The 113,609-nt window shown below is 61.0% G+C and carries 102 protein-coding genes and 5 pseudogenes (1 of these 107 running past the window's edge); 33 read left to right on the forward strand and 74 right to left on the reverse strand.

Annotation, left to right across the window (positions count from 1 at the left end; all coding sequences use genetic code 11):
- Positions 1–275: 275 nt before the first annotated feature.
- Complete coding sequence (locus FW764_RS22320; RefSeq protein ID WP_446435740.1) at positions 276–1,106, reverse strand: IclR family transcriptional regulator; 831 nt, start codon at positions 1,104–1,106, stop codon at positions 276–278.
- 242 nt (positions 1,107–1,348) lie between these two features.
- On the opposite strand from FW764_RS22320, the gene FW764_RS22325 reads away from it, so the two are divergent.
- Genes FW764_RS22325 through FW764_RS22355 form a run of 7 tightly spaced genes read left to right on the forward strand, consistent with a single transcriptional unit; the run spans position 1,349 to position 7,788 of the window.
- The gene (locus tag FW764_RS22325) at positions 1,349–2,377 is read left to right on the forward strand and encodes an ABC transporter ATP-binding protein (RefSeq protein WP_446435741.1); all 1,029 of its coding nucleotides are present in this window, start codon (positions 1,349–1,351) and stop codon (positions 2,375–2,377) included.
- Positions 2,374–3,219 (forward strand): ABC transporter permease, encoded by an 846-nt coding sequence (locus FW764_RS22330; RefSeq protein ID WP_446435742.1) that lies wholly within the window; start codon positions 2,374–2,376, stop codon positions 3,217–3,219. Before FW764_RS22325 ends, FW764_RS22330 begins: the two co-directional genes overlap by 4 nt.
- Before the next feature lie 4 nt (positions 3,220–3,223).
- Positions 3,224–4,018, forward strand: a complete 795-nt coding sequence (locus FW764_RS22335; protein ID WP_119736002.1) for an ABC transporter permease — start codon at positions 3,224–3,226, stop codon at positions 4,016–4,018.
- A complete protein-coding gene (locus FW764_RS22340; RefSeq protein WP_446435743.1) occupies positions 4,018–4,308 on the forward strand; it encodes a (2Fe-2S)-binding protein in 291 nt (96 codons plus the stop codon). The genes FW764_RS22335 and FW764_RS22340 overlap by 1 nt, the downstream gene beginning before the upstream one ends.
- Positions 4,305–5,657 (forward strand): FAD-dependent oxidoreductase, encoded by a 1,353-nt coding sequence (locus tag FW764_RS22345; protein ID WP_446435744.1) that lies wholly within the window; start codon positions 4,305–4,307, stop codon positions 5,655–5,657. Before FW764_RS22340 ends, FW764_RS22345 begins: the two co-directional genes overlap by 4 nt.
- Entirely contained in the window at positions 5,645–6,742 is a 1,098-nt protein-coding gene (locus FW764_RS22350; protein WP_446435745.1) for an NAD(P)/FAD-dependent oxidoreductase, read from the forward strand. Before FW764_RS22345 ends, FW764_RS22350 begins: the two co-directional genes overlap by 13 nt.
- Before the next feature lie 14 nt (positions 6,743–6,756).
- Complete coding sequence (locus FW764_RS22355; RefSeq protein ID WP_446435746.1) at positions 6,757–7,788, forward strand: ABC transporter substrate-binding protein; 1,032 nt, start codon at positions 6,757–6,759, stop codon at positions 7,786–7,788.
- A gap of 16 nt (positions 7,789–7,804) precedes the next feature.
- Here the strand turns inward: FW764_RS22355 and FW764_RS22360 are convergent, their stop codons facing one another.
- Both FW764_RS22360 and FW764_RS22365 read right to left on the reverse strand, forming a co-directional pair.
- On the reverse strand, positions 7,805–8,281 hold the full coding sequence (locus FW764_RS22360) for a hypothetical protein (RefSeq protein WP_446435747.1): 477 nt from the start codon (positions 8,279–8,281) through the stop codon (positions 7,805–7,807).
- A complete protein-coding gene (locus FW764_RS22365; protein WP_446435748.1) occupies positions 8,278–9,192 on the reverse strand; it encodes an NAD synthetase in 915 nt (304 codons plus the stop codon). Before FW764_RS22365 ends, FW764_RS22360 begins: the two co-directional genes overlap by 4 nt.
- A 172-nt stretch (positions 9,193–9,364) precedes the next feature.
- Here FW764_RS22365 and FW764_RS22370 point away from each other — a divergent pair, with 172 nt between their 5' ends.
- Positions 9,365–9,853: an Hcp family type VI secretion system effector gene (locus tag FW764_RS22370; protein WP_446435749.1), complete on the forward strand. Its 489-nt coding sequence runs from the start codon at positions 9,365–9,367 to the stop codon at positions 9,851–9,853.
- 19 nt (positions 9,854–9,872) lie between these two features.
- Here the strand turns inward: FW764_RS22370 and nadE are convergent, their stop codons facing one another.
- The 3 genes from nadE to FW764_RS22385 all read right to left on the reverse strand — a co-directional run bounded on the left by nadE (position 9,873) and on the right by FW764_RS22385 (position 12,661).
- The gene (gene nadE, locus FW764_RS22375; RefSeq protein WP_446435750.1) at positions 9,873–10,688 is read right to left on the reverse strand and encodes an ammonia-dependent NAD(+) synthetase; all 816 of its coding nucleotides are present in this window, start codon (positions 10,686–10,688) and stop codon (positions 9,873–9,875) included.
- A 75-nt stretch (positions 10,689–10,763) separates the two neighbouring features.
- On the reverse strand, positions 10,764–12,002 hold the full coding sequence (pncB, locus tag FW764_RS22380; protein WP_446435751.1) for a nicotinate phosphoribosyltransferase: 1,239 nt from the start codon (positions 12,000–12,002) through the stop codon (positions 10,764–10,766).
- A gap of 11 nt (positions 12,003–12,013) precedes the next feature.
- The gene (locus FW764_RS22385; protein ID WP_446435752.1) at positions 12,014–12,661 is read right to left on the reverse strand and encodes a nicotinamidase; all 648 of its coding nucleotides are present in this window, start codon (positions 12,659–12,661) and stop codon (positions 12,014–12,016) included.
- Positions 12,662–12,807: 146 nt separating this feature from the next.
- Here FW764_RS22385 and FW764_RS22390 point away from each other — a divergent pair, with 146 nt between their 5' ends.
- Entirely contained in the window at positions 12,808–13,500 is a 693-nt protein-coding gene (locus FW764_RS22390) for an NUDIX hydrolase (RefSeq protein ID WP_446435753.1), read from the forward strand.
- A 78-nt stretch (positions 13,501–13,578) separates the two neighbouring features.
- Here the strand turns inward: FW764_RS22390 and FW764_RS22395 are convergent, their stop codons facing one another.
- Together FW764_RS22395 and FW764_RS22400 are read right to left on the reverse strand one after the other, a co-directional pair.
- Positions 13,579–14,352 carry an L-iditol 2-dehydrogenase gene (locus FW764_RS22395; RefSeq protein WP_446435754.1) on the reverse strand — a complete coding sequence of 258 codons (774 nt, stop codon included), beginning with the start codon at positions 14,350–14,352 and terminating at the stop codon, positions 13,579–13,581.
- An 18-nt stretch (positions 14,353–14,370) separates the two neighbouring features.
- On the reverse strand, positions 14,371–15,630 hold the full coding sequence (locus tag FW764_RS22400) for an ABC transporter substrate-binding protein (protein WP_446435871.1): 1,260 nt from the start codon (positions 15,628–15,630) through the stop codon (positions 14,371–14,373).
- Positions 15,631–15,891: 261 nt separating this feature from the next.
- Here FW764_RS22400 and FW764_RS22405 point away from each other — a divergent pair, with 261 nt between their 5' ends.
- The gene (locus tag FW764_RS22405) at positions 15,892–16,839 is read left to right on the forward strand and encodes an AraC family transcriptional regulator (protein WP_446435755.1); all 948 of its coding nucleotides are present in this window, start codon (positions 15,892–15,894) and stop codon (positions 16,837–16,839) included.
- Here FW764_RS22405 and FW764_RS22410 read toward each other — a convergent pair.
- Positions 16,821–17,633, reverse strand: coding sequence for an aminoglycoside phosphotransferase family protein (locus FW764_RS22410; RefSeq protein WP_446435756.1), 813 nt, complete (start codon positions 17,631–17,633; stop codon positions 16,821–16,823). The genes FW764_RS22405 and FW764_RS22410 overlap by 19 nt on opposite strands.
- A 205-nt stretch (positions 17,634–17,838) precedes the next feature.
- On the opposite strand from FW764_RS22410, the gene FW764_RS22415 reads away from it, so the two are divergent.
- Positions 17,839–18,786, forward strand: coding sequence for a nucleoside-specific channel-forming protein Tsx (locus tag FW764_RS22415; protein WP_446435757.1), 948 nt, complete (start codon positions 17,839–17,841; stop codon positions 18,784–18,786).
- Between the two features lie 14 nt (positions 18,787–18,800).
- Entirely contained in the window at positions 18,801–19,826 is a 1,026-nt protein-coding gene (locus FW764_RS22420; RefSeq protein ID WP_446435758.1) for a purine-nucleoside phosphorylase, read from the forward strand.
- Positions 19,827–19,953: 127 nt separating this feature from the next.
- Here the strand turns inward: FW764_RS22420 and FW764_RS22425 are convergent, their stop codons facing one another.
- The 7 genes from FW764_RS22425 to FW764_RS22455 all read right to left on the reverse strand — a co-directional run bounded on the left by FW764_RS22425 (position 19,954) and on the right by FW764_RS22455 (position 24,052).
- Entirely contained in the window at positions 19,954–20,289 is a 336-nt protein-coding gene (locus FW764_RS22425) for a DUF6124 family protein (RefSeq protein WP_446435759.1), read from the reverse strand.
- Between the two features lie 471 nt (positions 20,290–20,760).
- Entirely contained in the window at positions 20,761–21,720 is a 960-nt protein-coding gene (locus FW764_RS22430; RefSeq protein WP_446435760.1) for a quinone oxidoreductase family protein, read from the reverse strand.
- A gap of 30 nt (positions 21,721–21,750) precedes the next feature.
- Positions 21,751–21,924: a DUF1427 family protein gene (locus FW764_RS22435; protein ID WP_446435761.1), complete on the reverse strand. Its 174-nt coding sequence runs from the start codon at positions 21,922–21,924 to the stop codon at positions 21,751–21,753.
- An 89-nt stretch (positions 21,925–22,013) separates the two neighbouring features.
- Positions 22,014–22,778, reverse strand: coding sequence for an AraC family transcriptional regulator (locus tag FW764_RS22440; protein ID WP_446435762.1), 765 nt, complete (start codon positions 22,776–22,778; stop codon positions 22,014–22,016).
- A 67-nt stretch (positions 22,779–22,845) separates the two neighbouring features.
- On the reverse strand, positions 22,846–23,016 hold the full coding sequence (locus FW764_RS22445) for a metallothionein (RefSeq protein ID WP_233895499.1): 171 nt from the start codon (positions 23,014–23,016) through the stop codon (positions 22,846–22,848).
- A gap of 87 nt (positions 23,017–23,103) precedes the next feature.
- Positions 23,104–23,559, reverse strand: coding sequence for a DMT family transporter (locus tag FW764_RS22450; RefSeq protein WP_083358751.1), 456 nt, complete (start codon positions 23,557–23,559; stop codon positions 23,104–23,106).
- A 4-nt stretch (positions 23,560–23,563) separates the two neighbouring features.
- A complete protein-coding gene (locus FW764_RS22455; protein WP_446435763.1) occupies positions 23,564–24,052 on the reverse strand; it encodes a DMT family transporter in 489 nt (162 codons plus the stop codon).
- Positions 24,053–24,169: 117 nt separating this feature from the next.
- Here FW764_RS22455 and FW764_RS22460 point away from each other — a divergent pair, with 117 nt between their 5' ends.
- The gene (locus tag FW764_RS22460; RefSeq protein ID WP_446435872.1) at positions 24,170–25,102 is read left to right on the forward strand and encodes a LysR family transcriptional regulator; all 933 of its coding nucleotides are present in this window, start codon (positions 24,170–24,172) and stop codon (positions 25,100–25,102) included.
- 409 nt (positions 25,103–25,511) lie between these two features.
- Here the strand turns inward: FW764_RS22460 and FW764_RS22465 are convergent, their stop codons facing one another.
- From FW764_RS22465 to FW764_RS22475, 3 genes and pseudogenes are all read right to left on the reverse strand, one after another.
- Positions 25,512–26,831, reverse strand: a complete 1,320-nt coding sequence (locus FW764_RS22465) for an Nramp family divalent metal transporter (protein ID WP_446435764.1) — start codon at positions 26,829–26,831, stop codon at positions 25,512–25,514.
- A 40-nt stretch (positions 26,832–26,871) separates the two neighbouring features.
- Complete coding sequence (locus tag FW764_RS22470) at positions 26,872–28,425, reverse strand: DUF726 domain-containing protein (protein WP_446435765.1); 1,554 nt, start codon at positions 28,423–28,425, stop codon at positions 26,872–26,874.
- 87 nt (positions 28,426–28,512) lie between these two features.
- A pseudogene (locus FW764_RS22475) lies at positions 28,513–28,671 on the reverse strand (helix-turn-helix domain-containing protein); the annotation flags it as partial.
- Between the two features lie 135 nt (positions 28,672–28,806).
- On the opposite strand from FW764_RS22475, the gene FW764_RS22480 reads away from it, so the two are divergent.
- Positions 28,807–29,208: a RidA family protein gene (locus FW764_RS22480; RefSeq protein ID WP_446435766.1), complete on the forward strand. Its 402-nt coding sequence runs from the start codon at positions 28,807–28,809 to the stop codon at positions 29,206–29,208.
- Here FW764_RS22480 and FW764_RS22485 read toward each other — a convergent pair.
- The gene (locus tag FW764_RS22485) at positions 29,198–30,094 is read right to left on the reverse strand and encodes a LysR family transcriptional regulator (protein ID WP_446435767.1); all 897 of its coding nucleotides are present in this window, start codon (positions 30,092–30,094) and stop codon (positions 29,198–29,200) included. The two genes, FW764_RS22480 and FW764_RS22485, sit on opposite strands and share 11 nt — an antisense overlap.
- 16 nt (positions 30,095–30,110) lie before the next feature.
- Positions 30,111–30,416: a helix-turn-helix domain-containing protein gene (locus tag FW764_RS22490; protein ID WP_446435768.1), complete on the reverse strand. Its 306-nt coding sequence runs from the start codon at positions 30,414–30,416 to the stop codon at positions 30,111–30,113.
- Positions 30,417–31,047: 631 nt separating this feature from the next.
- Between FW764_RS22490 and FW764_RS22495 the strand changes: the two genes are divergently transcribed.
- A complete protein-coding gene (locus FW764_RS22495; protein ID WP_446435769.1) occupies positions 31,048–32,856 on the forward strand; it encodes a monovalent cation:proton antiporter-2 (CPA2) family protein in 1,809 nt (602 codons plus the stop codon).
- Positions 32,857–32,928: 72 nt separating this feature from the next.
- Positions 32,929–33,483, forward strand: coding sequence for a hypothetical protein (locus tag FW764_RS22500; protein ID WP_446435770.1), 555 nt, complete (start codon positions 32,929–32,931; stop codon positions 33,481–33,483).
- Between the two features lie 45 nt (positions 33,484–33,528).
- Here FW764_RS22500 and FW764_RS22505 read toward each other — a convergent pair whose 3' ends face one another.
- The 22 genes from FW764_RS22505 to gspG all read right to left on the reverse strand — a co-directional run bounded on the left by FW764_RS22505 (position 33,529) and on the right by gspG (position 69,060).
- Positions 33,529–34,248: an alpha/beta hydrolase gene (locus FW764_RS22505; protein ID WP_446435771.1), complete on the reverse strand. Its 720-nt coding sequence runs from the start codon at positions 34,246–34,248 to the stop codon at positions 33,529–33,531.
- Between the two features lie 12 nt (positions 34,249–34,260).
- Positions 34,261–35,016 carry a precorrin-6A synthase (deacetylating) gene (gene cobF, locus FW764_RS22510; RefSeq protein ID WP_446435772.1) on the reverse strand — a complete coding sequence of 252 codons (756 nt, stop codon included), beginning with the start codon at positions 35,014–35,016 and terminating at the stop codon, positions 34,261–34,263.
- A gap of 45 nt (positions 35,017–35,061) precedes the next feature.
- Entirely contained in the window at positions 35,062–35,616 is a 555-nt protein-coding gene (locus FW764_RS22515; protein ID WP_446435873.1) for a histidine phosphatase family protein, read from the reverse strand.
- 108 nt (positions 35,617–35,724) lie between these two features.
- The gene (locus FW764_RS22520; protein ID WP_446435773.1) at positions 35,725–36,708 is read right to left on the reverse strand and encodes a LysR family transcriptional regulator; all 984 of its coding nucleotides are present in this window, start codon (positions 36,706–36,708) and stop codon (positions 35,725–35,727) included.
- 51 nt (positions 36,709–36,759) lie between these two features.
- On the reverse strand, positions 36,760–37,701 hold the full coding sequence (locus FW764_RS22525; protein ID WP_446435774.1) for a peptidylprolyl isomerase: 942 nt from the start codon (positions 37,699–37,701) through the stop codon (positions 36,760–36,762).
- Positions 37,698–38,177: a YbjN domain-containing protein gene (locus FW764_RS22530; protein ID WP_446435775.1), complete on the reverse strand. Its 480-nt coding sequence runs from the start codon at positions 38,175–38,177 to the stop codon at positions 37,698–37,700. Before FW764_RS22530 ends, FW764_RS22525 begins: the two co-directional genes overlap by 4 nt.
- A gap of 19 nt (positions 38,178–38,196) precedes the next feature.
- Positions 38,197–38,826: a DNA repair protein gene (locus FW764_RS22535; protein WP_446435776.1), complete on the reverse strand. Its 630-nt coding sequence runs from the start codon at positions 38,824–38,826 to the stop codon at positions 38,197–38,199.
- Positions 38,827–38,844: 18 nt separating this feature from the next.
- Positions 38,845–40,542 carry a putative porin gene (locus FW764_RS22540; RefSeq protein WP_446435777.1) on the reverse strand — a complete coding sequence of 566 codons (1,698 nt, stop codon included), beginning with the start codon at positions 40,540–40,542 and terminating at the stop codon, positions 38,845–38,847.
- A 43-nt stretch (positions 40,543–40,585) separates the two neighbouring features.
- Entirely contained in the window at positions 40,586–41,287 is a 702-nt protein-coding gene (locus FW764_RS22545; protein WP_446435778.1) for an energy transducer TonB family protein, read from the reverse strand.
- 3 nt (positions 41,288–41,290) lie between these two features.
- Positions 41,291–41,716 carry an ExbD/TolR family protein gene (locus tag FW764_RS22550; RefSeq protein WP_446435779.1) on the reverse strand — a complete coding sequence of 142 codons (426 nt, stop codon included), beginning with the start codon at positions 41,714–41,716 and terminating at the stop codon, positions 41,291–41,293.
- An 11-nt stretch (positions 41,717–41,727) separates the two neighbouring features.
- Entirely contained in the window at positions 41,728–43,527 is a 1,800-nt protein-coding gene (locus FW764_RS22555; RefSeq protein WP_446435780.1) for a DUF2341 domain-containing protein, read from the reverse strand.
- A 25-nt stretch (positions 43,528–43,552) separates the two neighbouring features.
- Complete coding sequence (locus FW764_RS22560; protein ID WP_446435781.1) at positions 43,553–45,136, reverse strand: ShlB/FhaC/HecB family hemolysin secretion/activation protein; 1,584 nt, start codon at positions 45,134–45,136, stop codon at positions 43,553–43,555.
- A gap of 59 nt (positions 45,137–45,195) precedes the next feature.
- Entirely contained in the window at positions 45,196–45,789 is a 594-nt protein-coding gene (locus FW764_RS22565) for a transposase (protein WP_446435874.1), read from the reverse strand.
- Positions 45,790–46,068: 279 nt separating this feature from the next.
- Positions 46,069–58,683, reverse strand: coding sequence for a filamentous haemagglutinin family protein (locus FW764_RS22570; RefSeq protein ID WP_446435782.1), 12,615 nt, complete (start codon positions 58,681–58,683; stop codon positions 46,069–46,071).
- 224 nt (positions 58,684–58,907) lie between these two features.
- A complete protein-coding gene (locus FW764_RS22575) occupies positions 58,908–60,068 on the reverse strand; it encodes a substrate-binding domain-containing protein (protein WP_446435783.1) in 1,161 nt (386 codons plus the stop codon).
- A gap of 351 nt (positions 60,069–60,419) precedes the next feature.
- Positions 60,420–61,631, reverse strand: coding sequence for a type II secretion system inner membrane protein GspF (gspF, locus tag FW764_RS22580; protein ID WP_446435784.1), 1,212 nt, complete (start codon positions 61,629–61,631; stop codon positions 60,420–60,422).
- Positions 61,631–63,049 (reverse strand): type II secretion system ATPase GspE, encoded by a 1,419-nt coding sequence (gene gspE / locus FW764_RS22585; protein WP_446435785.1) that lies wholly within the window; start codon positions 63,047–63,049, stop codon positions 61,631–61,633. The genes gspF and gspE overlap by 1 nt, the downstream gene beginning before the upstream one ends.
- 766 nt (positions 63,050–63,815) lie before the next feature.
- Positions 63,816–66,116 carry a type II secretion system secretin GspD gene (gene gspD / locus FW764_RS22590; RefSeq protein WP_446435786.1) on the reverse strand — a complete coding sequence of 767 codons (2,301 nt, stop codon included), beginning with the start codon at positions 66,114–66,116 and terminating at the stop codon, positions 63,816–63,818.
- Positions 66,113–66,625: a type II secretion system protein GspM gene (gene gspM, locus FW764_RS22595; protein WP_446435787.1), complete on the reverse strand. Its 513-nt coding sequence runs from the start codon at positions 66,623–66,625 to the stop codon at positions 66,113–66,115. Before gspM ends, gspD begins: the two co-directional genes overlap by 4 nt.
- Complete coding sequence (gene gspL, locus FW764_RS22600) at positions 66,618–67,700, reverse strand: type II secretion system protein GspL (protein WP_446435788.1); 1,083 nt, start codon at positions 67,698–67,700, stop codon at positions 66,618–66,620. Before gspL ends, gspM begins: the two co-directional genes overlap by 8 nt.
- Entirely contained in the window at positions 67,697–68,602 is a 906-nt protein-coding gene (gspK, locus tag FW764_RS22605) for a type II secretion system minor pseudopilin GspK (RefSeq protein ID WP_446435789.1), read from the reverse strand. The genes gspL and gspK overlap by 4 nt, the downstream gene beginning before the upstream one ends.
- An 8-nt stretch (positions 68,603–68,610) precedes the next feature.
- A complete protein-coding gene (gene gspG / locus FW764_RS22610) occupies positions 68,611–69,060 on the reverse strand; it encodes a type II secretion system major pseudopilin GspG (RefSeq protein WP_446435790.1) in 450 nt (149 codons plus the stop codon).
- A gap of 148 nt (positions 69,061–69,208) precedes the next feature.
- Between gspG and gspI the strand changes: the two genes are divergently transcribed.
- The gene (gspI, locus tag FW764_RS22615; RefSeq protein WP_446435791.1) at positions 69,209–69,574 is read left to right on the forward strand and encodes a type II secretion system minor pseudopilin GspI; all 366 of its coding nucleotides are present in this window, start codon (positions 69,209–69,211) and stop codon (positions 69,572–69,574) included.
- Here gspI and FW764_RS22620 read toward each other — a convergent pair.
- Positions 69,561–69,992: a type II secretion system protein N gene (locus tag FW764_RS22620; protein ID WP_446435792.1), complete on the reverse strand. Its 432-nt coding sequence runs from the start codon at positions 69,990–69,992 to the stop codon at positions 69,561–69,563. The two genes, gspI and FW764_RS22620, sit on opposite strands and share 14 nt — an antisense overlap.
- Positions 69,993–70,100: 108 nt before the next feature.
- Between FW764_RS22620 and gspH the strand changes: the two genes are divergently transcribed.
- On the forward strand, positions 70,101–70,553 hold the full coding sequence (gene gspH, locus FW764_RS22625; protein WP_446435793.1) for a type II secretion system minor pseudopilin GspH: 453 nt from the start codon (positions 70,101–70,103) through the stop codon (positions 70,551–70,553).
- A 17-nt stretch (positions 70,554–70,570) separates the two neighbouring features.
- Positions 70,571–71,182, forward strand: coding sequence for a type II secretion system protein GspJ (locus FW764_RS22630; protein WP_446435794.1), 612 nt, complete (start codon positions 70,571–70,573; stop codon positions 71,180–71,182).
- An 8-nt stretch (positions 71,183–71,190) separates the two neighbouring features.
- Here the strand turns inward: FW764_RS22630 and FW764_RS22635 are convergent, their stop codons facing one another.
- From FW764_RS22635 to FW764_RS22645, 3 genes are read right to left on the reverse strand one after another with little or no spacing between them, the layout of a single operon-like run.
- Positions 71,191–72,117 (reverse strand): FecR family protein, encoded by a 927-nt coding sequence (locus FW764_RS22635; protein ID WP_446435795.1) that lies wholly within the window; start codon positions 72,115–72,117, stop codon positions 71,191–71,193.
- 37 nt (positions 72,118–72,154) lie between these two features.
- A complete protein-coding gene (locus FW764_RS22640) occupies positions 72,155–72,700 on the reverse strand; it encodes an RNA polymerase sigma factor (RefSeq protein ID WP_446435796.1) in 546 nt (181 codons plus the stop codon).
- A complete protein-coding gene (locus FW764_RS22645) occupies positions 72,697–73,341 on the reverse strand; it encodes a TonB family protein (RefSeq protein WP_446435875.1) in 645 nt (214 codons plus the stop codon). Before FW764_RS22645 ends, FW764_RS22640 begins: the two co-directional genes overlap by 4 nt.
- 217 nt (positions 73,342–73,558) lie before the next feature.
- Between FW764_RS22645 and FW764_RS22650 the strand changes: the two genes are divergently transcribed.
- Entirely contained in the window at positions 73,559–73,870 is a 312-nt protein-coding gene (locus FW764_RS22650) for a hypothetical protein (protein ID WP_446435797.1), read from the forward strand.
- A 4-nt stretch (positions 73,871–73,874) separates the two neighbouring features.
- On the opposite strand, the gene FW764_RS22655 is transcribed toward FW764_RS22650, so the two are convergent.
- From FW764_RS22655 to FW764_RS22665, 3 genes are read right to left on the reverse strand one after another with little or no spacing between them, the layout of a single operon-like run.
- A complete protein-coding gene (locus FW764_RS22655) occupies positions 73,875–75,194 on the reverse strand; it encodes an MFS transporter (protein ID WP_446435798.1) in 1,320 nt (439 codons plus the stop codon).
- A gap of 44 nt (positions 75,195–75,238) precedes the next feature.
- The gene (locus FW764_RS22660) at positions 75,239–76,771 is read right to left on the reverse strand and encodes a class I adenylate-forming enzyme family protein (protein ID WP_446435799.1); all 1,533 of its coding nucleotides are present in this window, start codon (positions 76,769–76,771) and stop codon (positions 75,239–75,241) included.
- Positions 76,772–76,774: 3 nt separating this feature from the next.
- Positions 76,775–77,953, reverse strand: a complete 1,179-nt coding sequence (locus FW764_RS22665) for an acetyl-CoA acetyltransferase (protein ID WP_446435800.1) — start codon at positions 77,951–77,953, stop codon at positions 76,775–76,777.
- Positions 77,954–78,083: 130 nt separating this feature from the next.
- On the opposite strand from FW764_RS22665, the gene FW764_RS22670 reads away from it, so the two are divergent.
- On the forward strand, positions 78,084–78,671 hold the full coding sequence (locus FW764_RS22670; protein WP_446435801.1) for a LuxR C-terminal-related transcriptional regulator: 588 nt from the start codon (positions 78,084–78,086) through the stop codon (positions 78,669–78,671).
- 20 nt (positions 78,672–78,691) lie between these two features.
- On the opposite strand, the gene FW764_RS22675 is transcribed toward FW764_RS22670, so the two are convergent.
- From FW764_RS22675 to FW764_RS22690, 4 genes are read right to left on the reverse strand one after another with little or no spacing between them, the layout of a single operon-like run.
- Positions 78,692–79,027: a hypothetical protein gene (locus tag FW764_RS22675; RefSeq protein ID WP_446435802.1), complete on the reverse strand. Its 336-nt coding sequence runs from the start codon at positions 79,025–79,027 to the stop codon at positions 78,692–78,694.
- Position 79,028: 1 nt separating this feature from the next.
- A complete protein-coding gene (locus FW764_RS22680) occupies positions 79,029–79,289 on the reverse strand; it encodes a hypothetical protein (RefSeq protein ID WP_446435803.1) in 261 nt (86 codons plus the stop codon).
- Between the two features lie 13 nt (positions 79,290–79,302).
- The gene (locus FW764_RS22685; protein ID WP_446435804.1) at positions 79,303–80,451 is read right to left on the reverse strand and encodes a hypothetical protein; all 1,149 of its coding nucleotides are present in this window, start codon (positions 80,449–80,451) and stop codon (positions 79,303–79,305) included.
- 12 nt (positions 80,452–80,463) lie between these two features.
- Complete coding sequence (locus tag FW764_RS22690; protein ID WP_446435805.1) at positions 80,464–81,993, reverse strand: MAC/perforin domain-containing protein; 1,530 nt, start codon at positions 81,991–81,993, stop codon at positions 80,464–80,466.
- Between the two features lie 642 nt (positions 81,994–82,635).
- On the opposite strand from FW764_RS22690, the pseudogene FW764_RS22695 reads away from it, so the two are divergent.
- Positions 82,636–82,950: pseudogene (locus FW764_RS22695) on the forward strand (manganese efflux pump MntP); the annotation flags it as partial.
- A 177-nt stretch (positions 82,951–83,127) separates the two neighbouring features.
- On the opposite strand, the gene FW764_RS22700 reads toward FW764_RS22695, so the two are convergent.
- Complete coding sequence (locus tag FW764_RS22700; RefSeq protein WP_446435806.1) at positions 83,128–84,195, reverse strand: NAD(P)-dependent alcohol dehydrogenase; 1,068 nt, start codon at positions 84,193–84,195, stop codon at positions 83,128–83,130.
- Positions 84,196–84,298: 103 nt separating this feature from the next.
- Here FW764_RS22700 and FW764_RS22705 point away from each other — a divergent pair.
- Positions 84,299–84,598: pseudogene (locus FW764_RS22705) on the forward strand (alpha/beta fold hydrolase); the annotation flags it as partial.
- 143 nt (positions 84,599–84,741) lie between these two features.
- Positions 84,742–85,740: an NAD(P)H-quinone oxidoreductase gene (locus FW764_RS22710; RefSeq protein ID WP_446435807.1), complete on the forward strand. Its 999-nt coding sequence runs from the start codon at positions 84,742–84,744 to the stop codon at positions 85,738–85,740.
- Between the two features lie 64 nt (positions 85,741–85,804).
- Here the strand turns inward: FW764_RS22710 and FW764_RS22715 are convergent, their stop codons facing one another.
- From FW764_RS22715 to FW764_RS22725, 3 genes are all read right to left on the reverse strand, one after another.
- Positions 85,805–86,926: an alkene reductase gene (locus tag FW764_RS22715; RefSeq protein WP_446435808.1), complete on the reverse strand. Its 1,122-nt coding sequence runs from the start codon at positions 86,924–86,926 to the stop codon at positions 85,805–85,807.
- A gap of 79 nt (positions 86,927–87,005) precedes the next feature.
- Positions 87,006–87,683: a type 1 glutamine amidotransferase domain-containing protein gene (locus tag FW764_RS22720; RefSeq protein WP_446435809.1), complete on the reverse strand. Its 678-nt coding sequence runs from the start codon at positions 87,681–87,683 to the stop codon at positions 87,006–87,008.
- Positions 87,680–88,309 carry a TetR/AcrR family transcriptional regulator gene (locus FW764_RS22725; protein ID WP_446435810.1) on the reverse strand — a complete coding sequence of 210 codons (630 nt, stop codon included), beginning with the start codon at positions 88,307–88,309 and terminating at the stop codon, positions 87,680–87,682. Before FW764_RS22725 ends, FW764_RS22720 begins: the two co-directional genes overlap by 4 nt.
- Positions 88,310–88,482: 173 nt before the next feature.
- Between FW764_RS22725 and FW764_RS22730 the strand changes: the two genes are divergently transcribed.
- On the forward strand, positions 88,483–89,421 hold the full coding sequence (locus tag FW764_RS22730; protein WP_446435811.1) for a GlxA family transcriptional regulator: 939 nt from the start codon (positions 88,483–88,485) through the stop codon (positions 89,419–89,421).
- Between the two features lie 195 nt (positions 89,422–89,616).
- Here FW764_RS22730 and FW764_RS22735 read toward each other — a convergent pair whose 3' ends face one another.
- Genes FW764_RS22735 through FW764_RS22745 form a run of 3 tightly spaced genes read right to left on the reverse strand, consistent with a single transcriptional unit; the run spans position 89,617 to position 93,854 of the window.
- Complete coding sequence (locus FW764_RS22735) at positions 89,617–91,044, reverse strand: aldehyde dehydrogenase family protein (protein ID WP_446435812.1); 1,428 nt, start codon at positions 91,042–91,044, stop codon at positions 89,617–89,619.
- A complete protein-coding gene (locus FW764_RS22740) occupies positions 91,041–92,336 on the reverse strand; it encodes an aminotransferase class III-fold pyridoxal phosphate-dependent enzyme (RefSeq protein ID WP_446435813.1) in 1,296 nt (431 codons plus the stop codon). Before FW764_RS22740 ends, FW764_RS22735 begins: the two co-directional genes overlap by 4 nt.
- A gap of 12 nt (positions 92,337–92,348) precedes the next feature.
- Positions 92,349–93,854: a serine hydrolase domain-containing protein gene (locus FW764_RS22745; protein WP_446435814.1), complete on the reverse strand. Its 1,506-nt coding sequence runs from the start codon at positions 93,852–93,854 to the stop codon at positions 92,349–92,351.
- A 140-nt stretch (positions 93,855–93,994) separates the two neighbouring features.
- On the opposite strand from FW764_RS22745, the gene FW764_RS22750 reads away from it, so the two are divergent.
- A complete protein-coding gene (locus tag FW764_RS22750) occupies positions 93,995–94,873 on the forward strand; it encodes an FCD domain-containing protein (RefSeq protein WP_446435815.1) in 879 nt (292 codons plus the stop codon).
- Positions 94,874–95,040: 167 nt separating this feature from the next.
- Here FW764_RS22750 and FW764_RS22755 read toward each other — a convergent pair whose 3' ends face one another.
- The 5 genes from FW764_RS22755 to FW764_RS22775 form a co-directional block, all read right to left on the reverse strand.
- Positions 95,041–96,324, reverse strand: a complete 1,284-nt coding sequence (locus FW764_RS22755; protein WP_446435816.1) for an OprD family porin — start codon at positions 96,322–96,324, stop codon at positions 95,041–95,043.
- A gap of 111 nt (positions 96,325–96,435) precedes the next feature.
- Positions 96,436–98,064, reverse strand: coding sequence for an ABC transporter ATP-binding protein (locus tag FW764_RS22760; RefSeq protein WP_446435817.1), 1,629 nt, complete (start codon positions 98,062–98,064; stop codon positions 96,436–96,438).
- Positions 98,065–98,066: 2 nt separating this feature from the next.
- Complete coding sequence (locus FW764_RS22765; RefSeq protein WP_446435818.1) at positions 98,067–98,921, reverse strand: ABC transporter permease; 855 nt, start codon at positions 98,919–98,921, stop codon at positions 98,067–98,069.
- Positions 98,918–99,859 (reverse strand): ABC transporter permease, encoded by a 942-nt coding sequence (locus FW764_RS22770; RefSeq protein ID WP_446435819.1) that lies wholly within the window; start codon positions 99,857–99,859, stop codon positions 98,918–98,920. Before FW764_RS22770 ends, FW764_RS22765 begins: the two co-directional genes overlap by 4 nt.
- Before the next feature lie 12 nt (positions 99,860–99,871).
- A complete protein-coding gene (locus FW764_RS22775) occupies positions 99,872–101,404 on the reverse strand; it encodes an ABC transporter substrate-binding protein (RefSeq protein ID WP_446435876.1) in 1,533 nt (510 codons plus the stop codon).
- A 310-nt stretch (positions 101,405–101,714) separates the two neighbouring features.
- Here FW764_RS22775 and FW764_RS22780 point away from each other — a divergent pair.
- A pseudogene (locus FW764_RS22780) lies at positions 101,715–101,960 on the forward strand (transposase); the annotation flags it as partial.
- A gap of 210 nt (positions 101,961–102,170) precedes the next feature.
- On the opposite strand, the gene FW764_RS22785 reads toward FW764_RS22780, so the two are convergent.
- On the reverse strand, positions 102,171–102,437 hold the full coding sequence (locus tag FW764_RS22785) for a hypothetical protein (RefSeq protein WP_446435820.1): 267 nt from the start codon (positions 102,435–102,437) through the stop codon (positions 102,171–102,173).
- An 80-nt stretch (positions 102,438–102,517) separates the two neighbouring features.
- Positions 102,518–103,024 carry a GNAT family N-acetyltransferase gene (locus FW764_RS22790; protein WP_446435821.1) on the reverse strand — a complete coding sequence of 169 codons (507 nt, stop codon included), beginning with the start codon at positions 103,022–103,024 and terminating at the stop codon, positions 102,518–102,520.
- A 190-nt stretch (positions 103,025–103,214) separates the two neighbouring features.
- Between FW764_RS22790 and FW764_RS22795 the strand changes: the two genes are divergently transcribed.
- Positions 103,215–104,087, forward strand: a complete 873-nt coding sequence (locus FW764_RS22795; protein ID WP_446435822.1) for an undecaprenyl-diphosphate phosphatase — start codon at positions 103,215–103,217, stop codon at positions 104,085–104,087.
- Between the two features lie 150 nt (positions 104,088–104,237).
- On the opposite strand, the gene rtcA is transcribed toward FW764_RS22795, so the two are convergent.
- The 3 genes from rtcA to FW764_RS22810 are packed head-to-tail and all read right to left on the reverse strand — an operon-like array spanning position 104,238 to position 107,300.
- Entirely contained in the window at positions 104,238–105,263 is a 1,026-nt protein-coding gene (gene rtcA, locus FW764_RS22800) for an RNA 3'-terminal phosphate cyclase (protein ID WP_446435823.1), read from the reverse strand.
- An 8-nt stretch (positions 105,264–105,271) separates the two neighbouring features.
- Positions 105,272–106,060 carry a nucleotidyltransferase domain-containing protein gene (locus tag FW764_RS22805; RefSeq protein WP_446435824.1) on the reverse strand — a complete coding sequence of 263 codons (789 nt, stop codon included), beginning with the start codon at positions 106,058–106,060 and terminating at the stop codon, positions 105,272–105,274.
- A gap of 13 nt (positions 106,061–106,073) precedes the next feature.
- A complete protein-coding gene (locus tag FW764_RS22810; RefSeq protein ID WP_446435825.1) occupies positions 106,074–107,300 on the reverse strand; it encodes an RtcB family protein in 1,227 nt (408 codons plus the stop codon).
- 211 nt (positions 107,301–107,511) lie between these two features.
- Here FW764_RS22810 and rtcR point away from each other — a divergent pair, with 211 nt between their 5' ends.
- Complete coding sequence (gene rtcR / locus FW764_RS22815) at positions 107,512–109,110, forward strand: RNA repair transcriptional activator RtcR (protein ID WP_446435826.1); 1,599 nt, start codon at positions 107,512–107,514, stop codon at positions 109,108–109,110.
- 103 nt (positions 109,111–109,213) lie between these two features.
- Here the strand turns inward: rtcR and yghU are convergent, their stop codons facing one another.
- Positions 109,214–110,050 (reverse strand): glutathione-dependent disulfide-bond oxidoreductase, encoded by an 837-nt coding sequence (gene yghU, locus FW764_RS22820; protein WP_446435827.1) that lies wholly within the window; start codon positions 110,048–110,050, stop codon positions 109,214–109,216.
- An 18-nt stretch (positions 110,051–110,068) separates the two neighbouring features.
- The gene (locus FW764_RS22825) at positions 110,069–110,329 is read right to left on the reverse strand and encodes a hypothetical protein (RefSeq protein WP_446435828.1); all 261 of its coding nucleotides are present in this window, start codon (positions 110,327–110,329) and stop codon (positions 110,069–110,071) included.
- On the opposite strand from FW764_RS22825, the pseudogene FW764_RS22830 reads away from it, so the two are divergent.
- The 3 genes and pseudogenes from FW764_RS22830 to FW764_RS22840 form a co-directional block, all read left to right on the forward strand.
- Positions 110,289–110,436: pseudogene (locus FW764_RS22830) on the forward strand (LysR family transcriptional regulator); the annotation flags it as partial. The gene FW764_RS22825 and the pseudogene FW764_RS22830 overlap by 41 nt on opposite strands.
- On the forward strand, positions 110,433–110,966 hold the full coding sequence (mug, locus tag FW764_RS22835) for a G/U mismatch-specific DNA glycosylase (protein ID WP_446435829.1): 534 nt from the start codon (positions 110,433–110,435) through the stop codon (positions 110,964–110,966). The pseudogene FW764_RS22830 and the gene mug, both read left to right, overlap by 4 nt.
- 29 nt (positions 110,967–110,995) lie before the next feature.
- Positions 110,996–111,598, forward strand: coding sequence for a glutathione S-transferase family protein (locus FW764_RS22840; RefSeq protein ID WP_446435830.1), 603 nt, complete (start codon positions 110,996–110,998; stop codon positions 111,596–111,598).
- Positions 111,599–111,603: 5 nt separating this feature from the next.
- Here FW764_RS22840 and FW764_RS22845 read toward each other — a convergent pair whose 3' ends face one another.
- Positions 111,604–112,371 (reverse strand): SDR family NAD(P)-dependent oxidoreductase, encoded by a 768-nt coding sequence (locus FW764_RS22845; protein WP_446435831.1) that lies wholly within the window; start codon positions 112,369–112,371, stop codon positions 111,604–111,606.
- 138 nt (positions 112,372–112,509) lie between these two features.
- On the opposite strand from FW764_RS22845, the gene FW764_RS22850 reads away from it, so the two are divergent.
- Positions 112,510–113,609, forward strand: partial view of an aldose epimerase family protein gene (locus FW764_RS22850; protein WP_446435832.1) — the 5' portion only. Its footprint extends 49 nt past the window's final position; 1,100 of the gene's 1,149 nt are visible here — the first part of the coding sequence; its start codon is at positions 112,510–112,512; its stop codon lies beyond the right edge, outside the window.

A 113,609-nucleotide genomic window follows, 5' to 3' on the forward strand; every position in this document is an offset into this window, starting at 1 on the left:
TAAGCCCTCCATAAACCCCACCGACGTCAATCGATATCCCCTCTTTGGATAGCGATGTCCAAGCCTTGAACGATGCCTACAGGCAAAATGAGACGCTGGCTTTGCCCAGGTAAGTTGGTGTATCCAACGACCACCGACACGGGTACCACGGCGGTGGTCATTGAAGCTTTTGACCGCTTGTTTGAACAGAAGTCGCCGCAAGCCTTTATCGTTCTGCTTTGTTTAAGAGCAAGACGCTGGAAAGGCGGGCGCAACGGCTTTTGGTGGGTAGATTGCTATCCGCCGAATGCCTGTGAAGGCCGGCGCAACGTCGGGTCAAACGGATTAATCCTGGGCCCAATCGCCGCCGCCTCGCGTTTGAGCAACTCCACCACCATCGGCAAGCGGCTCGGCCCCAGGCGATCACTGATGGTTGCCACGCTCAACGCCGCCACCGCATGACCATCCCGATTGAGAATCGGCACCGCCAACCCGGCCATGCCTTCCAGCACGCCGGTATTGCGCGCTGCATAGCCGAGGTTACGCACATTCTCGACCTCCGAACGCAGCAGCACTTCGTCATACAGGTGAAAGTCCTTCAAGCGAGGCAAGTTGTAGCGGATCACCGTTTCACGCTCTTCCTCCGGCAAGAACGCCAGAATCGCCAGGCTGCCCTGCCCCACGCCTAGCGCCACGCGCCCGCCAATATCGCCGGTGAAGGTACGGATCGGATACGGCCCCTCGCTGCGGTCCAGGCAGATCGCATCAAAGCCGCTGCGCGCCAACAGGAACAGCGAATCGCCCAAAGAGGCACTCAGGCGCAGCATGCTCGGCCGCACCAGGTCACGCAGGTTGCCGGTTTTGCCCGCATTCGCCGCCAGCGCAAAAAACTCCAGGCTCAGGCGATAGCGCTTGCTGCGCGCATCCTGCTCGACCATGCCCTCCTCCATCAGGCTGCGCAACAGGCGGTGGGTGGTAGGCTGGGACAAACCGACCTGGTGGGCAAGCTGGGTCACGCGTTCGCCGCCCTCGGGTACTTCACCCAGGGTTCGCAACAGGGCAAAGAGCCGCGACACGCTACCGGCGCCCACTTCCTTGCTGCTCTCATTCCGCTCAGTGGAATCCATAACAGTTAATCCCGGCATCTATTTTGGTGAATGAATAAATCTGAAAATAAAAGTCCATTGAATGAAATTCCATCTTCCACCCATCCTAGTCTTCGTCCTAATCTGCGTCCACAGGGGCGAAATGAACAACAAAGGGCAGCCGACTCGAGATCGAGCGCCAACGCACCCGCAACACTTTTTTCGCATCTGCCCAAAACAAAAAAGCGCGTTTCGACGCGACTCAAAAAAGGTGGAACGCAAACATGGCATTTCTCCAACTCAACGCCTTGAGCAAACGCTATGGCGCCGTCGATGCGGTGGTCGCCACGGATCTTGCGGTGGAAAAAGGCGAGTTCGTTTCCCTGCTCGGCCCTTCGGGCTGCGGCAAAACCACCACCTTGCAAATGATCGCCGGTTTCGTCGACGTGAGCGGCGGGCAAATTCTGCTCGACGGCCGCGACATCACCCACGCCAAACCCGCCAGCCGTGGCCTGGGCGTGGTGTTTCAGAGCTACGCACTGTTCCCGCACATGAGCGTGCGCGACAACGTCGCCTTCGGCTTGAAGATGCGCAAAGTGCCGGCCACCGAGATCGCCAGCAAAGTCAAAACCGTGCTGGAACTGGTGCGCCTGGCGCCCCATGCCGAGCGCTACCCGCGTGAGCTGTCCGGCGGCCAGCGCCAGCGTGTGGCCCTGGCCCGCGCGCTGGTGATCGAACCGCCGGTGTTGCTGCTCGATGAGCCGCTGTCCAACCTCGACGCCAACCTGCGCGAGGAGATGCAGTTTGAAATCCGCCGCATCCAGTGCGCCGTGGGCATCACCACCTTGATGGTCACCCACGACCAGGCCGAAGCGCTGTCCATCAGTGACCGCGTGGTGGTGATGCAGGCCGGTCGCGTGACTCAGATCGACGCGCCCTACACCCTCTACGAACACCCACGCACGCGCTTCATCTCGGACTTCGTCGGCAAGGCCAACCTGCTGCCGGGCGACTACGACGAACTCGGCACCCCGCAAGTGCGCCACGCCAGCGGCGACGGCGAGCTGACCCTGAGCCTGCGCCCGGAAAAAATCACCCTGGTGGACGCAGGCAGCGGGCGCGTGCAAGGCAAAGTGCTCGACAGCTACTTCTTCGGCAGCCAATGGCTGTACCGCGTCCACACCAGCCTCGGCGAAATCACCGTGGTGCGCAGCAATGACGGCAGCGCGCCGCTTGGTTGCGGCGCAGCCGTGGGCCTGGACTGGCACGCCGGCTTGCTGCGCGTGCTGGCGGCGGATGAGGTGCGCGCATGAGTCGGGGTTATCTGCTGTCGTTGCCGGCCCTGGCGCTGTTTACCGGACTGTTGATTCTGCCGCTGGTAATGACCCTGGTGCTGTCGTTTAACGTGTTCGACTACCAAGTGGGCGTGAAGGCGGACGAATGGACCTTGGCGCATTACCTGTCGCTGTTCAGTGATTCTTACTTCTACGAGATCTTCTGGCGCACCTTCTGGATCAGCGCACTCGTGACCTTGCTGTGCGTGGTGATCGGCGTGCCCGAGGCCTACATCCTCAGCCGCATGCGCACGCCGTGGCGCTCAATCTTTCTGATCCTGATTCTCACGCCGTTGCTGATTTCGGTGGTCGTACGTGCATTCGGCTGGAGCCTGCTGCTTGGCGCCGACGGGCTGGTCAACCAAGTGATCCAAGCCCTCGGAGGGCGCCCGGTAAAGCTGCTGTACACGCCGTTCGCCGTGATCATTGCACTGGTGCACGTCATGCTGCCGTTCATGATCATTCCGGTGTGGACCTCCTTGCAAAAACTCGACCCGTCGGCAGAACAGGCGGCGCTGTCCCTGGGCGCGAGCCAGGCCACGGTGATGCGCAAGATCGTGTTGCCGCAGGTCATGCCCGGCGTACTGTCCGGCACGTTGATTGTGTTCGGGCTGGCCGCCAGCTCGTTTGCAATCCCCGGCCTGCTCGGCGGGCGCCGCCTGAAAATGGTCGCCACGGTGGTGTACGACCAGTACCTCTCGGAACTCAACTGGCCCATGGGCGCGACCATCGCGGTGGTGCTGCTGTTGGTCAACCTGCTGATCATGCTGAGCTGGAATCGCCTGGTCGAAAGCCGCTACAAAAAGTCCCTGGGGGTTTAAGCGCATGTCCAGAAACGGTCCTTTGGCCCTCGGTTTTCATGGTTTGGTGGTGCTGTTCATGATGGCGCCGCTGGTGGTGGTGTGCCTGGTGGCCTTCACCCCGGAAAACACCTTGAGCCTGCCCACCTCAGGCTTCTCCCTGCGCTGGTTTCGCGCAGTGTTTGAGCGTGCCGACTTTATCCAGGCGTTCTACAACAGCCTGATCCTGGCATTTACCGCCGCCACCTTGGCCACGCTGATCGCGGTGCCGGCGGCCTTGGCGATCAGCCGTTATCAGTTCCCGGGGCGCAACTTTTTCAGTGCGTTGTTCCTGTCGCCAATCATCATCCCGCACCTGGTGCTGGGCGTGGCGATGCTGCGTTTGTTCGCACTGATGGGCGTCAATGGCAGCTTCACCTGGCTGATGCTGGCCCACGTGGTGATCATCACCCCGTATGTACTGCGCCTGGTACTGGCGGCGGCCATCGGCATTGATCGCAGTGCTGAACAAGCAGCGCAGTCGCTGGGTGCCAGCCGCTTTACGCTGTTTCGCCAGATCACCTTGCCGATGATTCTGCCCGGTGTGGCCGGCGGCTGGTTGTTGGCGTTCATCAACAGTTTCGATGAGGTGACCTTGTCGATTTTCGTCAGCTCGCCGGCCACGCAAACCCTGCCGGTGCGCATGTACGTGTACGCCACCGAGTCCATCGACCCGATGATGGCGGCGGTGTCGGCGCTGGTGATTGCGTTGACCGCAGCGACCATGATTCTGCTCGACCGGGTCTACGGCCTGGACCGCGTGCTGGTGGGGAAACACTGATGGCGTTATTCAAACGACTGGCCGAAATCCAGCGCCCTGCCCTGGCCTTCACCCTCGACGGCCAACCGGCCACCGGCTTGCTCGGCGACACGTTACTGACCGCCATGCTGACCTGCGCCGAACACCTGCGCGGCAGCGATTTCAGCGCCGAACGCCGCGCCGGGTTCTGCCTGATGGGCGCTTGTCAGGATTGCTGGGTACGGCTTGAAGATGGGCGCCGCGTACGCGCCTGTTCGACGTTATTGGAAGACGGCCAGGCGATCAGCCGTGACCCGGGGCGCCACGCATGAAGCCGATCGTGATCGTAGGCGCAGGGCCGGCGGGGATCAGCGCGGCGCGCACCCTGCTCGACCATGGCCTCAAGGCTTGTCTGGTGGATGAAAGCCTGCGTGGCGGCGGGCAGGTTTATCGGCGCCAACCGGCCAACTTTCAGCGCTCGACCAAACAGCTGTATGGCTTTGAAGCCAGCAAGGCCGAGGCCGTGCACCGCACCATGGATGAGCTGGCGCCTTTGATAGATTACCGCCCCGAAACCCTGGTGTGGAACGCCGAGGATGGACGCCTGGACCTGTTGAATCGCGGCCACGCCGAGAGCATCGAGTACACGCAGCTCATCGTCGCCACCGGCGCCACCGACCGCATCCTGCCCGTACCGGGCTGGACGTTGCCCGGTGTCTACAGCCTTGGGGCGGCGCAGATCGCCTTGAAGTATCAAGGCTGCGCCATCGGGGAACGCGTGGTGTTTTGCGGCAGCGGGCCGTTGCTGTACCTGGTGGCTTATCAATACGCCAAGGCTGGAGCCAACGTGGTGGCGGTGCTCGACAGTGCGCCGTTCAGCGCCCAATGCCGCGCCTTGCCTGCATTGCTCGGGCAACCGGCGACGTTGGCCAAGGGTGTGTATTACCGCGCCTGGCTGACTGCCCACGGGGTTCCTGTGCATCAGGCTGCAACCCTGACGCACATCGATGGTGAGCAACGAGTCAAAAGCATTCGTTGGGGCGCGCATACAGTGCCGTGCGATGCCGTGGCGTTCGCCCATGCTTTGCGCAGCGAGACGCAACTGGTGGATTTGCTCGGCTGTGATTTTGCCTGGAGCAGCTTGGACCGCGCCTGGTTACCGGAGCGCGACAGCGCAGGACGCAGTAGCGTCCATGGCGTTTATTTAGCTGGCGATGGCGCCGGGATCATGGGCGCGGATGCCGCACAGATGGCCGGTGAGCGTGCGGCATTAGCGGTGCTGGAGGATTGCGGCATAGCTGTCGACCATCGCCGCGCGGCGGTGCTTGAGCAAAAACTGGCCGGTATCCAGCGCTTTCGCCATGGTTTGGAAACCGCGTTTCCCTTTCCGGAGCAGTGGGCCGCGCAGGCGCCGGATGCGTTGATGCTGTGCCGCTGCGAAGAAGTCAGCGTCGGCGAAGTGCGCGCGGTAGTGGATGAAGGCCACTGGGAAATCAATCGGGTCAAAGCCCACTGCCGCGTCGGCATGGGCCGCTGCCAGGGCCGCATGTGCGGGCTGGCGGCGGCGGAAATCGTGGCCGAGCGCAGTGGGCGCGGGATTGAACAGGTCGGCCGCCTGCGTGGCCAGGCACCGATCAAGCCGCTGCCGTTTGGTGTAGAGGTGCCGCCATGCTCGACGTGATCGTACTGGGCGCCGGTATCGTCGGCGCTTCGGCAGCCTTGATGCTGGCGCAAAAAGGTCAGCGCGTGGCGTTGGTGGAGCGGGACTTTTGCGGCTCGCATTCCAGTGGCGTGAACTATGGCGGTGTGCGCCGTCAGGGGCGGCCGTTGCATCAGTTGCCGTTATCGCAGCGCGCTCATCAGCTGTGGGCAGATTTGCCGGGCTTGATCGGCATCGACGGCGAGTATGTGCGCTCCGGGCATTTGAAGCTGGCGCGTAGTCATGCAGATTTTGCCGCGCTGCGGGTGTACGCCGAGCAAACCCGTGGCTTTGGCCTGGGCTTGCAGCTATTGGACTACGGCCAATTACGCGCACAGTTCCCTTGGGTGGGCGATATCGCGGTCGGCGCTTCGTTATGCCCTGAAGACGGCCACGCCAACCCGCGCCTGGTCTCGCCCGCCTTCGCCCGCGCAGCGCAGCGCCTCGGCGCCTCGGTCTACGAGCAGGCCGAAGTGATTCAAATCGAGCACGACGGCCAGCAGTTCCGGGTGCACTGCGCCAACGGCCTGCACCTGCAAGCGCCGTGGCTGCTCAACTGCGCCGGTGCCTGGGCTGGCACCGTCGCCGCGCAGTTTGGCGAAGCCGTGCCGATGACCTCGGCGCATCCGGCGATGCTGGTTACCGAGCCGCTGCCGGTGGTGATGAACGTGAGTACCGGCGTCGAAGGCGGCGGGATTTACGCACGCCAGGTCGCCCGCGGCAACTGCATCCTCGGCGGCGGCCGTGGCTTTGCGCTGGGCCCGCTGACGGCGCGTCCGGGGCAAGCGGCGGTGCTGGAGATTTTGCGCAACGCCGGCGAACTGTACCCGTTCCTCAAAGGTGCCCAGGCCATCCGTACCTGGAGCGGCACCGAAGGTTACTTACCCGATCACGAACCGGTGATCGGCCCCAGCAGCACCCAACCTGGCCTGCTCCACGGTTTCGGCTTTGCCGGTGCCGGGTTCCAGCTCGGCCCCGCCGTCGGTGAAGCCCTGGCAGAGATCGTCTGCAGCGGCGCCAGCCGCCACCCCATCGAAGCGTTTTCCATCCGTCGTTTCCAAGCCTGAGAGGAAAAACACCCATGCACACACGTATCGCGCTGTCCTGCTTGACCCTCGCGTTGCTCGCGACCACCGCCCATGCCGCGCCCACGCTGTACCTTGGCATGAACGGTGGCACCATGGAACGGGTGTACGCCGACAAGGTGCTGCCCGCGTTCGAGAAGGCCAATAACGTCAAGGTGGTGATCGTGCCCGGCACCTCGTCGGACATCCTCGCCAAGGTCCAGGCCAACAAAGACAACCCCCAAATGCACGTGATGTTTCTGGACGACGGCATCATGTACCGCGCCATCTCCATGGGCCTGTGCGACAAACTCGCGCCGAGCCCGCCGCTGGAGCAGATCCCGGCCAAAGCCAAGATCAAGGATCAAGCCGTGGCCGTGACCCTGGGCGTCACCGGCCTGGGTTACAACGCCAAGATGTTCAAGGAAAAAGGCTGGGCCGCACCTACCTCGTGGATGGACCTGGCCGATCCACGATTCAAAGACAAGGTGGTGTTCCAGTCCCTGGCCTCCTCCACCTTCGGCCTGCATGGTTTCCTGATGTTTAACCGCATCCAGGGCGGCTCCGAGACCAACGTGGAACCAGGCTTCAAGGCCTGGCCAAAAACCATCGGCCCCAACGTGCTGGAATACATCGCCAGCTCGGCAAAGATCTCCGAGATGGTGCAAACCGACGAAGCCGCGATCTTCCCCCTCACCCCGACTCAGGTCACCACGCAAAAACAGCTCGGTATCCCCATGGAATATGCGCAACCCAAGGAAGGCGCGGTGGTCCTGAACGTGGCCGAGTGCGTGATTGCGCGTAATGACCAGCCGGAACTGGCGCAAAAACTTGCAGCCTTTTTGCTGAGCGCCGAAGCCCAGGCGCCGGCCTTGGAGGAAGGCGACCAGATTCCTTCCAACCCAACCACGCCCACCACCGACAAAACCCGTGCGCGGGTGGAGGCGATGCAGGGTTACTTGCAGACGGCAATTTCGATTGATTGGGACCAGGTGAATCAGGCTCGGCCGGAGTGGAATGCGCGGTGGAGTCGGTCGATTGAGCGCTAGAGCCTCATAACGCCGCCTAGCGCCGAACTTTTTGGCGCTGGGTGCGGATTATTCTGCTGATGCGCTGGCGTTTTTGCCGCTGCTTAACCCATTCGTTGCGGGCTTCTCGGTGGCGTTTGCTGTTGAGCAGGAGCAGGGCCAACAGCGGAAACACAATGCCTAGTACATAGAACACCTTGTGAGGGCGATATTCGATGGTGGGTAAAACGCCTAGCAAGCACAAAAACATAATGACCACCGAAATCCATAGCCACGTGGGATAGCCACGGACCAGCATGAGGTTGCAGTGGGCAACTATCAAAGCGGAACCAAGCGTTGAAAAGAAAGAGTATTTGAGGTTTTCGCCAACTGGAAGTGCATCAAAATAACTGTCAAACATCATCGGAATGCCAATTCCCAAAGCAAGTATCTGGGCAAAATTAGCCGCCGCGAACACTGGAAAATAACGCTTCAGGAAGCTCCAAAGTTCTTCAAACGTCATCAGGTACATCATTCGTCAAACTCCTCATACAAGCCCACGGCAATTGTTCTAAGGTTTCCAGACATGCCGCTACCCGTCACCGTCATTGAGGCTCCAGTCACATCCTTGATCTGTAGGAGCGTTGAATGCCGCAGCTCGGCTTGCGAAAATCGCTTGGGTAAGTCCGCGGACAGCTGCTTTAACTTAAGAAGTTTTGAGCTTAAGTGCGGGTGATTGAGGCTGAGTAACTCCTTCGTCAGCTTTGCTCTCTCTTGTCGATTCAACCCTCGAAGCACATCGCGCCAAGTCTTCCCGGTAGACGTTTTGGTTGCGCGTGCTAACTTGACAGTCGCCAGGAACGAAGTACTCGCCCCAATCAACGAAACAGCATCCAGAATAGCCGTAGTGTGCTGATACCAAGGTTCGCTATCCAACCAATCGATCAGCGATGGTGCTGTAGCTTCCTTGTATGTTCGATAGAGGCCGTTGGCGCATTGACCGAAGCTTGCAACGAATGCTGCCCTGCCAACCACCGTTACCACACCACTCCAGCCAGCAGTAAATGGAGTCAGCGCTGAACTGCCTACCATCACCAACCAGCTCAGTAATGCGCTACCGCATGCGAATCCCATCCCAAGCGCCTCGAACACCAGCTGCGACTCCCGCGGCTCATGCTCCAACCGCCGGACAAAATCCAACCGCGCCATCGACGCTGGCATCTCGCGCAAAATCACGCGCTTGGGCAACACGCTACAAATCGGCAGAAATTCGCGCAACGTCACCGGCCACAACTGTGAATCGAGATACACCACCCCAGCCCCGGCAATCGCCGGGTCGGCATCAATGGCGGCAAACAGCCGACGTAGATCAATGCTGCTTTCTACCCGCTCACGGGTGGTGCGATGGGCGCTGGGGAAACCGTCCTTGAATACACTGGAAGCCATTCCTTACTCCTGATTTCACAAGAGCGCAGAGCGTATCCGGCAAGAATGTCGGAAAGTTTCCTTTTTCTAGACAGCCGCTTCCTGTTGTCAGCTTTGAGCCTTGTGGACAATCGTAGGAATAGGAAAAGTACACCCGCGCGATTTCCGGCGAACGATCAGACAAGGAGCAAGCATGGCAACGGATATGTTTTTAAAGCTTGGCGATATCAAGGGCGAGTCCAGGGACCAGGCGCATCGTGATGAAATCGATATATCCCGCTGGGGTTGGAGGATGACGCAGTCAGGGTCGATGCACAGCGGCACAGGCGGTGGGGCCGGCAAAGTCAGTATGGCCAATATCGCTGTCGAAAAATCTTTGGACAAATCCACACCCAACCTGATGATGGCCTGCGCAACCGGCAAGCACTATCCGCAAGCCCGGATCGTGGTGCGCAAGGCTGGAGGCGCCAGCAATGTAGAGTATCTGGTGATTACCTTGAAAGAAGTCATCGTTGCCTCCTATGAGACGCGCGCAGCAACGACCAATGACGTATTGACGGAGGAAATCAGTCTTAACTTTGCCAAGGTTGAAGTCAGTTACCAGCCGCAGGAAGCCGATGGCAGCAAGGAGGGTGGACCTGTTCGGTTCGGCTGGAACATCCGCGAAAATATCAAAATCTAGATAACAGGTGATCCCCGACTTAGTCGGGGATGACGGGCAACGCACGTTTGTGCGCGGTCTTGCGGTAGGCCCCTTCAACAGTCGCCCGCACCCGCTCACTCACCGGCTCGCCCATCAGGTACGCGTCGATTTCTGCATAAGTGCAGCCGTAAGCCTGCTCATCCGCCTTGCCCGGCGCCAACTCTTCGAGGTCGGCGGTCGGCAACTTGTGCACCAGGTTGCCCGGCGCACCGAGGGCGCTAGCCAGCAGACGTACCTGGGTTTTGGTCAGGCCCGACAGTGGCGCGAGGTCGCAGGCGCCGTCGCCGAATTTGGTGAAGAACCCCATCAACGCTTCGGCTCCATGGTCGGTGCCGACCACCAGGCCGTTGTGCAAGTTGGCCACAGCGTACTGCGCGATCATCCGTGTGCGCGCCTTGACGTTGCCCTTGATGAAGTCGACATGCGCGGCGCTGGCTTCAGTGGCCGTCAGGCTGGCCATCAGGCCGTCAACGCTGGCGGCGATATTCAAGGTGTCGATGTGATCCGGCTTGATGAAATCCAAGGAGGCCTGGGCGTCGCTTTCATCGGCCTGGGTTTTGTACGGCAGGCGCATGGCGATAAAACGCGCAGCGTAGTCTCCGGCACGCAGTTGCTCCACGGCCAACTGACACAGACGGCCCGCCGTCAGGGAATCGACACCGCCGCTGATGCCCAGCACCAGCGCCTTGCAGCCGGAGCTACGCAAGGTGTTTTTGATGAAATCGATGCGCCGCTGAACCTCCTGCGGCTCGCCGCCCTTGACCAGCGCGCGGTTGATGTTCAGTGCTTGGGCGATACGTGCCTGAGTTTGCATATCACACCTCTCTATATGACCTTAATTGACCTGTGTGCGGGCTTGCTCGCGAAGACGGCGTGTCAGCCAACCCTTTTATTGCTGACCCGCCACCTTTGGGAGCAAGTCCCCTCCCACAGAAAACACCTTCGCTGCGTACTGCAAAAACGAGGCGTCTTCGCAGACATTCTTGATCGGATCATCGGAAAACTTCACCACCGGTTCGCCGTGCACCCGCACCAGTTTCATCACGATGCTCAACGGCTCCACGCCGTCCACATCGCAAGCCAGGCTGGTGCCCATGCCGAACCCAAACTTGGCCTTGCCACGGATGTGCCGCAGGATCGGCAAGCATTTTTCGAAGTTCAAGCCATCGGAGAACATCAAGTCTTTGGTCATCGGGTCGATGCCCAGTTGCTTGTAACGGGCCAGCACCTTGTCGGCCCAGACAATAGGGTCACCGGAATCCTGGCGCAGGCCGTCATAGAGCTTGGCGAAGTACAGGTCAAAATCCTTGAGGAAGAAGTCGGTGCTGATGCAGTCGGTCAAGGCAATGCCGAGGCGGCCACGGTATTCACGCACCCAGTTTTCCAGCGCCGCGTTCTGGCTCTCGCGCAGGCGCCCCAGTTGCTGGTGCACCATCAGCCACTGGTGGGCCATGGTGCCGATCAGCGGTAAGTCAAACTCATAGGCCAGGTGCGCGTTGCTGGTGCCGACGAACTGGCCGGGGAAGTCGCGGCGCATGATATCGACCACTTCGCGCTGGGCCTTGAACGACAGGCGCCGGCGGGTGGAGAAATCGGAAACGCGCAGGTCGGCAAGCTCGTTATGACTGAGGTTTTTCTCCAGCCAGTCGAACTTCTGGTAGAGCTTACGGGTAACGTCTTCGAGGCTCACGTCGGGGTATTTGTCGCGGTTGCGCAGTTCGCTGACCAAGGCCAGCACTGGCTGCTCGAACATGATGCAGTGCAGCATCGGGCCGACCACGCGGATGTTGAGTTGGCCATCGACTTCGCTGACATGGATGTAGCGCAGGTTGAAGCGGAACAGGCCCAGAAAGCGCTCGTAATCCACAGTCAGGTACTCACGAAAGCGCGGATTGAACAGAAAACGCAACTCGCCTTCACGCATCTGCAGGCCGGCGAGCTTTTCCAGTTCGTCGCGCAACTGCGGGATCAGGTGGCCGAGCTTTTCCTTGGAGCGGATAATGAAGTTGTACTCCACGTCGACATTCGGATGCTGGTGCAGCACCGCCTGCATCATGGTGAAGGTGTAGTAGTCGGTGTCGAGCAAGCCCTGGATCACCGGGGACTCGTAGTCGTAGGCACTTTCCATGGTGTTTATCCTTAGCGCGTGGCCAGCGCGGCCAGTTCTTCGCGGGTGCTGCTGATGACAGCACCGGCCTTGAGCAACTCATTGACCGCCTGCACACCGCCCTCCTCGCTGATACCGCGGCAGGCCGGCAGGTGCAGCACCACTTCCAGGCCGGCATTGAGCAACTGCAAGGCGGTGGTCTTGACGCAGTAATCCAGGGCCAGGCCACCGACGATCACGCGACTCACGCCGTGGGCGTTGAGGTACTCGATGACGCCCGTGGACAGTTTGTTATGCAGGTCGTGGTAGCAGGCGCCGTAAGGGTGCAGGTCGGGTTCGACGCCTTTCCAGATGAAGTAATCGTAGTCATACGGAGTCGGCAGTTCGTCCAGCAAGGTAAAGCCCTCGGTGCCCGGCACGCAGTGGCTCACCCAGGTGACATCGGCGTGGGCCAGGCCGGTGGGTTGCAGCATCTCGCTGTGTTGCGTGACCACCCACGGTGCGTGCGGGGTGTGCGCATCTTTGCTGCCGACACGGTGGCCGGCCAGGCTGGCCATGTAGTTGAGTTCAGCACCGATCTGGTCACCGCCAGCCACCGGCAATTCGTTGGGGCACAGTGGCGTGAAACTCTTCTGGGCGTCGACGTCGAAGGAAGCGATGGCAGTTTTCGAGAGGGTCATGGTGGTTCTCCGGTGGCCTGAAAGCAAAAGTACACGTCATGTACTTTCATTGCAAGAAACATTTGATCATCTACCCTTGAGCAAGTACATGACATATCTGTTCGATCCGTTAGACTGTGCCCCACTGCTGTTCAAAAGGATTTCCCATGCCCCTTAGCGCCTACCTCCACACCGTCGACCTGTGCGTGTTGTTCTACTGCCGCGCCTGCGCAGAATTGAAGCTGCTGCTGAACAAGCGCGGAGCCGCGCCCTTTGCCGGGCATTGGGCGTTACCCGGCGTGGTGGTCAACGGCGACGTGCAAGATCTGAGCCTCAAGGATGCCGTGGAGCGCTTGCGGGCGAGCGACAAGGTCGGTTTTGATTTGGCCTGGAGTGAGCAAGTCGGCACCGTGGGCGACGCGTTTCGCGACCCACGCTGCTGGTCATCGTCCACTTACTACTTGGCGATCGTGGCCGAAGAAGTGGCCTTGGGTGAGCACCAGGCCTGGTTTTCGCTGAATGCGGTGGCCGATGGCAGTATCAAGCTGCCGTTCGACCACAACCTGATCGTGGCGGCGGTACAGGAACGGTTGTTGTCCAAATCGCTGTACAGCAACGTGCCGCTGCTGTTTCTGGGGCAGGAGTTCAGCGCGCCGCAAGCGACCACGATATTTTCCCTGGTGCTGGCGCGGCCGGTGTTGAAGACCAGTATTCGTCAGCGGTTGTTGAAGCTGACTGAGGCGGGGTATTTGCGTGAGACGGGCCGCAAGAAGAACGGTGAAGGCGGCCGGCCCCAGGCGACGGTGGAGAACCTGAAGCCTGGGGAGTTGTATTTCTTTGATCGCAGTTTTGCCGAGTGACCTCTATTCCAAGCACAACAACTATTAAAATGTGGGAACTGGCATGTCAGCTCCCACATTCTTAATGGATTCTCGGCTCTAATTCATCCAATTACCGCCATCGACGTTGTAGGTTTGCGCCACCACATAATCCGCCTCCTTGGAAGCCAAAAACACCGCCATCCCGGTCAAATCCTGTGCCGTACCCATGCGCCCGAACGGCACCTCGGCCCCGACCCGCTTCTTCTTCTCGCCAGGCAGCAACCCTTCATGCCTGGCAAACAACGCGTCCACGCCGTCCCAGTGCTCGCCGTCCACCACACCTGGGGCGATGGCATTGACGTTGATGCCCTGCTTGATCAGGTTCAGCCCCGCCGACTGCGTGAGGCTGATCACCGCCGCCTTGGTCGCACAATAGATCGCCACCAACGACTCGCCTCGCCGTCCAGCCTGGCTGGCCATGTTGATGATCTTGCCCCCGTGGCCCTGGCTGATCATCTGCCGGGCTGCGGCCTGCAGAGTGAACAGCGTGCCGGCGACGTTGATCGAGAACAGCCGTTCATAGCTGTCGCGGGTAATGTCGACGATGGGCGCCAAGTCGAACAGTGCGGCGTTGTTGATCAGGATATCGAGCTTGCCAGCATGGGCCACCACGGCGGCAATCGCGGCGTCGATGGAGGCCTGATCGGTGACATCCATCTCGACAGCATAAGCCTGTGGGCCCAGCTCAGTTGCTGTGGCCTGAGCGCGTTGCAGGTTAATGTCGGCGATGGCGACCGTTGCCCCTTCAGCGATATAAGCCTGGGCAAAGGCGCGGCCGATGCCGCGCGCCGATCCGGTGATCAGCGCACTCTTACCTTCGAGTCGTTTCATGGTGGTGTCCTGTAGAAATTACTTCGGGTAGCCGGCGCGTTTCATTTCGCGCTCGGTAGTGGACTGTGCTTGGAGCAGCGCCTGATCCACCGTCATGCCACCGGTGAGCGCCGCCGAGAACAGCTTGCCGACGGAGGTGCCGATGGCCTGGAATTCCGGAATAGTCACGTACTGGATGCCGACGTACGGCACCGGCTTGGCCGACGGGTGCGCAGGGTCGGCATGCTTCATCATCTCCAGCGTCACCTGGGCAAACGGCGCGGCCTTCAGGTAAGCCTCGTTGTAGGTAGACTGGCGAGTGCCCGGCGGTACGTTGGTGATGCCTTCTTTATCGGCGACCAACTGGATGTAGTCCTTGGAGGTCGCCCAGGCGATGAACGCCTTGGCGGCGTCTTTGTGCTTGGAAGTCGCTGGAATCGCCAGGGACCAGGCGTAGAGCCAGGAAGAGCCTTTGTCGGTGACTTCGGTCGGGGCAGCGGCAAAGCCTACGTCGTCGGCGACCTTACTCTGGCTCTTGTCGGTGGTGAAGGAGCCGGCGACGCTGGCGTCGACCCAGATCGCGCACTTGCCGCTGTTGAACAGCGCCAGGGTTTCGTTGAACCCATTACTGGAAACACCCGGCGGGCCATAGTTTTTCAAGGTGTTGACGTAATAGTTGGCCGCCGCTGTCCACTCGGGGCTGGTCAACTCAGGCTTCCACTGCTCATCGAACCAGCGCGCGCCGAAGGCGTTGGCCATGGTGCTCAGCAGCGCGACGTTCTCGCCCCAACCGGCCTTGCCGCGTAGGCACATGCCGTATTGGCCTTTGTCCTTTGCCGTGAGCTTGGCGGCGAACTCGCCGAGCTGGGTCCAGGTCGGGTGCGCAGGCATGCTCAGCCCGGCCTGCTTGAACAGGTCGGTGCGGTAGTAAGTGACCGTGCTTTCGCCGTAGAACGGCAAGGCATACAGGGTGTTGTTGACCGACAGGCCCTGACGCACTGCGGGGAAAATATCCTCGGCGTCATAGTCAACCGGCAGTTGCGTCAGCGGCTCCAACCAGTGCTTGGCGCCCCACAAGGGGGTTTCGTAGGTGCCAATGGTTAGCACATCGAACTGCCCGCCTTGGGTGGCGATGTCGGTGGTGAGGCGCTGGCGCAGCACGTTCTCTTCCAGTACCACCCAGTTGAGCTTGATGTCCGGGTGCTGCGCTTCGAAAACCTTGGATAGACGCTGCATGCGGATCATGTCGCTGTTGTTGACCGTGGCGATGGTGACGGTGTCGGCAGCGTAGCCGGGCATGGCTACGGCCAGACCAGACAGCAAGAACAATGCTTGTGGGAGCTTTGACATGGCGGTTTCCACCTGTTGTTTTTGTTGTTGAGCGCCGATTACAGCAGCTTGGCCAAGCCCTCACAAACGCATGGCGAATGCTCGGCTGATACTTTTTTAACCGCGCTGTTCAGATCAAAAAAGTATCAGTACCGGGCGAAACCAGGAGTAGCGTAGCGGTGGCCGATCCGCGTATTTTGAACAGAGTCCACAAATAAAAGAGGCATTACCATGCCCATCAGCCGCGCCAAACTGTTCGAACACCGCCCTGCCGAACTCGAAGTCATCCTGCCCGAGCCGGACCACTGTTTCCGCTGGTTCGAACATGACTACCCGTATGACCTGGCACGCTGGAACCACCACCCCGAGTTCGAAATCCACCTGATCCGCCAAGGCAGCGGCAAGCTGGTGGCGGGTGACTATATCGGTGCGTTCAGCGCCGGGCATGTCGCGCTGATCGGCCCGGATTTGCCCCACGACTGGATCGGCGAGCTGGCCCCCGATGAATACCTGACCGGGCGCGATGTGGTACTGCAATTCGACGGCGCCGCCCTCCTCGCCCTGCGCAAAACCCTGCCGGAACTCGGCGATCTGCAGCCACTGTTCGAGCACGCCCGACGCGGTCTGGAATTCAGCGGTGACACCGCCGTGCAGGCCGCACGCTTGCTGGAAGACATCGGCAACGCCCACGGCCTGCAACGGCTGATCCTGTTCCTGCACCTGCTCGACACCCTGAAAAAAGCCCCGGCACTGCAAGTAAAAACCTTGGCCAGCCCTTGCTACGCCCCGACCCTGGACGCGCGCAGCGCCGAGCGCATCAACAAAGCCTTTGATTACCTGATGCGCGAGCTGACCGGCGACCTGCGCCTGTCCGTCATCGCACAACAGCTGGAGATGAGCGAACCGGGCTTCTCACGCTTTTTCAAGCGCAACACCGGCCACGGGTTTATCGACCTGATGCGCAAGTTCCGCGTGCAACGCGCCTGCCGGCTGTTGCTGCAAAGCGACATGTCGGTGGCAGATATCTGCTTTGAAGTGGGCTACGCCAATCTATCCAACTTCAACCGGCATTTTCGCATCGAGATGAACCAGACGCCGAGCGAGTACCGGCGCGAAACGGCGATGCATTTGTTTAATCGCATCGCTGAGCAGCCATCGCCCTACACCGTCGGCCATTGAGCCAACGCCCGCTGTGCCAGGCGGGCGACTTCGAGCTCAATGTCTGCGCGCTGGCGTTCTCCATCCTCAAGGAACCACGCTGCGGACAGGCCTGCATGGGCCAACACCCATTGCAACAGGCGCGGGCGTGTGAGGTTGGCAGCCAGGGCAATCACCTCGACCTGCCGGTTGAAACGCAGCGGGTCGTGGCAGGTGGGCAAATCCGGGTTGCAGATCAGGTTGGCATAGTCGTAACCGCGCTCGCCGATAACACGCTTTGGATCAATCGCCAGCCAGCCACGAGCACCGAAGTCGAGAATATTGTCGTGATGGATATCACCGTGCAGCACCACGATGTCCTGTGGCGCCGCCAGCAGTGCACGGGCCATCGCTGCGCAGTCGCGCAACAGCCCGCCTTTGTCATCAGCGGCTGTCCATAAAGACAGGAACCAAGTTTCCAGGGACACTAAACCTTGCGGCGGCGATGAGCGTGGTGCATGCAGCCGGGCAACTGTTGCGCAGGCAATTCGGCTAGCGTGGTCATCCTGCCCATTGAGGGCCATGCGCATCAGGGAACCTGGACCGATGGCCCGCTCCATCAACAGCGCCGTGTCGTCGTGCGCATACACCTGCGCGGCACCCTCGCCCGCCCACCAGCTCATCAGCCGGCCACCGAGTTGCTCTTCAGCGGTGTGCGCAATTTTCAACATCGCCGGCCGGCCTTGCCAACGCACGGGCAATAAGTGGCTGCCGGGCGTCACCACAGGGTCGCCATCAACGGTCAGGTTCCAGGATTGCAGATAGCGTTCGAACATTCTTGTGACTCCAAGGTTTTGCCTACAAAAATGACACCCAGTCATTTTTGATCGAAAGGTCGACTAATTGCGACTTTTTCTATGCCATTCAAGCCATTGAGAAAAGTTGGTACAACCTGTGCAAACGTTTGCGTAACGAACTTGGTAGGCAAGTTCTCCGTTGCCCGAGGAATCGGGTTAAACCGCGTACGAATAGGGATTTTCCATGCACCCCACCTCAAGGCGTCCTCCTTCCTTTGGTGTTTCTCTGCTACTGGCAGCCGTTACGGGAGTACTCAGTGCGCCCATTTTGGCGCAGGAGAAACCCGCCGATGACTCAGCACAGGGCGAAACCCTCGCCCCGGAAGCCAGCCCGACGAAAAAAGGCGTGTATATGTCGGACTGGTTCAACCAGGACCTGACGCTGATCGGCAGCAAAGACATCAGCTTCGGCCCTAAACCGCAGGATGACGTCTACCTGGAATACGAGTACTTCGGCCGTAAAGGCCCGTTCGAGCTGTACGGCTATATCGACGTACCGAAGATTCTCGGCATCGGTAACAGCAATGACAAAGGCGCGTGGGACCATGGCTCGCCGGTGTTTATGGAGCACGAGCCGCGTATCTCCATCGATTACCTGGCCGGTCGTAGCCTGGCTATCGGGCCGTTCAAGGAATGGTACGTGGCGTTTGACTGGATCTACGACCACGGCAGCAACAAGTCGAACCGCGCCAACACCCTGTACAGCGGCCTGGGCACCGACATCGACACCCACTCGCGGGTCAACCTGTCGGCCAACTTCTATGGGCGCTACCAATGGGAAAACTACGGCGCGAGCAATGAATACCAGTGGGACGGCTACCGCGCACAAATGAAGTACATCGTGCCCATCGGCAAGTTCGACAACGGTGCTTCGCTGACCTACATCGGCTTCACCAACTACGATTTCGGTTCGGATTTGCACAAGGACAACCCGGCACGCACCGCCAATTCGGTGGTGGCCACCAACGTACTGCTGTACTCGTTCACCCACCTGCGCTTCACCCTGGTCGGCCGTTACTTTCATAACGGCGGCAACTGGGAAGATGGTAGCGAGCTAAATTTTGGCGAAGGCAACTTCCGCGCCCGCTCGGATGGCTGGGGCTATTACGCCGGTGTCGGCTACCAATTCTGATCAAGGAGTATTAGATGAACCTGTTTACTCGTCTCTCGCTGTCCGCAGGCCTGGCCCTGCTGCCCCACGTGGTGTTGGCAGACACCGCGCCGATCAAACCTAAAGTGATGCTGATCACCATGTTCGCCCCCGAGGCGCAAACCTGGATCGATCGCCTGGAGCTCAAGGAGGAAGTGCGCGTGCCAGGCCTCTCTGCCGAATACCCGGTGATCCGTTGCAACACCCAGGATGTGTGCCTGCTGGTCACCGGCATGGGCCAGACCAACGCCGCCGCCTCCACACTGGCCTTGGCTTTGTCGCCCAAGTTCGACCTGCGCCAGAGTTACTTTTTGATTGCCGGGATTGCCGGGATCAGCCCCAAGCACGGCACTATCGGCACCACCGCCTGGGCGCATTACTTGGTGGAATTCGGCACCCAGTGGGAAATCGATTCGCGCGATGTGCCTAAAGATTGGCCGACCGGTTACATCGGCATCAACACCAAAGGCCCCAACGAAAAACCACCGCTGGACTACAAGACCGAAGTCTTCGAGCTCAACCCCAAGCTGCAAGCCAAGGCGTTTGCCCTGTCGCACAAGGTTGAGTTGAGCGAAAGCAAGGAATCCAGCGCCTGGCGCAAACACTACCCGGCCGCCCCGGCCAACCAGCCACCACAGGTCACGCGTTGTGACACACTGGCTGGCAACACCTGGTTCTCCGGCACGCGCCTTAGCGAACGCGCTGAAGTCTGGACCAAATTGCTCACCGACAATAAAGGCGAGTACTGCACCACTCAGCAGGAAGATAACTCCACCTACGAAGCCCTGCTGCGCGCCAGTCGCGAAGGTTTGGTGGATATTCAGCGCCTGGCGGTAGTGCGTGCAGGTTCCGATTTTGACCGGCCGTACCCTGGCTACAGCGAAGTGGACAACCTGCTGAAATATGCCGACCAAGGCGGGTTTGTGCCGGCGTTGGAGAACCTGTATCGCACCGGCAATCCGCTGGTACAGGCGATTCTTAAAAACTGGTCTGCCTGGGAAAAAGGCGTCCCCGAAGCCTGATACAAATCAAACTGTGGGAGCGGGCTTGCCCGCGATAGCATTCTGTCAGTCAGAGAGTTGTTGACTGATGAGCCGCCATCGCAGGCAAGCCAGCACCCACATTTTTTTACGACCGCGTTATAAACCCTTATGCCGCCGGATGGGCCACATTCAGTGCCTTATCCACCAACAACTGCACCCCTTCCAGCATCCTGCAGATGCCCAGCGCGACATTACGTTGTGACCCCTCGATTTCAAACGCCATATGGTTGGCAATCTCGCTGATGGACGCCAAATCCTGGGACGCATTGACCAGCAAGGTTTCCGTGCCCAGGTCGGCGCGCACGGTGAAGAGCCCGTCGGTGGATTCGGGGATGGGTTTTGCGGGGTTGAGGTAGTGGTTGATCGCGCGGTAGGCCACTTCGTGCAGGGTGCTTGTATCGAAGTCTTTTTGGCCGGGGGGATTTGGGCTGTCTTTGATCATGGTGGAACTCCTGGTAGTGGAGCTGCCATCACTCGCGGTCAAACGAAGTGGGGTGGCAGCTGAACGCGGGTTGACCGACCGGAACCAGGGATCCGGCATACCCGAAGGTATCCCGCGCACAGCTGCCGCGACACGATACATCAAGCGTAGAAAAAACGCCTGATATAGGTCTTGGGTGCTGTAGCGCACTGGTTTAGTCGGACGGTCAAATCCGGTCACTGAACGGTCAGCGACGGCAGTGAGGTTAGTCAGCCGCCTTCCGAGCGACAACCTGAAACCCTTGTAGGAAACCTCCGAGCCAAACTCGATCCCAAAGCCCTGTGAAGATCAAACTGTGGGAGCGGGCTTGCTCGCGAATGCGGTGTTCCAGTCAACCTTTCTGTGACTGACCCACCGCATTCGCGAGCAAGCCCGCTCCCACATTTTGAGCTCAGTACATCAGGTAAATGTGTGTACTCGGTCAAATGTGAGTTAAGGCAGGAAGATGATCTTGTCCGAACTGCCCTTGTTCACTTCTTCGTAGCACTTCACCCCATCCGCCAACGCCACTTCGCGCAGCCCCGTGGGCAGCGGCAACGATCCTTCATCAAAGAATCGCCCAAACTGCTCCAGCATCACCGCACACTGCTCGCAGTTGTAGAGCAATGAGTTGATCCCCACCACCGAACCTCCTTTGCGATACAAGGCCAAAGCCGGCAACTGCACATGCCCCTCCACCGGCGCGGCGATGATTGCAATACGGCCGAACGGGGCCAAACCGGCGACAGCCGCAGGCAACCAGAAACCGGTGGTGTCAAAAATCACATCCGCGCCGCCCTTGAATACGCCATTCACCTGCGCCCCCAACTCTTCTGGCTGGCCCAGGGTGATCGCGTCAAACCCTTGAGCCTGCAGCACTTGAGCCTGATCGGCCTTGCGCACCGCGGCCAACACCTGCGCACCGCGAATCTTCGCCAACGCCAACGCCGCGCTGCCCACGGCACCATTCGCACCAATCACCAACAAGCGCGAGCCTTTGGCTACACCGCTACGCTCCAGGGCATCCCAAGCGGTGGTGTACGGCACACCCAGGCTGGCAGCCTGGGCAAAACTCAGGTGGGTGGGCTTATGCGCCACGCCCTTGGCCGACACGGCGAGGTATTGAGCGTGGGAGCCGTCAGCGAAAAAGCCCAAGTCCCGACCGGTGCCCCAAACCGCTTGACCGACCAGTTCGTGCGGGCCTTCTACCACAACCCCAGCGAAATCCCGGCCTGGAATACGCGGCAAAGTGGTGTAGGGAAAACGGCCGAGCACGTTTTTAACGTCGCTGGGGTTCAGGCCGGCAGCCTTGATCTGTACCAGTACTTCACCGGCAGCTGGCACCGGTTTGGCGACCTCGACACAACTCAACGCAGCCAGGTCGCCAGTGGCAGAAAATTGCAGTGCTTTCATGACCAATATCCATCGAAGGGAAAAAGGGAATCAGGACAACCAACCGCTGACCAGCTCACGCCCCATAGGCCACAGTTGCTCGCCAAGCAACATGCCCATCAGGCCAACCAGGGCAACGGCCGGCGGCGCGGGTGAGCGGACGTCCAAGGCACCGTAGAGCACGCCGACAAACAGGCCGATGGCGAGGGAAATCAGGTAGTTCATGGGGGCGGCGCCTTGTAGGTTGATGCGCTCAGTTTAGTGAGCGCATTCCTGAAGCATCGGCCAAGTGCTTCAGGATTTCGGCCAAACCTTCAGCCCGTGTAGTGCGACGGCGCCACGCCGAGCTCACGGCGGAACATGTCACTGAAGCTGCTCGGCGAATACCCTAAAGACCGTGCAATGCCACTCACCGACTGGCCCTGGATCAGCTGCGCAACGGCCGTGGCCAATTGCACTTGACGGCGCCATTCGGCAAAGCCCATGCCCAGGTGGCTCTGGAACAGCCGCGCCAAGGTGCGCACGCTGGCGCCGGCAGCCTCAGCGTGTTGCTCAAAGGGGATTTCCAGTGACGGCATCGCCATCACCGCGTGGCACGCACTGATCAACCGACGGTCCGCGTCGACCGGCATGGCGATGCGGATCTGCGAGCGGCGCGCCCTCTGCAACGATAACAAGGCCAAGCCGACCACCGCGTCATAGTAAGCCGTATCGGCGCTATCACCCTGATCGACCAAGGTGACAATCAGCTCGCGCAACAGCCCACCTACTTCAATCACCTGCACCTGGCTGGCCAGCGTTGCCGCCAAGGACGGGCGCAGGTAGATATTGCGCATCTGCAAGTCGCAGACCACGCGAATGCCGTGCTCCACACCCGGCGGCAGCCACACCGCCCGTTGCGGCGGCACGACCAAAGCTTCGCAAGGCGTTTCGACCCACATCACACCGCTCATGGCATAGAGCAATTGGCCCCAGTCATGGCTATGAGGTTCAACGTACAACCCACGCGGGTAAGTGCGCGCCAGCGGTTGCACAGGCACGGCGTGATCACTGAGATCGGGGGGAGCGGCCAGAGCCATCAAGATCACATCAATCAAGGGTGAGCGGCCATGGTAATGACCGCCACCCGATAATCCGAGAGGATTTTCAGCCGTTCGCGGATTTGGCGCACTCACAGCCCGTCGCCGCTGCGCACGGCTCACCATGCGCATGGTGCTCGGCACAGCCCTGGCAGCAATAGCCTTTACCGTCCTTCATGACCGCATCGGCGCCCAGTACACATTTGCAGTGTGGGCAAGCACAGGTTTTATCTGGCATGGTCAGACTCCTTTTCATGATCGTCCAGGTGTTGCGAATGCAACACCTTAAGCAATGACTCCCGGCAAGGCGCCAAGGTTCAGCCCATTAATCGGCCTGACGAGTATTGCTGCGATACATGAACACCAGCGCCAGGGCCAGGCAGAGCATTGCCACGATACGGCTGCCCGACAGTTCGATCGCAGGGTTACCGAGCCAGCCGAAGTTGTCGATCAGCATGCCCATGCCCAACTGCCCGACGATCACCGCCACCGTCGCCACCGCCGTACCGACGATGGGCACCGCGCCGACCATCACCATCATGTACACCACGCCGAACAGCGCACCGGTCAGTTGCCATTTGGGCACGTCCAGCAGGCTGACGGCTTGAGCGGGCTCGAAGAAAAAAATCAACAGTGCGGTGGTGATTGCGCCGACAGCAAAGGTCAGCAAGCTACTGCGTAATACGCCTACCGCCTGGCCCAAGCGGCCGTTGATGGCGGCCTGCACACTCAGCACCGCACCGGCTGCAACCACCAGGACCAATAACAGAATCAGATTCATCGCCTCACCCTCGTGCAATCAGAACAAGTGCCGCCACAATCAATACCAATGCGATCCAGCGCTCGCCATTGACCCGCTTGCGCGCCGTGCCGAACCAACCGAAATGGTCGATCAACACGCTCTTGCCGACCTGGCCCGACAGAATCGCGATCATGGTCATGGCAATGCCGATGTGTGGCGTGGCCAAGGTCAGCACCACCACGTACATCGGCCCCAGGAACCCGCCGATTAACTGCCAGCGCGGCAAGTCGGTCAACGCCGGACCCTTTTGCGGGCCGCTGAACAGCAGCAACAGAAACAGGATCGCCGAGCCGACGCCAAAGATGCTCAAGGTCGCCCATAAGTGCCCCACTTGCTGACCCAGCGGCCCGAGCAAACCGGCCTCCACCGACAGCCCCATGCCTGCCAGAATCACCAGCGGCAACAACAATAGCCGTAGAAGGTTTTTTTTCGGCGTGGCCGGCGCCACGCCTTCGATTGAACTTGCCTGCATGCATCACCTGCGCTTCAAGAAGTAAACATGGCGCGCATTATCCGGTGGCTGTGCTGTGCAATAAATGGGAGCATACGGATAACACCTTTGCGAATTACGCACAGCTTGGGGGCCATGATGCAGGGCTTGAATGAATTGAGTTTCAAGGCGTTGCGCCTGTTTGTCGCTGTGCTGGACCACGGCAGTTTTTCCGAAGTCGCACGCCGTGAAAGCCTGGCGCCCTCCTCCATTTCCCGCCAGATCCAGCTGATGGAGCAGGCGCTCGGCCAGCAGTTGCTGTACCGCCACACCCGCGCCGTCAGCCCTACCGAGGCCGGGCGCCTGCTCGGGCATCACGCGCGCTTGATGCTGGAACAGCTGGAAACAGCCGGTCAGGCGTTGCAGGAACAAGAACGCGAACCCAGCGGCCTGGTGCGCATCAATGCGCCGATGGTGTTCGGCCAGCGCCATCTCTCACCGTGGCTGGGCGAGTTGTGTCGACGCTACCCGAAACTGCAACTGGATATCCAGCAAACCGACACCTACGTCGACCCGCTGCAAGACGGCACTGACCTGCTGTTTCGTATCGGCGTGCTCAACGACTCCGGTATGCAGGCGCGTATCTTCGCGCCCCAGCGTTTTCGCATCGCCGCCAGCCCCGCCTACTTGGCCCGCCATGGCACACCGTGTCACCCAGACGAACTGGCCAACCACCAGTGCCTGGCTTACAAAGGCATCACCGGTCAGCAACGCTGGTTCTTTCGCCGTGACCAAGGCGACTGGACGCCCTACAGCGTCAAAGGCCCGATCACAGGTAACCACGCCGACACCCTCACCCACGCCGCCGAGCAAGGCCTGGGGCTGGTGGTATTTCCGTCCTGGCTGATCGGCGAAGGCTTGCGCGCAGGTACCTTGCAGGCGGTGCTAACCGAGTACGACGTGGCGACAACGCTGGAGCCTCAGCAGATTGCCGCGTTATGGCCAGGCAGCCGGCGGTTGTCGCTGAAGGTGCGCACGGTGATTGATTACTTTGTGGAGTGTTTTGGGACGGTGCCTTACTGGGACAAATGAGCCGTCCCGATCACGCTGAACAGAGGGTTTTGGTAAAAAAGCGTACTCGGAAAAGTAGGCTTATTCTGATTTCCAGTGCCACCATTCCCGGGCACGGCACCTTGCGCCAAACTCAGGCGACTTCCGCAAAGGAGAGACGCCATGAGCGCATCGTGCACCGCAATCACCGTTTCGTCAGGCCAGGCAGAGGCCAGCGCTTCAGTGCTGGTTCATCAGTCCAGTAGCGGCCAAACCATCCTTATCACCAAGAACGGATGCGCGTTTGTCCGGCGTGTGCCAGTCGGAAAACCTCACAGACGTCGAATCGATCTTATGAAAAGGAAACTGGTGGTCCCGGACGACTTTAGTGCGCCTCTCCCTGACACCACGCAAGATGCGTTTAAGGGCGACTTTTGACCTGAGCCTACGATCAAAACAACCACTGCCCAATCAACCACGCATTCGCCCCACTGATCACTGCAAACAGAAACCACGCCAAAAGCCGCGTGGGCAGGCGGTTAACAAACGGCCCCATCAATTGTTTGTCATCGGTCATGCGAATCAGCGGGTACAGCGCGAACGGCAACTGCAGGCTGAGGACCACCTGGCTGAGAATCAGCAGTTTGCCGATAGCATCATCGCCCATCAGCCACACCCCAAGAAATGCCGGGATCAGTGCCAGGCCACGGGTGATCAGGCGACGCTGCCAGCAAGGGATACGCAGGTTGAGATAACCCTCCATGATCACTTGCCCCGCGATAGTGCCGGTAAACGTCGAGCTTTGCCCGGAGGCCAGCAACGCGACGCCGAACAGGATACTGGCGAACGCCCCGCCCACCAGTGGGTCGAGCAGGTGGTATGCATCCTGGATCTCGACCACGTCGGTGTGGCCGGTCTTGTAGAAAGCCGCAGCGGCCAGCACCAGGATCGCAGCGTTGACCAACAAGGCCAAGGCCAGGGAGCCAATGGTGTCGATACGCGCCAGCTTGACCGCGTCCTGTTTGCTGGCGAGGTCTTTGCCGATCAGCCGGGTTTGCACAATCGAGGTATGCAGGTAGAGGTTATGCGGCATGACGGTCGCGCCGAGGATGCCAATGGCCAGGTACAGCGGCGCAGCATCGCTGATGGCCGACAGTGACGGGGTGAAACCACTGAGTACGTCCGGCCAGTAGGGCTTGATCAGTAGCAGTTCGATAAAGAAGCACACGCCGATGGTTGCGACCAGTGCCAGCATTATCGCTTCTAGACGCCGGAAGCCGCGGTTTTGCAGGGCCAGGATCAATAGCGTGTCGAACGCGGTAATCACAATGCCGGTGGTCAGCGACACCCCCAGCAACAGGTGGAACGCCAGTGCGCAGCCGAGCACTTCGGCAAGGTCGGTGGCGATGATCGAGATTTCCGCCAACACCCACTGCGTGCGCGCAGAGCGTTTGCTGTAGCGCTCACGGCACAGTTGCGCCAAGTCTTTGCCGGTAGCGATGCCCAGCCGTGAACACAGGCATTGCACCGCCATGCCTGCCAGGCTGGCCAGTAGCACCACAAACAAAAGGTTGTAGCCGTAACGTGAACCCGCTTCGATGGCCGTGGCCCAGTTGCCGGGGTCCATGTAGCCGATGGAGATCAGCAAGCCGGGGCCAGCGAACATCAGGGCTCGTTTGAAAAACGACGCCTTGGGGTCAACGATTACGGAGCCGGCCACTTCCGGCGGGCAGAACGGGGCGGTAGCGATTTTCGGCAGGCTGAATTTCACGCGGTATCCCAGGCAAACACACAAGTCAGAACGCAGCTTATCAGTCCGACGCGACCGTGCGCATAACCGTCTCCCGGTGCAGGTCAAACGTGTCCACGACCTGCGCCACCAGGTCCAGCTCCTGGTTCAGCGCCTCGCGCTCCATACGCTGGCGAATCATACCGATCATCAACACCGATAAGGTCGTAATCGAATACGCCGGGCCCGAAAACGCCCGCACGCCCGTGAACAGCAACATCGCTGCGGCCAGTGCCTGGCCCACTACCGGAATCGCCGTGGCGGCGCCGCGCCGCACCATAAATCCGGTCAACCCTGCCAACGCCGTGCCGCTCAAGGCGGTGGTGGCCGAGCGACCAATGTCGATGCGGTTGAACAAACCCTGCTCTTTTTGCGCGGCGGCCTTGAGTTCGGCGTCGAAGGCCTGACGGTCGGCGCGACTGAGTTTGCCCTTGTATTGCTCGATCAATTGTTCTGCGACCTGCGCCTCTATCTCCGCCAGCGCCACGGTTTCCACCGGTTCATCGAACTTGATGCCCAGCCGCTGCGCCACGTCTTCGGCGATTTGGCGATAAGTCACGCCATGGCCACGGGCAAGGTTCATGATGCTGTCACCGCCCATGCGCTGCAGCTCGATGGCCAGTTTCAGCGGTTCGCGTACCGTGGCATCAATCGAAGCACTGCGCTTTTGCGCCATCAACTCGGCCAGGAACTTCAGCTCGTCCGGTCGCGCCTGCACCAACGCGGGAAACAGATCCACGTCCTCTTCAGCAAAGCGCACTTCACTGCTACGCTGATCGGCGCGAATCATGCCGCGCCGCTCCTGCAACAGATCGGTGTACTGCACCACCGTTTTCAACTGCGGCCAATAAGCCGCGTGGTCGAACGTGGCCAGGTGCACGTTAGTGACCTTGGCCTTTAGCGCCGGGGTGACCTCAATCGCATAGCGGCCGATACACCGCTCGGTGTCCGGTTTCATCGCCAGCGCCCAGTCCTTGCTGGAATGGCAGTTGATCACCCGCCCCTTGAGCGGCGCCGACACCTCATCCCACGGGCTGGACGTACAGATCGCCCCGCCCATCAGCAACACGTTGTTCAACGGCAGCTCCCGCGCCACCTCCGGGCTGGCCAGTACACTCTTGACCAAGATGCGCGCGCCGAGGGAATGGCCGATCAGGTTGATGCGCCGCACCGTCAGCGACTCGGCGTGCAGGTAACTGGCCAGCTCAGGCAATAACGTTTTCGCCACTTCATCGACCCGCGCCTCGACACTTTTGTAATGGTCAAGAAAATACGCAATCGCTTTGCCCACGCCCACCGTTGCCGCGCCCAGGCCGCCGCCACCGAGCATCGAGGTGATGACGTCTTTGAACGGCGCAAACAGGTTTTCCAGAAAGTGCCCCGCCGGCCAGAACAGCATCAGGTTGGTCGAGCCTTCGATACTGGCCAACTGCTGCTTGAAATTGCCCAGTTGCTGGCGATTGAAGAAGGCCGAGTAACCGTGAACGTAGAGATTGAGCACATCCCCTTGGGGCTCGCCGCACAATACAAAGGTGGGCTTGCGGGTGCGGTGCATTTCATCCCATTGGTGTTGCATGGGCCGGTGACTCCTGGTGACGATGGACGGCGATAGTAACAAAGCATGGCCTTGGGCGAAGTGAATCCTGACCGACGTGTGCAGTGTTCAGAACGATGACGCCGCCTTGGATTTGGCCAGGTAGCGCGCCGGGGAATCCCCCAGGTTGCGGCGGAACACCGAGGTGAAGGCACTGGAGCGGCTGAACCCCAGCTCAAACGCCACCTGGGTAATGGAGGCGCCATGGCTGAGCCGGGCGGTGGCTTCATTGGGGTGGCAGTCGGGCTCTACCGCCAGCCGATTGTGCATACGAGTAGATAGTCATGGCAAAGATACGGGATTTTGTTCACGAATTCGATCGACTAGCATCTGCCAGATCGTGTACTGAACCGAGGAAACACCATGAGTAAGCCCGAATTTTTCGTCACCCCAGGCTACGGCGATTACATGCGCGAACACCTTCACTATTCCCAAGCGGTGAAAGTCGGTAATCGCGTGGAAACTTCAGGCCAGGGCGGCTGGGACGATGCGTTTCAGATTCCCGTCGACCTCGACGAAGAAATCGCCCAGGCCTTCCATAACCTGGAGCGCACCTTGGCCACCGCTGGCGCGGGTTGGGAGCATGTGATTCACGTCAACTCATACCACGTCGGCGGCTTCCCACCGCAGGTCAACGAAGCGATGGTCAAGCAGTACCGCCGCTATATGCCTGACCACGCGCCGATCTGGACGCAAGTGGGCGTCGAGGCCCTGGGTTTGCCGACCATGCGTGTAGAGATCCGCGTAACCGCAATTATTCCCTGACACCGAACGTGCGCATGACCCACTCGGTAAACACCTTAAGTCGTGCGCTCTGATGGCGATTGGGTGGGTAAAGGATATGCAGCGGCGTGGACGGACGTGACCAGTCCGGCAACACGCGGATCAGTTGGCCGGTGTCGAGGTAGTACTGCACGATGGAACTGAAGTGCTGCCCGACGCCAAGGCCCGCGAGCAGCATTTCCTTGAGTCCGTTGCCTTCATTGGTGGAGAACGCGCAGTCGTCGACTTCAACACGCCGCTCGCCCTTCTCGAAAATCAGCGGCGCAGGCTTGCCCGACCCGGTAAAGAAATAGCCGGCTTTGAGGTGGTTGTTCTGCAGGTCTTCGGGCGATTGCGGCACCCCCCTGCGCTCCAAGTAACTGGGGGCTGCACAGGTCAGGTACCCAAGGTCAGCCACCTTGCGCCCGATCATGGCCATGTCGTCCAGTTTGCCGGCACGAATCACACAATCAACGCCCTCCCCGACAATGTTTACCGCGCGATCGCTGATGCCTAAGGCGATGGTGATGTCGGGATACTCGCGATGAAAGTCCACCAGCGCCGGAATCAACAGGCAATTGGCAAACGAGGCCGGTGCATCCACCCGCAAATGCCCACCAGGCGTAAGGATTTGCCCGCGCGCGGCACTGTCGACTTCATCCAACTCGGCCACCAGCCGGCGCGCATGGCGGTAATACTCCAGCCCTTCGGACGTCGGCGCCAAGGCGCGGGTGGTGCGATGCATCAGCTTGATGCCCAGGTGTGTCTCGAGGTCGGTCATCAGCTTGCTGACCGTGGAACGCGGCAGTGCCAACTGCTCGGACGCACGGCTGAATGAACCGGTGTCGACGACACGGACAAAGGCGCGCATGGCAAGGAGTTGGTTCATGTGTGTGGCACGATCCTTAGTCAGCGAAGTTGTCGATCTTGACCTGGCCATCCGCAAATGTCGCGATGATCGCGAGCTCGCCGCCCATGGCACGGATGTAGTCGCGCAACGTGCTGATGTACATGTCGGTGCGGCGCTCCATCTTGGAAACCGCCGCCTGGTTGATATTCAATGCCTTGGCCAGGCGCTCCTGGCTCAGCTGTTGAGCCTTGCGCAGTTCGTGCAGCGGCATTGCTTTCAGAGGCTGGCGGAACAGCGGTCCGGCGGCGGCCCGCGACTCGGGCGTCATGCGAGCTTGAAGCTCAGCGAATTTTTTTGCCATGGTGACGGCCTGAATTTAGTCTTCCGGAAACAAAAATATTCCTTCAAGGGAATTATTTCAATCATCTTTTACTCCCTCATTTTCCAGATTTGAATACCCACTGTGGCGAGCGGGCTTGCTCCTCGCCATAAAGAGCGCGGCTCTTTCATATCCTTAAGTTGCGGCATTGCGGCCCAGTAAAAATCACTGCACAAAAAAACCGCCCTTTCGGGCGGTTAAAGGTGCTCGGCTTTGATCAGAAACCGAGAGAGAAACTGATGGTCATCGCGTGGTCCTTGTCGTTGCGCGAACGTTGCCCCGAATAGCCCAGGCCCAACAGTGCCAGGTCGAGGGTGCCGGAGTTGTTCACGCCTTTGATCCATGAATGCGCAGAAGCCCAACTCTATTGACCCACACGCATCAAACTCGAAATACCTGAGCGTGGCGACAACTGATCTAGTGTGTCGAAACGGTAGTAGACCTACAGAAAAGTCATTGAATTAAATGGTATTAATACTTTCGTAAACCCCCGACAAGAATGGGATTACAGCCAACATCCATTGACTGTCGCGGCAACAATACACGTTTCAAAATGTGAAAAAGCGCTCTAATAGCGCCCTGTCGATTCGCTTTAAAGCGCCTGGAGTTCGTAATGCCCCATGAAGGCAACCTGTTACAAGCAGCCGTGGTGTTCCTGCTCGCCGCCGTGCTGACCGTGCCGTTGGCCAAGCGTCTGCAACTGGGCGCGGTGCTCGGTTATCTATTTGCCGGTGTGATCATCGGCCCGTCGGTATTAGGCCTGATCGGCAACCCGCAATCCGTGGCGCAGTTTTCTGAACTGGGTGTGGTGTTGCTGTTGTTCATCATCGGCCTTGAGCTGTCGCCGAAGCGCTTATGGGTGATGCGCAAAGCCGTATTCGGCGTTGGCCTGGCCCAGGTGTTGCTGACGGGTTCGGTGATGGGTGTCGTCGCGCTGTGGCTGTTTGGCCAGGCGTGGAACAGTGCAATTGTGCTGGGCCTGGGCCTGGCGCTGTCCTCCACCGCGTTCGGTCTGCAAAGCCTGGCCGAGCGCAAGGAACTGAACCAGCCGCACGGGCGCCTGGCGTTTGCGATTCTGCTGTTCCAGGACATCGCCGCGATCCCGCTGATCGCCATGGTGCCGCTGCTGGCCGGCAGCGATCACCCGACCACCGAAGCCCAGGGCCTGCAGCATGTGTTGCAGATCCTCGGCAGCATCGCTGTGGTGATCATCGGCGGGCGCTACCTGTTGCGCCCGGTGTTTCGCATCGTCGCCAAGACCGGCTTGCGCGAAGTGTCCACTGCCACCGCACTGCTGGTGGTGATCGGCACCGCGTGGCTGATGGAGCTGGTGGGCGTGTCGATGGCCCTCGGCGCCTTCCTCGCAGGCCTGCTACTGGCGGACTCGGAATACCGCCACGAACTGGAAGCGCAGATCGAACCCTTCAAGGGCCTGCTGCTTGGTCTGTTTTTTATCAGCGTGGGCATGGGCGCCAACCTCAGCCTGCTGCTCAGTTCGCCGCTGGTGGTGATCGGCCTGACCTTGTTGTTGATCGGTTTGAAGCTGCCGCTGCTGTACGCAGTCGGCCGATTGGTCGGCGACCTCAATCGCGAAAGCGCGCTGCGCCTGGGTGTGGTGCTGGCGGCAGGCGGTGAGTTCGCTTTCGTGGTCTTCAAGATCGGCCGCGACCAAGGCCTGTTCGCACCGCACCTTTACGATGTGCTGGTGCTGACCATCACCCTGTCGATGGCCGTGACGCCGCTGCTGTTGTTGGTGTGCCCAAAGCTGCTCAAGCACAAGGTCAAACCGGTGGAAGTGCCCGAGGAATACCGCGCCATCGAAAGCGATGCGCCACGCGTGGTGATTGCCGGCATGGGCCGGATGGGCCAGATCGTGGCGCGGATCCTGCGCGCGCAAAACATCTCGTTCATCGCCCTCGACACCTCAGTGGAAACCATCGAACTGACCCGCAGTTTCGGCGGCATGCCGGTGTTCTATGGCGACCCGCAGCGCCCGGAGATCCTGCACGCGGCCAAGGTCGACCAAGCCGAATTCTTCGTGATCGCGATGGACGACCCGCAAATCAACATCAAGACTGCCGAACAGGTGCGCAACCTTTACCCGCACATGAAAATCATCGCCCGCGCGCGTAACCGCCAGCACGTACACCGCTTGGTTGACCTGGACGCTTCACCGGTGCGCGAAACATTTTACTCCAGCCTGGAAATGAGCCGCCGCACCTTGGTCGGCCTCGGTCTGAGCCAAGCCCAGGCCGATGCGCGCATCACCCGTTTCAAAAACCACGACCTGCAACTGCTCGCCGCCCAACACGCGGTATACGACGATGCGGCCAAGGTGATGCAGACCGCCCAGGAAGCCCGTACGGAACTGGCGCGACTGTTTGAGATGGACCGGCTTGAGGAAGAGTCCGACAAAGCGTGAGGGCACAAACGAACGATCTTTCGAAATTTCTGACAGAATACGCCGCAATTTCGTTCATCCTTGGAGCGCTTCATGGCCACTTTCACCAAAACTGCCGCCCTGCTGGCCCTCGCGCTCACCGCCGGCAGTGTGTTCGCAGCAACCAAGCCCGCCACGCAGACCATCTCGACCCTGGGCGGCAAGTTCACCTTCAACTTGCCCACGGCTTACATCGCCGACACGCTGCCAACCGGCAACGCGGCGGACGGCACCGCTGACACCCAAGGCACGCTGTACGCAAACTCGACCACCAAGAGTGTGGTGATCGTGGCTGAAACGGTCCGCAACGACGGCGCAACGATCAAAGACAACGACCCGCAGTTCCTCAATGGCGCCGTGGCCAATTTCGTCAAGGACCAAAGCGCCGCCTTGCCCGACTTCAAAAAGCTCAACGAGAAGAAATGGACCTATAAGGGCCTGGGCCTGCGCCAAGTGGACAGCACCGCCACCCAAGGCGGCGGTAAGACCTTGAACTCCACGTTCCTGGGCGGTTCCGGCAATCACTTGCTGGTGATCCAGGCGATTTCGCGAGCAGATGATGTGAAGGGCCATGCTGAGTTGGTAAAGCTGATTACTGCTGGCAAGTAAGCTGATCTCGCCGACAATGAAGCGCCCACATTTTTTTGACCGCGTTTACTCCAGGCTCTTCTCCAACCAAACCTTCAAATCCTGCACCTGCGCCTCGCTCACGGTATGCGGCATCCCCGGATACCCATGAAACTGGGGCGTCAACCCAAGCCCCACCAACACCTCATTCGCCCGCGTCGCCGAGGCGTACGGCAGCGCCCGGTCCAAGGTGCCGTGGCCGATAAAGACCGCCAACTTGGCCAGTGATTCGCTGGGCTTGAGCTCAGCCTTGAGCACCGGCAACACACTGCCGCTCAACGCTGCAATCCCGCGCACCAACTCAGGCTTTCGCAAGCCCACCTCATAACACATGATCGCGCCCTGGCTAAACCCCACCAGGAACACCCGATCGCTTTGCGTATGGTATTTGGCCGTAGCCTTGCCTACAAAGTCTTCGATCAGCTTGGCGCTGCGTTGCAGGTCGGCGGTCTCGCCGTCGTAGTCGCCGTCACCCGGGGTCTTGGTAAACCAGCGATAACCATGCGGGTCCACCGGCATTGGCGCACGCGCCGACAAGTAGGTCCAGGACGACGGCAACGCGTCCTTGATGCCAAACAGGTCTTGCTCGTTGCTGCCAAAACCATGCAGGAAAATCACCAACGGTTGGTTGCGTGCATCAGCCTGGGTCTGTTCCAGGTAAGGCAACGGCAAGTCGGTGTGCAGCGTGGCGTCGGCCTGAGCGGCAGCGGCCACGAAGGTCAGTGCCAGAGCAAACAGTTTGAACATGGGGAAGCGACCTTAGGGTTTGCGCAACAAATAAGTGTCCATGATCCAACCATTTTCCAGGCGCGCCGCCTTGCGTACCCGTTCGATCTCTTCAGCCACTTCACCGACGTTGCCGCTGATAAGGATCTCGTCCGGCGTGCCCAGGTAGGCGCCCCAGTAGATATCCAGGTCCTGATCGACCACCGTGCGGTAGGAGTCTTCGGCGTCGAGCATCACCACCAACGTATCCGCATCACTCACCTGCCCCGCCGCTAACCGGCGCCCGGTGGTGATCTCGATGGAGCGACCGATGCGGTTAAGCGCCACCTTGTGTTGAGCAGCCAGGGCCTGCACGCTGGTGATGCCGGGGATCACTTCGAACTCGAATTCGCAGCGGCCACTGGCGAGGATCGCCTGCAGGATGCGGATAGTGCTGTCGTACAACGCAGGGTCGCCCCAGGCCAGGAAAGCGCCGACTTCACCGTCAGCCATTTGCTCGTTGATCATGCGTTCGAACGCGCGCTGCTTGTCACGATTGAGGTCTTGCACGGCGGTGGTGTAATCGATATCACCGCGCACGCGCTCGGGGCAATCGGCCTCGACGAAACGGTAGCCAGGCTCGGTGATGTAGGTCTGGCAGATCTCGCGACGCAGGTCGATCAGCTTGTCTTTGCTCTGGCCCTTGTCCATCAGGAAAAACACGTCGGTGCGGTTAAGCGCCTTCACGGCCTGCATCGTGATGTAGTCAGGGTTGCCGGCGCCAATGCCGATGATCAGGATGCGTTTCATGGATTGCTCTCATTGCGGGGCGTGGATTTTGCCATGTTCACGCGCTCAGGCGTAAGTTTCCAGGCGCAGGCGCCAGACGTTGTTGAAGCGCAGTTCGAGGCTGGAGAGCGGCTCAACGTCGATCAGATAGAACATCGACACCGGGAACCGCAAGACGTACAGCATCGCGGCGCGAATGACAAACGGGTGGGTGATTGCCACTACGTGGCCGGGTTGGGTTTCGAGGGACTTTATCCACTGCGCAACGCGCGCGCAAATATGCTCCACCGACTCGCCGCCGTGAGGCGCGCTGGCGCTGTCGGTCATCCAGGCCATCAACGCGTCGCTGTTGAGTTGGCCGATGTCCTGGCCTTTCCATGTGCCGAAGTCGCCATCGCGCAAGGCCTCTTCGACCTGCGCGTTATTACCGAACAAGCCTGCTGTCTGGCGCGCTCTGGCCTCGGGGCCACACACCAGGCGCAGGCTTTTTTTGAAGCGTCCGGCAAGGGATAACGCCGCGTTTTGCCAATCCATCGCGACGGATTCATCATCGGCAAATCGCCCCTGTTTTTGCAACGGCGTGGCGGCATGGCAGATCAAGGTCAACCGGGTGGGTTGCATCACAATTCACTCTGTTTCAACGCGCAGTCAGCGTAGACCGGCAAGATTCTTTCAGCATGTTACAACGAACATGCACCAGAAAGCCGGTCCTATGCCCTCAGCACACCGTCAATCAAACCACTCCCGCCGCCCCTCAAACGTCCCCACAATCAACTCCACAATCATCCGCACCGCCGCTGCATCGCACACCTGCGCATTCACCGCCAACCACACCTGGCGCTGCATGCTCTGCGCCAACAACCCCGGCAGCGCCAGCAAGCCACGGTCGAAGCTGCCCATGTAGTGCGGCAACAAACCAATGCAGGCACCGCAGCGAATCATCTCCAGCATCAACGAATAGGCCTGCACCTGCACCACCGCTGCCAAGCGTTGTGCAACCACGCGGTTCCAGGGCTGCAACGCGTCAACCTGCACGTCAGGTTGCCATTGCACCAGCATGTAGTCATCCAGGTCTTCGACACTGCCCGGCCGCGTGGTCACGCGCGAATAACGCTTGGCGATATGCGGCAAGTACTGCAACAGCGCCAGACGCCGAGGCGGTTCGGTGGCAAAGCTCGGCCCAGGCAACGGGCCTTCGGCGTCCGACAGCCACAGCACCACGTCCGCATCCACTGCTTGCAAGGACGCTTGGTTGTCGATGGAGATGATGTCCAGGCGCACGCTGGCATTGCGACGCAGCAAGGCGATCAGGTCGCGACCGAGAATGTCATGCAGGATCGGCTCGGCCACGGCCAAGCGAATCCGCGGCTGCTCCTGTTCCATCACCGGCAGGCGCCGCTCGCGCGCCAGCGCCACCAGTTGGGCTTGCAGTTGCTGACCGTCGTGGCTGAGCACCAGGCCATTGCCCTGGTAGCAGAACAACGCGTGGCGCAGTTGCTCTTCCAATTGCGCCAGGCGTTTGCGCAGCAGCGTCGACTTGATATTCAAACTGCGTGCGGCTTGCATGAAACACCCGCAACGCGCGCTGACTAAAAAGTAACGCACCACCTCGGGGTCAATCTCGTCGGCCAGGGCCAGCCAGGCGCCGCGCGCTTCACTCGACGCGCGATAAGGTGCAGGCCCCTGGGGGCCGGACGGTTCTAGATATGCCATGGGAGACTCCGTGTCGTGTAGGTCTGTGCATCCAGTGCGGGCCTTCGCGTGTTATTCCAGCACCTTGTTCAACTCGGCACCGTCGATGCTCAAAGTGGCGGTATTGAGCATGCCTTCCAGGTAAGCCTTGGCGATCTGTTCCTGGCGCTGGGCGCGCAACGCTTGGGTGAGGCGCTCGCGCAGTTCATCCAGGGTGGCGGTGCGCGCCGGTTGCTGGCCGGTGAGCTTGAGCACGTGGAAGCCCGCCGCGCTTTGCACCACCTCCGACACGGCGCCGACCTTGAGCCGAGACACCGTCGCGCGTACTTCGGGCACCAGCTGCTGCAACGGCTGCATCCCTGAGTCGCCACCCCGCTGGGCGGTGTCCGGGTCTTGAGAATATTGACTCGCCAGGGCGGCGAACTCACCCGGCGCAGCCTGGGCCTTGCGACTCAAGTCCTGGGCCTGGCGGCGCACCGCGTCAGCATTTTGCGGGTCATTCACCGCCAGGAAAATCTGGCTGACCCGGTACAACGGCGGCGTCACCCATTGCGCCTTGCCGCTGTCGTAGGCCTGCTGCAGTTCAGCGCTGCTGGGGTAATCGGCCGGCACCTGGCTGACCGAAAGCATGTAGTCGCGAAACACGATCTGTTCGATAGCGGCGCGGGTTTGCTGCTCCACAGCCGGACGCTGGCGCCAGCCTTGGGCGTCAGCCTGTTCGAGCACGGCCTTTTGCGCCAGGCGTGAGCGAATCCAGGCCTCCAGCGCGCCACGGTTACCGCGTAATTGCTCGCGGGTTTCGGCCGGTAAGCTGACGAGCAGGCTTTGCAGTTCAGGCAGGTCGACCTGCTGGTTGCCCAAGCGCGCCACCGCCGGCCCGCTTTGAGCAGCGCTCACGGCAGGCGCCGGTTGCTGAGCAGCGACCGGGGCGGTGCGCGGCCGCAGACTCAACGCTACCGCCACGACCAGCAACGTCAACGCACCGGCGCCGACTAGCAGGGTTGGTTTCTTCACAGGACCGGCGCCTCTTCATCCACCGAAGCCGTCACAGCCTGCGCTTGCAGTTGCGCGGCTTGTTGGCTGTAGTCACGCAAATAGACGATAAATTCCTGCAGCAGACGGTCCCACAATTCCAACTGGCTGCGCAGGTGCGTGGCGCCGACGCCGGCCACCACCACGTCCATTTCCATCAGCAAAAACTCACCCTGCAGCGACAGCCGCGCAAAGCGGCGCGAGGCGTTCCACACCTGGGCCAGGCCTTCCGGCAGTTCGCCCTGTACACGCAGCGCGCAGCTGTAGGTGAAGTCCACGTAACTGCCCTGCTCGGCCGCCGGGTTGCCGAAGCGCACGGCAAAGCCGATGCCCTGGCTGGCACTGAGCAGTTGCACGATGCCGTTCTGGTCGGTCTGGTTGACCCGGTAGCCGGCTTCCTGCAGCAGCTCGGTCAGGCTTTGCGGGGTGACGCTGGTGATCAGTTGAACATCGCTCATAGTGTCGCTTCCTTGTTGATCATTGATTAAGGGCGGTGTGCGGAGCATCAAACCGATTGCGGTATAGCTCATCGCCAAAGCCCTGGGCCAATTCCTCGAACTTGACCCGCGCGCTGCTGGCGAAGGGCTGACGAATGCTCATCACCTCGGCCACATCGATTTTTTCGTAGGCCGTGAGCAATTGCTGGGCCACGCCGTACATCTGTTGATTCTTGGCTGAACATTGCTGCACTTGTGTGTCACGTTCAGTCAATTGCGCTTGCAGGCGGGCCCGCTCGGTCTCTTTGCCTTTGGCCAACACCAGCAGCTCGTCGTAGGCCTTCTTGAACTTGCCGATCTGCGCGTTGCTCGCCGCCATCTGGGCTTGCGCCTGGCTGTGCAGGCTTTGTTGCTGGCCGGTCAGCTGCTCGGCCATGCCACGGGCCTTTTCCAGCTCCGCCGTCAGTTGCTTGATCTGCACCTGGGCCTGTTTGGCTTGGGCCTCGGCAGCAAGACGGGCGGCACTGGCCTGGGCCTGCTCGCTTTGCAAGGCCTGCAACTGCTGGGTGGTGCTGCGTAACTGGGTACGCAAGCGCTCCTCCATGCCTTCGGCCGAGGCGCCCGTGGCGAACAGCACCAACAACAGCCCGCCCAAGATTCGCGTGTTCATGTGGCATCTCCCTGCGCATCAAAAGCGCGTGTTGAGTTCCAGTTGCATGACATCGACTTCAAACGGCGCGCCATACACTTCGGAGGCGCTCAGCCAACGGGCGCTGGCGTAGATGTTCTTGTCGATGCCGTAGTTGCCGCCAATGAAATAACCCTTGGCGTTGGTGCCGCCGAGGTGAAACGAGGAGTCATTGAAGCCGTCGGGCAAGGCATCGGGCTGGATGTATTTATAGCCGGCCAACAGGTTCCAATCGCCGCGTTTACGCATCTCAAACGCGTTGCCGAGCGTGAACTGCACCAACGCCGCATTGCCGCCGCTTTCAAACTGGCCCTTGCTGTTGATGTTGTTGACGATCTGGCCTTCGCTGCGCTTGAGCATCTCGCCCTTGTCATAGGCCAGGTTGTGGATGTAGTTGCCCTGGGTGCGCAGCTTGAAGTCGCTGGGCAGCTCAGCGTCCCAGGCCAGGTTCAGGTCAAGCACATCGAACTTGGAGGCCAGCCCCACGAACTGCGGCTGAGCGGTTAGCCCGGGCGTGGCCGGGTTGGGCGTGATGTCGCGCAGCAGGAACACGCTGTTGCCCTTTTGCATAAAGGCCAGGCGCGAGCCGTCGGTGTCACACGCCGGTTGTCCGGCCCATGGTTTGCAAGGGCTGGAACGCTGGCCTTCGATGTCGTCGAAGTGGTAGTACGCCATTGCGCCCTTGAGGCTGTTGCTGCGGTTGATCTTCCAGTTGGCACCGACCTGCCCGCCGAACAGCCATTTGGTGTCGCTGTCTTCCTTGTCGAAACCATTGCTGCTGGCGGCGTCCGAGGTGTACTCCACCGGGAACACACCGAGGGTCCCGAACAGGCCCCAGTCGCTGCTCAAGGCATGGTTGAAGTTGGCCGCGATCCCATCGAAATTAAGGTCCGGTGAATACAGGATGTCGGTGGAATAGAACGGGTTGGCGAAACGCCCGGCGGTGAGCGTCACATCCTGAGTGGCCTTCCAACTCAGGTAACCCTGGTCGAGCCAGATGTCCTTCTTACCGAAACCGCCGCCCAAGGTCTGGGTGGTGGACACCGGGTTATTATCCGAGCCAGTGCCGATACGAATGCCGGCCGTCCACTCAGGCGTGATCACCGCTTTCATACCCAGGCGTGCGCGCAGGCGGAACAGGTGCTCACGGTCTTTGTTGGCGTTGAGCAACGGTGGCAGCTTGGTGTTGGTGTCTTTGTTGACGTCGTACGGGCCGCTTTCATTGAGCTTGGCGTAGTCGACCATTTCGTTGCTGTTATTACCGGAAAAATAGCGCGATTCGTCGCGCAGACGGATGTCGCCATCGAAGCTCACGCGCGAAACCCAGTCCGGGAACGTATTGGGCTGGGCCCAGTTTTCCTGCTTGGCAGTGGCCATGACTTCGGCCTTGACCTGATCCCGAATCTGATCACGCACCGCTTGCGGCACGTACTGCACACGCACATCCCCAGGCGCCGCCGTCGGGCCGCTGGCAACCACCGGGGCAGCATTGGCGCGCGCCTGCTGGGCTTGTTGTTCTGCCTGGGCGATCAGCCCATTGGCGGCGTCCTGGGTCAGTACGCCTTGCTGTACCAACAGGCGGATCAGGTTGATCGTGACGTTTTCCGAAGGCGCTGTCGGGGCTGCCGACGCCTGTCCGACCAGGGTCGCGATGACCATGCCGACCGCCAGGGTCAGTCGATTCACGGGGAAAATCATGTGGATGCAACTCCTGTAAAAAACTGCAAAAAAATAGGTTTGATCAATCCGGGCGGCGACCCTTGAGCGCCAGGCGTACCGGCATCGTCACGGCCGCCGGTACGCGTTGCGTGGCATGCGGCGCACGCAGCGCTGCGAGCACTTGCGCATCGGTTTCGACATCGCCGCTGGACTTCACCAACTGCGCACGCATGACCTGGCCCTCGGCGCTCAGCCACAAATCGGCCTGCACGGCGTAAGCCTTTTTACGTAAGTCGGGGTCTTCCCTGAGCAGGCGCTGAAACACGCCCGCCAGGTACTGCTTGTAAGTGCCGGTGCCCAAGCCGCCGCCACCGGAACCGGCCATACCGCCGCCCTTACCGGCGCCGATGTTGAAACCGTCGTTACCGGATTGCGCGTCGCCATCGATCTGCATCGGGTTGGCCAAATCATCGGCGGGCGAAGGCGGCGCCTCTTCCGCCGGCTTGACCTCTTCCGGTTCAGGTGTCGGTACCGGCTCAGGGATTTTTTCTTCAACCTGGGGCTCGGGCTCTTTGGGTTTTTCCGGGGGTGGCGGCGGCGGCGGCAGCGGAATAATGGTCGGCACCTTGGGTGCTTCACGGCGCACGCCACTCATGTCATTGGCCCACTGCCACAGGAACCAGGCGGCCACGGCGCCCAGCAACAAGCCGGCGCCCCACTTCAGCGGGCGCAACGGCGGCTTGTTCTTCACGGGCGGGGGCGGCATCGGGATCTGTGCGGTCATGGCTCAGCCCTGGCTCGGTTTGCCGGTGACCAACCCGACCTGAGACAGCTCCAGCCGTCGCAGCAAGTCGAGCACTTCGATCACCTTCTGATACTGCACCATGGCATCGCCGCGTACGATCACCGGAAAATCCGGGTTCTGCGCTTTCTCGATGCGCAGGCGCTCTTCCAGCTCGCCGAGGGTCACCGGGTAGGCATCCAGGAACACCTGGCCGCCGTCGTTGACGGAGATAGCCTTGGTCTTGGCCTCGGACAACGACACCGAGGCACTGGCCTTGGGCAAGTGGATCTGGATGCCCGAAACTTGGGCGGTGGCGGTGAGGATAAACATCACCAGCACCACCATCAGCACGTCCACCAGGGGCGTAATGTTGATGCTGTCGACGGCGGCATCTTCGTCATCGTCGTGGGCGGCATTTACAGAAGCCATGCTGATTCTCCTCAGGCCGGCACAGTGGCGTGGTGGCTGCGCGGGTGGGCGGATTCACTGAACTGGCTCTCGCCGTGCATCTCCGCCAGGCGGGTGATGAACTCGTCAACGAACACGCGCATGTCGGCGCTGACCTCCTTGTTGCGCGTGATCAGGCGGTTGTAGCCAAACAACGCCGGGATCGCGACGAACAGGCCCATGGCCGTGGCCAGCAAGGCCGCCGCCATGCCTGGGGCAATCGCGTTGATGTTGACGTCACCGGCCATGGCCGTGCCGAGGAACACCACCATGATCCCCAGCACCGTACCGAGCAGGCCAATGTAAGGGCCGCCGGCAATGGCGTTGGACAGGGTCGACAGCTTTGAGCTCAAGGCCTGGTTTTCGCGGGTGCGCACGCCGTCCATGGAGCAACGGATCGCTTCGATGGTAGCGGCCGAGACCGACGAGGTATCAGCGCCCTGATCCCGACGGGTGCGGATCTCCTTGACCGCCACGCGGTACAGACGCCATAGCGAGGAATGGCCCAGGCGCTCGGCCAGCGTCGCGTCGTCGTAAAACATCTCCAGGCGCGTGCCGATCTGCGCAAAATGCTCGCGGAAAACATTGTTGGCACTGCTGACACGGCTGACCTGACGGTTCTTGCGCAGCATGATGAACCACGACTGAACCATCATCGCCACCAGCACCAGGATGATCACCCAGGCATCCACCGGTACGGCCTTGAGCAAAAAGCCCAGGCTGCCGAAACCGAAGCCCGATTGCTCCTCATCGACGCCGTACGCCACCAACTTGGACTCGGCCCCCTGAGCATTCGCATCGGCCAGCAACAGCGCGGCGGGGCGAACGACTTTAGACAGGCGCAACTCATCCATCGCGCCGGCAAACGGCAAATGCGCACTGCCCGCCTCCGGCAAATCGGCACCGATGGCCAGCGGCGTGTTGAATGCCGGCATCCCCAGCGCCAGGCTTGCGGTCTCGCGGCCGTTGACGTACAGCGCGACGTTGTCGCCCTCGGCGGTGAACGCCAGATGCTGCCATTGGCCCGGGTTAAGCGGCTGGGACGAGACCGCGCGCTGGCCGTCGATTTCCACAAACGGCGTACCCTGGTTCAGGCCCAGCAACAAAGCACGGGGGCCGTCACGACGTGCCAACACCACTTGCTCACCACTGGCCTGGTCCAGGCGCAGCCAGGCACTGAAGGTGAACGCGCCACCGGCGGCGTGTTGCAGCGAGGGGCTGGCCGGCAACATCAGCGCCTGGCCACCGAACTGCAAGGCGCGGCCGATCACGCCGTCGATGCTCGCGCCAGTAGCGTTCAGCGCGGTGTTGGCGTAGGCCGTGGTGTCGCGCGGCGGCGTGCCATTGGCGCCGTCGAAGTGATACAGCGCGGTGTAGTTCGGATCAAACGTCAGTTGGCCATTGGCCGTCGACGGTGCCTTCTGATTGCCGTAGTACATCCAGATTTCCTGGCGTTGGCCGCCTTCAACCTTGGGCACATCGACCCAGATCAGCGCCATGCCCATTAGCGGGTCAAAGCTCTCGATCTGGTGATTGAACACAGTCTTGTCGTCGGCACTCACAAAGCGCAGATCACTGCCGTCGTCCTTCACACCGTCGAAGGTGAAGTTACCGGTGTGCAGGCGCACCAGCAGCGCGGTGCGGCCCAGGGCCTGGTTGATCGCCGCGCCTTGGGCGGTGGTGTCCACGGTGATCTGTTTGCGGTAGTGCCAATCGTCTTGCCACCAGGCGTGGGCGGTGGCCGGGAGCGCGAGGCCCAGGCAGATCAACAGGCTCAGGAATAGGCGTTGCATGGGTGAAGTCTCCGCAAAGAATGGGTCAGAAAGTCGCCTGCACACTGAAGTGCAGTCGCGAGTCCTGTTTCTGGGTGTTCGGTCCATCGAGCAGCGGGTAGCCCCAATCCAGGCTGCCGGATAGCCATTTGCTCAAACTGGCGCGGGTGCCCAGGCCGACGCTGGCCAGGCTGTATTCGTCTTCTTGCTCGGCAAGCGGTTTTTGCAGACGCAGGCGTGCACCTTCGGCGAACGCGTAAAAGCGCCATTCCTGCACATAGCTGCCAAGGAATTTGGCCAATGAGGGGGTGCGCATTTCCTGCGAGAACAGAATGCCCTCGTCACCCGTGCGCTCTGCCGCCAAGTAACCGCGCACCGAGGTGGCGCCACCGGCGGAATACTGCTCGTTGGACACCAGCGGCCCGGAAGCCAGTTGGAAGCCGCCCTTGGTCGCCGACTGCCAATCGCTGGCAAAGGTAAAGGTGTAATTCACATCACCTTTGAGCACCGCAAAACTCGGGCTGGCCTTGTAGCGCTTGTACTCGAACGCCTGAGCATCACTGCCGTAACCAAAAAACGCCCGGGTGCCGACCACCAGGTTCAAGCCCAGGCCCAACGTGGATTGCTCGCGGTAGCGATAGCCGTTGTAGCCGAAGGTGAGGGGCGCATATTTGAGCGGCACCTGGTCGCTGCCGCTGCCCAGCTTGAGCTGCTCGTCGAAGTCCTTGAAGTCCACGCCAAAGGAGAACGCGTTGGCCCAGCCTTCACTTGTCGGCAGGTTGTAGATGGCCGACACGCCGTAGGAATGCCCCTTGCCCAACACGTTGCTGCCGCCGATGGTGGCGATATTGCTGTCGGACTGATAGCCGGAGAACTGCAGGGTCCAGCGCTCATCCAGCGGTGCGCTGTAGGCGCCAGACCAGACTTTGGCATTCGAGCTTTCCTGGGGCGCTGTGAAGTAGGTCAGGGAAATGCTGTGGCCCAGTTGCCACAGGTTGTCGTAGCCCAGCGTCGCGACCGAACGCAGCTCCTCGGTATCGGCGCTGTAGTCGTTGTTCAGGCCGATGCTGGCGTGCCAGGGGTTCTGGTCTTCCACTTGCAGGTCGACATCCATGGTGCCCGGGCGCTGGCCTTCGCGTACCAACGGCGTCACCTGGCGGCCTGCTCCGCGGTTGAGCCCGGCAAGCTGAGTTTGCACGCTGGCAAAATCGGGCACCGCGCCTTCCTTCAGCGCAGGCACTTCCTCGCGAATTTCCACGGGCGAGTAGTGTTTGGCGCCCACCACCCGCACACGGCCGACCTTGGTTTCACTGACTTGCAGATAGACGATACCGTCATCGACCTTCTGCTCCGGCAACTCGACAAACACCGATTGATAGCCGCGCGCCTGGTAGATTTTCTGCAGCGCGTCGCGAGCGCCTTCGATATCGTCCAATGTCTTTTGCGGCCCGAGAAACGGGTACACCGCTTCTTCTATCGTCGGGGCATCGAGCACGGTATTGCCACGCACAAAATACTCGTTGACGTCCACCCGCCGCGCCGCCGCTTGCTCTTCGGCCAACACGGGCTGGACCGCGGCCCCAAGCGTCAAGCAGCACAGCGCCAACGTTGACTTGAACAGATGCTCCACACCGCCCCCTGATTTTCTGAAGTGTTGCGCCTTCGCCGACTGCACGGCGTTCGGCCTGCTCAATTGCTGGTGGTCGAAAGATGGCTGTGCCGGGCGAGCCAGGTATGCAGCAAGGCGAAGTTCAAGGAGAACTCCGGCATGTGCAGCAAGGCGCCACAGAACACTTCACCGATGATTTTCTGGATAAGTTGCACCGCACGCGGGTTGTTCAGCAGCGTGGCGATGTCGCGTTGCAGGACGTGGATGCCCCAGACTCGCTGGTTGAGGTCGAGGCCGACGAACCAGCGGAACAGCAAGTTGTAATTGAGTTGCTCGTGCAGTTGCTGTTCGCTGGGCACCGAATACAGCAGTTGCAGCAACAAGATCTGCACCACGGTATGTGGCGCAATCAACATGCCAGGCTCGGCCTGGAGCTGGTCGCGATGGCTGTCGAGCACCTCATCGATCTGCGGGCGCAGCAACACCAGCGAATGGCCAGCGGGGATGTAGCTGGACACCTCCTTCAAGGCGCCCTGCCAGTCGTCCTGGGAGACGATCCACACCCACGGCGCACCGTAGCGGTACACCGAAACCGGCTTTTTGCGCGCGGCTTCGACGATCTTCGACAGGCGCTGATCAAGCTCCTGCATGCCGACTTTCGAGTAACGTTCCATAGTTCCCATTGCCCCACTCCTGGCGTCCTGCTGACGGCTTCGCAGGTGACTTTTGGTCGCCTGCAGCGCGTTACATAGGCAAGACGGGAGTGGGTGGGGGCTACCGAACTTTTGTCATGAAAGCTTCATTTTGGATTGGCTGGGGGGCAATTTTTTCTTTGGGGGTTGGGGGTGTACATATCCGCTATTTGGGTAACGGATATTCACCCAACCAAACCCAAAAAAAAGGGGCAATCACTGATCGCCCCAAACTTACAACGAGAGGTCCCGCAAAAAACCTTACAAACTAATCTGCTGACGCTCCTCATCCGTCAACCGCGCCCTCGCCTGTTCGCTCAAAGGCCCCGCCCCCAGCACCTGCACCGGGCTGCTGGGGTTATACCCCGAGGCCTGCGGCTGCGGTTCACGCGGTACCGGCTCGGTACCAAAGCTCAACACCTCCACCGTCACGATCGACGCCCTGCCCTGCTTCGCCGCCGCCTGCTGGCTGCGCGCCGCATCCTCAGCCGCCTGGGAGGCCGCCGCCCCCGCCGCACTCGCCGAGGTCATCGCCCCGGTGTTCACCGCCGCCGTCACCGGCACCCCGGACGACTTGCCCTGGGTTTGGATATTCGCCGCATTGACCACCCGCAAAGCGGCGATGTTGACGTTGCCGGAGACTCGAATGCCCGCCTCGCCCGCGTCAATGGTGCCCGCCGGGGCCAACAGGTCAATGTCACCGGCCGGGACTTCGGCAATCGGTGCCAGGGTGGCAATACCGGCGCCTGCGCTCGGCACGTTAGGCGATAAGGCCACGTTGCCCCAGGTGTCATACACCCGCTTGGGCGGGGTGTAGAGCACAGTAGTTTTTGAGCCACGGCCAGCGTTGATATCACCGAGATTGGACCAAGCGAGAATCGCCCCGCCAAAGGTCGTCATAATGCGGCTCTGGCCCAACAAGATGCTGCCCTGGGCATATAACTCGATGTCCCCGGCACCTTGGGTCAACACACCAGCAGTGGCCGGCGGTGCGGTGCCTTCAATACCGAACACTTGCTGCCCGCCCGGGCTGAGCATCTGGATATTGCCACCAAACAAGGTATGCACCCCGGCACCGCCATACAGGGTGATGTCGCCGTCATACACGATAGGGTTGCCCGCCACGTCCTTGCTCGGCAACAGCGCGTCGATGGCCGCGCGGCTGCGCACAAAGCTGCCGGAACGCGGGCCTGCGTTCAGGTTGAATTCACGGCCGCCCTCGCGCACTTCGGCGAAGTAGACCGAGCGCGCGAAAATGCGTTGTTGCTCAGGGCCCAGGCCGGCGAAGTACGCCCGTGCCTGGTCGGCGTCTCCGTTGAAGGCATAGCGCTCATTGAGCCATTGCAGCAGTTCGGTCTCGTAGGTTTTCGCCACCTTACCCGCCTGCCCGGCCAGGGGCACACCGTCGACCGACTGATTGGCGCGGTCCAGGTAGGGCGTGACGAACTTCAGGTAATCCAGGCCATTGAGGCCTACCCCAGCCTCCAGCACGATAGACGCGCCAGGGCGTGAGTCCCCCGCCGCCACTGGGCCCAGGCTGGTGATAGAGGCTTTGTCTTCCATCAAGAGATTGCGCCCGGCGCTGACTTCCAGGGAACCCGGGCCGGCGACGTTGAAGCTGCTGTACACGATGTCGCGCCCCGCAGACACCACCGAGGCATCCTCAAGACGGTTGTGCACGAACAGGTTGCCGCGGCTTTCGCCTGCAAAGTCGCCGCTGTAGCCCGTCAGCGTAGGAACCGCCGTCGACGAGCCCAGATACGTGCCTGAGCCGACAATATCGCGCCCCGCCTGCATCCATACCGGGCCTGCCGACTCATAACGAACTTGCCCCTGCCGAGTGCCGCTGAACGTGATGATCTCACCGCTGCGCAAACCGACAATGTCGCCTTGACGGGCGTAAAACCTGGCCGGTTCTACCTGGGAATCGGGGCGCGCGAGAGCGGTCGGGCTACGGAAGGCAAACAGGGTGAGCCCCTGCTGGTCGTTGCCATGTACCGCATCACTGCCAAGGTTGTTGATGGCACTGTCCGCCGAGCTGGCAAACGCCACTGCCCAAGGCGTCGGTATTGATCCCAGGCTTTCAGCTGACTGATTGACCGCATAACCACTGGCGTAGATAGAATCCCCCGCCAACATCGCCAGCCGGCCTTTGCTCGACGGCGCCAGCAACAGCGAATACGTAGGGGAATTAGGTGGCGCGCCAGCACTCAATGCAGATGGGCCGAGGTAGATACTCCCGTTGGCAGCCACCACGCCGAGCTTGGAGGGGAAGATAAAGCGCCCGTCCGTGCTGGAGTAATTCTGCCCTTGCAGGGGAGCAATCCCTCTCCCCATTGACACGCTCTGCACGCTCGGCGTCAAGCTGCCACCTGCGGAGAACAGGTCGATGGCGGTACGCTCGGTCCACAAGGAGAACCAGGTAACGCCACTGCTATAGTCTTTGCCGTTGTAGCTGAACGCCTGGTTGTTTTCGGTCAAAACACGCCCCGGATCGCCCGTCCCTGCCAGCACCAGATCCCCTCGGGTCGACAGGTTGGCCGTGGCGTCTCCCAACATCAGCGTGATCCCACCGGTGGCGGTCCCCAGGCTCGCCGTATAGGGCGAATAAGCCCGGCTTTCCTTGGCATCCTGATACAAACTCACACTGCCATAGTTCAAGGCGATGCCACCCAGGCTACCTGCCTGCAGGTTCACGGCGCCACGCAGGTTGGTAAGCACACCGTTGAGGCTAAGCACCTGCTGTTTATAGTCGGCTGACAGCGTTTCAGTTCTGTTTGCCAGGCTCGCACGAGCGTCCAACCCAGGGTTTAAATCGCCTCCCATGCGTACATCCAGATCACCGCCACCAGTCAGCAACAATTGACCATTCGCTACACGTCCAGTGCTGCCCACAGCCAACGCCAACCCTTCGCTGCGCGGTGCCCGAAACGCTTCGCCACGACGGGTTAACGTGCCGGCATCGCTGCCCAAATCCAGGGTCAGGTTGCCTCCGCCCAAGGTGCCGACACCGGTGAACCCCACCAGACGCGGCAGCAGGTTTATCTGGGCACTGTCCTCAAACTGAAGGTTGGCGCCGCTGATGCCCCGAACGTAAGTACCAAAGTTGATCCACCAACTGGTCGGCACAGGGGTCACACCCGCTGTAGTGCCCGTCCCTTGGCGCCACAACCAGTTGCCCAGGTTCGCACTGCTGAGTTGACTGCGAGCGTCATTGGGATACGGCTGGCCTGTGTTCGTCGACCAGGCATCCCCCGTCAGGCTACCCCCCGTGCGCAACAGCAGATTACCGCCCCCGTCTGGATACCAGGCGGCGTAAGGGCTGGCGCTGCTTTCATCGACCAAGGCTTCATACGCCTTAGCCGCACTGCCCAACACCGTTGCGTCCGCCGAGGGCGCGCGAGCCCGGTTAAAGTCGGCGGCGGCACTGCCTGCACGAGCAGCACTGGAAGCCCCTGCGGTGTAAATGCCATAAGGCGATTTCATCGCCACATTACCCGCCGCGATCAAGTCCAGATCACCCGTACCGGTACGCAAGACACTGAAGTGCTGGCTCACGGGCGAGACCAGCTTCACAGGCCCAACCGTCACTTGCTCGGGTATCGCCGGGATCGGTTCGCCCAAGGAAACGCACATATCCGGGTCGCAAATGCTTTCGTCCTGAGGCGATACCGGCTGGCCGGGAACAAAGCCGAAGAGCTCTCCGAGCTCACTCCACACGTACTTCACGCGAATACACATGTCCGGCTCATCACACGACCCCCACTCAGACTCCGGCACCGGAGTGCCCGCCTCGACGCCGAACAGCTCGCCGGCAAAATCACTCCAGTACCAGGCCCCACCTGGCCGAGCCGGTTGCCCCGGGATGATGATTTTGTCGTGGGTTTCGTAAATGCCGTAGTGCGTGTCGGCCAGGGTCAGGTCGCCAGCATAGGCCGGCTGGATCGCACGCGTATCCGCAGCCTGGGTATCGGCACCGGAAACCAGGCGCAATGACCACGACTGCGAGCCCTCGGCCAGCATCGGCGCCACGGCCCAGTTCTGGCGCGCGGTGGCGCCGGTCACGGTGCGCAACGGCACCGACACCTGGCCAGTGGGCAACTTGACGTCGGTGCCGTAAGGAATTAGCGCCCCGACCTTGAGTGCCAGGTTGCCGGCCAGTAACACACCATCGGTGGCACTGCCCGTCACGGCCCCACGGCTAGGCAATGGCACGCCCGCTGGCCAGGTCATGGCGCGCAACGAAGCCGCTCCGGCCAATACCGTGCCCGCGTCCAGTTGCGTACCGGCCGCCAGCACCACCGGTTGTTGCAACAAGGTGCCGGCCGCATACAGCAGGTTGCCGGCGCTGTCGCGCACTGCCGCGCTGAGCACGGTGTTGGTCGGCAGGGTCAGTGGCGCGTCGAGGGTGCCCTGGGTCGGCAGCACGGTGCCTTGGGCCAGGGTGGTGGCATGGATCGGCAGCGGGTAGTTGAGAGTTTTGCCCGTGGGGAACGCACTGCCATTGGCGAGTACCACACCAGGGCCAGGCACAATCACATCGGCCCCGAACCCTTGCAGCCCCGGGGTCAGCACCCAGCCGTTATCGTCCGGGGTCCTGGGTGGCGGCGCAAAGCCGTCGTTGATACTGCCGTATACGTCCAGATTGCCACCGGCACGCACCACCAGGCTGCCCACTTCGCCCGAGCCGTACACCGAGGTCTTCGGCGTGTTGGGGTTGACGCTGGCGTAACGGTAGCCGGAAAGGTCCAGGTCGCCACTGACTACCAGGTCGCCCTGGGTGACGATTTCCACACCGGGGCGCAGATGGAAAGCCTCGGTATAGCGACTGTTGTTCAATCCCGCGAGCTTGCCCTTCATCAGCCCGGTGTTGTTCAAGGCGTTGTTGATAAAGGCTTCGGCAAGGTCGTGCTTTTGCTTAAGGTAATTCTGGTCAATCACCTGATACGGTCGGCCACTGGCCGAAGGCTCGGTGCCCACCGGAGCATCGGTGTAACGCGCCACCGCGTTGACCGCAATGGCGCGAGCGCCCTGAATGTTGACCTGCCCATTGGCATCAATGGCCACGTCATTGGCATTGAGCCGTGGTGCATTGAGTTCCACGGTGCCACGGGCCACGCCGTCGTATTGCCCTGGGCCACTGCCCAACGCCGCCGCAGTGCCGTGGCGCAGGTCGATACGCGCGCCTTCGGCCAAGGTCATTTGACCGTCACCGCTATTAAGCTCGACGATCGCCCGGTTCGGCGCGTCGATGATCTTGCCGTAACTGTCGACCCGCAAGGCCGTGCCATGCGCATCCAGCACCGCGCTGCCGGCAACGGTCAGGCCCTGCTTGGCGGCCAGGCGAATGCTGCCGACCCGCTCACCACTGGCATCGATAGTGCCGAGTACCGTCAGGCTGCCGTTGTCCACCGAGACATTGACTTGATTGGCCTTGAGTTCATCGCCAATTACCAGGTTGCCCTGTTTGAGCTGGAAGCTGCGCGAGCCAAACACCTGGCCCTGAGTCAAGCGTTGGTTCAAGGCAGCGAAATCCCCTACCTGCTGCGCTCGAATATCCACCCCACCGGCCTTGTACGGCACCAGCGTGCCGCCTGCGTCGTAATAGCCGCTGCTGCCGGCACGAACCTGCCCTTGCAGGTCGACCTGGCCCGCACTGGCATCCACCGCCACGGCTTTGAGTAAGCCGCCTTGGTTGAATTGCGCGGATAGATTGATCAAAGAGCCCGCCGCCTGACGGATGTTGCCGTGACGGCTTTCAAGGCTGACATCACCGCCCCAGCTGTATTTGCTCACATCGTTGATCTGCACTTTGCGACCACTGAGGTCCAGGCGCGAAGCTGAACCTAGGGTCAGTTCCTCATCAGCGCTGAGGGTCAGCTTGCCGCTGGGTAGCACCACCGAGGTATCCAGGGCAACGCTGCGCCCGGACAGCAGCAACTCCGCACCCAAGGCGTCGATGGCCGCCGTATCTACCGGCGCCGTCCCGCTGGCTGGAGCCTTCACGGTCAACGTACCACCGGCGGTGATGCGATTGACCGAGCCGGCTTCCCCGGTCAACAACGGCGCGGTGATGTTCAAGTCACCGCCACTGTAGGCGAAGCCTTTGCCCGCCTCAAAGCCACCTTGAGACTGATGCACCGCCAGGCTGCCTTTGTGGTTGGCCGTGATACGTTCGCTGGCGTTGAGGTTGACCGTGGCGAAGCCCAAGGTCATGCGCCCATTGCTGGCCAAACTGTCGGGCTGGGCATCGCGGCCGTAGCCGAACGCGATGCGCCGGGCTTGCAGCTCCAGAGTGCCGCTGCCGGTACCCGCGCCCTTGCTGATAACGGCTGGCGGCGTGCTGGTGGCCCCCCCCCAGACCAAGGTGCCGGTCTGGATCAGCGCCACATCATTCGCGCTGCCATAGCCGTAGATCGCCGGGGTGGTCAGCAGCAGTTCATCGAGCAGCGACTTACCCGAGCTGTCGAGCGTGCTCAGGGTGGTACTGCCATAGAAATTCAACGACTGCCCGGCGGTCAGCGCCAGGCTTTGCAGGGCCGGCGCACCGGTGGAAGGATCGCCGCGCAGCAAGCGGTCCAGCACCTGCTGATTTAGGCTCAGACCCGCCGGCAACACACCACGCGCAGCGGCGTCAGCCAGTGCCTCGGCATTGCCGACGTTGATCCCGCCCACCGCCAGGGCCAGATGGCGAGTGCCGTAGCGCGCGCTGTCGTCCAATACAAACCGTTGGGTGGTGGCAAAGGCAATCGTGCCCTCGGAATACAGCGACGTGTCACCGCGACAAGCACCTGAATTGCACTGGCCGATGAGGAGGCTGCCCGGCCCTATATCATTCGCACCGCTGACCGGCGCCAACATCTGCAAACGCCCATTGGAGACTGCCAGCACGCTGCGATTGCCCGGCCGATAGATAAACCCATCGTCCGAATCATAGGCGGCCTTGCCGAGCCCCAAGGTATTGATCGATGCACCTTGCTCGACCTCAATGGCTCCTGAGGTTCTTCCGGAGATCAAGAACACTTCCGGCGCAGCGAGGGTTGCGCCCTGACGCAGCACCACTGAGCTGGCAGTAGTGCTCGAGTCAAACCCCACGAAGTTGCCACCCTGCCCATACACCACCGTCGCTTCACCGCCAACCACCAAACGGGCAGCGCCCAGGGCGTTCAAATCGCTGGCACGCACCGACACCATCGACGCAGCGGTGCTGGCCTTGGCGGTATCCGCGATCAACTCGATAGCGTTGCCGTCACTCACCAGCGCAACGGTGGCCCCAAAACCGCCTGCGACGGGCTTGAAGCGCCCTTCCCCCTTAAAGCTGAACCCCAAGTCTTTTTGACCCGGGACCCATTGCAACCTCAGGGTCTTCGCATCGGCTTCGAGTACTGCCCGTGGTACACCTCGCCGCGCCGCGTCAGCACGCACGAAATCTGCATAAGACGTCTCGTTGAACTGGGAATAGCGGCGCAACACATCAGCTGGGGTGACGATCACCTGACTCGACAAACTGTCACGAATCCCAGTGCCAGCAATCGACAGGAAGCCCTCGGTTGACCAGGAACCATTATTCATGAGCGCGGCTGTCGCCATTGCGCCGCTGGCGAACGGCGTCGCTAACCCATTGATCTCCACTCTGAACGCCCCTGGCAACAGGGCGTAAGTGGACGGCAGCAAGGTATAGGTGCCCGCCGGCAAGCCCGGTACACCGGCGCCGATATTAATCTGCTGGCCTGCCAGCGGCGCAGACGCGCCCGCTTCGCCAGCAACGGGCGCGGCCCCTGGCTGAACGCCGGGAACAATCGCATAGACCGGGTTGGTCGCCAGCGTCGGCAAGGTAAAGCGTCCGTCCGCGCCGGTTTGTACCAAGGGGTTATAGCGCGCATCGGTGGAACCGCCGCGCCCGGAGACAAACGCTGCGCCGAGCAATTGGCCGCCACCGGAAAGGTCCAGCACCGCGTCCTGCTGCACATTCATCGAGCGTGCGACCAGATGCACGCCCACCGCCAAACTGCCCGTGCTTCGGGTGCCGCCGACGCCCAGCAGTTCGACTTGCTTGCCGTTGTACTGCCAGGTCACACCGTCGACTGTCCCGCCATAGGGCAGTACCAAACCGCCGGCGCTGACGGAAGTCAGGCTGCCCGGCAACAGATTGATCACTTTGGTTGTGCGAGTGCTGTCGGCGCCCACGCCCAAGGTCAGCATCCCCATGGGCGCCCGTAACACCCCACCTTGCTCGATAGTCGAGGCACTCAATAACAAGCTGCCGAACACCGAATACGGCAGCGCCGGGGCTGTATTCCCGATCCGGCCAATGCGCAAGAGACGTGTTGGGTCATAGTCGCTGTTGGGCCCTGTGTAACCAGCCGTGATCTCGGCAACGGCGCCGGTCGACGGGTAAATCTGCGCCGCCGTCAGGCTCAAATCAGCCTGCGTGGTCAACGTGGTTTTGATCTTGTCAGGGCTGCTGGCCAGTAAGCGCAGGTCGCCCTGGCTGACCAGTTCAGCCTGATCGAAGGCGCGCCGATCAATGCCATTGGCCAAGGCTTTGGAGCGCTCGGCATGGGCGCCGATATTCACGCTGTCACGCACATCCAACACGTTAGCGGCTTCAACACTCAAACGGCCCGCCGCAACCTGCGTGGAAACACCACCCTGGACCGTTGGTCGCACCGCGCTGTCGCTGCCGTTCGTGCTGCCGCCCACTCCGGCCAAACGCACATAGGGTGCAGCCAACACCACCTGGGACTGCCTCGCGGCGCCATCGGTCAAGGCCATGGCACCTGAATACAAACTAAGGCTCTGCCCCAGACGCAGGGACACGTCACCGTCGAAGCTGATCAGGCCGTTGCTCAGCAGCGACACGTTGTCAAAGCCACCTGCGGTGACCTGGCTGGCCGCCAGCCGGGCATGACCGTAGGTCAGCCCGCCCGCGACCGATTCAGGCGTACTGCCAGCCGGCAACGGTGTACCTGAATCGGCCGCACTGACGATCAATTCACGCGCCTGGCGCACACGGGCAGCAGCGGTATCCAGGTACAGCGGCGTTTCCAAGGCAACGTTCAAGCTACCGCCAGCCGCGCCAGCGCCGCCGCCGCTGGCCCTGAGCGTGCCCTCCAGATAGAGGCCATTGTTGGAACTTAAGGAGATGCTGCCGCCACGGCTGGCAATCACACGTGAACCAGCACCGGAAAGGTCCAGTACGGCCTGGCTGCCGGAGGCGTCAAGGCGTGCGCCTTCACGCACCACCACAAACAGGTTCGCGGCGCTGGCAGTTCCGGTGACCGGGTCGAGCGCCCCACCGATCACGATAGTGCCACCCTGGCCCACTACGCCGTAGCGCCGCCCAAGGCTGTCAAGCGCCGTCGCTGCACGTGCGGCCACATCCAGCACGGCGTGCTCACCGACCCAGATCGAACGGTCATGCCCTTGGGCTTCCACGGCATTGGCCACGGTGGGCTGCACGCTGACGCCGCCCAGGGTGATATTGCCGCCCCACGCATTCAACCTGCCGTCCACCGTCAACTGACCTATACTGCGCACACCGATGGCCTGGCCGGGATCGACGTTGATCACCGTGTCCTGGCCAATGCGCGCCTGCACTGCTGCCATCTGCGCCGCCGTGGACAATGCGGTGCCAGCTTGCAGATTCAGGCTCGCGCCTTTGCGCAGCGTCAACTGGCCTTTGGTGGGGGTTTCCCGGTATTGCGGCGGGGTCCAGATTTGCAATGCACTGCGCGGGTCTGCGCCGCTCACAACGTTTTGCGCGGTGTCATTGAGGCGGTACACCGGCGCGGTGACATTGACCTGAGTGCCATCGGCAACCAGCAAACGTTCATTGCCGGTAATGTCGTAGGCACTAAAGCCTTTGTTGAAAAACCCACTGCCGAGTTGCAGCGTGCCCGCCTGGGGCGCGACCGGCTGATCACTGATCAGCACCTTGCCGGCCTGTACACTCAAGCGCCCGCCACCGCTGACTCCGTAGCCAAGCAACTCGCCGTTGAGTCCCAGATTACCCCGGCTGTCAGCGCTGTTGGCGTTGGCTGCCAGCGTCAGGTCCCCCCCCTTGCCGCCGATCAGTTGGTTCCTGGCGTCCAGGGCCGCGCCGGAAGACACGTCCACCCGACTGCCCGTCGCCAGCGTCACGTCACCACTGCTGCGCAATCCCACGCTGCCGCCGTTGAGGTAGGGCAACCGGCGGCTGTCGCCCGCGCTCAGCAACAGGTTGCTCCAAAGGCCACTGGTGTCCAAAGACACGCCAGTGTTAACCGTCAAGCGGCCGCGCCCGCCGAGGGTCACGTCGGCTATACCGGCGGGCGTGATCTGCGCCAATACGTTGCCCAGTTGCAGGCTGCCGGAATGCGCGGTCAGGTTGGCGTTCACCTCGACCTTCGGCCCAAACAGGGTAATGTCACCGGCCGGTGCCACTTCCAGCGCGCCGTTGACCAGAATCGAGCCGGTGCTGGCGATGTTGATCGACCCCAGTTTCGTCGCGGTCAAGGCGTCGCTGTCCAGATACAGCGTGGACGTCCGCTCAGCCGGCAGCACGCTGTTCAACGCTAACCCGGCCGCGATAGCCGCGCCGCGTGGCCCCAGCACCACGTTTTTCACCGTGTTGGCATCCGCGCCCAGGGCGTATTGCAACTGAGCCTTGTCCTTGAGGTAATACGGCACGTAGCTGCCGACCATCAAGGCGGCGCCGCGCGCCACGGCTTTTTGCGATTGCAGATAACCGTCCAGGCCTTTTTGCGCGGCCTGGGTCTGGCGATCGCCTTGATAGGTGTCGCCGACAAGCTGCCCTTCCAGCACGGCGCTGGCAGTGCTGACGACCAGGCGCCCGGCATCGCGACCCACGGTGTAGCCAGCTTCGCTGCGCTCACGGGGGGCGATCAACGGGTTGTAGTAGTAGTCGGTCACGCCCCAGCGCTGGCTGTGGTCTTCGTAACCCTTGTAGATCCCGGTATAGAGCAAATCCCCCGGCGCGCGGGACAGTTCATACAAGTGCCCGTCAGGGCCTTTAAGCCAAGTTTGCTTGATTTTGCCAGCCTGCACGTCGAGGGTGCCGCCCGACAGGTTGATCTGCGAACCCTGCTGGGTGACAACGTCCTTACCGCTGAACGTCACCGTGCCGCCTTGGGCCATCCATTCGCCAATCCCATGGTTGCGAGTGCCCAAGTAACCGCCCACCTCGAGCAAACCGCCTGCGGTGTACCAGCGGTCGGTGGCATAGCCGTTGGTGCCAGCCGGGACAAAAATCAGCTCGCGAACATCCACCCACACATCGTTGTTATTGAGGGCCTTGCCGTCACGATTGACCGACGCATCGCGCTGCTCGTTGCCCTGAATGTTGACCTTGACGCTGTTGGACTCCATCGCCAACTTCACGCCAATGGCACCGGCCACGTCGATCATCGCACCGTCGCGCAGCAGGCTGCGCTGCGCAGCCTTGACGCCGACCTGGCCGCCGGTGGCCAGGGTCAGGGAGCCGCTGCGAAACTCCACCGTACCGTCGCTGGTGATTTCCACCAGCGACTGGTCGCGACGGTAGACCTCAGCCGGCACAACGTTGCCGGCCACGTCGATCGACGGTGTGATCAAGCCGGCACGCTGGCTGTCGAGGGCGTTGCTGCTGTCGAGCAGAATCGCGCTGAGGCTGCCCTCCCCCAAGGTCACGGCGGCGTTGTTGCCCGTGCCCTTCAAGTGCAGGGTGCCCCGCGCTTCCACCGAAGAGCTGGTGAGCAACACACCGTTTTGCAGCACCTGCTGGCCGGTCAGGCTGATGTCACCGGTGGATGCCTGAATCAGCCCGCTGTTGCTGACCTTGCCGGCACCCGTGGCGCTGACTTCATTGCCACGCGTAGTCGAGGTGACATTGCCGTCGGTGCTGTAGCCCTTCTTGATCACAAAGCTGTCACCCGCCGCCAGGGTGGTCTGGCCCCGCGCGGTGGAAATGCTCCCGGCGTTCTCCACCTCTTTACCGAGCAGCAGCACATAACCGCCGCCCGCCGTCGACGCGGCCGGCACCTGGGTCTGGATTTGCGCGCCGCGCTCGACCGTCACGTTGCCAACGGCCTGGGCAAAACTCGCCGCGGTATTGCTGGAGCTGTACAGGCCCCGGGCGCTGAACTGTTCATCGCTGAACCCGGTGGCCGCCGCCACCAGGTTACGCACATTGACCTGGCTGCTGCCGCTGAACACCACGCCGTTGCCATTGACGATCATCACCGTGCCGTCAGCCTTGATCGCGCCTTGGATCTGGCTCGGCGCGGTGCTGTTGTTAATCTTGTTGAGCACCGCCCAATCGCTGTTCTGCTGGAACTGCACGGTGGTATCGCGGCCAATGTTGAAGGTTTGCCAATTGAGGATCGCCTTGTCGGCGGTTTGCTTGATCGACACCAGTGTCTTGCCGTTGGCATCGGTCTGCACAGGCCCTTCGGCGTTGACGAACAGCGGTTTGCCGTCGGCACCGATCACCACATTCAAGCCATTGCCACCCAGGCCGTTGTGGATGGTCTGCGGTCCCGCACTGGCGTTACTTCTGGCTGCTGCCTGTGCGGCCTGTTGCGCGGCAATCGCAGCGACACTGGTATTGAGGTTCTGCAAGGAACGCTGCAACTGTTCGTTACCGTGCTGCTGCTGGGACAACGGCGGTGGCATGCCTGGCACCACCGCACCAGGGCGTACGCTGCCGGCGGCCTGCGCCGCGCCCTTGGCGGCAAACCAACCCGAACTGAACGCCTGGGGCTGCGCCGCGTGCGCGCCACCGGCAAACACCAACAGCGCAATCACCTGGGCCAGGGGCTTGAGGAGCAACACGGGACCTGCGGTGGCAGGCACCTTGGCGGCGCGGGAGGCAGGCGGCTTCAGTCGGGAACGCATCACTTACAGGTCCTTTTGACGGGGCAGGCGAACGAGGCGCGCAAACACTGCGCAGCACGTGTCGGGGTTATTGCTTAAGGCGGTTGCCGGGAGGCGCGACCGAACTGTTGTCACACAATGTTCATGCGGTGCGGTTCAACTGGCGTATCGGGAGGGGAAAAGACAAAACCGGCAATGACGCGAAGTCATTGCCGGTTGTGGGGCAAACCCTGTCGAAACGGGGCTTACAACGGACGGCCAATACCGTTGCAGGTGTTGGTGTCGCCCAGACGCAAGGCGCTGGTGGTGGCGTAGAAGTTGTCGTAGACAGCTTTCTGCCAAGTGGCGGACAGTGGGATGAACGAGTGGCTGCTGATGGCCGCGTTGTTCACGCCAGTGTAATGGCGGTTCAAGAAGACACGGATACGTGTGGTGTCAGTGGTGTCTTTGTAGCACTGGCTGAACACCAGGTTGGTGTAGCCCACGATTGGATAGCCACCCGCCGGGTTAGTGAACGTCGGAACCCAGTTCAATGGGTTGGCGGCCGCAGCGGTGCCGGTAGCAGGAGGCTGAATGGTATCGAGGGACGCTTGAACGTTGACCTCAGTTGGCAGGAAGCCGTTGACCGATGCAACCGCAGCGGCGTTGTTGAACTGCGCATAGTCAGGGCTGACGTAACCGATAGCACCGTTGTTGTTGGTGATTGCGCTGGCGACACCTTGGCTGCCAGCGACGGCGATGTAGCTCGAACCTGGCGGAGCGTTGGTGGCTGGGTCAAAGCCAATAGCGGTGACGAAGCTGTTGCTGACAGCCGGAACGGAAGCAGGTTTCACCGCTTTGAGGTGGTTGGTGAAAATCTCGGTGGTACCGCTGTTTTCCTGGCGATAAACCACTTTGATCTGCAGGTTTGGACCGGCAGAGCCGTCGAATTGCACTTGGTTCCAGTTAGTGATTTTACCGGCGAAGATGTCAGCCAACTGATCGCTGGAGAGCTTCAGCGAGGTTTGACCGTCGATGTGGTAAGGCACTGTCACCGAGGTGGCTTCAGCCGGGATCTGGATCAGCGGGCCAAAGGCGGCGCGGCCTTTAACGGCGTCGTTGTTGTAAGCAGTCAGTTCGGCGGCGCTGACGATCGAGTCGCTGCCTGCGTAGTCAACGCTGATGCCGGCGGCCAATTTCAGCTTGGTCGAATCATTACCGAAGAAGGCCTTTTTGCCGTCGCCGCTGCCGACGCCGATGTAGGCGTTAAAACCTGGGATGGAGGAAGCAAGAATGCCGGTACCGGTGGTGGTGCCGTAGAGTTTTTCCGGCAGGGTGGCACCGCCACCGACCACTGCGGCCATAGATTGGGCCGAAGCCAGTGCTGCAACTACCAAAGAGGCCGCGATCATAGTGCGCTTAAACATGAAGAATCTCCTTTCGTCGTGTTTGTACGTTTGGGGTAGAGGGCTCTTGCATGACGCCATGGCTTGGGCCCCGAGCCTGGGCTACCGCAGTAGCGCCGGGGGTGGCGAGGGGTGAGGCCATGGGTAGGCAATTTCGCAGCATCCGATGACAGCAAAAGGAAAAAACCTCGGGAGGAAACGCTTGATTTTGAATAAGATTCTCGGGTGTTTTGGTCATGCTTTTGAGCGTTTTCGGCACAGGTGACAGCGAGGTTTCATCACGCACTTTCGACCCTGGGCTGCAGGCAGCGCAGGCCATGTGCAAGGGGTTGGAAAATGACAGAACGAGGAACCCGAGGTCGGTCGGGTGGCCTAGGTGACCAGCTGATTTATTTCAATGATCGGCAGCAACACCGCCATCACTATCACCAGCACCACCGCGCCCATCACCACAATCATCAGCGGCTCAAGCAGTGCAGTCATGCCCATGGCGCGGCGCTCGATATCCCGGGACAAGGTCTGCGCCGCGCGCTCAAGCATCGGCGGCAGCGATCCGGTTTTTTCACCGCTGGCGATCAAGTGGATCAACACCGGAGGGAAGACCTTTTCCACGGCCAGCGCCGGGGCCAGGTTGACACCTTCGCGCACCTTGGCGGTGGCGTCGTTGACACACTGGCTCAGGCGATCATTGGATAAGGTCTGACGCGCCGCCTCCAGGGCGCGCAGCAACGGCACCCCGGCACCGCCGAGGATCGCCAGCGTGGAGGCAAATCGTGCGGTGTTCAGGCCCAGCACAAACCGCCCTATCAATGGCAGGCGCAGCACTCGGCTGTGCCAGTTCAAGCGTGCCACCGGGTTGCGCAGGTACAGGCGCCAGCCCCAGAAACCGCCGACGATCCCGGCAAAACACAACCAGCCCCAGGCGCGGATAAAATCGCTGGCGTTGAGCATCGCCAGGGTCAAGCCCGGCAGGTCCTGGCGAGCCTGGGAAAACGCACTGACCACCTGCGGCACCACGTAACTGAGCAGGAAAATCACAATACCGATGGACACCAGGCCGACTACGCCGGGGTAGATAAACGCCGTCATGATCTTGCCGCGCAGGTTGTTGCGTTCTTCGATGTAGTCGGCCAGGCGCTCCATGACCTGAGCCAGATCGCCGGACTCCTCCCCGGCCGCGATCAATGCGCGATAAATCGACGGAAAATCCCGTGGCCGCGCGGCCAACGCGTCAGCCAGGCGCATGCCGCCCCTCACATCGGCGCGCACGGCGGCCAGGGTCTGGGCGATATGCTTTTTCTCGGCCTGCTCCACCGTGGCACTCAGCGCCGCTTCCAGCGGCAGGCTGGCCCCCAGCAAACTTGCCAGCTGGCGCGTGGCCCAGGCCAAATCGTTGTCCGACAACTTGGGCGTAAACACGCTGCTGCTACCGCCCGCCGGCTGATTGCCGTCGAGCTGCACCAGCAAGGCGGTCAACCCTCGGCCACGCAAGTTGGCAAAGGCGGCGCTCTGGCTGTCGGCCTCCACATGCCCGGCTTCGACTTTGCCGTTGGCATCGGCGGCCTCATAGCGATAGCGATTCATCAGGCGTCCCGTGTCACGCGCAGAATTTCTTCCGGCGCGGTGGCGCCGCTGCGCACCCAGCGCTCGCCATCTTCACGCATGCTGAACATCCCGGCGCGGCGTGCGGCCACACGCAAGTCCTGCTCGCCAGCGCCCTGGTGGATCAGGCTGCGCACCGCGTCGTCGACACAGAACAGCTCATGGATACCGGTACGCCCGCTGTAACCGATCTGGTTGCAGTGCACGCAACCCACCGGGCGCCAAGTGCCGGGCGCGGCCGGGTCCTCTTGCTTGCAATGCGGGCACAGGCGTCGCACCAGGCGCTGGGCCAACACGCCCAACAGTGACGAGGCGAGCAGGAACGGTTCGACGCCCATATCGATCAAGCGATTGACCGCCGACACGGCATCGTTGGTGTGCAGGGTGGCGAGCACCAAGTGACCGGTCAGCGAGGCTTGCACGGCGATTTGTGCGGTCTCCAGGTCGCGGATTTCACCAATCATGATGATGTCCGGGTCCTGACGCAAAATCGCGCGCAGGGCCAGGCCGAAGGTCATGTCGATCTTGGCATTCACCTGGATCTGGCTGATGCCCGGCAAATCGTATTCCACCGGGTCTTCCACGGTGAGAATATTGCTGGTGCTCGCATCCAACCGCGCCAAGGCGGCGTAGAGGCTGGTGGTTTTGCCGCTGCCGGTAGGCCCGGTGACCAGCACGATACCGTGGGGCTGGCGAATCAACGTGTCGAGGCGCCCGAGCAACTGCGCCTCCATGCCCAAGGTCTCCAGTTGCAGGCGCCCGGCCTGTTTGTCCAGCAAGCGCATCACCACCCGCTCGCCGTGCCCGGTGGGCACCGTGGACACGCGAATATCAATCGGCCGCCCTGCCACGCGCAGCGCAATACGGCCGTCCTGGGGCAGGCGTTTTTCCGCGATGTCGAGCTGGGCCATGATCTTGATCCGCGACACCAGCGCCCCATGCAACGCCTTGCGCGGCGACACCACGTCCCGCAAGGTGCCGTCGACGCGGTAGCGCACCACCGAATGGGTTTCGTAGGGCTCGATATGGATATCGCTGGCCTCGTCCCGCGCGGCCTGAGTGAGCAAGGCATTGATCATACGGATGACCGGCGCGCCGTCCTGAGTGTCCAGCAGGTCGGTGATCTCGGGCATGTCTTGCATCAGGCGGTCGAGGTCGACTTCGTTTTCAGCAGCGCCCACCACCGCAGCGGCGCTGCCGGTGTCGGCATAGGCACTGGTGAGCAGGCCGTCGAGTTCGTCGTCACGCACTTGCTCCACGCGCGCCTGCCCGAACTGGCGCTGCACTTCGCTGATCGACCAGCCGGGGGTTGAGGGGCACACGGTCAGCAGCATGCCCCCTTCGCCGGGGCGCAGGAGGATGCGTTGGGATTTGGCCCAGGCGTAAGGCAGCAGGCTCATTGGGTGGGCCCTTTTTGGGTGTGTGCATATCCGTTGTTGCGGTAACGGCTTGTATTGGTTCCGCCCTTACGGCGGGTCACTTTTGGAAAAGAGCCCCAAAAGTAACCAAAAGGGCTCTTGCCCCACCACTCGGCACCTCGCTTAGGCTCGGTGTGCCCGCACGCAGGCTTGAATCCGTGGGCCGCCGCGATGGGCCATCCTTGGCCCAGCGCGGCTAACCCGGCGTCCTGCCGGGTTACCCACGGATTCAAGCCCGCGTGCGGCCAGCGTGGTTTAACGGGGCGCCTAAGATCAAGATCACCAGCAAGATCAAGATCAAAAGCACAGATCAAAAGATCGCTGACTTCGTCATCGCAAAGGCTGTAAGGGCCACAGCAAAAACACAGCAAAGCAAAAACACAGCGCTCTTGACCTACACCACTCAGGTCGGCTACCAGGCCGCCGTGCCCTGCTTTTGATGTTGCTTTTGATCTTGATCTTGATCTTGATCTGAGGCGCCCCGTTAAACCACGCTGGCCGAACGCAGGCTTTGGAGCGTGGGTAAACCGGCAGGACGCCGGGTTAGCCGCGCTGGGCCAAGGATGGCCCATCGCGGCGGCCCACGCTCCAAAGCCTGCGTTCGGGCACACCGAGCCTAGGCGAGGTGCCGAGTGGTGGGGCGAAGACCTTTTGGTTACTTTTGGGGCGTTTGCCAAAAGTGACCCGCTGTAAGAGCGGAACCCTAAGTCGCCGTTACCGCAGCAAAGGATATGTACACCGAAGAAAATCATGGAGCAGGCACCGCCCGAATCACCGCCCGCGGCCCCTGCTGCTGCCCAACCCCAGGAATCGCCTTCTCCACCGAAGGCAACTGCGGCGCCTGCACATCCGGCATCGCCCAGCTGCGCTCCGGCTGCAACCCACCCTGCGCCCGGCGCATGAACTCATAGCGGTTCAACGTAATACTGCGCCCCGCCCCACTGTCGCGAATAATGTAAGGCCGCAAAAACACCATCAAATTGGTCTTGCTCACGCTGCGCTTTTGATTGCGAAACAACGCCCCCAACCCAGGGATATCCGAGAGCCACGGCACCGCATCACTGCTCTGGCTGTACCCGTCCTGCAGCAACCCACCGAGCACCATAATCTGCCCGTCATCCAACAAAATACTGGTATCGATCGCACGCTTCTTGGTCACGGTGCCCGCATCCACCGCGGCGCGTGTGTCGACGCTGCTGACCTCCTGGTAAATATCCAGCTTCACCGTGCCCCCCTCGGAAATCTGCGGCCGCACGTTGAGCTTCAGCCCCACTTCTTCACGCTGCACCGTCTGGAACGGGTTGCTGCTGGTGCCCCCGCCACCGGTCACATAACTGCCGGTGACAAACGGAATGGTCTGCCCGACAAAAATACTCGCGGCTTCGTTGTCCAGGGTCAGCAGGTTCGGCGTAGACAGCACGTTGGTGCCGCCCTTGCTCTTCAGCGCCCGGGCCAGCACCTTGAGGTCAAGCACCTTGCCGATCCCTGGAATGTCCACGCTGCCGTTGACCACCCCGATATTCAGGCCCTTGGGCAACACATCAAGGCTGGTCTTGCCGGTGCCAACCACGCCACTGCCGCCCAAGTTAACCCCGCCGAAACCTCCCTTGCCACCAAGGTTGCCGGCCTGCCACTGCACACCGAACTCACTGGCATCATCTTCGCCGACCTCGACGATCAGGCTTTCGATCACCACTTGGGCACGGCGCTGGTCGAGCATGTCGATGACTTCTCGCAGGTTGCGGTACAGCGGGTCAGGCGCGGAGATCAGCAAGGTGTTGGTGGTGGCGTCCGCCTGGATCGTCACGCCGCCGGCACTGAACGCCGTGCTCTGATCATTGGGGGTGGCGCTGGTGGTTTGCTTGCCCTGGCCGTAGCTCGATTGCACACCGCTGCCGGTGGGCGTGCCACTGCTGTTTTGCGGGGTATTGCCTTGATTGCTCTGGCTATTGCCACCCATTGCGCTGAGCTTGCCCCGCGCCTCGTCGCTGGCGCCGGACTCGCTCTCACCGGTCAGCAAGCCGCGCAGCGACTGGGCCAACTTGCCCGCCTGGGCGTTGCGCAGGTACACCACATGCATGTTGCTCGGGTTGCTTTGCGCGTTGTCGAGTTTGTAGATCAGGTTACGCGCAAGCTCGGTGCGCTCGGGGCTGCCGGAGCGAATGATGATCGAGTTGGAACGCGGGTCACCGATCACATTGATCTTCTGCGTCTGGTCGGCGCCTTGGGTGTCCAGCAGCTCGGCGACCATGGCGGCGATGTCCACGGCGATACCGTTCTGCACCTTGACCACGTCGGTGTCGATGGCGCTGGGAGTGTCGATGCCGTCGATGATCTGCGCGACCCGCGCGAGGTTTTCGGCATAGTCGGTGATGACGATGCTGTTATTGCCGGGGTAGGCATTGATCGGGTTGTTCGGCGACACGATGGGGCGCAGTACCGGGATCAAGTTCACTGCGTTTTCGTATTGCAGGCGAAACGTGCGCGTCTGCATGCCACTGCTGCCGGCGCTGTAGATCGGCCCGCCAAGCAATTTGGCATCGGCCTCCGGCACCACCTGGGCGACGCCGCCGACGTCCACCACGCTGAAGCCCTGCATGCGCAGCGCCGCCAACAGCATCTCATAGGCCTGGTGCGCGGGCACCTGGCCTTCGCTGACCAAGGTCAGGTTGCCCTTCACTCGTGGGTCCACCAGAAATTGCTGGCCGGTAGCGCGGGACAACGCGCGCACCACCGCCTGGATATCCGCCTCGACAAAATTCAGTTGCACCGGCTGGTCACCCAACGGGTTACGCGCCTTGAGTACCGCCGGGGCATGGCCGCGGGCACGCTGGGTGATCGGGTGTTGCACCCGCGGCGCGGGGGCCGGTTCGCGCTGGCGATCCAGCACGGTCTCGCCACTGCGCCGGGTATCGGCTAACGGCTGACCCAGTTCGCTGTCCACCAGCAATGGCGTGGGTGCCTGTGGCGAGCTACACGCGCTCAGGGCCAGCAACAGCAGCGGCGCGACTTTGCGAAAAGGCGCGGGGTTGGAGACTGACCACTTCATGAAGCTTCCTTAGCGCCAAGCGCCTGATCCATGCGAACGGTCCCGGACACAATGCCGGTCGAGGGGGCGGTGGCATCCACGGCGCGCTGCAAGCGCGCCTGCGACACCTCCAGGGAGAACGCGCGCGGAGTGCCCAGCAGCCAACCCACCACGAGGTCGGCCGGGGCGCTGTCGAAGCTCAGGCGCCAACTCCCCGACTCCAGCGCCTGTAACTGGTAATGCCCTTGCAGGCCGGCGCCATCCAGGGCCTGGCGGAGCGCAGCCTCATCGGCTTGCCGAGGGGCAACGACGTCCTGCAACAGCACTTGCAAGGCGGCGGCCTGGGCGCGTAGTTTCGGGGTTTCGGCTTGCCAATAATCGATCTTTTTCAAGGCCGGTTGAACCAGCCCCCAGCCGATTATCAGGCTTGTCACTACCAGTGCGGCCCCGGTCAATAGGCGTTTTTCGCGCAGGGCCAGGCCGCTCCAAAACAGGAGGAGCCGGGCGCGCAAACGCCGCCACTTATTCATCCCCGTCTTCCGGATTAACGGCGCTATCCGCAGGGCCGAGGGTCCAGCCATGCGCGTCAGGGGTTGCAGTAAACCCGGCCTGGGTCAGCGCCGCTTGCCACGCATCTTGCCCCGTGGCGCGGCGACTGTCGGCCAGCAGTGCCAGGTGCAGGCGCCCCTGCTCGAAGGTCAGGCTATCGACGCTGCCGACCATAAATGTCAAGTGGCTGCCGGCTACTTGCAACAGGCTGGTAAAGCGCTGGCCAGGGTCGGCCATTGCGCCGCCCTGGCGCGCGACCAACTGTTGGCGGGCCTGCTGCAAGGGGTTGAGGATCACCGGCAGGTCAGGGAAGGCCTGGCGCACTTGCTGGCTCATCAGCGCCTTAATGCGCTGGCCTTCGTCCTCCTGGCGGGCGGCATACAGGTTCAGGCCCAGGGTCCAGATGCCGGTGGCCACGGCGACGCAGGCCACCGCCCGGCCCCAACCGCCGGTTGACGGTTGCCTGAGGCGGCCGTGCAGCCCCCAGGCTGGCAGTGCGCCACTCCAACGCTGCGCCGTCGCCGCTAACTGCACGTCGAACCGTGCGTCCAAGGCATGTTGGCCCAGCGGATGCACAGTGCCGTGTTGCAGGCTATGCCGCGTGAGCAAATAGCCCTCGTCCATGGCCGCCACACCCACCGGCAACGCAAACGGCGCCGGGTACAGGCCACGCAGTTTAAGCGATACTTGCGTGAGCATCTGGCTCAGCCGCTCAACCCCCGCGTTGGGCACCCAGGCCACCGGCACGCAGCCATCGCTGTCACGCGGGCCGTGGGCAACTTGCATCTGCTCCAACGGCCCGAGGATCAACGCCTGCGCCGCACAGGCCACGGCGGCGGCGGTTTTAGCCGGCGCCAGTGGCGGCACATCGAGGCCGGTCAGCAGGCTGTCACGCGGGTGCAGGAAACAGTCCACTGCCTGCCGGGTTTTACTCAGTTGCTGCAAAGTGCCCTGACCTTCAGAAACCACTGCACCCCGCTCCAGCCAGGCGAATTGCACCAGGCTATTCACGGTCAGTTGATCGAGCGGCGGCAAGCCAATACGCAAGCGTTTCATACGCCCACCCGCGACCAGATCACCTGGGGTTGACGGTCTTCAGGCCGGTGCAATAACGCCTCGATTGTGACCCGCCGCTGCTCACGGCGGGCCTGGCCCTGCAACCTGAACCATTCACTGGTGATGCCCACCTGCACCGAGTCCACCGCCACTTCGGGCATGCGCAGCCGGTTGACGAAGTCCCCTCGGTTGATGAACCAGCGCCCGCTGTCACGCTCGGCCACCAGCGTCTGGGCCTGGGACACGCTGAGCTGCGGCACCACCGCACTGAGCACTTCGGCGCCGGCGGTATTGCCATTGACCCAAGTATTACCGGGCAGCACGCTGACAAACCGGTGCAGGCGCCGCAGCAGTTGCGGGTCAACGCCTTCAAGCGCGCTGAGGTCTTCCAGGCTGCGCAACATCGGGTATTTGGCAGGTTGTAATTGATCCTCCGCGTCCTTGCGGACAACACGCAGGTCATACGAGGCGAGCACCCGCCGGCTGATCCGTTGACTCACGGCGGCGTCAACGCCGATCAGGCGGCACAGGCGCTCGAAGTGGTGTAATTGATCGATATCCGGCTGCTGGCGATTGACCAGGTTGCGCAGGTTGAACTTGCCCTGTTCATCCTCCAGCTGGCCCTCAAAGGCTGCGCGCTGGGCACGCGCCCAAGGCTGGTCGAGGCGTGTCAGCACGTCCTTGCGGCGCGCGTCCCACAATAACTGCCGGCTCTGTTCCAACCCGCCCAGCAATAGCCATTGCCCTTGCGCGCGCAATTGCTCGGCCTCAAGGCTGCGGGTGAATGTGCTCTGGCGGGTGAGCATGGCGGCAGCGATCACCGCCACCACCGCGGCGATCAGCAATGCGCTGATAATCGCCATGCCGCGCTGCTTCGCCACTGCGGGCGAATACCGTTTCATCGCGCGCCTCACAACTGCCAGGAGCCGATATCGGCATTTACGCCGTCGCCATCCGGTTGGCCGTCAGCGCCGAGTGAGAACACATCGACCTCACCATTAGCGCCTGGGTTCAGGTAGTGATAGGCATGGCCCCATGGGTCGTTGGGCAGGCGTTCGAGGTAGGCGCGCCAGTTGCTGTTCTTGGCGTCCGCCGGGCGCTCGACCAACACCTTCAAGCCCTGATTCATACTCGGGTAAGTGCCGTGATCGAGGCGATAGAGTTTCAGCGCCTGCATCAACCCGCCAATGTCCTGTTTGGCCGCTGTGGCCCGGGCCTGGTCCGGGCGATCGAGCACCTTGGGCACCACCATCGCCGCCAGGATCCCGAGGATAACCACCACCACCATGATCTCGATCAAGGTGAAGCCACGTTGGCTGCGAGGGCCTGGCAATGGGCATGTTAGGGGCGCGATATCCATCTCGACATTCCTTGGCTTGAGTGCAATTCGTGGCGCAGTGTTGCAAGAACACATGTCAGTCGTATTGAAAATTCTCGGGAGGTTTGGTCGCCAATCGGTCAACTGCCGGCGCTAGTCTGCGGGCCTGTTTCCCGGCTTTGAGAACGCCATGCGCGGCCCTCGTACTGAGCAAGGTTTTACCCTGATTGAAGTGCTGGTGGCACTGGCGATTATTGCTGTGGCCATGGCGGCCGCTGTGCGCGTGGCCGGGTTGATGACCCAGAGCAATGGCCTGCTGCGCGACAAAGCCATCGCGTTGCTGGCGGCGCAAAGTCGCCTGGCAGAGTTACGCTTGAACGGGGCTGTGCGCAGCGGCAAGAGGGCCTTCGACTGCGACCAGGGCCGACTGAAACTGCGCTGCGAGCAAACCATCAGCGCCGATGGCCCGCTGTTTCACGTCAGCCTGCAGGTGCTCGATGCCACCCACGAGGCGCCGCCTTTGGCGCGCCTGGAAACCCTGGTCATGGCCGAGTGAACAGCGGTAACGCGGGAGCATCCGGTAATTTGTCGAGGTTGACCCGCAGCTTTTCACCGCCGCGGTCGATCTCGACGCCATCGCCTTCGATGGCCGTCAAGCGCACCCCTGGGCTCAAATGCTCCCCCAACAAGAAACTGCGTGGCGGCCCATCGTTGAGGCTGAGGATCGCCACCGCGCCACGGGCACCGGCGAGCACGCCCCAGACTTTGACCTGGACGGCAGTCGGCGCATTGGCAAACCAGCGCAATGCCGGGTTGTCGTTACGCGCAACCAAGGCCTGGGGCGCCGCTTGGGGGGTGCGCGACTCGGCGGAGGTCAACAGCAGCGGCGTCCATACTGCAACGCCCGCCGCTGCCGCCAACAAGGCCAGAGCTTGCACGCCGAGGGCCGGTGAAAAATGCAGAGCAAGTGCCATGGGGAGGACCTCCTGTTTGTCCGTGCCGACAGCCTACAGGCCTATTCGCACGTTTTTATTTCAGCGCGGTTTATTTAAAGCACTCCCCCACTCCAGAGGTGCCACCCGATGAAACAGCAAGGTTTCACCCTGATTGAGTTGATGGTGGTGCTGGTGATCATCGGTATCGCCAGCGCCGCCATCAGCCTGAGCATCAAGCCCGACCCACTGCACGGGCTGCGCAAAGACGCCGAACGCCTGAACCAACTGCTGCGAGTGGCCCAAGCCGAAGCCCGCGCGGACGGGCGGCCGATCACCTTGCGCGCCGACGCCAAGGGTTTTCGCTTCAACCGTCGCAGTGACGATGGACTGGGGCTGGAGACGTTCAACAGCGACGCCCAACTGCGCCCGCGCACGTGGGAAAGCACACCGATGCAGGTCACCGTCGAACCTCGGCAAACCCTGGTGCTCGACGCCGAGTGGATCAACGCGCCCGTGCGGCTCGTACTCTCCGACGGGCAACACAGCCTCAGCCTGCAACGCGACGCGGCTGGGTCAATGCGTGTGGTGAACCAGCCATGAGGGCCAGACGGTCTGCCATGAGCGGGAAACAGAAAGGTTTTACGCTGATCGAAGTGATGGTCGCGATCATGCTCATGGCGCTGGTCAGCCTGATCGCCTGGCGCGGGCTCGACAGCGTGACGCGCGCGGATAAACATTTGCAGGCCAGTACCGAACAGACCGAGACCCTGCTGCGGGCGCTGAACCAGCTGCAGCGCGATATCAGCCTGCGTGCCAGCGTTGAATTGAATGCGCCCGGTACGTCGCAAGACGACACCACCCAACCTACGGGGTTAGCCGCCGTCACCGTGCGCAGCTCCGACAGCAAAGGGTTTAGGCTGGATGTGATTCGCAGCGCGCCGGTGGCCGGGGATGGATTGCAACGAGTGCGCTGGTGGCTCAAGGGCGACAGCCTGTACCGCGCGACAGCGCCTGCGCGGGAGCGTTTTCCATTGCCAGCGGCCAAAGAGGGCGTGGTGGTGTTGAGCGGGGTCAGTGACCTGCAAGTACGGGTGTGGGAGGCAGACAAAGGCTGGCGCCAGTTGAGTGGCAATCGCCAGGAAGACCCGCTAGGTTTGGAAATCAGCCTGGTGCGGCAGACACCACAGGGCGTGGAGCGCTATCGTCAGGTGGTAGGTCCTCTTAGATGAGCGCAAGGCTAGCTGAGTAAAACCACACCACCCGGCAACTCCGTACACTTGGCCCCATACGCATCCCGAATCAACAAGGCCACCCCGGCCAGTTGCTGCAGACTGAACCGCGCCTGCACGCGTCGCTGGCCCAGCTCTTTGTTCAGCAGCACTAACATGCCCGGCCGATAGCGGTTGATCTCATCCACCACCGTCGCCAACGTGACGTTGTTGAATACCAGTACCTGCTCACGCCAAGCCATCACCGTTTGGGTGTCCACCACCACTGGCTCGCTGATGCCCGCTGCGCCATAGGTCAGTTGGCGGCCACCTTCCAACTGCACACTGCGCCCAAAGACATCCACCGACACGGCACCGTCGATGCAGGTCACGCATACGCGGTGGTCCGTGTTACGCACGTTGAAGCGCGCCTGGGCCGCACTCACCCAACCCTCGCCGGCCTGAACCTTGAGCGGTTGCACACCCTGGGCGAGCACCTCGACTTCACCTTCGAGCAATTCAATCCCCTGCCCGGCTCGGCTGATACGCGTCTGCGTGTTGAGCGCAAGGCTCACCCCTTGACTGAAGTTCACCTGGCGCTGCTCACCGACCTCGGTGCGATAGTCCGCCACCAACCCGGCAAACCCGCCCGGCACACCGACACGGACCATCACCACCGCCGCCGTCGCCGCAATGGCCCCGCCGAGAAACGCCCGACGACCAAAATGACGCGGCTGCGCCACCTGCTCGGCGGCCGGCGCCAATTGTTGCCACAACGCTTTGGCCTGCTCGAACGCCTGGGCATGCTCGGGGCTTAGCGCGCACCAGGCACGCAATGCCTTGGCATCGGCCACGGTGGCACGGCCCGAGGTCAGCAGCACCAGCCAATCGCGGGCCTCTTCGTGCAAAGGGTCAGTGGGCGTTTGCCGGGGAGTGGGGAAGCTAAAAATATTCAAGCGCGCAGATACTCACGGATTTATCAGGGACTCAACACTAAGACGGTTTTCCGGCGCCGGGACCGAACCGCTGAATCACTTTTCTTTCCAGGCGTTTGGCACAGTAGCCCAGGGCGGCCTTGATTTCTTTCTCGACCATGCGTGTGGAAATACCGAAACGCTGGGAAATTTCCAGGTGCGGCGCTTCTTCCAGGCGTGCAGCGATAAGGATCTTGCGCCGACGCGCCGGCAACTCGTAGAGGGCTTTGACCAGCGATTGGATTTCCTTCTGGCCGCCCACCACCCGCGACGGGTCCTGGGCTTCATCGGCGCTCTGCAACAGCACTTCGACTTCACTGCCAGTGAGCAAACGCGCATCGGCCTGGCGGCGGTCGGCGGCAATGTTCAAAGCCATGCGATACAGGTAGGCGTTGGGTTGTTGCAGGTTCGGCGGCACGTCCATACGGTCGACCCGCAGGTAGGTCTCGTGCAGCACGTCGTTAGCCAGGTCCTCAGAACCCAGGCGCTTGCGCAGGCGCACCTTGAAGTCCTCATAGGAAGCCAGGAACAAGCTGACCATCGTACTGTGCCCGGTGTTTTTCATCCGCCCCAGGCTCCTTTCCCTGCTGTGCATTCCATGCGTGTTCCTGTCGTGTCGGGCATCAAAAGTAAAGTCACCGGCTGTCGCAGCGAGCTGGGCGCCGGGCGCTCCACCCGCGCAGTTGCAAGCCCGCGTACCAGTGCTTCATCGCGTTGTTCATCACCGGTGGAACTGACCAACCGGCTGTGTTCTATCACCCCTTGAGGGTTGACCCACACTTGCACCAACGCCCGAAAACTGCCGGGCCGGGTCAACGGCGAACGGCACAGGCTGGCCTCGATCGCTTGCTGCAGGGCCGTGGCATAGCTGTTATTAATCCGCGCCGCACTGCGCGCCGACACGCCCCGGGCTGACGCCATGGGGTTAACCTGCGGCAGTTGCAAGGTGAATGCATCGCTGCGCGCATAACGCGCCATCAGACCACTCCCCGTCAGCAGCACCGCCAGCGCCTCCTGTGCAGTGAAACGCCCGCGCACAGCGATGGAACGCCGGCCCCGCGTCAGTTCGCGGTCGACCAGCACCGCCATTCCGGTGGCACGGCTGTAAGCATGCAGTGCGTGATCCAGGTCTTGCGCCGGCAGGTCAATTGGCAACAGCGGCGGCGCGGCCGTCGCAGGCGTCACCCCGGCGCACAGCAACAGCAAGACCAAGGCGCAAAACCCACGCCTCCAGCCCTCCTGCTCACCTCCCGCGTTGCCTCGCTGCACGGCCGATGTGTCCTTGAAAACCGTCATCCTGAGGCCAGTATATGAACCTGATGTTACGGTGATGGCAAAAAAAACATCACGCTGTCGGCAAGCCCGCTGCACTACACTCTCCAGGGTTGACGGCCCCTCTCTGCGGGCCCGCCAGGAGGCTGCGATGAAACGTTTTACCCCCTTCACCAGTGTGTTGCTGTGCGCCGCATTGCCACTGTTCGCCCACGCGCAAACCGCTGCTCAAGGCTGCACGGAAGTAACAGTGGATGGGTATAAGGCGCCCGACTACGGCTGCCTCAGCCAACAGATGGGCCATGACCCGGACGCTGCCAAGGCCACACAAAAAAACCAGGCGGCGCAACGCGTGCCGGTGCACAAGCGGCCGCCGAACCAGGTGGGTTTATCCACGCCGGCGGCGACCAGCATCCGCATGGGCAATACGTTCGGGACGTCGCTGACGCCACAACGTCCCTGAGGGGTCAGGCCAACGCGGCACCGGCGGGCGCCACCAGCGGACGGCTACTGGCGACAAAATCTTCCTTGCGCAACACCACCAAGGCAATCAGCGACACCACGCCCGTGGCCACGTAGAAATACCACGGCGAAGTGATGTCGCCGGTCACCTTGATCAGCCACGTGGAGATCAGCGGCGCGCTGCCGCCAAATACCGCGACCGGCACGTTATACGCCACGGCAATCCCGGTGGAGCGGATGCGTGTTGGCAGCAGCTCGCTCATCAGCGCGTAGGTGGACGAGGCGTATAGCCCGAACAGGATCGCCACCGCCATCAACGGCGCGAAAAACGTTGCAGGTGTGGCGGTGGGCGCCGACTTGAACAGCCAGAACATCGCCAACGTGGCCAAGGTGCCTACCACCATCAGGAACGGTTTGCGTCCGTATTTATCGGTGAATGCACCGCCAAACGGCATCACGAAGGCTGCCGAGAAACTCGCGACGAATACGTAGAGCAAGGTGGTGCCGCTGTCGAACTTGAGGATCTTGGCCATGTAGGTCGAGGCGAACGTCAACACCAGATAGAAGATCGAGCTGTGCAAGGTGATGATAAAGAACACCAGGGCAATCGCCCGCTTCCACTGCCAGACTTCGCGCAGCGGCGCGCGAGAGGTTTGGCCGGCGCGTTGCAGGGCAAGAAACTCCGGGCTGTCTTCGAGCTTGAGACGGATGTACATGGAGATAAAACCCAGCGGTGCGGCGATCAGAAACGGGATGCGCCAGGCCCATTCCTGCATCACCTCGGCGCCGAGAATCCAGGTCATGCCATTGGCCACGGCGCCGCCCAGCAGCAGCCCGAGTACGGCGGTGACCATCAGCCAGCACGTGGCAAAACCACGGCGTCCTGGGCCTGCGTACTCGGAGATAAAGCTGGTGACGGTGCCGATCTCGCCGCCCGCCGAGAAGCCCTGCACGCAGCGCACCAGAATCAGTAGGATCGGCGCAGCGATGCCCAGGGTTGCGTAGCTCGGCAACAAGCCGAGCATGACGGTGGAACCGGTCATCATCACCAGCGCCATGATCAGGGTTTTACGCCGGCCGATCTTGTCCGCCAGCGGGCCGAAGAACAGCCCGCCCAGTGGCCGGATAAAAAAGCTCAGGGCGAACGCGGCGAAGCTGGCCAGCAAGCTAGTGGTGGGGTCGTCGGACACGAAGAACGCCTGACCGATGTACACGGCGAGAAAGCCGTAGACGCCGTAGTCGTACCATTCGATCAGGTGGCCGGAAGTGGCACCGAGAAATGCACGGCGGCGTTTGCGGACCGTGTCTTGCACTTGATTGCCCATCAAAGGGACTCCTTGTCTTGTTATCTGTCCATAAAAAAGCAGGGCTAGGTAAGCGCGGCGATACTCGCTGCTTTCAACGACTGCCGCAAGTCGGTCTTGAGGATTTTGCCGTAACTGTTCTTGGGCAACTCGCTGCGGAACAGGTACTTCTTGGGTTTTTTGAACGACGCCATGCGCTGCACAAACCAGGCGCTCAGCTCGGCTTCATCAAGCGCACGCCCGTTGCGTGTCACCACAAACGCCACCACCGACTCGCCCCACTGCGCATCCGCCTCACCGACCACACACACCTCGAACACTTCGGGATGCTGCGCCAGTACTTCCTCGACTTCACGCGGATACACGTTGCTGCCGCCGGTAATGATCACATCCTTGGAGCGATCCGTCAGGGTCAGGTGGCCGGCCGCGTCGAGAAAGCCAATATCACCGGTCAACAGCCAACCTTCTACCAGGGTTTGGCGAGTGGCCTCGGGGTTGCGCCAGTAGCCTTGCATCACCGTGGCGCTGCGCACGGCAATTTCGCCGCGCTCACCGGTCAGCACCGGCTGCTGCTGTGCATCAAGAATGCGGATTTCAACACAGGATTGTGCATGGCCGACCGAGGCGGCCAGGGTTGCCCAGTCCGCGCGCTGGCGGTCGGCAATCAGCGCGCGAGGCAGCACACTGATGGTCATCGGGCTTTCGCCTTGGCCGTAGATCTGCACCAGGCGCGAGCCGAAAGTGTCGACGGCCGCGCACAGGTCGGCCAGGTACATCGGGCCGCCGCCGTAGACGATGGTCTTGATGCCTTCGCCGCCGTAGCCCTGGCAGCGCGCCTGTTCGACCATGCGTTTCACCATAGTGGGCGCGGCAAACAGTGAGACATTCCCCAACAGCGCGGCCAGCCCGAACAGCTCGGTCGCGTCGAAACCACCGGAGACCGGCACCACATGCCGCGCGCCGCAGCGCACATGAATAAAGTTATACAGCCCGGCACCGTGGGACATCGGCGCAGCATACAACGCCGCGTCGTCGGGGCTGACCGAGTCAACATCGGTGGGGTAACACAGCGACATCGCGATCAAGTTGCCGTGGGAGAGCATGACGCCCTTGGAACGCCCGGTGGTACCAGAGGTGTAGAACAGCCACGCCAGGTCCTGATCCTGGCGCGGCACCGGTTGCTCCAAGGTCGGCCAGCCACGGGCCGGTGGTAGCGTGTGACCGTCCAGTTCCTTGCAGCGCTGGGGCAAATCCCGCGACGAAAATACCTGGCCGCCGTCGGTAAAGATCAGACGCGCCTCGGCGTTATCCGCGATCCACGCCGCTTCCGACGGATGCAGTTTGGCGTTGATCGGCACGACCACCCCGCCCAGCCACCAGATGGCGTAGAGCAACTCCAGATAGTCGCAGCTGTTCTTCATCAGCACGGCCACTGCATCACCTGGCACCAGACCGTGTTGATCCACCAAGTGCGCAGCGCGTTGGCGCACATGGGCGGCAAAGGTGGCGTAGTCGGCCACTTGCCGCGTGCCCTCGAATAACGCCGGGCGCTGCGGGTCGCGGCGCTGGGTGTCATGCAACCAGTTGGCAATGTTCATGGCTCAGCTCCGGCGCGCGTGCAGGACCGAGGCGTAGTTGGCCACGGCCATGCCGCCCATATTGAACACCAGGCCGAACTCCGGGTTAGGCACCGACAGGCCGATCGGCTCGCCGGTCAATTGGCGGAACGCCAAGGCATGCATCGACACACCGGTGGCACCGACCGGATGCCCCTTGGCCTTGAGCCCACCGGAAAGGTTCACCGGCAACCGCCCGCCCGCGCGCACTACGCCGCTGTCGAGCACGCGATGGCCCTCACCTTTGGGCGCCAGGCCCATGGCTTCGTAGATCAGCAGTTCGGCGATGGTGAAGCAGTCATGCACCTCGGCGAAACTCAGGTCGGCCAGAGTAATATTCGCCCCGCGCAACGCCGAGTGAATCGCCCGCTGCGGGCCTTCAAAGGCCAGGATGTCGCGCTGGGCGATGGGCAGGCAGTCGTTGACTTGCGTCATCGAGCAGATCTGCACATCGCGGCGAAACGCTCGCGCACGCTTAGGCGAGGCCAAGATGATCGCGGCGGCGCCGTCGCTGATTAACGAGCAATCGGTCAGGCGCAGTGAGTCAGCCACAAACGGGTTGCTCTTGGACACATTGTTGCAGTGCTCAAAATCCATCACCCGGTGCATCTGTGCCAACGGGTTGGCCATGGCATTGGAGTGGTTCTTGGTGGCGATGGCCGCCATCGAACCCAGCGGGCAGTGGTAGCGCTCGGTGTATTGGCGCGCCGCACGGCCGAACAACTGCGGGAAACTCAAGCCGGCTTCAGCCGGGTCGTTCTGGTAGCCAGCGCCGGCCAGGGCCTGGGTGACCTCGGCGGTGGACGTGTGGGTCATCTTCTCGGCGCCTACGACCAACACCAGTTCGGCGCTGCCGGAAAGAATCGCATTGACCCCAGCCTGAATCGCCGCCGAGCCAGACGCACAGGCGTTTTCACAGCGGGTAGCCGGCTTGAAGCGCAGGCCCGGATCAGCCTGCAACAACAAGGACGCGGCGAACCCGTCAGGCACTAGCCCCGCATTGAAGTGGCCGAGGAACAACGCGTCGATTTCTGACGCCTCAATGGCCGCGTCCGCCAGGGCCTCGCGGGTGACCTGTACGATCAGGTCCTCAAGGGTGGTGCCTTCAAGGCGACCAAAACGCGAATGACCGGCGGCAACAATGGAGACGCAATCAGCTGGCATAATCAATTTCTTCTGTTTTTGGTGCGAACATTTACCTACAATGACGCACCGCCAGGCGCTCGCCAATTCGTGTAACTACTTACATGGATAAGTAGCCCACGGTGAGAAAAGCAACGAGGCAGGATGCCCAATGAACGCGCTTGCACAGTACACCCAAGATATCGAACGCCTGGCGTTCCAGCTCTCCCCTGCCCCGCAACTCGTCACCCGCAACCGCGTGATGGTCGATTGCAATGAGGCTTTCCTGCAGTTGTTCGGCTATTCGCGCGACGAATTGGTCAACCAGTTGACCCTGTTGATCTATCCGTCCCAGGCCGACTATCACGCCATCGGCAAGCGCAGTCATGACTGGTTGCTGGAGAGCGAGAACGGCTTCTACTCCGACGAACGCTTCATGCAGCACAAAAACCGCGAGGTGTTCTGGGCCAAATCCCACGGTTACACCCTCACGCCCAAAGATCCCTTCAATCTGATGATCTGGCACTTCGAACGCCTGGACCGCACCCACCAAGGCACCGGCGACCTGACACCACGGGAGCGGGAAGTGGCAATGCACATCGTCAACGGCCTCAAATCCAAAGAAATCGCCCAACGCCTGGCAATCTCCCACCGCACGGTGGAAGTGCACAGGGCGCGACTGATGAAGAAGCTCGAAGTGAAAAACATTGTGGAGCTGGTGTCGAAGATGATTTTCGTCGGCGGGCGTGCCTGGTTATAGCCAGGCTATCATGGGGCGCTTTAAACAACGTACCGAATAGCAATAAATAAAAAGGCACCTTTAAGATGCCCTGAAAAACAGCTGAACCAATATTTCAACGTATCGTGCAATGGGCCAAGCGCTTCGAAACACTCACCTTCAATCATCTGCAAATAATTGTGCAACGCGATACCATCAACTGGAGTGACCGCCGCCATGTAGACATCGTGGTTAGTGTTATGCGCAGGGCAAATCGGCATGATAACTACATTATTATTTCCCGCGAGCAGCGCGGATAAATACGCTCCCAGTACACCCGGAGATTGCAGCTCAGGCGCACACACTGTGCAGTAGCTCGCGCAGACGGTCGTACTCATACTACAAAGTATCACTCGCCATTAATGGTGTAAGGCCGAAATTTAACCAACGACCGATCTGCACCGACTGAGTAGTCAACGTTCTGGCCCCGGTCACCAGCGGCATATCCAAGCCTAACAAGGCGGCGGAAATTGTCACACTCGTATTGATATAAACAGCACTTACAGTGGCAGTAACAGACATAACTTCAGCAGCTTTTTTGCATCGCCCGATCCCTTTTTTTATAGCGCACATTTTAGCAAATGGGTTCAGTGCCCCCATAAAGACAGCGCACTTACTTCGTTAGAAGAGTGTCAACCAAGGTGCGCCATTGCTGCCCTACGGTTTCCCAACTGAATTGTTCTTTAGCCGCCTGCGCGCGACAGGCGGCTGCCTGTTGCCGACAACGCACAGGGTCGGTAGCCAACGCCAGCATTGACTCGGCAAGTAGCTGCTGATCCGGAACATGCCCCATTGAAACCCGATCCACGGGCCTGGGCTCTCCTACCGGCACCCACTGCATTGCACCGCCCCAAATATCCAACAACCCCGGATGCGCTGGTAAAACTTGGGCGCCGCCTTGAAGCGCGTGTTCGAAAGGAATGAGTCCCCAGCCCTCCCCCAGCGCTGAACTTACGCCGATCTCACACACTGCATACAGTTCGCTGAGTTGTTGTTCAGACCAGGGCTTGGGGAGTTCATCGTGGGTAAATACGACGTTATTGGTTAACCCTAAGCGGTCACGTTCGGCCCTCAAGTTGATGTGTGGCCGTAGCGGTTCGCAGTGCATCATCAACGTTGTATCAGGACGCTGTGAGACGATGGATGCAAAAGCGCGAAGGGTGGCCTCGGGACACTTGCGGTGATCGTTGCGGTTAGCATTGAGAATCCAGACCCTGTCCCAATGTTGCGTCAAACCCGGCAAAAGCTTTCGACGCAACGTTGGCCGGGCGAGCAATGTAATCAACGGGGCTCGTGGTTGACGCACCGCGTGGAAGATCCAACTGATAACGGGCAGCCCTGGCACTGCACTCGCCAGGGCGCGCGCAGCCATGGGGTGATAGGCAACAACCTGCGTACAAGCACGCAGGCCTGCCAAGCGATCCGCCTTATAAATAGGCCCCTCTACAGGGACATAGGCCACCAATATCGCCTTATAGCCATCTTTCCTGACACACTGTGCTTGCCACGCCGTCAATACATTTACGCCAATCAACAGCACCACGTCGGTGCTGTTTTCTCGGAGCCGGGTACGCAATGCACTCGTGCGCCCAATATCCCTGGGGTCGCTTTTCAACTCCACCCACTTTTCCGCCACATGGGCAGGGCCTGCTCCGATTACCGTGACGCAATGCACCAACGCCAGTGCATTGGCAATGCCAACTGCGACGTTGCCAAAGCCGGTATGGCGCGAGGTGTGTGAAACAATCAATAGGCGAGCCAAGGTCGGGCGCCCTTAGCCATCAATATTGACGAACGCGGGAATGGCTGTTTCCACCGTGATGTCCAAAGAATCAACACCCGCTGGAAAAGACGGAAAATAGTCTGGCTGATAATGATTGATTCTACCCGTATAACTACCGTAGTTGGTTTTCCCGATCATGGTGGCAACCCCACACATTCCGGGATAAAAACCGTCTTGCACCAATTGCGTCGTTTCAATACCCAGCGCGTTCAGCCAATTAACTGCCCGTATGCTAATGGGCGCCTCAGCCTGATTGACAAGGCAAATACACACCCACCACTTTTGATTATCCGACACTTCAACAGCGGCCTGAATCAGTTCGTCCAGGTCATCCGGGTTCTCGGTGTTGGCATTCTGATTAAACTGCACAACGCCGGCCTCATCCGCCATTACTAGCCAGTACATCGATATATCAGAAGGTTGAGGTGGGTTGGTGGGTTTGACATGGCTTCGGTTGATGACGATGGACGTTGTTGTCCCCGTGAGGATAGGCAGGCCGCCCGAGCGATCAACGACGAACGTCGAGGTGTTTGATACTTTTATTGAACCGTCGAGATACACTTCAAGGGCTTGCGCAAGCGTGTCACCCAATGACTCATACTTTATCGCCTCGGTAGAGGTCTTGGCGAGATTACCCAGTACGTTGGAAATAGGCGTCAATTTAATATTGATCACACCCGGGTTGGCGATCAATGTCGAACTCCATTTATCGACGACGCTTGCACTGCTGTAGTCCGGCTGCCAAGTCGGGCTGGTAGGGACGATGACGCCGGACAAGACCTCAGGTGAGCCGCCGACGATTGACAACTGGGAATTACGACTTGAAATCCAGCCGCTGGCCATCTGATCCCATTCCGCCTCGGCGCTAACAGCCACACTGACAAACAGAGATTTATATTCGGCACTCATGCTCGCGGTCGCCGCAGACTCGCTCAACTGCGAAGAATTGTCGGAGGTCACCAAGTAGCTCAAGCTACCTCCCGCCGTACTCTGATTGACAATGTGCGTACCCCACACGTCAAAGAACGAAAAAAAGTCGCGTTGTGTTTCAGCGCTAAACGCCGGCGGCAAGTTATTGATCGCCTCCATAAAATCCGGGTTCAACACGTTACCCGTGATTGATTTGAGCTGGGTATCCCACAGCGTTGTCTTGGCCTCGACGAGCCCATAAAAGTTTGTATTATCACCTTTAGAAAGGCTGGAATACGAAGCTGAAAACTCCGCCGAGAACCCCCACCCACCGCCACTCGCCGATGCCTCCGCCGCCATATGAGTGCGGTACTGATCTTCCGACGTAAAGGAACTATAGGAAATCTTGCTTTCATGCCGCTCGAACTGGCTGACGTTCGCAGGCAATAAATACTCTATGCCTCCCTCGACCACAACAGTGCCATCTTTTTCGTCAAGATTAATAATTTGTTGTGTGAAGGTAGTCGTGCTGACGGCCGTCGCAATATTAAAGCCATAGCCCAGAGAAGAAGCGCCAGGGAGTATATTGGCAACACTGTTAAGCTTGCTCATACTATGTATTCCTTTACGCAGTAAACCATTAAGGCATGGCAGGCACGTGCCTGCCCACGAAGAACTTAGTCTGCTTTTTTTTGCAGTTTAATCAACGTCGAAGCGCGCGTTTTATTGATCATCGATTTAAACAAAGGTTGCGCCTTGATCCGTCTTAAAATGCATCTAGCGGTACGACAATAGCCCATGCTGGCATTTAGGCATCCTCGTTTTCAATCTCGTGGTTCACGTCGCTGTCTTGCTTTTTTTTGACAAGCCCCCCTGTGGACGCGATAAGTGCTTGCTTTGCCTGACCGGCGCTTGCTCAACGGGCACCACTCTTCGACGTCAGGTAAGCGGCTCACAACAAAAATTAGCCGACAAACGGTAGAGATGTAATGAGCGTCGTGCTCCCGTATTTGCGGGGCGTTGACGGTTTTTTATATTTGAGCGTCTATGCTGCGGCCCTTCGTTGGGGAGTAACCGGCTTCTGACCTGCTCAGAAGCGTTCGTATCAACATATTCGGCAACCTGCCGTGGTGCGAACACCGTTTTGGTTGGTGAGACCAGCGACACCTCCATGCCTAAAGTCGGGCGTGTGGTTGTGTCGTTGACTCATACAGCCCGACTGGAAGCCTTACCGTGTACCCCATTTCCCTTATCCTTATTTACAACGGGCTCAAGGTGGACGATGACGAGGTTGAGAAACCGACGCAGCACTCGTTCATGATCCTGGCTGTCACAGCCTTTGCTACCAGTATTGATGCGCTGGCCGTCGGTGTGGGCTTGGCGTTTGTCGACGTGAATATCTTGGTGGCTTCGGCGGCGATTGGGCTTGCAACCATGACCATGGTGACCATCGGCATGATGCTTGGGCGGGTGCTGGGTACCGTGGTGGGCAAGCGTGCTGAGTTGGTGGGTGGCGTGGTGTTGATGCTGGTGGGTGCGACTATTTTGTATGAGCATCTTTCGGCCTGAAAAAACACAAGCACCCGCAAAGCCGGGTCCGGATGGCAGTCGACCTGATTTTGAAGGCTGAGCCCAATCAAAAGTGGGAGCGGGCTTGCTCACGAAAGCGGCAAACCAGTCAGCTTATTTGTAACTGACCCAGCGCATTCGCGAGCAAGCCCGCTCCCACAAAAAAGCGAGATGCTATCAAGCCGCGCGGCTTTCCTTCTTCAAACTCTCCATATCAATGACAAAGCGATACTTCACATCACCCTTGAGCATCCGCTCGTACGCCTCGTTGATACCCTGAATATCGATCATCTCAATGTCCGAGACAATCTTATGCTTGGCGCAGAAATCCAGCATATCCTGGGTTTCCTGGATGCCACCGATCAACGAACCCGCCAGGCTGCGGCGCTTGAAAATCAGATTGAACACCGAAGGCGACGGGTGCGGGCTGTCGGGCGCGCCGACCAACGTCATGGTGCCGTCACGCTTGAGCAGATTGAGAAACGCATCCAGGTCGTGCGGCGCTGCGACGGTGTTGAGAATGAAGTCCAGACTGTTGGCAACTTTGGCCATTTCGTCCGGGTTCTTCGAAACCACCACTTGGTCAGCCCCCAAACGCAGCCCATCTTCACGTTTGTTCGGCGAGGTCGTGAATAACGTGACATGCGCGCCCATGGCATGCGCGATTTTCACCGCCATATGCCCTAACCCACCGAGGCCGACTACACCGACTTTCTTGCCAGGGCCAACCTTCCAGTGATGCAACGGCGAGTACGTGGTGATCCCTGCGCACAGCAGCGGCGCCACGGCCGCCAGGTTCGAATCATCGTGGGAGATACGCAATACAAACTTCGCTTTGACCACGATGCTGTCCGAGTAGCCGCCAAAGGTATTTTCGCCGCCGAACACCGGGCCGTTGTAGGTGCCGGTAAAACCGTTCTCGCAGTATTGCTCCTCGCCCTCGGCACAGGACGCGCAGTGCTGACAGCTGTCGACCATACAACCGACACCGGCCAAATCACCGACCTTGAACGTCTTCACATCGGCGCCGACGGCGGTGACGCGGCCGACGATTTCGTGGCCGGGCACCGACGGGTACAAGGTGTTGTGCCACTCGTTACGTGCGGTGTGCAGGTCGGAGTGGCACACGCCGCAATAGAGTATGTCGATCTGGACGTCATCGGCCCCTGGCGCGCGGCGTTCGAAGGTAAAGGGTTTAAGTGCATCCTTGGAATCCCGCGCGGCGTAGCTGTATGTCTTGGCCATTTGGTTCACCTGTTGAACTGACGGTAGAGGTCAGTGGACCAATATAGACGCTGAACCGTTCAACCGAGCACAGGCGTACAAGCCCTTCGTCCGGTGTTACCCCCAGGGCGTACTGACGCAAACCCTGCAAATCGCCCTGCTGGCGTCGCTCAAGTCCACCGTGGATTGCGTCACTGCATTCTCCGAGACCGATTTCCGCCCGGACATGGCCAAGATCGACGTGCCAACCCTGGCCATCCACGGTGACGGCGATCAGGTCGTGCCGTTCGAGACCACCGGCAAAGTCGCGGCCGAGATGATCAAGGGCGCACAGTTGAAGGTGTACGAGGATGCGCCACACGGCTTCGCAGCCACCCACACCCAGCAGTTGAACGAAGACTTGTTGGCGTTCCTGACGCGCTGAACACCTGAACCACCCTCACCTTGTTTTCGGCCGGGCTTGCCCGGCTTTTTTTGTTAGATGCCGCCCTTCGATAGGATGCAGCTGAACCGGCGACTGCCGGAGGCGGTCCCAACTCATACGCTCATCGCTGCAGGTAATCGCAAATGTCGCTCCCTAAAGAAATGACCCTGATCGAAATCACCACGCCCGGTGGCCCCGAGGTCCTGCAACCACGTCGCGCCGACGTGCCAGTGGCAGGCCCAGGCGAGATCCTGATTCGCGTGCACGCCGCCGGGGTCAACCGCCCAGACGCCTTGCAGCGCGCCGGCAAATACCCGATGAAACCGGGCATGAGCCCGATCCCAGGCCTGGAAGTGGCCGGTGAAGTGGTCGCGCTGGGTGCCGGTGTGAATGAATACACGCTTGGCGATAAGGTCTGCGCCCTGACCAATGGCGGGGGTTATGCGCAGTTTTGCGCCGTGCCCGCGAGCCAGGCGCTGCCGATCCCGCAGGGCATGGACTGGATTCAAGCGGCTGCCGTGCCGGAAACCTTCTTCACCGTCTGGGCCAACCTATTCGGCCTCGGCGGCGCGCACAAAGGCCAGCGAGCCTTGATTCATGGCGGCACCAGCGGCATCGGCACCACGGCGTTGATGCTCTGCCGCGAGTTCGGCATCCACGCCTTCGCCACCGCCGGCAGTGCCGACAAATGCGCGGCAATTGCCAAGCTGGGCGCCGAACCGATCAATTACCGCGAGCAGGACTTCGCCGACGTCATCGCCAAGAAAACCGGTGACAAGGGCGTGAATGTGATCCTCGACATCATGGGAGCCTCCTACCTCAACAACAATCTCAAGGCCCTGGCCATGGACGGGCATTTGGTGATGCTGGGTTTCCTCGGCGGCGGCAAGGCCAACGATGTCGACCTGTTGACCATCCTCGGCAAACGCGCCGTCATCACCGGTTCGTTGCTGCGCGCACGCACCCAGGAAGAAAAGGCCGCCATCGCCGAACAACTGCGCGAATACGTGTGGCCGGTGCTGTCGGCCGGGCGCTGCCTGCCGATCATCGACAAGGTCTACGAATACACCGACGCCGCCCAAGCCCATGCGCGGATGGAAGGCGGCGACCATATTGGCAAGATTGTGTTGCAGGTGAAGTGAAGACACCTTGCCCACCGGTGGCGAGGAAGCTGACTCCCTCGCCACTCAAATCAAGCCAACTCGCTTACTCGGCATACACCGGGTAATCGGTATAACCCAGCGCCGAGCCGCCGTACATGCCTTCAGCCCGCAGCGCGTTCAGCGGCCAGCCATTGAACAGGCGCTGCGGCAAGTCCGGGTTGGCAATGAACGGGCGCCCGAACGCGATCAAGTCAGCCAACCCCGCCGCTACCAGTTTCGCACCGCGCTCTGCGGTGTAGCGGCCGGCGTAGATGATCCGCCCACTGAAGGTGCTGCGCACGGCCTGGCGGAAGGTTTCCGGCAAGTCGGGGGCATTGTCCCAGTCGGCTTCGGCGATGGACACGTAGGCGATGCCGGACGCTTCGAGCACCTTGATCGCTTCGATGTAGGTGTGATGCGGGTCCTCTTCCACCAGGCCGATGTAAACGCGGTCTTGATCGGTGCCGCTGAACAGCGGTGAAAAACGCACGCCGAGACGCTCCGGCCCGACCACGGCGGTCACGGCTTCGACAATCTCGCGCAGAAAACGCAGGCGGTTGTGCAACGAGCCACCGTACTCGTCATCACGCTGGTTGGCGTGGGCCGAGATGAACTGATTGACCAAATACCCATTGGCGGCGTGGATTTCCACGCCATCAAAGCCGGCATCCAACGCATTGCGCGCGGCCTGGGCGTAATGCCCTACCAACGCCTCAATTTCCAGTGTGCTCAACGCACGCGGTACGGGCGGCTGCTTCAACTCGCCGACACCAGGGCCGGTTTCGATAAACGCCTTGGCTTGCAGCGCCGCCAACGCAGACGGCGCAACCGGCGCGGCCCCCTCCGGCTGCAGCGCATTGTGGGACACACGGCCAACATGCCAGAGTTGCGCAAAGATCACCCCACCTTCGGCGTGCACCGCGTCGGTCACTTTGCGCCAGCCGTCGATCTGCGCCGGGCTGTAGATCCCCGGCGTCCAGGCGTAGCCCTGGCCGCGCGGCTCGATTTGCGTGCCTTCGCTGACCATGAAGCCGGCCGTGGCGCGCTGACGGTAATACTCGGCCATCAGGTCGGTGGCGATATCGCCGGGTTGCGCGCTGCGTTGACGGGTCAGGGGCGGCAAAACAACACGGTTATTCAACATGTGATGACCCAGTTTGACTGGGGTATTTAAACGGCTAGTCATTTGAAAATATCCAAATTCAAGGCGCACTAAAGCGTTGGCGGCTCCTGAGAGCCGCCAATCCATACAGTGCTTAGTTAATTTAGGCGGTGAGTTTCAGCAGGACTTCAGCAACGTCGCTGGAACTGGCCGGGTTCTGCCCGGTGACCAGCAAACCATCTTCGAGCACAAAGGATTGCCAATCAGCGCCCTTTTCATAGCGGCCGCCGAGTGCCTTGAAATCATCTTCAATCAGGAACGGCACCACATCGGTCAAGCCCACAGCGACCTCTTCGGCGTTGGAGAAGCCGGTAACACGGCGCCCCTTGACCAGCGGCTCGCCATTGACTGCCTTGACGTGACGCAGCGCGCCCGGCGCATGGCAGACAAAGCCGATGGGCTTGCCGGCACGTTCGAACGACTCGATCAGCGCGATGGAAACAGGCGATTGCGCCAAGTCCCACAACGGCCCATGACCACCTGGGTAGAACACCGTGTCGAAGTCGTCGGCGTTGACCGACTCAAGCTTGACGGTGTTGGCCAGCGCCTGCTGGGCCGCCGGGTCGGCTGCAAAACGCCGGGTTTGTTCGGTTTGCGCGTCCGGCTGATCACTGACCGGGTCCAACGGTGGTTGCCCACCGGCTGGGGATGCCAGCACCAACTCGGCGCCGGCGTCCTTGAACGTGTAATAGGGTGCAGCAAATTCTTCGAGCCAGAAGCCGGTTTTACGACCGGTATTGCCAAGCTGGTCGTGAGAGGTCAGTACCATTAATACTTTCATTTTCCAGTGCCTCGATCGATGTGATTGTCAGTAGGTTCAGGGCAACCCAACAGCTGTTGGGTCAGCAGCAACGCCTGATCAAAAGGCGCGGATGTTCGGGTGATCTTGCTCATGACGCTGGTCCCCAACCACAACGCATACAGGCGTTGGGCCAGGCTTTCGGGGTGTTGCCGGACCGTCAGCGAGCCGTCTTCGAGGCCGTTTTGCAAGGCCTCGGCAAGCAAGGCGATGGTGCGCGCAGTGCCGCGCTGCAGGGCCAAACGCATCGGCTCTGAAAGGTCTGACACCTCAGCACCGAGTTTGACGGCAAGACATTTGCCCGCGTCGGTGCAGCCGGTCTGATTGTCGATCCAGGTGTGCCAATAGCGCATTAACCTGGCCGCTGCGGACAGCTCGGTTTGCTGGAACAGTTGCTCTATGCCTTTCACGTAGTGGTCGAAATAGGTATCGAGCAGGACAACACCGAACGCATCTTTGGAGCTGAAGTAGTGATAAAACGAACCTTTCGGTACATCGGCGGCTTGAAGTATTTCGTTCAACCCCACCGCAGAAAACCCTTTGCGGCTCACCAGCAATTGCGCCGAATCCAGAATCGTCTGCCTTGCACTTTTAGTCTCGTTAGTCATCATTCATCCCGTCCGATTAGACCAGTCGTCTAGTTCGTTGAGGGGATGTTAGGCGCCGAGAAAAACTTCAACAATGTCATATCCGCAAGGATTCCGGACACGCTGCAAAGGCAGTTGCCGTTTGCCCGGCACCCGCCGACAATCCCCACTCCTGCGCCCCTTGGAGAATGACAATGCACAGCGTTGCGCTGATGGCTTACCCGAACTTCCAGTCCCTGAGCCTCAGCCTGGGCTCGGTGTTCGAGTGCGCGAACCTGCTGCGCGGCGAGCCGGCCTATGAGTTCCACCTGGTGTCGGAGCGTGGCGGCGCGGTCATGACCTCCCAAGGTTTTTCGGTGAATACCACGCCGATTCGGCCGCAGGGCTATGACACGCTGATCGTCAGCGGCTATCTGGAATTTCGCCTGCCCGAGGCCAACCTGCTCGAATTGGTCAAGGCCGCCTCCGCGCAGTCGCGGCGCGTGGCCTCGCTGTGCATGGGCATTTTCGTATTGGCCGAAGCCGGTTTGCTCGAAGGCAAGCGCACCACCACCCACTGGATTCACGCACCGGCATTTCGCAAACGCTACCCGGATATCCAGCTGGAAGAAGACAAACTATTCGTGGTCGACGGCCAGATCTGGACCGGCGCAGGCATGAGCGCCGGTGTGGACATGGCACTGGCGATGGTCGAGGCCGACTTAGGCAGCGACCTCGCCCGGCGTATTGCGCGCAAATTGGTGATTGCCCAGCGCCGCGGCAGTGAACAGTCGCAGTTGTCGGCCTTGTTGGAACTGGACCCAAAATCCGACCGCGTGCAACTGGCACTGGCCTACGCCCGCGAGAACCTCACCCATGACCTGTCAGTGGAAGCCTTGGCCGACGTGGCCCGGCTGAGCCCACGCCAATTCAGCCGGGTGTTTCGCGAAGAAACCGGGCAGACGCCGGCCAAGGCCATCGAGTCGCTGCGCGTGGAAGCTGCGCGGGCGATGATGGAAACCAGTCGTCATCCGGTCGAAGTGGTGGCCCGCGAAACTGGTTTTGGTGATCGCGAGCGCATGCGCCAGGCGTTTCTGCGCGCATTCGGGCAGCCGCCACAGGCGATGCAGCAGGTGCTGTTCAACCCGAGTTAGGCGCAGTGCCACCATCGCAAGCCCGCGTGTTGTGACGAGTGGGCTTGCCCCGAGTTGGAGCGCGAAGCGCTCCCAATCCAGGCGCCGCGGCATCACTGACAAACCGCGTCGGCAGGTTACGGGTATGCTTCGCAGCCCAACGCGGGACAAACCCCACATTTGATCTTCGCGGCTTTGGGAATCGCGTCCGCTTGACTAATCGGCATCGGGGCTAGGTGCGTAGCCGAACATCGACTTCACCTCCAGGTAATCCTCCAAGCCAAACACGCCCCACTCACGCCCGTTGCCCGACTGCTTGTACCCGCCAAACGGCGCGCCATTGTCGGCCTTGCTGCCATTGAGATGGACCATGCCGGTGCGCAAGCGCCGAGCGATGGACCGCGCGCGTTCCAGGGTGCCGGCGGCCACGTAACCGGAGAGGCCATAGGGACTGTCATTGGCAATCGCTATGGCCTGCTCCTCGCTGTCGTAAGGAATGATCACCAGCACCGGCCCGAACACTTCCTCGCGGGCAATCGGCAGTTGTGGGTCGACATCGGCGAACACCGTGGGCCGCGTGTAAAAACCAGTCGTCACGCCGTCGGGTCGGCCCACGCCGCCGCACACCGGTGGCTGATCCACTGCCCCCAACAACGCCTGCACCCGTTCGAACTGCGCCTGATTGGCCAGCGGCCCCATGGCCGTGGCCGGGTTGCTGTCGTCAAAACACACCTGCGCCGCCACCTCCCGGGCAATCTGTACCGCACGCGCCTGCATGGCTCGTGGGATCAGTAGGCGCGTCGGTGCGTTGCACGACTGCCCACTGTTGCGAAAACAGCTGCTGACACCGTGGCACACCGCCGCATCGAGATCCGCGTCCGCGAGGATCAGGTTGGCCGACTTGCCGCCCAATTCTTGGGAAACGCGCTTGACTGTCTCCGCCGCCGCCTTGGCCACTGCAATCCCGGCGCCGGTGGAGCCGGTGAAGGAGACCATGTCGATATCAGCGTGCCGGGCGATGCCGTCACCGAGGGTCGGGCCATCGCCATTGACCAGGTTGAACACGCCCTTGGGCACCCCCGCCCGATGCAGGATATCGGCCAGCAACATGGCCGACAGCGGCGCCTTCTCGCTGGGTTTTAGCACCAGCGTGCAGCCCGCTGCCAAGGCCGGGGCGAGCTTGCAGGTGAGCTGGTTCAGCGGCCAGTTCCACGGTGTGATCAGGCCACACACGCCAATCGGTTCGCGGCTGATCAGCGTGCTGCCATGGGCGCGATCAAACTCATAGTCTTTCAACAGCTCATAAGCCCGTTGCAGATGACCAAGGCCTGCCGGCACGTGTGCGCTGCGCGCCAGGGACAAAGGTGCGCCCATCTCTTCGTGCACGCACTGCGCGAGGGCTTCGCTGTGTTGGCAGTAACCGTCGATGATCACCGCCAGCAGCGCCAAGCGTTGCTCTCGAGTCCACTGACTGTAACTGTCGAAAGCGCGCCTGGCCGCCGCCACCGCCAGGTCCAGGTCGGCGCGGGAGCCCAGGCTGATGCTGGCGATGGCGCACTCGGTGGACGGGTTGATCACCGCCAAGGTCTCGGTCCCCAAGGGCTTGACCCACTGGCCGTCGATATAGAAATCCAGCGGGTTCATCGCGTCGCCTCAAGTGCATCACCCAAGGTGCGGAAAATCAGCGCGATCTGTTCTTCAGTGATGATCAACGGCGGCGACAGCACGATGTTTTCCCCGGATGCGCGCACCAGCACGCCCGCGTCGAAACAGCGCTGCGCCACCTCCCCGGCTCGCGCGCCCGGCGCACCGTCGCGGGGTTTGAGTTCAACGGCGCAGAGCAAACCAATCGCGCGCACGTCCAGCACCCAAGATTGCTCGCGCAACGCCAGCGCGCGGGTTTGCCACAGCGGAGCAATGCGCTGGACATGCGCGTTGATACCAAGCTCTTTATGTACTTCCAACGTTGCCAAGCCGGCGGCGCAGGCTAAAGGGTGAGCCGAATAGGTGTAGCCATGCATCAACTCAATGGCCTGTTCCGGGCCTTGCATAAAGGCCTCGTACACCGCGCCACTGACCAACACGCCGCCCATGGGCACTGCGCCGTTGGTGAGGCCCTTGGCCAGGGTGATCAAGTCCGGCGTGACACCGAAGGTTTGAGCAGCAAAGCCGTGGCCGACACGACCGAAGCCGGTGATCACCTCATCAAAAATCAACAGCACGCCATGGCGGTCGCAGATCTCGCGCAGTGTTTGCAGGTAACCCAGGGGCGGTGCATAGACACCACCGGAACCGGTCACCGGCTCGACAATCACCGCCGCCACGGTCGCCGGGTCGTGGATTTCCAGCAGTTGCAACAGCGCATCGGCATAGTGCGCGCCCTGCTCCGGTTGGCCGCGGCTGAAACGCGAGCCCGCGTCATACGGTAACGGCAAGTGCGCCACATCGCCGAGCAATGGGCCGAAGTCACGCTTCTGCCGGCCAATTCCCGACACTGACAGCCCGCCAAACCCCATGCCGTGATAGCCCTTGGCGCGGCCGATCAGCTTGGTGCGGCGGCAGTCGCCGCGCGCCTGATGGTAGGCGCGAGCGATCTTCAACGCGGTGTCTACCGCTTCAGAACCGGAGTTGGTGAAGAACACTTTGTCCAGGCCATTCGGGGCTATGGCCACCAAACGATCAGCCAGGGTCAGCGCGGCCGGGTGGCTCATCTTGAAGGAGGACACGAAGTCCAGGCGCCCCGCCGCTTCACGAATCGCCTCGACGATACGCGGCTGGCCGTGGCCGGCATTGACGCACCAAAGCCCAGCCATGGCATCGAGCACATCGCGCCCCTCGGTGGTGGTGTAGTGCATGCCGGCCGCACGATCAAACAGCATCGGCTGGCGATTGAAGGGGCGCATTGCGGTAAAGGGTGCCCACAGGGAGGAGGTCATTGGTTGTACTCCTTAAGACTGGATTCGCGTGCCGATCAGGGTCGGGCGTTGCAGGGCTCCGGCATTGGTGTTGACGCCACGCTCGAAGTGCAGGCAGCCGTGCTGCACGCGGCAGCTGACGTGGTCACCGAAGGCGGTTTCGACAAAACGCCAGTGCATACGCAACTCGCCCTCGGGCGTCCAACGCGCCTCGGCCACGACGGGCGTTTGCTCCGGTTGATATTGGTGGTGCAGGTAATTGCCGGTGATGCTGGTGGTGGTTTCAATCGGCTGCTGAAAACCGGCGCGTACGTGGTGGGTACCACGGTGGTCGATCAGGGTGAAATCGCAGTACTCGCCCTTGAGTTCAAAGGCCAACTCGCGCACACCGTCTTCATTCGGCTCGATAGCGAAACGGCCTTGCAGCGCGGCGCTGGCGGGCGAGGTTTGCAAGCCTTGCAGCGCGGGCTGGCGCAGGCCGTCGATCAATGCGCCCAGTTGCGCCTGGCTGGCTTGAGCATCCACAGCAGTACGCCCCAAGGCCGGGAACAGATGCTGCCACAGCGCTTTGTGCAAACGTTTCTCGCCCAGGCGCAGGCCGCAGGTGAACACAATCACCGTGTCCTGCTGCGGCAGCACGATGCATTGCTGGCCGAACACCCCGGAGGCGTAATAGCCGCCGTGCTCGGTCATCCACCACTGGTAGCCGTAACCTTCGCGCTGGGCGTCGTTGGCCCTATTCTTGTCGCGCGGCAGGTACTGCTTGCCGTCGAATTCCCCCATCCACACGTCTTGCACCTGGTTGCGCGTGGCCTGCGCCACCCACTGCGGCGACAACAACTGGCGGCCCTGCCACTGGCCGTGGTTGAGGTGCAGTACACCGAACTTCAACGCGTCCTCACTGGTACAGCTCAGACCGTTGCCGCCCGAGTTGAAACCACCCGGCGCCAGGTCCCATTCGAGCCTATCAAGTCCCAGATAATCGAGGACACGCGCCTGCAACAAGGCATACATCGTCTGCCCGGTCACTTGGGTGACAATCGCCGAGAGCATGAAACTGGAGGCACTGCTGTAGATAAACGAATGGCCCGGCGGCTCGTCTACCGGTTCATTGAGAAAGGCTTCGACCCAACTGCTTTGCAGGTTACGCCAGTCGCCGCCGGAAATACCGCGGGTATGGCCGGTGCGCATGGTCAGCAAATCTTCCACGGTCATGGCCGCGAGGTTGGCACTGATGGGTCGCGGGCACAGCTCGGGGAAAAAACTAACGACCTTGGCGTCGAGCCGCAGGCGCTCGTCGTCCACCAACAGGCCGATCGCGGTGGCGGTCCAGCTCTTGGTTGCCGAATGCTGCACATGCATGCGGTGCGCCGAATAAGGCTGCCAGAAGGCCTCGGCTACCACCGCGCCTTGGCGGTACAGCATGAAACTGTGCAGCTCAAGGCCCGCCTCGCTGATGGCCTGGAGGAAGTCGACAATGCCGGCCGGGTCGACACCGCGTTCATGGGGCAAGGCCCTGGGCAGCGGAATGTAGGTCATGATGGGTCCTCGATGATGTTTTTACATCTCAAATAATGCAGATAAAGATTTGTTCGCTGCGGCCCTGATGTATTTGCACCGCCTATAATTCAGTTTTCCGGGTATCCTTGCCTCCCCTGTCACTGGAACGACTTCGCGCCATGTCCCAACTCACCTCGCTGCAGACCAAAGTCGCCGGCCAGATCCTTACCGCCATCGCCAATGGCGACCTGCAACCCGGTATGCACCTCAAAGAAGTCGAACTGGCCCAGCGCCTGGGTGTATCGCGCTCGCCGATCCGCAGTGCGCTGTCGTACCTGGCCGAACAGAAAGCCATCGAGCCGTTGGCGCAACAGGGCTTTCGCGTGCCCCTGAACGCTGGCGCTGGCCTGGCGCAACAGGTCAGTGAGTTGCACAACGAAGAGGACCAGTTCTACACGCGACTGATCGACGACCGCTTGAACCAGGTGCTGCCCGACCAGATCTCCGAGAGCGATTTGCTGCGCCGCTACGGCGTCGGCAAAAGTGTGCTGCGCCGGTGCTTGCTGCGCCTGTCCGACGAAGGTGTGATGCAGCGCAAACACGGGCATGGCTGGCAGTTTTTGCCGACGCTGAACAGCCCGCAAACGCGCTTTGAGAGCTACCGCTTTCGCATGCTGCTGGAACCGGCTGGGTTGTTGGAGCCGACGTTCAAGATCAGCCCTGAGCAATTCCGCCGCTGCCGTGAGCGGCAAATGGAACTGCTGGAGGGCAAGGTTGATGGGCAGCGTTTTATCGAGTGCAACGCGGAGTTCCATGAACTGCTGGCGGCGGCGTCCGGTAATGGCTATATCTTGCAGGCGATCCAGCAGCAGAACCGGTTGCGTCGGTTGACCGAGTTCCACACGGTGAGCAATGTGGAGCGGGTCAGGGTTTCGTGCCAGGAGCACCTGGCGATTCTGGATGCCTTGGAGCAAGGCGATAATGAGTGGGCCTCGACGTTGTTGCATCGGCACTTGGATGTGGCGAGTAAGTTGCGGGTGGCGCGGAATAAGGGATGATGCGTTTTTGGCGTTCTGATTGGGGGCATATCCGTTGCTGCGGTGATGGCCGCTCCCACATTCTGACCGTGGTGTGTCAGCCCAATATGGGTGGGTTTGCCGGCCATCAACGCAGGCAAGCCAGCGCCCACAGTTAGCCCTGGCACACCCCTCCCAGAACACGGTCATCACCAAAGCGCCACGGTATAACCGACGATCACGCGGTTTTCATTCGTGTCACGCTGATAATTGGCCTTGCTCAACGCGTTGCGCCACCGCAACGAAATCCCTTTCAGCGCCCCGGTCTGAAACACATACCCCACGTCAATATCCCGCTCCCACTCACGCCCCTCCCCCGCAAACCCCCTCACCTGCGCCTGATCCCCTTTGGCCCAACGCGTAGAAAACGTCAGCCCCGGCACCCCCAACGCTGTAAAGTCAAAGTCATACCGCGCATGCCAGACCCGCTCATTGGTCTGCGAAAAATTGCTCAACTGGTACTCGGAAAACAGATACGTATTGGTCCCGTTCACATAGGTGAACGGTGTCGCCCCGTACTGCTCCTGATAACCCCCGCCAAAGCTGTGCCCCTTGTAGCTGAACATCGCTCGCGTACTCAGCGCACGGTTATCCACCTTGCCCGCCAACCCCGACCCCGACTTGTCCGCATCGAAATAACGGATATCCGTCTTGAGCGTGCCGCCACCCAGCGCAAAGCTGTTCTTCACCCCAACAAAGTGCTGCTGGTAGATATCCTCCAACTGCGCAAAGTGATAACTGAGGGTCATACCCGGCGTGAGCTTGTAATCGCCGCCGACAAAGCGCAAACGATCACTCTTGGCAGTGCTCTTGTAGGCCCCGCTCTGGCTGGTCAGCCCCATATCTTCGTATTCGGTGGACTCTCGCTGCTTGGTCTGGTCGATCTGCCCGCCAATCAACGCAAGCCCGGCGATGTCTGTGGAGGTCGCTTGGGTGCCGCGGAAGGTCTGCGGGAACAGCCGGCTGGTGTTGGGCTGCAAAATCGGCAAGTCCGGCAGCAGGTAGCCGCTGCGCAACTCGCTCTGGGCAACACGCACTTTGCCGGTCACGCCGTACTTGGAGTACTCGTCATGCGCGCGCTTGGAGTAACTCGGCTTGCCCGGCGTGGCGTCGTTATCCCGCGACAACAAACCGGAGCCCGAGCGATCCGGGCTGGAGTCGAGTTTCACGCCGAGCATCCCGACCACATCTACACCAAACCCGACAGTGCCTTCGGTAAAGCCTGACTTGAGGTTGAGGATAAAACCCTGAGCCCATTCCTCACGCTTGGATTGCCCCGCACCTTCGCGGTAGTCGCGGTTGAAGTAGTAGTTCTTCAGGCCCAGGTCTGCCTTGCCGTCCTTGAGGAATTCAGCCTGGGCCGGGGCGCACAGCAGGCCCCCGCTCATGAGGCCGACGCCCTTCAAGATCAGGTTTAGGTTGTTGTTATGCATGTTCTTGGCTCCTGGCAGTCGTTATCGGTAAGTAGGTCTTATTGTTTTTTGGGTACGACATTCCCCATCACGCAGGTTAAAAAGGCCTGCGCGCTGGGTGAAATCAGGGGGTTAAATAGCCGGTCGTATTCGGTAGCCGCCGTCCGGCAGTTGCTTCAAGGGGCTGGCGGCGGCCAGCAATTGGCGGGTGTACGGGTGCTGCGGGTGATCGAAAATCTGCTCACGTGCGCCCACTTCCACCACCTGGCCCTGGTGCATCACCGCCACCCGATGGGCGATGCGCTCCACCGCCGCCAAGTCATGGGAGATGAACAGGCAGGCAAAGCCGTACTGCGCCTGCAAACGCTCGAACAGTTCGAGGATCTGTTTCTGGATGGTCATGTCCAGCGCCGAAATCGGCTCATCGGCGATCACCAATTGCGGATGACGCACCAGGGCTCGGCCGATTGCCACGCGCTGGCGCTGCCCGCCGGATAACTGATGGGGAAAGCGTTCAACGAACTGCTCATCCAGGCCAACATCCTGCAAGGTTTGGGTGACCCGCTCACGGCGCTCGGCGGCATTCAGGCCGGGTTCGTGGCGTAACGGCTCGGCAAGGATTTCGCCGATTTTCATCCGTGGGTTCAGGGATGAATACGGGTCCTGGAAGATCATCTGGCATTGCAGCCGATGGGCACGGTTGGCGGCCTTGAGAATGTCCACGCCCTTGAAGCGGATCGCCCCGGCGCAGGGTTTGATCAGCCCTACCAGCGAGCGGCCCAGCGTGGTCTTGCCCGAACCGCTGCCACCGACCAGCGCCAGGGTTTCACCCGGGGCAATCACCAAACTGGCCGAATGCACCACGCGGTTGAACTGGCGCCTACCCCAAAATGAAGTCGGCCCGGGATGTTCGATGCACACGCGATCAACCTCCACTAACGGCCCGTTGCTGGCCGGCAACGCCGCTAACGCGCCACGCCTTGGCAACGCTTCGAGCAGTTGGCGGGTGTACTCGGCCTTGGGTGCCAGCAGGACGTCGTCGGTGCTGCCCTGCTCCACCGCCTGGCCGCGGCGCATCACCACCACTTTGTGCGCATAACGAGCGACCAGCGACAGGTCATGGCTGATAAACAGGATGGCCGTGCCCTGCTCGCGAGTCAGCTCCAGCATCAGCTCGATCACGTCCAGTTGCGCCAGGCAGTCCAGCGCGGTGGTGGGTTCGTCGGCGATCAACAGCGCCGGGCGCAGCAGCATCACTGAAGCCAGCATGATGCGCTGGCGCATGCCGCCAGAGAACTGGTGCGGATAGGACTCCAGGCAACGCTCGGCTGCTTGGATGCCGATGCGGCGCAGCATGGTCAAGCAACGTTCGCGGATCTGCGCAGCGTCAAGATCGGTGTGCAGCCTGAGCGCTTCGCTCATCTGTTGGCCGATTTTCAAGGCCGGGTTGAGTGACACCATCGGCTCCTGGAACACCATGCCGATACTCGCACCGCGAATCGCCCGCAGTTCCTCGGTGCTGACACTGGCCAGGTCGCGCCCCTGGAAGTCCAGGCGCCCGCCACACACTTGCATGGGCAACGGCAGCAAACCAATGGCGGCGCGGGCGGCCATGGTCTTGCCGCTGCCGGACTCACCCACCAGCGCCACAATCTCCCCCGGCGCGATGCTGAAACTCAGGTCATCCACCGCTAACGGGCCGTCTTCACCCACACGGATCTTGAGGTTTTGTACATTCAACAACACAGGAGTGGCGGGCATGTTCACTTCCTCATCCGGGGGTCAAGACGATCACGCAGGGCGTCGCCAAACAGGTTGATCGCCAATAACGCCAGGCAGATAAACAGCCCAGGGAACACCCCCAGCCAAGGTGCCGAGGCGATGTATGGCCGGCTGCTGGCAAGCATGTTGCCCCAGGTGGCGGCCGGCGGCGGCACGCCAAGGCCAAGGAAGCTCAGCGCGCTTTCGGAGAGCAGCGCCCAGCCGAACATGCTGGTGGCCAGCACGCATAACGGCGCCAGGCAATTGGGGGCGATGTGCCGCAGCATGGTGTACAGCTCCGAATTACCGATCACCCGCGAGGCCTCGATGTACTCAAGCTCACGCAGGGACAACACGGTGCCGCGCACCACGCGCACCACCGACGGCGTGTAGGCGATGCCCAAGGCCAAGACGATGCCGTACTTACTGGCGCCGATGATTGCCATGATGCCCAGCGCCATGAGGATGCCGGGAAACGCCAGCAGCGCATCGTTGAACATCATCAGCACGCGGTCGGTCCAGCCGCGCAAGTAACCGGCGAGCATGCCGATCAAGGTGCCCGCCAGCACGGCGACGCTCACCGAAAGCAAACTCACCCACAGGCTGGTGCGCGCACCGATCAACAGACGGCTGAACACATCGCGGCCGAATTCGTCGGTGCCCAGCCAGTGGCTGGCCGAGGGCGCCTGGAAGCGCGACATCAGGTCGATCTTCAGCGGGTCGAACGGCGACCACACCCACCCCATCAACGCCAAGGCAATCAACGCCACCAGCAGCCCGCCACCAATCAAGGCGTTGGCTGGCGCCCACACGCGCCGACGCTTGACCCCTACGGGCACGGCAATAGTTGAACTCATAACTTCACCCTTGGATCGAACAGCGGATAGAGCAGATCCACACACAGGTTGACCAGCACGTAGACAAAGGTGATCAGCAGCAGGCAGCCCTGCAGCACTGGGTAATCACGGGCGAAAATCGCATCCACCATCAAGCGGCCAATACCGGGCAAGGTAAACACGGTTTCCAGCACGGCGATGCCGCCCAGCAGGTTGCCGAGGATCAACCCCACCAATGTCCAGGTCGGGGCGAAGGCGTTTGGCAAGGCGTGTTTCCACAACACCGTACGCTCCGACAAGCCTTTGGCCCGGGCGTGGGCGATGTATTCCAGGCGTAGCACTTCGATGGTGCTGGCCCGCGCCATGCGCGTAATCGCACCGACTTCGACCAACGTCAGGGTCACCACCGGCAGCACCATGTAGCTGATCGCTTGCCAAGGCGCCTGGGCAAAACTCACGTAGCCCACCACCGGCAACCAGCCCAGCTGGATGCCGAACGCATGCAGCAACAGCAGGCCGAGCCAGAAACTGGGGATCGACAGCAGCAACGTGGCGACGGACACCAGGCCAAGGTCGAGCGCGCTGTTTTGTTTCCACGCGGCGATCAAACCAATCGGCACCGCGATCAGCGTGGCGAACAACACCGCCACCAACACGATGGTCGCGCTGACGCTGAAGCGGTCGAGAATCAGCGGTAAAACCGCCTGCTTGGTGCTGATCGAAAACCCCAGGTCGAAGCTCAACACCGCCTTGAACCAGATCAGGAACTGGGTGACCAGCGAGTGATCCAGGCCCAGGGTATGGCGCATATCAGCGAGGCTTTGCGGGTCGGCCATGTCGCCGAGCATCAGCAGCGCCGGGTCGCCCGGGATCAGGCGAATCAGCGCGAACACCATCACCGAGATCAGCAGCAGCGTGGGAATCGCCATGCCGAGTTTTTGCAGAATAAAACGCAACATGCTCAGGCCTCGTTATTGCGCTGCGAGGCTGACGCCCCACAACCGTGGCGAAGACACCGGCCAAGAATGGAAGCCCTGCACGCTGTCACGCAGCGCTGCGGCGACCGTGCCGTTGTAGATGATCACCATGGGGGTGTCGTGGATCATCATCGTGTGCAGTTGGTTAAACAGCGCCTGACGCTTGGCCGTATCGCTCTCGCGCACCGCGTCACGCAATACCGCCTGGGCCTGGGGGTTGTCCCAGACCTTGCGCGGTTCCTTGCTCTTGTCGCCCATCAGCGAATCAAAGCTGGTGGCCGGGTCCAGGCGCGAGGAATAAGAGAACGCCATCATCTGGTAATTGCCGCTCTGGTAGCGCTCCAGCTGTGTGCCCCACTCCAGGGTTTCCATCTGGATATTCAAGCCGCTGGTCACCGCCATCGCCTGGCTGAGCAGGCCCATGTCGAACATCTGCGAATAGCGTTTGTTGACGATCATCTTGATCGGCTGGCCGTGGTAACCGGCCTCTTTCAATAGGCGCCGGGCTTCTTGCGGGTCATAGCTATAGCCGTGCTTGGCGGTGGCGCTGTAGAAGGGGCTGGTTTGCGCGATGGCCGAATTATTCGGCTCGGAGGTGCCATTGGTCAGCGCGTTGACCATCTGCCCGTAATCCAGGGAGTGGGCAATGGCCTTGCGAATACGCACGTCCTTGAGCAACGGGTCGTTGGTCTGAAACAGCAACCCACAGATAGCCATGATCGGGCTGAACGAAATCTGCACGCCCGGCGTGGCTTTCAGCTCCTGGGCATCGCTGGCGCTGACGTTGGGCAGCAGGTCGATATTGTTGGACATCAACGCCGCCTTGGCCGAGGACGGGTCGGGAATCACCATAAAGCGCACCCCGTCGACCAGCGCCTGCTTCTTACCCGTGAAGCCATCCGGCCCGGCTTCGTCACGTGGGCTGTAGTCGTTGAAGCGCGACAGCGCCACGTATTGCCCAGGTTTCCATTCGGTAAGGCTGAACGGGCCAGTGCCGACAGGGGCTTTCCAGCTACCATCGGCGGCCAGCGAATCGGGGTGCAGGATGCCGCTGCCCCCGCAATCGGGGCGCGCCATCGAGGCGAGGAACAGGCCGCTGGGCTGGTCCAGGTGAAACACCACGGTGAGCGGGTCCGGCGTGTCGATGGCGGTAATTTTCGCCCCGCCACGCCCATCGAATTCGGCCAGGCAGCGCCATTGGCTCTTGGGGTTGAGGTAGCGCTCCCAGGTCCACTTCACATCACTTGCAGTCAAGGTCGCGCCGTTCTGGAAGTGCACGCCTTCGCGCAATGTGAAGGTGTAGGTCATACCGTCATCGGAGCGTTGCACCTCGCGGGCCAGCAACGGGCCGACGGAAGCATCCTCGCGGTGGGCCACCAGGCCTTCGACGATGTGCAGCATCACGGTGTCGGTGTTTTCGTCACGGTTGACGCCCGGCTCGGTGCTGCGGATGTCGGCATTCAAGCCAACGCGTAAGGTGGTCTGGGCCTGCACGAGGCCGGCGCCCAGTGCGAGGGTGGCGCACAGCGTGCCATTGAGTAAGCGATTCACGGGAGATGTTCTCCTTCGCTGAGAAAACCGGCCTGAGGCAGGAGCCGGCTTCAAGCCTGTATGAGGTCGTTGTTGTTATGGCCTGAATGGGATCAGTGCCGCAGGTGTTTTTTGTTTTTTTAAATTCGCCGGGACATATTCACAGCATGCGCGAAGCTTGTAAATGTTTTTTTGTGCACATAAAAACACTGCAGAAACCAATACCGCCGTCACCAAGGAAACTCCGAACAAGTCCTCAGATGTGCTGAAATACACCTTCACCACCTGACCCGAGCCACGCATGAGCCTGTCCCTGCGCCAGGGCACTATCGTCGATACCACGATTATTCATGCTCCCAGCTCAACCAAGAACGAGGACGGCAAGCGTTATCCTGAGATGCATCAGTCCCAAAAAGGTAACCCACACTACTTGGGAATGAAGGCCCATATCGGCGCCTATGTGGAGTCAGGGCGGGTTCACCACGCCCACGGCACAGCCGCGAGTGTTGCCAACGCAACCCAAGTCGCTGAGCTGCTACATGGCGAGGAAAACGCGGGGAGCTGGGCTCAAAAGCCCGACGAAGCAGTGCGGACGGGCCTTTCTGCGCTAAGCAACGCTGAAAGTCGTTTTCGTTTCGACTAACAGCACGCTCACCGCCAGTTGATCGGAGTTTCCCTAATGGTTTTCCAAGCAACAAAAAAGAGGCCGAAGCCTCTTTGGGAGATGAAACCAACGCGCGCCCGCAAGCCCTCGGGTTAAGACCTAGCGACAGTGATAAGGGCTTTCGCTCGTGAGTTCTTCACCCGTGTCCAGGTCACGGATGGTGACCGTGCCCTTCGGGTTATTCATGCAGAACGCATTGCGGATAGAGTAAATGCCCCGGCCTTGGGTCGTGAACTCCATCTTGACCGGAGCGCCCGTGGCGTCGACGGCCGTGACCTTGTAGTTACCCGACATCGTCAGGCAACCGCCCAAAGTCAGCACTACGACAGCACACACGACACACTTGAACGAAGAGAACGTGCTCATTTCGCATCCTTGTGAAATTCAGGGCCGCAGCGGCCGATGAACCTAGGAGCCGCCTTGCCCACTTAAGTTCAACATCGCATTTAATGCAGCGCCGCTCGCGTGATCAGGTAACTCACCAATTGCGGATCATCCTCCAGCTCGATCGTCTGCGCCGGGCGCGGCAGGTCGTCCAGTACTGCACGCCAGAATGCCTGGGACACTTCGTCCTGATCGTAAAAGCGCACCAGCCAATTGGCCTCTCCACTGCTCAATACCTGAGTGGCGATGGCACGGCCGATGCCTTTGCGGCGGTAGCGTTTGAGAATGAACAGGTCGGCCAACTCGAGGGCGTCGATGCCCGGTATTTCGCTGCCTTCAATCAGCAGGAAGCCGGCGATATAGCCATCCACCAGCAGCAGGTTGGCGCTCCATTGCGGGTCTTGCCAGTAGCGGCTCAGGTGTTCGTCATGGATGTAGAAACGGCCGTCCACCTCGACATCTTCCTGCTCCCAGTCCGAGGACTCATAGGCGTAGTACTGGTAAAGATTGCGGATCAGCTCAGATGCATCGGGGCCGGTCTGGATCAATTCGACGGTGGTTTCAGGCATGGGGCTCTCGGTCAAAAATGCAGGCCACCATTGTTCACAAAAGGTTAGCGCAGGCCAATACATTGCATAACCTTTCTATTTGCTGAACCGATTGCGGATTTGTCTGGGGCGGACCAAAATCCTGAAACATTTAGAATAAACTTTGTCCAACCCGCTGTTTTCTCAAGCCTCTTTTTCAAGGACATGTACTTTGACCAACGTCTGTTCCGCCGGTCTGGATGTGGGCTTTGCCTCCCTGGACTACCTGCAGATCTTCATCCTGGGCGTGATCCAGGGCATTACCGAATTGTTACCTGTATCGTCCACGGCGCACATGCGCGTGGTGCCCGCCCTGCTCGGCTGGCAAGACCCGGGCTCGGCCTTTTCGGCGGCGATGCAGTTGGCGGCACTGGCGGCCGTGGTCAGTTATTTCTGGCGCGATGTGCGCCAGGTCACCACCGGCAGCATCAGCGCAGTGCGCCGGCGCGACTACAACGACCGCTGGTTCAAGCTGGCCGTGGCGATTGTGTTGGCAACTATTCCGATTGGGATTGCCGGCCTGGCGCTGTCTTCGACCTTAAATACCTGCAACTCGCCGTTGCGCGGCCTGATGGTGATCGGCATTTCCTGCGTGGTGATGGCGGTGCTACTCGCAGTCGCCGAGCTGCGTGCACGCCACACCCGCGACATGAGCCAGATGCGCCTGCGCGATGCACTAATTGTCGGCATCGCGCAGATTGGCGCGCTGATTCCCGGTGTGTCGCGTTCCGGCTCCACCCTGACCGCCGCGCTGTTCCTCAACTTCAAGCGGGAAGAAGCCGCGCGCTTTTCCTTCCTGCTGGGCCTGCCCGCCATCGCCCTCGCCGGATTGAAAGAGTTGTGGGTGCTGCTGCACGCCGACCTGCCCGCCCACGCCTGGTCGCACTTGATCTTTGGCCTGGCGGTCGCCAGCGTCTCGGCGTTCTTCGCGATCTGGGGCCTGATGAAGTTCCTGGAGCGGTTCTCCACCTGGCCGTTCGTGATCTACCGCGCGCTGCTGGGGATCTTCTTGATCGTGGCGGTCAGCGCCGGGCTGTTGAGTTAAAGCGCATTGAGCTAGTACCGTGGGCCTGCGGTGACAGATTGACACCCGCGCCAGACGGCGGCGGCGCAGGGGCAATTGCAGAGCGTCGATGCGCTTGATCCTCTGCGGCACTGGGTGCATCCCGCCGCAGAGCGTAACCTCGGAGCATCGCTAACGCACCCGACACTCAACCAGCAACCCGCCCTCTTCGCGCACGCGGCTCTCAATCACTACCGGCAGGAAACGCTGGATCACCGTCATGTTGCTGTGCAAATGCTCGCTCATGTGCGGCGTGGTAAAGCGGCCGCCGCCTGCCAACGCCATCGGCAACAGCAACTGATCCGCCAGGTGCTCGCCCACCGCCGTGTCAGTGCCTTGCCACTCTAGCGCCTGATCGATAGCTCCATCGGCCACACTCTCGGCACGCACACTCGCCATGCCAAACGCGCTGAACACCTCGGTGACGTGCGTGTACGCATACTCCAGCATCAGCACATTGCCCGGCCCCTGCTGCGGGTCGATCTCAACGGGGAATAACTGTGCCTCGGTGAAGCCCAGACGCTGGCGGACGCGTTTGAACTCACGCTCGCTCACTTGGGCAGGCAGCCCGGCATTCAGGGTGATGGCGCGTCTTTCCAGCAACGTGCCGCGCTGCATCAGCTGCAACGGCAGCAACGGCGATGGCTGGATAAACGCCTCAATCTCACCGCCGCCAGCCGGGACGAAACCATGCCGGTTCAGGTTCAATTCGACACGCGCGCCCATGCGCCGCAACAGCGGCAGCCAGGCCCGCTGCAAAAAGTCCACCGGCGGCGCCAGCGGGTTATGGGTGCCGCCGCTGATCATCACGCGGCTGGCGTTCGGTGCGCGCAACAGCGCCGGTAACAACGTCTGCAACACCAGGGTGCAGCTACCGGCCGTGCCAATGGCAAAGCGGTAGTCACCGCCTTGAATCGGCCCGGGCTCGAACAGCAGGGTTTGCGACCCCAGTTCAGCGCCTTGCACCGTGGCGCCACACACCTGGGCGGCGGCCAGCACCGCAGTCAGGTGTTGGCGCATCAAGCCGGGCCGGCTGCGTTTGGCGCGGATGTTTTTGATGCGCAACGTCAGCCCGGTCACCATTGCCAGGCTCAAGCCACTGCGCAACACCTGGCCACCGCCGATGGCGCCGTCGAGTTCAATCACGTCCTGTTTCATGTTCATCCTTATGCGTAGCGTTTGACGGTGTCCCGCAGGTACTGGTCCAGCCGTTGTGAGTCTGCTTGCGTGCGTGGCAATACCGGCACGCTGCGTTCCAGTTCGCGCAGGATAAATTCATGCAGCGCTGGGCGCCGTGGGCCATAAGCGGCTTCACCGGCATTGCGCTTGAGAGCGAGCAGCGTTGCCACTTCGTCGAGCAGTTGCGGGTCATCCACTGTGCCAAGCAGATCAGCGAAGGTCATCGGCGGTCGCCCCAGGCCCAGATCGATCCAACGCACCGCCAGCAATGGCCGCAGTACATAGAAGTACTTCTTGAACCGCACCTCGTCGCCTTGCAGGTAACCGCGAAAATTCTTCTTGGCCATCGACAAATAATGATTACGCGCCGCCGGCGGGCTGTAGAACGCTTCAGCCAAAGCCCGTAGTTGCGCCGTCGCCTGGGTTTCCTGGCGATACACCAGTGGCGAATCCAGCCACTCCAGCAACGTGGGGTTGGACTTGCGTAACAGGCCCAAGGTCTTACGCAGCTCCCAACCGCTGACATCCAGCTCGTCGTCCAGCGGGCGCTCGATCACGTCCCGCGGCGTATCCACCTGCATAAACCAATCGGGTTTCTCCACGTAGACAAAGCGCACGTCGTAGTCGCTGTCGGTAGAGGCAAACCCCCAGGCCCGGCTGCCCGACTCACAGGCATACAACACGGTCACGTTGCGCTCGCGCTCTATGCGTGCCAACTCATCCAGCACTCGCGCACGCATGGCGTCGCTCAATGGGTGGCGTTGTTCCTTTTCCATCGTTGTTCCCCTGTTAACCTTTTACGCACACTACCTGACGCAAGGTGTGCAGCACTTCCACCAGCTCGCGCTGGGCATGCATAACGTTGTCGATGTCCTTGTAGGCCATCGGAATTTCATCAATCACATCGGCGTCCTTGCGGCACTCCACATGGGCCGTGGCACGAATCTGGTCAGCCACGGTGAAGGTATTCTTCGCCTTGGTGCGGCTCATGATGCGGCCAGCGCCATGGCTGCATGAGCAGAACGATTCTTCGTTGCCCAGGCCGCGCACGATGAAGCTTTTCGCGCCCATGGAACCCGGAATAATCCCCAGCTCGCCCTTCTTCGCCGACACAGCGCCCTTGCGCGTCACCAGAATTTCCGCTCCAAAGTGCCGCTCTTTTTGCACGTAGTTGTGATGGCAGTTCACCGCTTCCAGCGCCACTTCAAACGGCTTGCTGATGACTTGGCGTGTGGCCTGGACCACCGCGCGCATCATCAACTCGCGGTTTTGGCGGGCAAAATCCTGGGCCCACCCCACGGCTTGCACGTAGTCATCGAAGTGCTGGCTGCCTTCTTCGAAATAGGCCAGGTCGCGGTCCGGCAAGTTGGCCAGGTGCTGACGCATATCTGCCTGAGCCAACTGGATAAACAAGTTACCGATGGCGTTGCCCACGCCGCGCGAACCACTGTGCAACATGAACCAGACACGGTTGGCTTCATCCAGGCACACCTCAACAAAGTGGTTACCGGTGCCGAGCGTGCCCAAATGCTGACGGTTGTTGCTGCGCTCCAGCTGCGGGTACTTATCAGTGATCGCCTTGAACCTGGGGTGCAGCGTCGCCCAGACCTGATCAGCCTGGGCAGGCACGTCTTCCCAAGCACCTTTGTCGCGACCTTTACGGCTACGCGTGCGGCCATGGGGCACGGCGGCTTCGATGGCACAGCGCAACCCGTGGAGGTTGTCCGGCAAGTCGCTGGCGGTCAGCGTCGTACGCGCGGCAATCATGCCGCAGCCGATGTCCAAGCCCACCGCCGCCGGGATAATCGCGCCCACCGTGGGGATCACACTGCCGATGGTGGAGCCCTTGCCCAGATGCACGTCCGGCATCACCGCGAGGTGCTTGAAGATAAACGGCATCTTGGCGGTGTTCATCAGTTGCTGACGGGCTTCAGGTTCCACGGGCACGCCCTCGGTCCAAAGTTTGATCGGCTTGCCGTTGGCCACTTCCAGCAGTTGGTAGGTCTTCTCTTGCATCGTCTCGATTCTTTTTTGAAAGCCGTCACTGCGGCGTTGGTTGAGCTAAAGCAGCAGGCGTGCCGGTTTTTTTACGAACCCACTGAAAATTCATATCTGTTTGTTTTATATCGTTATTTAAGAATACCCAGCGTTAAATATCGAAAAGCGGTGACAAGCTCACCGGCTAATTTATATCCTGGTATATCGTCATTTATATTTTGGTCTAGCTATGCAACGCAAGCGCACCGTCGCCATCGGGTTTATTGGGTCCAAGCTGGATCGCGTCGGCAAGGGCGCCAACCGCTGGAACTACTGGCGCCCCAGCGTCGGCCTGTGCCAGCAAGCGGATGTGCTGATTGATCGCCTGGAGCTGATCCACGACGTCGATGCCCGCGACGTCAGCCTCGCCGAACGGGTGCGCGCCGACATCCTGCAGATTTCCCCGCACACCGAGGTACGCCTGCACGCCATGCCGCTGCAAAACCCCTGGGACTTCGAGGAGGTCTACGCCGCGCTGCACGACTTCACCACCGACTATGCCTTCAATACCGAACACGAGGACTACCTCGTGCACATCACCACGGGCACCCACGTCGCGCAGATCTGCTGGTTCCTGCTGACCGAAGCGCGCAACCTGCCCGCGCGCCTGATCCAGACCGCGCCAGCGCGCCGCAGAGACGAAACCGCGCCAGCGAGCGGCACCCACACACTGATCGACCTCGACCTGTCGCGCTACGACCGCATCGCCTCGCGCTTTGCCGAAAAACGTCTGGAAGGCCTGGCGTTTCTCAAGTCGGGGATTGCCACCCGCAATAGCGCCTTCAACGGTTCCATCGAGCAGATCGAGCGCGTGGCCGTGCGCTCCAAGGCGCCAATGCTGCTGATCGGCCCCACCGGTGCGGGCAAGTCATTCCTCGCCCGGCGCCTCTACGAGCTCAAGCGCAGCCGCCACCAAATCCAGGGCCGCTTTGTTGAAGTGAACTGCGCCACCCTGCGCGGCGATGGTGCGATGTCGGCGCTGTTCGGCCACATCAAAGGCGCCTTCACCGGCGCGCAAAATGCCCGCGACGGCCTGCTGCGCGCGGCGGATGGCGGCATGCTGTTTCTCGATGAAATCGGCGAGCTGGGGCTGGATGAGCAGGCGATGCTGCTCAAGGCCATCGAAGAGAAACGGTTCTACCCACTGGGCGCCGACCAGGAAGTGGCCAGTGATTTCCTGATCATTGCTGGCACCCACCGCGACCTGCGCGAGCGTGTGGCCCAAGGGCTGTTTCGCGAAGACCTCTACGCGCGTATCAATCTATGGACCTTTGACCTGCCCGGCCTGGCGGGCCGACGTGAAGATATCGAACCCAATATCGACTTCGAACTGGAGCGCCACGCCCGCGAGCAAGGTCGTCGCGTGCGCTTCAACCTGGAGGCGCGACGCCGTTACTTGGCGTTCGCCTGCTCCAGCGAAGCAGCCTGGCTGGGTAACTTCCGTGAGCTATCTGCCTCGATCACGCGCATGGCCACCCTCGCCGACAGCGGGCGTATTGATGAGGCCCAGGTTGAAGAGGAAATCCAACGTTTGCGTTACGCCTGGGGCTTGTCTGCGCCACAGGCTAAGTGGCAAGCCTTGCTGCCTGCGGATCTGGACTTGTTTGACCAACTGCAACTGAAGGCGGTGATTGAGGTGTGCTTACAAGCAGATAGCTTGTCCGATGCTGGCCGCCGATTGTTCGGCGTATCACGCCAGGCCAAGGCCCAACCAAATGACGCGGACCGATTGCGCAAGTACTTGGCGCGGTTTGCAATTGATTGGAAGCAGTTGGCAGCGCTCAAGTAAAGCTGGGGGGGGGTGGGGGGCGTATCCGTTATTTGGGTGATAGCTGATAGTGGTTCCGCCCTTACCGCAGCAACGGCTATGTACTCCCCCCCAACACGCCCCGTCAGTCCAAGTCACTCGCATCATGCCGTTCGCGCAACTGCTCCGAAGCCTCCCCGGAAATCCGGTTAACCCGCCGCCCACGCTGCACCGCTGGCCTGGCTTCAATCGCATCCGCCCAACGCAGCACATGCTTATATTCATGCACCGACAGAAACTCCGCCGACGCCCCATATAAACGACCTTTGACCAACCCACCATACCAAGGCCAAATCGCTATATCGGCAATGGTGTACTCATCCCCGGCGATGTACTCACTCACCGCCAAGCGTTGATCCAACACATCCAACTGACGCTTAGTCTCCATGGCAAACCGATTAATCGGATACTCCATCTTGCTCGGCGCATATGCATAAAAATGCCCAAAGCCGCCGCCCAAGTAAGGCGCGCTGCCCATCTGCCAGAACAACCACGACAAACACTCCGCACGCGCCGCAGGTTCGGTGGGGAAGAACACCGCAAACTTCTCTGCCAGGTACTGCAAAATCGCACCCGACTCAAACACGCGAATCGGCGTATCACCACTGCGATCCAGCAACGCAGGGATCTTCGAGTTCGGGTTCACCGCCACAAACCCGCTACCAAACTGATCACCGTCACCGATCTTGATCAACCAAGCATCGTACTCAGCACCGACATGCCCCAGGGCCAACAGCTCTTCGAGCAAAATGGTGACCTTCTGCCCATTGGGCGTGGCCAGGGAATACAGTTGCAGCGGGTGCTTGCCCAGCGGCAAATCCTGCTCATGCGTTGCGCCTGCTATAGGCCGGTTGATGCTGGCGAAAGTACCGCCGCTTTCAGTGTCCCAGGTCCAAACTTTCGGGGGTACGTACTCGGTCATGCTGACTTCTCCTTGGTTTCAATTAATAGGGTTCGACGCAGCCAATGGGGCCACGTCCCATCCGCCGCCCAGCACTTTAATCAGGGTCACATTGGCGCTCAATTGCCGGGTTTGCAATTGCCACATACTACGCTTGGCTTTCAGCGCCGCCACTTGGGCAGCCACCCCATCCAGGTAGGCCACGGCGCGCTGGCGATAACGCGCGGTCGACCGGCCATCGGCGTATTGCGCCGCAACGCAGGAAGATGGCTTGCTCACAGCGCTGGTAGACGCCACCATTCGTGGTCCCGGCAGGGCCCTTTTGACCCATCACGACAGTGAAAATGATTCGCGCGCGCCGCTTTACTGAGTGGCTACTGACCCATTTACAGGCAGAACCACCATGAGCGACCGCCTTGAAGACATCCTCGCCGACCACCTGCACGTGGTGTTCTGCGGCATCAACCCAGGCAAAGGCTCCGCCGCGCTCGGCCAGCACTTTGCCAATCGCAGCAATCGCTTCTGGCGCACGTTGCATTTGGCCGGTTTTACGCCCCACGAGATTCGCCCGGAAGATGGCCACACACTGTTGCAGTATCACTGCGGGCTAACCACGCTGGTGGAACGGCCGACGGCCAGCGCAGGGGAAGTGGCGCAGCATGAATTCAAGGACGCGTCGATGGCGCTTGAACAGAAAATCCGCCGTTGCCAGCCACGCTTCATAGCGTTTCTCGGCAAAGTCGGCTACAGCACGTTGTCCGGCCAACGGCACATTGAGTGGGGGCCGCAAGCGCAGTTATTTGCTGGCGCGTCGGTATGGGTGCTGCCCAACCCCAGCGGGCGCAACCTGGCGTTCAGCCTGGAGCAACTCGTGCAGGCCTATCAACCACTGCGCGAGGCCATTGCGCAGGCCGCCCCGCCCCCCTTAATCTCGTGAGCCCAACACCGTAGAGCAATGGAGGCTTCATGAAACTAGTCGGCATGCTGGACTCGCCTTACGTGCGTCGCGTGGCAATTTCCCTGGAGCTGCATGGGGTGCAATTCGTGCACGAGCCACTCTCGGTGTTCAGCACCTACGCTGAGTTCGCCCAGATCAACCCGGTGGTCAAGGCGCCCACGCTGGTGCTGGATGATGGAACGGTGCTGATGGATTCCAGCCTGATCCTGGATTACCTCGAAACCCTGGCGCCCACCGATAAGAAACTTCTGCCACACACCCCTGACGCCCGCGCTCAGCACCTGCAAGTGCTCGGGCTGGCCCTGGCGGCCTGTGAGAAGACCGTACAGATCGTCTACGAGCACCACCTGCGCCCCGCGGAAAAACAGCATGAACCGTGGCTCGAGCGGGTGACCGAACAGTTGCTGGCCGCGTATTCGCTGCTGGAAAAACACCTGGCCCAGGCTACCGGCGACTACCTGAATCAGGCCGCGCTGACGGCGGCCGTGACTTGGTCGTTTACCCAACTCAAGCTGCCGACGCTGCTCAACGCTGATGCGTTTCCCAACCTGCAACGCCACGCCCGCCAGCTGGAACAGCACCCAGCCTTCAAGCAGTACCCCATCGAGTAACGGGCCTAGACCCAGCCGCCATCCACAATAAAGTTCTGCGCCGAACACATCGCCGACACGTCGGAGGCGAGAAACAACGCCATGTTGGCGATGTGTTCCGGCAACACACTGCCTGGCAGGCACTGGCTGCGGCTGATCAGTTCTTTAGCCGCGTCGTCCACCCACATCGCCAGCTGTTTTTCCGTCATGACCCAGCCGGGCACCAAGGTGTTGACCCGGATACCACTGGGGCCCAATTCTCGCGCCAGCGCGCGGGTCATGCCATGGGCCGCCGCCTTGCTGGCTGCGTACACCGGATAGCCAGCGGAGGCCATCATCCAGCCGACCGAGCCCAAGTTGATGATCGCCCCACCGCCGGCGCTTTTCATCATCGGCACCACCGCCTTGGCAGCAAAGAAGGCGTGTTTAAGGTTGACCGCGATCAACCTGTCGAACATTTGCGAATCGACTTCGTCCAGACTGTGACGCACATCGTTGGCCGCGTTATTGACCAGCACGGTGATCGGCCCCAGCGACTGTTCAAACCGCGCTATCGCCGCTTTGTAGGCGATCTCATCGGTGATGTCACAGCACACGAACTCGACGGGGTGCCCCTGAGCACGCAACAGTGCCTCCAGCCGCTCGCCCTGGCTTTGCGCGCGGTCCACGAAGGCCACCTTGGCGCCCTGCGCGGCGAAAGCACGCACCATGAATTCGCCAATGCCCGAGGCCCCTCCGGAAATCAATACGACCTTACCCTTGAGGTCGGGATAAACCGCCTGCTCAGTACTCATATAACGACTGCCTCGCTCAATTAGTCTTATTTTATTTTACGCAACCGCTGTCAAAGGCTATAAATCCGCTGTCACCTCGACGAAATATCGCACATTAGTAGAACTATTCCACTCAAAACAACAAAAGGAAGTTCGACCATGAAGCACCCTCGACACCTGCTTTCGGGCCTCGCCCTGTCCATGCTGATTGCCAGCGGCGGCGCCCAAGCCGCAGGGCTTACCAGCGAGCACAAGCCTTTCGGCACAACCAACGACGGCACCGCCGTCGAGCAGTACATTTTGCGCAACAGCCATGGCATGCAAGCCACGGTAATCACCTACGGCGGCGTTTTGCAGTCGCTGAAAGTGCCGGATAAAAACGGCAAGGTCGATGACGTGGTGCTCGGTTTCGACGACGTTCAGGGCTACCAGAGTGGCACGGCGTTTTTCGGGGCGACCATCGGGCGTTTCGGCAATCGCCTCGCCGGCGGAACCTTCGAACTGGACGGCAAACGCTACCAAGTGCCGCTCAACGACGGTCCCAACTCGCTGCATGGCGGCGCGCAGGGGTTCGACAAACACGTGTGGCACGCCGAGCCGATCAAGGGCAAGGATTCGGTCGGCGTGAAGCTGAGCTACCTGTCCAAGGACGGTGAAATGGGCTTCCCCGGCAATCTGAAGACCGAGGTCACCTACCGCCTCAACGATAAAAACGAACTGCACATCGACTACACGGCCACCACCGATAAACCCACGGTGCTAAACCTCACCAACCACAGCTACTTCAACCTTGCCGGCGCGGGCAATGGCGACATCCTCAAGCAAGTGGCGACCTTGCACGCCAGCCACTACACGCCGGTGAACGCCACCTTGATTCCCACCGGCGAATTAGCTCCGGTCAAAGGCACACCGATGGATTTCCTCAAACCTACGCCTATCGGCCAGCACCTCAAGGACGACCACCCGCAGCTCAAGTTCGCCGAGCCAAAGCAAGGCGGGTTTGACTTCAACTGGGCACTGGATACCAAAGGCGATATCAAGCAACTTGCCGCCGATATACACGACCCGGCGTCCGGTCGACGTTTGCAGCTCTACACCTCCGAGCCTGGCGTGCAGTTCTATACCAGCAACTTCCTGGATGGTACGGTCAAGGGTAAAGCGGGCAAAACCTATGCACACTGGAGCGCGTTCACCCTAGAAACCCAGCACTTCCCGGACGCGCCAAACCAGCCCACCTTTGCCTCGACCCGCTTGAACCC

This window comes from Pseudomonas sp. 1152_12, from assembly GCF_052850675.1.

What these genes read in the sequence shown, in the direction of transcription:
- FW764_RS22785 (WP_446435820.1), bottom strand. Translation starts at nt 102,437, where the DNA reads ATGAGCACGTTCTCTTCGTTCAAGTGTGTCGTGTGTGCTGTCGTAGTG.
- FW764_RS22505 (WP_446435771.1), bottom strand. Translation starts at nt 34,248, where the DNA reads ATGTTCAAACTGTTTGCTCTGGCACTGACCTTCGTGGCCGCTGCCGCT.
- FW764_RS22490 (WP_446435768.1), bottom strand. Translation starts at nt 30,416, where the DNA reads ATGGCAAAAAAATTCGCTGAGCTTCAAGCTCGCATGACGCCCGAGTCG.
- FW764_RS22325 (WP_446435741.1), top strand. Translation starts at nt 1,349, where the DNA reads ATGGCATTTCTCCAACTCAACGCCTTGAGCAAACGCTATGGCGCCGTC.
- gspI (WP_446435791.1), top strand. Translation starts at nt 69,209, where the DNA reads ATGCGCGGCCCTCGTACTGAGCAAGGTTTTACCCTGATTGAAGTGCTG.
- FW764_RS22495 (WP_446435769.1), top strand. Translation starts at nt 31,048, where the DNA reads ATGCCCCATGAAGGCAACCTGTTACAAGCAGCCGTGGTGTTCCTGCTC.
- pncB (WP_446435751.1), bottom strand. Translation starts at nt 12,002, where the DNA reads ATGGAAAGTGCCTACGACTACGAGTCCCCGGTGATCCAGGGCTTGCTC.
- FW764_RS22630 (WP_446435794.1), top strand. Translation starts at nt 70,571, where the DNA reads ATGAGCGGGAAACAGAAAGGTTTTACGCTGATCGAAGTGATGGTCGCG.
- FW764_RS22530 (WP_446435775.1), bottom strand. Translation starts at nt 38,177, where the DNA reads ATGAGCGATGTTCAACTGATCACCAGCGTCACCCCGCAAAGCCTGACC.
- FW764_RS22655 (WP_446435798.1), bottom strand. Translation starts at nt 75,194, where the DNA reads ATGGGCAATCAAGTGCAAGACACGGTCCGCAAACGCCGCCGTGCATTT.
- FW764_RS22805 (WP_446435824.1), bottom strand. Translation starts at nt 106,060, where the DNA reads ATGGAAAAGGAACAACGCCACCCATTGAGCGACGCCATGCGTGCGCGA.
- FW764_RS22420 (WP_446435758.1), top strand. Translation starts at nt 18,801, where the DNA reads ATGAACCTGTTTACTCGTCTCTCGCTGTCCGCAGGCCTGGCCCTGCTG.
- FW764_RS22480 (WP_446435766.1), top strand. Translation starts at nt 28,807, where the DNA reads ATGAGTAAGCCCGAATTTTTCGTCACCCCAGGCTACGGCGATTACATG.
- FW764_RS22320 (WP_446435740.1), bottom strand. Translation starts at nt 1,106, where the DNA reads ATGGATTCCACTGAGCGGAATGAGAGCAGCAAGGAAGTGGGCGCCGGT.
- FW764_RS22570 (WP_446435782.1), bottom strand. Translation starts at nt 58,683, where the DNA reads ATGCGTTCCCGACTGAAGCCGCCTGCCTCCCGCGCCGCCAAGGTGCCT.
- FW764_RS22395 (WP_446435754.1), bottom strand. Translation starts at nt 14,352, where the DNA reads ATGAAACGACTCGAAGGTAAGAGTGCGCTGATCACCGGATCGGCGCGC.
- FW764_RS22720 (WP_446435809.1), bottom strand. Translation starts at nt 87,683, where the DNA reads ATGAAAGTATTAATGGTACTGACCTCTCACGACCAGCTTGGCAATACC.
- FW764_RS22330 (WP_446435742.1), top strand. Translation starts at nt 2,374, where the DNA reads ATGAGTCGGGGTTATCTGCTGTCGTTGCCGGCCCTGGCGCTGTTTACC.
- FW764_RS22370 (WP_446435749.1), top strand. Translation starts at nt 9,365, where the DNA reads ATGGCAACGGATATGTTTTTAAAGCTTGGCGATATCAAGGGCGAGTCC.
- FW764_RS22430 (WP_446435760.1), bottom strand. Translation starts at nt 21,720, where the DNA reads ATGAAAGCACTGCAATTTTCTGCCACTGGCGACCTGGCTGCGTTGAGT.
- gspD (WP_446435786.1), bottom strand. Translation starts at nt 66,116, where the DNA reads ATGAAGTGGTCAGTCTCCAACCCCGCGCCTTTTCGCAAAGTCGCGCCG.
- FW764_RS22750 (WP_446435815.1), top strand. Translation starts at nt 93,995, where the DNA reads ATGTCCCAACTCACCTCGCTGCAGACCAAAGTCGCCGGCCAGATCCTT.
- FW764_RS22385 (WP_446435752.1), bottom strand. Translation starts at nt 12,661, where the DNA reads ATGACCCTCTCGAAAACTGCCATCGCTTCCTTCGACGTCGACGCCCAG.
- FW764_RS22500 (WP_446435770.1), top strand. Translation starts at nt 32,929, where the DNA reads ATGGCCACTTTCACCAAAACTGCCGCCCTGCTGGCCCTCGCGCTCACC.
- FW764_RS22365 (WP_446435748.1), bottom strand. Translation starts at nt 9,192, where the DNA reads ATGGCTTCCAGTGTATTCAAGGACGGTTTCCCCAGCGCCCATCGCACC.
- FW764_RS22470 (WP_446435765.1), bottom strand. Translation starts at nt 28,425, where the DNA reads ATGCAACACCAATGGGATGAAATGCACCGCACCCGCAAGCCCACCTTT.
- gspL (WP_446435788.1), bottom strand. Translation starts at nt 67,700, where the DNA reads ATGAAACGCTTGCGTATTGGCTTGCCGCCGCTCGATCAACTGACCGTG.
- FW764_RS22360 (WP_446435747.1), bottom strand. Translation starts at nt 8,281, where the DNA reads ATGATGTACCTGATGACGTTTGAAGAACTTTGGAGCTTCCTGAAGCGT.
- FW764_RS22350 (WP_446435745.1), top strand. Translation starts at nt 5,645, where the DNA reads ATGCTCGACGTGATCGTACTGGGCGCCGGTATCGTCGGCGCTTCGGCA.
- FW764_RS22745 (WP_446435814.1), bottom strand. Translation starts at nt 93,854, where the DNA reads ATGACCTACATTCCGCTGCCCAGGGCCTTGCCCCATGAACGCGGTGTC.
- rtcR (WP_446435826.1), top strand. Translation starts at nt 107,512, where the DNA reads ATGCAACGCAAGCGCACCGTCGCCATCGGGTTTATTGGGTCCAAGCTG.
- gspM (WP_446435787.1), bottom strand. Translation starts at nt 66,625, where the DNA reads ATGAATAAGTGGCGGCGTTTGCGCGCCCGGCTCCTCCTGTTTTGGAGC.
- mug (WP_446435829.1), top strand. Translation starts at nt 110,433, where the DNA reads ATGAGCGACCGCCTTGAAGACATCCTCGCCGACCACCTGCACGTGGTG.
- FW764_RS22415 (WP_446435757.1), top strand. Translation starts at nt 17,839, where the DNA reads ATGCACCCCACCTCAAGGCGTCCTCCTTCCTTTGGTGTTTCTCTGCTA.
- FW764_RS22675 (WP_446435802.1), bottom strand. Translation starts at nt 79,027, where the DNA reads ATGAGTACGACCGTCTGCGCGAGCTACTGCACAGTGTGTGCGCCTGAG.
- FW764_RS22670 (WP_446435801.1), top strand. Translation starts at nt 78,084, where the DNA reads ATGAACGCGCTTGCACAGTACACCCAAGATATCGAACGCCTGGCGTTC.
- FW764_RS22765 (WP_446435818.1), bottom strand. Translation starts at nt 98,921, where the DNA reads ATGAGTTCAACTATTGCCGTGCCCGTAGGGGTCAAGCGTCGGCGCGTG.
- gspF (WP_446435784.1), bottom strand. Translation starts at nt 61,631, where the DNA reads ATGAATCGCTATCGCTATGAGGCCGCCGATGCCAACGGCAAAGTCGAA.
- gspH (WP_446435793.1), top strand. Translation starts at nt 70,101, where the DNA reads ATGAAACAGCAAGGTTTCACCCTGATTGAGTTGATGGTGGTGCTGGTG.
- FW764_RS22770 (WP_446435819.1), bottom strand. Translation starts at nt 99,859, where the DNA reads ATGTTGCGTTTTATTCTGCAAAAACTCGGCATGGCGATTCCCACGCTG.
- FW764_RS22435 (WP_446435761.1), bottom strand. Translation starts at nt 21,924, where the DNA reads ATGAACTACCTGATTTCCCTCGCCATCGGCCTGTTTGTCGGCGTGCTC.
- FW764_RS22550 (WP_446435779.1), bottom strand. Translation starts at nt 41,716, where the DNA reads ATGGCTTCTGTAAATGCCGCCCACGACGATGACGAAGATGCCGCCGTC.
- FW764_RS22520 (WP_446435773.1), bottom strand. Translation starts at nt 36,708, where the DNA reads ATGGCATATCTAGAACCGTCCGGCCCCCAGGGGCCTGCACCTTATCGC.
- FW764_RS22725 (WP_446435810.1), bottom strand. Translation starts at nt 88,309, where the DNA reads ATGACTAACGAGACTAAAAGTGCAAGGCAGACGATTCTGGATTCGGCG.
- FW764_RS22650 (WP_446435797.1), top strand. Translation starts at nt 73,559, where the DNA reads ATGAAACGTTTTACCCCCTTCACCAGTGTGTTGCTGTGCGCCGCATTG.
- FW764_RS22690 (WP_446435805.1), bottom strand. Translation starts at nt 81,993, where the DNA reads ATGAGCAAGCTTAACAGTGTTGCCAATATACTCCCTGGCGCTTCTTCT.
- FW764_RS22845 (WP_446435831.1), bottom strand. Translation starts at nt 112,371, where the DNA reads ATGAGTACTGAGCAGGCGGTTTATCCCGACCTCAAGGGTAAGGTCGTA.
- FW764_RS22400 (WP_446435871.1), bottom strand. Translation starts at nt 15,630, where the DNA reads ATGCCCGGCTACGCTGCCGACACCGTCACCATCGCCACGGTCAACAAC.
- yghU (WP_446435827.1), bottom strand. Translation starts at nt 110,050, where the DNA reads ATGACCGAGTACGTACCCCCGAAAGTTTGGACCTGGGACACTGAAAGC.
- FW764_RS22340 (WP_446435743.1), top strand. Translation starts at nt 4,018, where the DNA reads ATGGCGTTATTCAAACGACTGGCCGAAATCCAGCGCCCTGCCCTGGCC.
- FW764_RS22715 (WP_446435808.1), bottom strand. Translation starts at nt 86,926, where the DNA reads ATGACTAGCCGTTTAAATACCCCAGTCAAACTGGGTCATCACATGTTG.
- FW764_RS22735 (WP_446435812.1), bottom strand. Translation starts at nt 91,044, where the DNA reads ATGAACCCGCTGGATTTCTATATCGACGGCCAGTGGGTCAAGCCCTTG.
- FW764_RS22565 (WP_446435874.1), bottom strand. Translation starts at nt 45,789, where the DNA reads ATGGAACGTTACTCGAAAGTCGGCATGCAGGAGCTTGATCAGCGCCTG.
- FW764_RS22515 (WP_446435873.1), bottom strand. Translation starts at nt 35,616, where the DNA reads ATGCAACCCACCCGGTTGACCTTGATCTGCCATGCCGCCACGCCGTTG.
- FW764_RS22445 (WP_233895499.1), bottom strand. Translation starts at nt 23,016, where the DNA reads ATGCCAGATAAAACCTGTGCTTGCCCACACTGCAAATGTGTACTGGGC.
- FW764_RS22460 (WP_446435872.1), top strand. Translation starts at nt 24,170, where the DNA reads ATGCAGGGCTTGAATGAATTGAGTTTCAAGGCGTTGCGCCTGTTTGTC.
- FW764_RS22450 (WP_083358751.1), bottom strand. Translation starts at nt 23,559, where the DNA reads ATGAATCTGATTCTGTTATTGGTCCTGGTGGTTGCAGCCGGTGCGGTG.
- FW764_RS22825 (WP_446435828.1), bottom strand. Translation starts at nt 110,329, where the DNA reads ATGGTGGCGTCTACCAGCGCTGTGAGCAAGCCATCTTCCTGCGTTGCG.
- gspG (WP_446435790.1), bottom strand. Translation starts at nt 69,060, where the DNA reads ATGGATATCGCGCCCCTAACATGCCCATTGCCAGGCCCTCGCAGCCAA.
- FW764_RS22345 (WP_446435744.1), top strand. Translation starts at nt 4,305, where the DNA reads ATGAAGCCGATCGTGATCGTAGGCGCAGGGCCGGCGGGGATCAGCGCG.
- FW764_RS22425 (WP_446435759.1), bottom strand. Translation starts at nt 20,289, where the DNA reads ATGATCAAAGACAGCCCAAATCCCCCCGGCCAAAAAGACTTCGATACA.
- FW764_RS22535 (WP_446435776.1), bottom strand. Translation starts at nt 38,826, where the DNA reads ATGAACACGCGAATCTTGGGCGGGCTGTTGTTGGTGCTGTTCGCCACG.
- FW764_RS22485 (WP_446435767.1), bottom strand. Translation starts at nt 30,094, where the DNA reads ATGAACCAACTCCTTGCCATGCGCGCCTTTGTCCGTGTCGTCGACACC.
- FW764_RS22730 (WP_446435811.1), top strand. Translation starts at nt 88,483, where the DNA reads ATGCACAGCGTTGCGCTGATGGCTTACCCGAACTTCCAGTCCCTGAGC.
- FW764_RS22575 (WP_446435783.1), bottom strand. Translation starts at nt 60,068, where the DNA reads ATGTTTAAGCGCACTATGATCGCGGCCTCTTTGGTAGTTGCAGCACTG.
- FW764_RS22665 (WP_446435800.1), bottom strand. Translation starts at nt 77,953, where the DNA reads ATGCCAGCTGATTGCGTCTCCATTGTTGCCGCCGGTCATTCGCGTTTT.
- FW764_RS22755 (WP_446435816.1), bottom strand. Translation starts at nt 96,324, where the DNA reads ATGCATAACAACAACCTAAACCTGATCTTGAAGGGCGTCGGCCTCATG.
- FW764_RS22410 (WP_446435756.1), bottom strand. Translation starts at nt 17,633, where the DNA reads ATGTTCGAACGCTATCTGCAATCCTGGAACCTGACCGTTGATGGCGAC.
- gspE (WP_446435785.1), bottom strand. Translation starts at nt 63,049, where the DNA reads ATGAGCCTGCTGCCTTACGCCTGGGCCAAATCCCAACGCATCCTCCTG.
- gspK (WP_446435789.1), bottom strand. Translation starts at nt 68,602, where the DNA reads ATGAAACGGTATTCGCCCGCAGTGGCGAAGCAGCGCGGCATGGCGATT.
- FW764_RS22640 (WP_446435796.1), bottom strand. Translation starts at nt 72,700, where the DNA reads ATGAAAAACACCGGGCACAGTACGATGGTCAGCTTGTTCCTGGCTTCC.
- FW764_RS22700 (WP_446435806.1), bottom strand. Translation starts at nt 84,195, where the DNA reads ATGGCCAAGACATACAGCTACGCCGCGCGGGATTCCAAGGATGCACTT.
- FW764_RS22545 (WP_446435778.1), bottom strand. Translation starts at nt 41,287, where the DNA reads ATGACCGCACAGATCCCGATGCCGCCCCCGCCCGTGAAGAACAAGCCG.
- FW764_RS22440 (WP_446435762.1), bottom strand. Translation starts at nt 22,778, where the DNA reads ATGGCTCTGGCCGCTCCCCCCGATCTCAGTGATCACGCCGTGCCTGTG.
- FW764_RS22760 (WP_446435817.1), bottom strand. Translation starts at nt 98,064, where the DNA reads ATGCCCGCCACTCCTGTGTTGTTGAATGTACAAAACCTCAAGATCCGT.
- FW764_RS22355 (WP_446435746.1), top strand. Translation starts at nt 6,757, where the DNA reads ATGCACACACGTATCGCGCTGTCCTGCTTGACCCTCGCGTTGCTCGCG.
- FW764_RS22790 (WP_446435821.1), bottom strand. Translation starts at nt 103,024, where the DNA reads ATGCCTGAAACCACCGTCGAATTGATCCAGACCGGCCCCGATGCATCT.
- FW764_RS22660 (WP_446435799.1), bottom strand. Translation starts at nt 76,771, where the DNA reads ATGAACATTGCCAACTGGTTGCATGACACCCAGCGCCGCGACCCGCAG.
- FW764_RS22620 (WP_446435792.1), bottom strand. Translation starts at nt 69,992, where the DNA reads ATGGCACTTGCTCTGCATTTTTCACCGGCCCTCGGCGTGCAAGCTCTG.
- FW764_RS22710 (WP_446435807.1), top strand. Translation starts at nt 84,742, where the DNA reads ATGTCGCTCCCTAAAGAAATGACCCTGATCGAAATCACCACGCCCGGT.
- FW764_RS22555 (WP_446435780.1), bottom strand. Translation starts at nt 43,527, where the DNA reads ATGCAACGCCTATTCCTGAGCCTGTTGATCTGCCTGGGCCTCGCGCTC.
- rtcA (WP_446435823.1), bottom strand. Translation starts at nt 105,263, where the DNA reads ATGAAACAGGACGTGATTGAACTCGACGGCGCCATCGGCGGTGGCCAG.
- FW764_RS22810 (WP_446435825.1), bottom strand. Translation starts at nt 107,300, where the DNA reads ATGCAAGAGAAGACCTACCAACTGCTGGAAGTGGCCAACGGCAAGCCG.
- FW764_RS22390 (WP_446435753.1), top strand. Translation starts at nt 12,808, where the DNA reads ATGCCCCTTAGCGCCTACCTCCACACCGTCGACCTGTGCGTGTTGTTC.
- FW764_RS22540 (WP_446435777.1), bottom strand. Translation starts at nt 40,542, where the DNA reads ATGATTTTCCCCGTGAATCGACTGACCCTGGCGGTCGGCATGGTCATC.
- FW764_RS22680 (WP_446435803.1), bottom strand. Translation starts at nt 79,289, where the DNA reads ATGGGGGCACTGAACCCATTTGCTAAAATGTGCGCTATAAAAAAAGGG.
- FW764_RS22405 (WP_446435755.1), top strand. Translation starts at nt 15,892, where the DNA reads ATGCCCATCAGCCGCGCCAAACTGTTCGAACACCGCCCTGCCGAACTC.
- FW764_RS22840 (WP_446435830.1), top strand. Translation starts at nt 110,996, where the DNA reads ATGAAACTAGTCGGCATGCTGGACTCGCCTTACGTGCGTCGCGTGGCA.
- FW764_RS22335 (WP_119736002.1), top strand. Translation starts at nt 3,224, where the DNA reads ATGTCCAGAAACGGTCCTTTGGCCCTCGGTTTTCATGGTTTGGTGGTG.
- FW764_RS22740 (WP_446435813.1), bottom strand. Translation starts at nt 92,336, where the DNA reads ATGACCTCCTCCCTGTGGGCACCCTTTACCGCAATGCGCCCCTTCAAT.
- cobF (WP_446435772.1), bottom strand. Translation starts at nt 35,016, where the DNA reads ATGAAACGCATCCTGATCATCGGCATTGGCGCCGGCAACCCTGACTAC.
- FW764_RS22455 (WP_446435763.1), bottom strand. Translation starts at nt 24,052, where the DNA reads ATGCAGGCAAGTTCAATCGAAGGCGTGGCGCCGGCCACGCCGAAAAAA.
- nadE (WP_446435750.1), bottom strand. Translation starts at nt 10,688, where the DNA reads ATGCAAACTCAGGCACGTATCGCCCAAGCACTGAACATCAACCGCGCG.